Here is a 115,343-nt window from a genome sequence, read left to right as displayed (position 1 = left end):
TAATAATACTCGTACATAACTTCCCTACGGTAGTACTAACTACGTCAGGTTCATAGAGTTAGATTATTAAAATCTTCTCAGCCAAAGGGCACCCCTAGTTAATTATATTTATTTTTTATGTAAATAATATATCACTTTAAACTCATTATAATACTGAAGTGATACTGTGTAAAGGATTTTTTTAGAATAATTATTCAGTGTTTCTTTAATAGTATATTTTAATTTAATAAATTATTGATCACAATCACTATTTAAGTGAGGATAATATTTAATTGACCAATCTTCAACTTCTTTAATAATCTTGGTAAGTTCTTTTCCTTTATCAGTAAGATAATATTCAACTTTAGGTGGAATTTCTGCATAAATTAGTTTACTTATCAATTCATCATTTTCTAGTTCCTTAAGCTTCTCATTTAATACCTTTTGACTTATTCCTTTAGTTATCCGCTGAAGTTCTAAAAATCTTTTAGGTTCCTCATATAAATGGCATAGTAAAACTGCTTTCCATTTACCTCTTATAAGATCCATTGCAAAATCTAACAAACATATATATTCTTTTTCATTATAATATATCATTAAATTACCTGCCTTTAGTTATTTTGTGAATAGAAGAAAATAAAATTGAAAAATATAATATAGTTATATTATATACTAAAAAAATTATCAATATAAAATTTATCGCATAGCCTAAATATACATATTACAATAAATCTTACCTAAAGGTAAGTTATCTAACAAAAAAGTGCGTACTTGTTAATTAAATTACTGAACCATATAATAATGGCATGATCTGAAAAGATTTAAATATAATAATTTTTATGGAGGTATTATATATAATGAAAGTAATTGCTTTTAACGGAAGTCCTAGAAAAAGTGGAAATACTTATGAGGCCATAAAAGCTGTAGCTAATGAGTTAGAAAAAGAAAATATAGAAGTAGAAATTATTCATGTAGGGAACAAAGTAATACGTGGATGCCTAGCATGTGGTGGATGCAGTAGAAATATGAATGAAAGATGTGTTATAGAAAATGATGAAGTCAATGGATGGATTCAAAAAATGAAAGAGGCTGATGGAATTATTCTAGGATCTCCTGTACATTATTCAGCTATTGCAGGAACCATGAAATCATTTTTAGATAGAGCATTTCTTGTAACATCAGTAAATAGCGGAATGCTTAGACATAAGGTAGGCGCTAGTGTTGTTGCAGTTAGAAGATCAGGAGGGGTTCCAACCTTTGACCAACTAAATAACTATATTAACTATTCAGAAATGGTAATGCCTACATCAAACTACTGGAATGTAGTACATGGTACAGAACTAGGTGAAGCAACCCAAGATGAAGAAGGAATGCAAATTATGAGAGTTCTAGGTAAAAATATGTCTTGGCTTATGAAGTTAATTCATTCTGGTAAAGATAATATAGAAGAAAGTCAAAGAGAAGATAAAGTATTCATGAATTTCATAAGATAAGGCTGCACATGATTATTAGTAAAAAATAAATATATTAAGTTTATATCTTCATCATCACTTCATAATTGAGATTTAGAATATTTATATAGAATTTATGAGGAGAGGATAAGGATATGAGATTATTAAAAATTTTATTTAGTAAGAAATTTAGACGAGAGTATTCAAAAAAGCTTGTAAGTGAATATAATAAAACAAATGATATGGTTGAAGAGATATATAGAGCAGCAATAAATGAATGTAAAGAGTCAAAACATAAGGCTGCCTAGTTTTAAAATTCTAGTTTAATAATGGCAAAGAAGGGCTATCTTAGAATAATTAAAAATTATTTTGAGACAGCCCATTTTAGTTAAATTAATAATAGCAGATAATTGGAGTTCCTGCTTCGATATTGTTAAATATTGCTTTTGCTACATAGTAGGGAGCATTTATACATCCATGAGAACCATTTGTTAAATATATATTTCCGCCAAATGTGCTTCTCCAATTTGCATCGTGAATACCAATGCCTCCGTTAAAAGGCATCCAGTAACTTACAGGTGCAGCATAATCAACTCCGCGGAGGACAGTATCCTTTTGTTTATATTTCAATTTATAAGTACCTGAAGGTGTTGAATGGCTACTACTCACATTTCCTGTAACAACACTTCCCTCTACAATAAGAAAGCCATTTTTATAAAACCATAGATATTGCCTCGATAGATTGATTTCTACATAAGTATTTCCAATATCATTAATGCCATGAGATAGTGCAGTTTGATTATATACTGGTTTTTTAGTTATAGATTTTGCATTCTTTACAGCTGCAATTATGTCCTGAACTTCTTTAGATTTGTTAATTGACCACCCATAATCACCACCACTAACTGATACTGATTTTCCTGATGATGTAATAAAGCTTCTTGTACTGCCTAATGTGTCGTAAGTTTTTGCTAAAGTATCTATATAGTTTTTAACTTTTATTTCATCAAATGTTACTTTCAAATTGTTATCCACATTAATCCAGGTGTTTATTATAGTACCATCTAAAATTTCCGTACTCTGACCAAAGGTATATGTGATTTTTGTGGACACATATTTATCAAGCATGTCTTTGATGGCAAGTATTTCTTTAGAATTTGAAGTATACCGAGGTTTTTCATAACAATTTATCGTTTTTAAATCTACAGTATTTTCTCCTTTAATAATTGCATCAACAATATGATTGTATAATATATTTTTACTGACTTTATTGCCATCAACTTCTTTTATAATCTTATAACCATTATCCGTAAATTGAAAACTAGCATTTTTAGGATTAATTATGGTATCAGGATTAAAACAAGAGAGACTATCTATAGATTTTTTTAACAATTTTTCATCATAGGAAATTATATCAGATAATTTAAAGTCTTTTTTATTAAAAATACCATAAATCCATTGAAAAGGGTTTTGATTAGTTTTTAAACTTTTAATTTTCTCATGTGAGTTATTGATATATTTTAAACCAATATCGGATGCTGTAATTTGTTCTTCTATACCATTTTCATCTCTTAAAAGTAGTACATAGGAGCTAAGTTCAGATTTCATTTGTTTATTTACGTCCTCTATATTTTTCCCGGAAACATTAATACAGTTAATTGTAGTGCCAAAGTAAAAACGATTCATAAAATATATGGACATTGCTAAGTACATACTAAGTAAAGTTCCAAAAAAAGTTAAGATAAGTAACATAGTTTTTCTGAACTTATTTTTGGGTTCCCCCATGATAATTAATCCCTCCACATTATTACACAAAAGCTAAAAAGAATTTTATTCATAAATAAAAATAATATCTTTTTAGCCACTCATTTTATAATATGTAGAAGCACTGATATTGCTCCTGAAATACATAAGTATTATAAATAAAAATATTTATTATTAAAATCATTCTTTTAATGTATAACATTAATTTTCTTAATAAACCTTAATGTGTTTCTAACAAAATTTTAATATTTAACATTTAAAATATAAATTACATTGTTACTTTTCTAGGTAAAAGAGCAAATTATTATATAAAAAAGAGTTGTAGTTAAGCAATTCAATTAAATTTTAAATTTAAAGATGAAATAATAATTTTCATAGTAAAATTAAGATTTTCTTAAGTAAATTTTTGATTTTATAACTAAAACATCATTAAAAACTATGATAGAATTAATATATATAATATAATAGTTAATATGTTTTTAAATTTAAATAAAAATATAGGAAGGAAGTGATTACTGTATGATAGCTTACTTGCAAATTATTGATAGAAAAATGTTGAATTTATTAAGCAAAAAAATTAGATGTAAAGTGCTTGATAAAATAATGCCGCTAATTACTTCTTTAGGTAATGGTGCCATGGTGTGGGCAATTATTTCAATATATTTAATACAAAACGAGAATTATAGAATTGAAGGTTATATGGTAATTGCTTCTATAATTTTAGTTACTATTATTGGAGAGGGAATAATAAAGCATATTATAAAAAGGACAAGGCCTTTTGAACATATGAAGATAAATAAACTATTAATATCGAAACCCATAACCTATTCCTTTCCGTCAGGACACACCGCATCTTCATTTGCAGCATCAGGCATACTCATCATGATGGACAGTAAATTAAGCATTATGGCAGTTGTTTTAGCTTCATTAATAGCATTTTCTAGAATTTATTTAAATGTCCATTACCCATTAGATGTTATTACAGGAATTGCACTAGGTCTTATATGTTCTAAAGTAGTGGTAACTATTTTTCATAGTGAAAGTATAAATTATTTATATCTTACTGTTATTCCTCGCATTCTATGTATGAGGAAATAGTTTTATTTAGAAATAAATAAATGGCATCCATGAGTTGACAATTATGTAAGTTAACTATATAATCTTATTGAATATCAATAAATTTTATTTTAGGAAAGGGCAAGGTATTGGCAGAAATGAGAATGTAATTCACTTTTAATGATGTAAAATGAAAATTTAAATAAAGTTTTGATAAAGGCTTTATTGTCATGCATTTTATTAAATTTGAGAGTGGATAGTGTTTTTGTAACTGTTGATAGTTTGTCTATATAATGAAATTTTAGCCTTAATTAGCTAATTAAATCTTGATATGTACTGGTATATGAAACTTATCTTCTTATTGTTAGAGGATTAAGTGATTTACGAAAGATCATATATTTGTATTATCACTTTATTCTTACATGAGTTCAGATTTGATTTGGGTTACATTTAGGTTATTATATAGTTATTACGCTATCCTCTCCAAGTTACAAGGAGGGGATTTTTTATGTTGTTAATGGAATGCAGTAATATTAAAAAATATTTTGGCGATAGATTGGTGCTAGATGTAGAAAACTTAAAAATTTATTCTGAAGATAGAATAGGAGTTATAGGGTCAAATGGAGTAGGTAAGACCACCTTGATTAATATACTAAGTAGAAGGATAGAACTAGATGAAGGTTGGGTTAAGCTATATGAAAGGTACTCATATATATCTCAGTTAGAAGAACCTGAAAATAGAAACATTAGTAATGAAATGGCTTCAAAGTTTGGTGTTCAAAATACTTGGGATGAGAATATGAGTGGAGGAGAAAAGACCAGATTTAAACTTGCAGATGGTTTCAGCAATAACAGCTTATTGATATTTGCAGATGAACCTACTAGTAATGTGGATATAGAAGGCATTGAGCTTATGGAGAAAAAGTTTGGTGAGTACAAAGGTGCATTAGTGCTAATATCCCATGATAGAAACTTTTTAGATAAGCTTTGTAATAAGATATTGGAAGTAGAGGATGGAAGAATAAAAATATATAATGGCAATTATAGTAGCTACGTTGCTCAAAAAACCCAAGAAAGAGAACGAGCTGAATTTGAATATGATGATTATGTGAAAGAAAAAAAACGGCTTGAAGCAGTGATTACTGATACAGCGCAAAAGGTAAAGAGTATAAAAAGAACACCTAAGCGAATGGGGAATTCCGAAGCAAGGCTCCATAAGATGGGAGGACAAAAGGCAAAAGCAAGTCTTGAGAGGGCAGTAAAAAATGTTGAAAAAAGAATAGAGCATCTTGAAGTTAAGGAAAAGCCTAAGAAAGAAGAGGGAATTAAGCTGAACATTATAGATTCAAGCAAGCTTCATAGTAAAATGATTATAGAAGGCTGCAATATAAATAAATCCTTTGGAAAGAAGGTTATATTCAATAATGCTGAATTCAATATATACAATGGATCAAAGACAGCATTAATTGGATATAATGGATGTGGCAAAAGTACTCTAATTAAAATGATAATGAATAATGATGATTCTATAAAAATTGCAAAGGGAGCAAAGATAGGATACTTTAGCCAAGATATGAGTATTTTAAAAGAAAACTTAACTATAATAGAAAATGTAATGGAAAGCAGCATATATAATGAAACCTTTGCTAGAATATTATTGGCAAGATTGTTGTTTAAAAGAGAGGACATTTATAAAAAAATAAACGTATTAAGTGGAGGAGAACGAGTTAAGGTTTCTTTTGCAAAAATGCTGCTTCAGGATATTAATTTACTTATATTAGATGAGCCTACTAACTATATGGATATAAATTCTCTTGAAGTCATAGAAACTGCACTTAAGGAGTATGATAGAACCTTACTATTTGTTTCTCATGATAGAAGATTTATAGAGTCTGTTGCAAATCAGATAATGATCATAGAAAACTATAAAATAAATATGTTTAATAAAAACTACAAGGAATATTTAGCTAGTAAAAATAAAATTGTAGATAATAATAAATCTGAAATTGAAAAACAAATCTTTGTATTACAAAATCGTCTTTCTGAACTTATAGGAAGACTATCAATGCCATCAAAAAAAGATGATGTTGCATTACTAGATAAGGAATATCATGAAGTACTAACTAAAGTAAAAAAATTAAAAGAAAGTATTTAAAAAATAAGTAGTCTTTAATTATAAAAAAGACTGGGAGGAACATTTACTGTATGAATAATAATTGGAAAAGAAATATAACACTTTTTTTAGCTAGTCAGACTATATCTCTCTTTGGATCTATGCTGGTTCAATATGCAATTACATGGTATATTACATTACAAACACAATCTGGCGTAATGATGGCTATATCAATTATTTGTGGGTTTGTACCTACCTTTTTTCTTTCACCCTTTGCAGGGGTATGGGCTGACCGCTATAATCGAAAAGTGCTTATAATGTTATCAGATTCTTTGATTGCAATATCAACACTTATTTTAGCTATATTATTTTTAAAAGGATACGATTCACTATGGATGCTTTTTGTGGCATCTGCAGTGCGTTCCGTGGGTTCAGGAGTGCAAACTCCAGCTATATCAGCATTTCTTCCACAACTTGTGCCAGAGGATAAGCTTACTAAGGTCAATGCAACAAACAGCAGTATACAATCATTGGTTATGTTGGTATCACCTATGATTAGTGGAGCTCTTTTAAATATGGCTACCATAGAATCGATATTTTTTATAGATGTTATTACAGCAGCTATAGCGGTTTCCATATTACTTTTATTTTTAAAGGTTCCATCTCATGCAAAAGCATTAGAAAAACAAAAGACTAGCTATTTTAGTGATATGGTCGAAGGTTATAACTACATTAAAAATCATGGATATGTTAAGCGATTCTTTGTATTTTGTGCGATTTTTTATGCATTAGTTTCACCAGCTGCATTTTTAACACCTCTGCAGGTGGCACGTAGTTTTGGTGATGATGTTTGGCGTTTAACGGCAGTTGAAATCACTTTTTCAGTTGGTATGATGTTAGGTGGTATCATTATAGCATCTTGGGGAGGCTTTAAAAATAGAACTCATACAATGACGCTATCAAGCCTTATCATGGGAATATGTACCTTTGCACTTGGAGTTGTTCCAAACTTTTGGGTATATTTAAGTTTCATGTGTTTATTTGGCGCTGTTATGCCTGCCTTTAATACACCTGCTACGGTTTTATTGCAGGAGAAAGTAGAAGAAAATTTCCTAGGTAGAGTATTCAGTGTTTTAGGGATGATATCAAGTATCACCATGCCTCTTGCCATGCTTGTGTTTGGGCCTTTGGCTGATGCCGTTGCTATAGAATGGATGCTTATTGGAACTGGAGTGCTACTAGTTGTTCAAGGTTTCTTCTTAATGAAAAACAAAGAACTTATTGAGGCTGGAATGCCAGTTTCTAAGCCTGAATTATAGTATTATTGGATTGCTAGATAAAAGAGGTATTTATAATGTTATTTATGAAGCTATGGGTTTAAAAACTCATAGCTTTTTTTGCTCCATAAATATATAAAACTTTTTATTTATTTAGCGGCTTCCTCAAAGGCCTGTATAACAATATCCTTAGTAGTGCCTCCTTCATAAACTTTGCTATTTCCAACATAGTAAGTAGGAACATAATAATAATCATACTGCTTAGATATATCAGGATGCTTTTCTTCATCTATTATTTCCACTTTAATATCTCTGTATTTTGGATTTTCTTCTTTTACCTCATCTATCCAATTAATTGCTCGTCTGCAATGAGGACACCAATCTGTTATAAATACTTTTAGATCTTTCATCAAAACACCACCCTTACAAAAATTTATCATAAGAATAGTATACACTTTTATAATAAATTTTAAAGATGATATAACAAACCTACAATTGGGTAAAAATATAACAGTTGTTGAATTTATTAGTATCTATAATAGAAGAGGGCATTTTTATTATATTTACGTATATATAGGTAAAATAAAAGTTACAGGAAGGTTAAGATTATGATAAAGAAGATAATATTACTAGTTAGTGTTTTTTTATTACTTAGTGTGGCTGGTTGTACTAAGAAAAGCGTTGAAGAAAAGATAGGAATAAGAGGGGAAATAGTAGAAGTATCATTAGACGATAACAGTAAAATAATAGGAATATTAGTAGAAGGAAACTTAGAACAGGACACACAGCATGATAAAGCTAGTGTATTCATTGGAGAGAAAACCAAAATTTATGATAAGGATACCAAAGAAGAATTGGAGAAAAGTGACTTGAAAAAAGGGACAAAAGTAGAAATTATATTTGAAGGGCCTGTAAGAGAATCCTATCCTGTTCAAGCTGATGCTAAAACAATTAAAATTATTAAGCAAGTTGATCCTATAGCAGAAAAGATAAATACAATGACTTTAGATGAGAAAATTGGTCAAATGCTTATGGTAGGTGTTGATGGATATAATTTAAGTGATAATTCTAAAAAGCTTATAAGAGAGCATAAGGTAGGAGGATTTATAATATTTGATGAGAATGTTCAGAGTACTGAACAACTACTTAATTTAGTTAACTCATTGAAAAAGGAAAATGCAGATAACAAAATTCCGCTATTTTTTTCTCTGGATGAAGAAGGAGGAAAAGTAACAAGGATGCCTAAGGAGTTTAAAAGATTTCCCACTAATAAAGCAATTGGTCAAATAAATGATAAAGATTTTTCAAATAAGATTGGCAGAACTATTGCTAATGAAATAAAGTCCTTTGGGTTTAATATGAACTTTGCACCAGTTTTAGATGTTAACAGTAATCCTAAAAATCCAGTTATAGGTAGTAGATCCTTTGGAGTAAACCCTGATATTGTAAGCAGTTTAGGTGTTGAAACCATGAAAGGAATCCAATCAGAAAATATTATCCCTGTAGTGAAGCATTTCCCAGGACATGGTGATACTTCAGTAGATTCACATGTAGGACTTCCAACTGTAAATAATGATTTAGATAGATTACAAAGCTTTGAACTGATACCTTTTAATAAAGCTATAGAAAATGGTGCTGATATGGTAATGATTGCACATATACTTTTACCTAAGATTGATAGTGAAAATCCTTCGTCTATGTCAAAAACTATTATTACAGATATATTAAGAAATAGTCTTAGATTTGATGGTGTTGTAATTACCGATGAGATGACTATGGGTGCAATAATTAAAAACTATAATCTTGGAGAGGCTGCGGTAAAGTCAGTAAATGCTGGAACTGATATTATATTAGTTGGGCATGGTTATAATAATGAAATAGGAGTAATTAATGCTTTGAAAGGTGCAGTATCAAATGGGGAAATATCAGAAGGAAGAATAGACGAAAGTGTTTATAGAATATTGAAACTAAAACAAAAGTACAACTTGAAGGATGAAATAATAAATTCTGTAGATATTAATAAAATAAATAATAAAATAAAAACCCTTTTAGATATTTACAAGATATCCTAAGAATTTATAATAAAAACCTTGAAAATACTAAAAAGAGATTATTAAATAATGGAGGAATAGGCCTATGAGTGATAGAGAGAATAAATTAAGAAAAAAGTGGTTTTATGGAATATCTTACGTTGCAGTGATATCTACATTAAGTATTATATTAAATACTATAGTGCCTATAGGAAAAACTAATATTGCATACGCAGTAGAGAGTATAAAGACTCTAACTAGTAGCATAGCAGATCAATCATCAGTAGGTGAATTTGCAGATAACCCACAAGTTAAAGTTCCTGTTGATTTAGAGAGGGAAAAAAATAATCAAAAGAGCGTTGATGCAGGGCATTCACCATGGAAGTTAGACCCAGTATTTGTAACTCAAGTTTTTGTAAGCTTAAAGATTTCTCCAGAAGGTATTCAAGGGGATTATCCTATTAAATATGAAAATCTTAAAATAGTAAAAAACACTGAGAAGGAAGCAATTGTAGAAGTGCTAGGAGATACAGCTCCTATTAGAAGGGTGTATCTACAAAGACTTGTAAGACAAGATAGCACAGGAATATGGACTGTGGTTGGGTATGATCCTGTGTTTAATAAGTAACTAACAAAAATAAACAAGGGTATGATACATTTGTAGTATCATACCCTTATTCATTATTTTTATCACTAAAAAGAAGTAAAATATTTAAAAAAGGTTATTGACATTAACGTTACGTAAAGGTGTATATTTATTTTGTCAGGAGGTGAAAGCACGTGGAATATACAGTGCAAAAACTAAGTAAAATAGCAGGTGTAAGTACCAGAACACTTAGATATTATGATGAAATAGGAATTCTTAAGCCGGCAAGAATTAATTCATCAGGATATCGTATATATGGTCAAGCGGAAGTTGATAGATTGCAGCAAATATTATTTTACAGGGAATTAGGTGTAAGTTTAGAAAGTATAAAAAATATAGTAACTGCACCATCCTTTGATGGAGCAAAAGCACTGAAAGAACATCGCGCCCAGCTTCTTGAAAAGAGAAATCAATTAGATTTATTGATTTCAAATGTTGATAAAACAATTGCCTTAACGGAAGGGAGAATTACTATGAGTGATAGAGAAAAATTTGAAGGATTTAAACAAAGGATGGTTGATGACAACGAGGATAAATATGGTAAGGAAATAAGAGAAAAGTATGGTAATGATACTATTGAAAAGTCAAATGCAAAGGTAATGAACATGACAGAGGAACAATATAATGAGGTGACAAGTCTTGAAAATCAAGTGAAGAAAGCCTTAGCGGAAGCTTTTGAAAGTGGTGATCCATCTAGTGATATAGCTCAAAAGGCAGCTGATTTACACAAGAAATGGCTTACTTATTTTTGGAGTGAGTACAGCAAGGAAGCACATGCTGGTCTTGCTCAAATGTATGTTGATGATGAAAGATTTAAAGCTTACTATGATAAGGAGCGACCTGGAGTAGCAGAGTTCTTAAGAGATGCAATTTTCATTTATACAGGAATGAGCAAATAGTATATTAAGTAAGTAATAAGAGAGCATATATAGATTTGTATAAAGATCTATATATGCTCTCCTTTTTATAGTCTTATTTATATTTATGCTATATAAATTTTATATTAAGAGGAGATACTATACAGGTAAATGGGAAAATATGTTGATGAACAATATGGCAAAGAAGTTATGTAGAATAGTTTAAATAGAGAGTAGGAAATAAGGAGGTAATACTTTGAATGAAGGATTAGTTGTTTTTGTTAGAGCAATTATAGGTTTTTTTTCACTGCTTATCTTTGCAAGAATTTTAGGAAAAGAGCAAATAAGTCAGTTGACATTTTTTGATTACATTCTAGGTATTACAATTGGATCTATTGCAGCTACACTGACTACAGATTTATCAAGTAGGGCATGGCCGCACTGGGTAGGACTTGTAACTTGGGTTGTACTAGGATATTTAATGGAGCTTTTAAGTTTAAAGTGGAGGTATGCAGCTAAGTACTTGGAAGGAGAACCAGCTATTGTAATAATGGATGGGAAGATAATGGAAGATGTTTTGAAAAAAATGAGGTATACGGCAGCAGAGATTTTAGAATTACTCAGAAACAAAGAAGTGTTTAATCTTAATGAAGTGGCCTATGCCATAATAGAGCCCAATGGAGATATTTCAATTCTTAAGAAGCCGGAGTATTTACCTTTAACGTTAAAAGATATTAATATTAAGGCAAAAACACCTGGCATAGGCACAGAAATAATTTATGAAGGAATGATTATAGAAGAAAATTTGAGACAACTTAATAAGGACACAAAATGGCTACTAAAGGAACTAAAAAAATATGGAATAAATGATCCGTTAGAGGTGTTTCTTTTAACTTTAGACCCAGGAGGAAATTTATATATTGATAAGTACAAAGATCATATTAAAAAAGTTACTGATATAGGGGATTACAAAGGACCTTACTAAGAAAGGTGAAATAAAATGAGAAAATTTTTTATAGTTTCAATACCAATAGTTACAATAATTTGTTTTATACTAATAATGCTAAGTGGAAACTATCTTAAGAATTCTTTTAGTCAAAATGACAATGTACCACAGCTTATTCAAGTTTTAAATAAAAATATTAGTGATGAAAAATGGGAAGAAGCTAATAGCACTATCGAAAGATTAGATCAAGCATGGAATAAAATTGTTAGGAGAGTTCAATTTAGCTTAGAAAGAGATGAGATTAATGGATTTAGTTTTACTTTGGCACGTCTTCGAGGTGCAATTAAGGGAAAAGATAAAGTAAGTTCATTTTCTGAATTGAGCGAGGTATATGAACGTTGGAATAGTTTAGGAAAATAACACTAAACAGAGTAAAATCTTAAACATATAAAAGATAAATAATGGATATTAAATCTAAAAAACATCCTAAATTATTTAGGATGTTTTTTCTATGGTTGCGGGAGCAGGACTTGAACCTACGACCTTCGGGTTATGAGCCCGACGAGCTACCAACTGCTCCATCCCGCGATATTATCAACTAAGGTTTTCCTTAAGCTGTAGGTTAAGTATAGTGTACTTAATGATATAAGTCAAGGTTTTTTTAAAAAATAATAATTATTAATAAAAATTATATCAAAATGGAGTGTAAAGTTTGAGAATTTCCTCACCAATGTGCACTTATTAAATCAACGAGTTACTGATTACATTCAGTTAAATATATAAATTCTTGAGATAAACTAATATGCAAAGTATAATAAAAGGAAGCTGTTTACTTACAAAAGGAGTGAAAATATGATTAAAATTGAAGAACTGCTATCAGGAGATTTTTCTGCATATCCTGAAGAAACTCAGAAATTTATGAAAGAATATACTGAAAGACTTAGAGATAGTATAGAAGAAGAGTTAGTAACCGACATGGCAAACAGAATGCTTAAGGATATAGACAAAAATAACGAAAACTTTATGAACATTCTTACAGATATACTAAGTAATGGGTGTAAGGGTTTTAGTAAAATGTCGACTCAATCACTGCTGAATATATATTTGGACAGAAAAACTGAAGAAGATTTTTTTAATCTATTGAAAAAATTGAATGAAGAAGCATAAAGTTAATAATTGTAGAAATTTACGTGTATAGTAAAAGTCATCTCTAAAATAGGGATGCCTTTTTTATTTATAATGATGTAAACAAAATGTTAAATTTATATAGCATAGTGAATATTTTTGTAATTTTAACCGATAAAATAAGCTAAGAATATTAAAGAGTACAAATAACGGTGAAAAGTATCAAAACTAAATAAAAAATTTATAAGGGGAGGATTTTATGTTTTTTAAATCGAGAAGAACACCATGTTATGAAGCAGACGATATTATGGAATATGTTCATAATCGTATGAGAGGTATAATAATTAAAAAACCTGTTGTTCAGTATAACAGACATATAAAAATAGCTAATTATTTTGATAAACTTTTTGAGAGCGAAGAAAGTTTAGCTGAATCTGCTAAAAAAATCATTGACATAGGGGCTAGTATAAGCAGTTTTGATTCTGAGATGAGATATATATCCAATATGTTAATTGATTTTGCTAAAGAAATGTCAGATGTAAGTCAGTCTAATTTAGCTATTGTTGAACAAACTACTGCTAGCATGAATGGAGTTAATGACACCATTTTTGTTGCAACAAAAACTCTTAATAGTGTATCAGACTCATCACAAAATCTTATGAAAAGCAATATTGAAGCTCTTGATCAAATGCATGAAATCGGTAACATTAAAGAAGATGTTGTAAGCAATGCAAATGTAATGAGTAGTAAGATTGATTATCTAGTTGAAATGGCTAATAAAGTTAGTGATATTGTGAAAACTGTAGAAGCGATAGCAGGAAAAACAAATTTATTAGCGCTAAATGCTTCCATAGAAGCAGCAAGAGCGGGAGAACATGGAAAAGGATTTGCAGTAGTAGCTGAAGAAATTAGAAAACTTGCAGATGATACAAAAGTAAATCTTTCTGGCATGAAATCTATTATGACAAATATTCATCAAGCTGCAGCAGACGGCAAAAGCAGTATGGATAAGACAATAAATGTAACAAGTAAAATGAGTGAAAAAATTGATACGGTTAAAGTTACTATTCAAGAAAATGTTCATTTATTAAACTCTACAGTTAAAGATATAGAAGTACTTAATGAATCCATGAATGGAATTAGTGTTTCAGCAGATGAAATTAATAAAGCTATGGAAATATCAACTTCTGATGCAGAAAAGCTTACTAATATGACAGAGGAAATTCATAAAAGTGCTATTGAGAGTTCCAGTGAAGCAACAAAAATTTCCAAAATTGATTCTGAGTTATCAGATATAGTAAGAAAAATGTTATCTCATTTAAAAAATAGCTCAAATTCAATAAATAATAAAGATTTCATTCTGTATATGGAGAAAGCTAAAAGATCTCATGAAGAGTGGCTATCTAATTTAAAAAGAGCTGTAAATACAATGAAAGTATATCCTCTTCAATTAGATGGAAGCAGATGTGGATTTGGTCATTTCTATTATGCAATTAATGTTGAGCATCCAAAGCTTACCTCTAACTGGAAGGCAATAGAGAAAGTTCATATAGATTTTCATAACTGTGGTAAAAAAGTAATGGATGCAATTCAAAGTGAAAATTACGAAAATGCGCATAACTATTATAGACAAGCTGAGGAAATATCTTTTAAAATATTTAAGTGTTTAGAAGAAATTATAAAAGAAGTTAAAAATATTGATGCAGCGGGAGAACATATTTTTAATATGGAAACAGCAGAAATTGCATGTGAAGATTGTGTAAGCTGCAGCGACTGTTAAAAATGTCTTCATCTATACTGCTGAAGAAGGGAATTTCGTTTTTGCGAAATTCCTTTAAATTTACACTTATCAAAGGACTGATAAGCCCTCAGACCCATAGGTCGTAATCCCGACATTTTACGAGATCTTATGCTAAATAAATTGAATACCACCGACTATACTGATGGTTCAAAAAGGCTTTTAGCTATCGGTAGAAAAAATATACAATGAAAATTCAGAACTGCTTGCAAGCATTTGTTGCACATTACATGTACTATTAAATAATCGACAAAAATGTTAATAAATTGTTCAAAAAATTACAAAAAAATGTAGAAAAATTGAAAAAAATGTATTATAATAAATTTCATGACGTACATAATTTACAGGTAAATTTGTCTGCGTACCCTTGTCTGGAAGGGTAAATTAAGGGCCTGTAATCAAGTTGTTAATGAATTATCTCATAATGAAGGAGAGTTTTTATGCACAAAGGGGCTAGAAAAAGGATTATACCTATAATAGTATTTTGTATGATTTTTCAGATGATTATTGGATGCGTTACCAATGTAAACGTATATGCAGCTAGTAACAAAGTCATATTTGTAGATGGCGGTGGGACAAATGGTTTAAATGTAGATGCAGCACAAGCTGCCTATTATCCAGATTTAGTGTCTTACAACAACGAGCTATATGCATTCTGGCAGGAGTGGAGTAGACAAGGCAGCTTAGTTAGGGCGAAAAAATATGATGGTAATGCCTGGACAGTTATTGATGAGGGTGGATTAAATAATATTTCGCCAGCTTATATAGATTCGGTAAAAGCCATAGTGTATAGAGGAGAACTATATGCCATATGGGCAGAAAAAAAAGACGATTCCTGGACTAACACACATTGGTTAGTAAGAGTAAAAAAGTATGATGGAACTAGTTGGACTTTTGCAGAAGGCAGTGGAGTTGAAGGGCTTCCTAAAGGATATTTTTCTGATGCAATGCGTCCTAGTTTAGCAGTGTATAATGATGAATTATATGCTATATTCACTGAAAGAACTGATCGAATTAATAGAATAAAAGTATATAAGTATAATGGTTCGTCATGGACAAATGTAGGTGGAGAAGATGGTCTAACTTATACCATTAGATATGCGGATGACCCTGCATTAGGAGTATATAATAACGAGTTATATGCTGCATGGTTTGAACCGAATGACAGTGGCCAGTCTCAATTAAGGGTAAAGAAATATAATGGCACCTCATGGGTATCTGCTGATGGAAACGGAACTGCCGGATTAAATTTTGATGGAACAAGAAATGGTTTCAGGCCAAATTTAGTAGAATATAATGGAAGGTTGTGCGCAGTTTGGTATGAATTCGATAGTAATTATAATGGCAGGATAAGAGTCAAGGAATATGATGGGAATTCATGGACATTTGTGGATGGAAACAATATATCTGGAATAAGCTATGAAGGGGATCTAGGATCATTAATTCCAAGAGCGCAGGTTTTTCAAGGTAAGTTGTATGTCTGCTGGGAAGAAAACACTTATAATGGACCGCGAGTAAGAGCGAAGGTATATGACGGTACTTCTTGGAAAAGTGCTGACGGAGGAACGGGACTAAGTATAGGTGAGCGCGGGAGTGCCCCAACTTTTGCAGTGAATAATAATAAGTTATATGTAACTTGGATGGATGGGAATATGCCTCAAATTAGGGTTGCTCAGCTAATTACTAGCGAAGCACCGATTATCAATACGCAGCCTGTAAGTAAAACTAGAACTGTTGGACAAACAGCAACCTTCACTGTAACTGCAAGTGGAGATGCTCCACTGACTTATCAGTGGAGTAAAAATGGGACTCCTTTAGTTGATGGAGGAAGTGTTAGTGGAGCTAATTCATCCACTCTTACTATAACAAATGCTCAAGTCGATGATTCAGGAGACTACAGTGTCACAGTAACAGGTTCGGGTGGAAGCGTTACCAGCAGTACTGCTACTTTGACTGTTGAACAACCTATTGGAATAACAATTGGGCAGGTTACCGGTCGTCCTGGTGAAACTGTAACAGTACCTGTAAGCTTATCAAATGTGCCTGCTTCTGGAATAGGTGCAACAGGCATATTAGTTGGATATGATAATACAAAACTTACATTGACAAAAGTCACAGCAGGGGAAATAATACAGTACCCAGAAGGGTTTCATTCAGATGTAAACTTTTTAACACAAAGGCCTGGGTATGTGGCAGTACTATATGTATCCCCTAATGATAATGCTATTAAAACTAATGGGACATTAGCTAATTTAACTTTTAAGATTAGTGACACAGCAACTGGTACTTATGGATTTGGTATTGAAACCTCTAGTGTACTTATTAAGGGTGATACAGAAAGAACGCCAGTACACTATGAAAATTTAGTAATTAATCTAGGTTCACTTGAAGTTACACCACTGCCAACATATACAGTAACTTTTGTACCAAATGGAGGTACACAGGTTGGTAATCAAAGCGTAAAATCTGGAGAAAAAGCATCATTACCAGAGGGCGTGCATAGAGAAGGATATGATTTTATTGGCTGGTACACAGATGCTGCTTTAACAAGTCCTTTCGACTTTAGTTCGCCTATAAACTCAGATATAACTTTGTATGCTAAATGGGATATCAAAAAAGGAATAACAGTAAATATAACTTCGTTAAATGGAGATGTTACAGGAAATGAATCCAGCTATAGCTATGGAGATACTGCGCAATTAACAGCAGTACCGAATAATGGATATATTTTTGAGAGCTGGACAGATACCGATACAGGTAAAGTAGTTAGTTTAAATCCAACTTATAGCTTCATAGTAACAAATGATACAAGATTAACAGCTAATTATAAGGAAGTAAATCAAAGTCAATTTACTGTAAAGTTTTTAAGCGAAAGCGGTCAAGTACTTTCCATACAGAAGGTAGCACAGGGAGAGGATGCAGTGGCTCCAGCAGCAATTCCATCAAAACCAGGATACAATTTTACTGGATGGGATAAAAACTTTACCAATGTACAAAGTGATTTGATTATAAAACCTTTATATTCTGCTATTAAAAGCTATACGTTAACTGTTATTGGAGGAACTATACCTAGCGGGATTACAAGCTACAATTTTGATTCTAAAGTAACAGTGAAGGCAGATTCTGCACCAAATGGTCAGCAGTTTTCTCACTGGGAGATTAATGGAGCGGTAGTAAGTTATGAATCAACTTATACCTTTAATATATTAAATGATACTACAGTTACTGCAGTATATTCGGAAGTAGCAGCTGTTAAAGTTCCGTCAGTAACAATAGACCCTGATGTTGTGGTAAATTCAAGTACAGGAAAGATATCCTTTTTAGGACAAATTAATGTACCGTCAGATTTTACAAAGATAGAATGTGGAGTAGTAGCGCTTAAATCTGATACGGTGCCTTCCAGCTTAGATTTTTATACTTCAGGAGTGGTAAGAGCAAAATCAAGCACTCAAACTTCTGCAGGACAGTTTATGCTGAATAAGGCAAATGTACAACCTGGAGAAACTTGGTATGCTAAGGCGTATCTTGTATATAAAGATAGCTTAGGAAACTTAACTACAATTTATAGTGGTATGGTAAATGGTACTATGACCGTACAGCCACTGCCAACATATACAGTAAATTTTGTATCAAATGGGGGCACACAGGTTGGTAATCAAAGCGTGAAATCTGGAGAAAAAGCATCATTACCAGATGGTATGTATAGAGAAGGATATGATTTCATTGGCTGGTACACAGATGCTGCTTTAACAAATCCTTTTGATTTTAATTCAGCTGTAAGTTCAGATATAACTTTGTATGCTAAATGGGATATCAAAAAAGGAATAACAGTAAATATAACTTCGTTAAATGGAGATGTTACAGGAAATCAATCAAGCTATGGCTATGGAGATACTGCACAGTTAACAGCAGTACCAAATAGTGGATATATTTTTGAGAGCTGGGCAGATACCGATACAGGTAAGGTAGTTAGTTTAAATCCAATTTATAGCTTTATAGTAACAAAGGCTACAAGTTTAACAGCTAATTATAAGGAAGTAAATCAAAGTGAATTTACTGTAAAGTTTTTAAGCGAAAGCGGCCAGGTACTTTCAATACAGAAGGTAGCACAGGGAGAGGACGCAGCAGCTCCAGCAGCAATTCCATCAAAACCAGGATATAACTTTACAGGATGGGATAAAGATTTTACCAATGTACAAAGTGACTTGATTGTAAAACCTTTATATTCTGTTATTAAAACTTATACATTAACTGTTATTGGAGGAACTATACCTAGCGGAATCACAAGCTACAATTTTGATTCTAAAGTAACAGTGAAGGCAGATTCTGCACCGAATGGTCAACAGTTTTCACACTGGGAAATTAATGGAGCAGTAGTAAGCTATGAACCAATGTATAGCTTCAATATATTAAATGATACTACAGTTACTGCAGTATATTCAGAAGCAGCGGCTATTAAGGTTCCGTCAGTAACAATAGACCCCGATGTTGTAGCAAATCCAAGTACAGGGAAGATGTCCTTTTTAGGACAGATTAATGTACCATCAGGTTTTACAAAGATAGAATGCGGGGTAGTAGCGCTTAAATCTGATATAATACCTTCCAGCTTAGATTTCTATACTACTGGAGTAGTAAGAGCAAAATCAAGTACTCAAACTTCTGCAGGACAGTTCATGATGAATAAGGCAAATGTACAACCTGGAGAAACTTGGTATGCTAAAGCATATCTTGTATATAAAGATAGTTCAGGAAACTTAAATACAATTTATAGTGACATGGTAAATGGTACTATGCCATAATTTTTAGAGGAGGTGAAACTTATGAAAAAAGAATATGAAGCACCAGTAGTTGAGATAGAAGAATACGAAATCAGCAATATTATTTCTACATCAGGCGGTGTTGATACAGGAGAAGACTTTTAATCATTAAAAACTTTAATATTTGTAAGAAAACAGGCAGATTATACTGCCTGTTTTTAAAAATATATTAAATTCAAATATAATATTAAAATTACTCATGAAAGATGACAGGTGAAATTGTGATGAAAAAGATAACAATTGCAAACCTCAATATAGAATTATCAGCAGCAGATAAGCAATTTCTTCAAGCGCGATTTAAGAATTATGAAAACTTAAACTTTAATAAAAAAGATATGATTTTGAAAACAACCATTATGGATAATATATTAGTACCTCAGGGTAAAATTATAGATAGAGTCAATTTATGTACAATAATGGATTTAGGTGAAAATAAAAGATGCCGATATATAGAAGACAGGGAAAATGGACAAATAGTAAGTGTAATTTGCTACAATAAGGACTATTCAGAGGTTGAAATTAAATTACTTAAAGATAGGAAACACCAAGTTTTCGATTTGACTGACTTTGAGTATATCTATACAGGTGCTGCATTTGCTGACAGACTTACTGAAATAGGAGGAGTTGTATTGCATGGGTCCTCAATAGCTTATCAAGGAAAAGGAGTAATCTTCTCAGCTAACAGCGGAGTAGGTAAATCTACTCATACCGGGTTATGGAAAGAACGATTTAAGGATCAAGTGACTATAGTTAATGATGATAAGCCCGCTATCAGATTTTATGACAATGTTCCATATATGTTTGGAACACCTTGGAGCGGGAAAACGGATCTAAACACAAATATATGTGTCCCTTTAAAAGCAATAGTCTTTATTCAACGTTCAGAAAGTAATAGTATAGAAATGCTTAATGTGAGAGAGAGCATTTTTAATCTTACAGCGCAAATCTTCAGACCTTATTATGACACCGAAATAGGGGAGAAGACATTGGATATGATAGATAAAATTATTAAAACTGTGCCAATTTACAGGCTAAACTGCAGCATTAGTCAGGAAGCAGTAACTACTGTATTAAATGAATTATATGGAGGGGAATAATATGAAAATATCAAAAGGTTTTAGTTTAAGAAATATTGCAGGTGAAAATATTGTTGTTCCAGTTGGGGCTAAAAGTATCAGCTTTAATGCAATGATAACTTTAAATGATAGCGGGGCTTTTTTATGGCAGCAGCTTCAACATGAAAAAACAGAAGAAGAACTAGTTAAGGCTATGCTGGAAGAGTATGAAATAGATGAGGCTACAGCAAAGAGCGATATCAGTAAGTTTTTAAAAAATTTAAGAGATGCTAATATTTTGGAGTAATCTATGGAAGTTAAAAAGAAACCAAAATCTTTAGAGGAACTGTCGCCTATCCTTTTAGCAATGCTTGAGGAAGGTATAGATGTAACGTTAACGGTAACAGGAAACAGCATGTCACCTTTGTGGAAACATAAACGGGATACCGTAGTTCTTACTAAAGGTGATAAATATAATCTAAAAAAGGGAGATATTCCACTTTACCAAAGATGTACAGGGCAATATGTATTGCACAGGATTGTAGCTGTAAAAAAGGATACCTACACCATGTGCGGTGATGCACAAATGCAGCTTGAGAGAAGTGTTCCAAAGGAAAAAGTTATTGCAGTAGTAAAAGCTTTCGATAGGAAAGGTAAAAAATACTCCTGTAAAGATTTAGTGTACATTACTTATAGCAATGTGTGGATTACTCTCAGGCCCCTAAGAAAAATAATTCTTGGATTATATAATAGAATGAGTGGTGTATTTGTTGAAGGATAAAACGATTAAATGGATATATGCTTATGCCAAGAACTATATGTTGTATGTTGTACTTTTGGCGGCAGTGGGAGGTATAATTGCCTTTGGTTTTATCCTTCTTGCTCTTGTTTCAAGTAAGCTTTTAGATATAGCCACAGGAAAAACAGCAGGCAGCGCATATGTACAATGTCTTTTTTTATTTGCCCTGATTTTTATGCAGGCAGTTTTAAATATCCTTTATAGTAACATATGGGTAAGGGTATACGGAAAAATTGAAATAAAGATAAAGAGTGGTGTGTTCACGGCTTTAATAAAAAAACAATACTTGGAGATAACAAAAATGCACTCCGGTGAAGTGTTAAACAGGCTCACAAGTGATACAAAGATTGTGGTAGATGGAATATTAACAATTATTCCACAGGCTATATCTATGGGAACTAAGGTTTTTGCTGGGATTTTTGTATTGGCCAAAATAAATTTTTTATTTGCTTTTTTCATAACAAGTCTAGGTGGTTTTATGTATTTAGCTAGCAGATTTTATAGAAAGCACTTCAAGTATCTTCATAAAGAAGTTCAAAAAACCGATGGAAAGACTCGTTCCTTTATGCAGGAGAGTGTTGAAAATATAGTGGTCATAAAAGCCTTTATGAATGAGAGCACAATTAGGCAGAAGCTAGATGAGTATCAGAAAGTAAACTACAACTTTAGAGTTAAGCTTAATGCAATAAGTAATATAGCTAATACTGCATCTTACGTAATGATGACCTCAGGTTATTTTTTAGTATTGGCATGGGGTGCTTTTCAAATATCAGCAGGTAATATGACATTTGGAACGTTAACTGCGTTTCTACAGATAATTGAGCAGATAAAGGCACCTTTTAAAAACATGTCAGGATTAATACCGAAATATTACTCAATGATAGCTTCAGCAGAACGGCTTATGGAACTTGAATTTATGGAAGATGAAGTTATAGTGGAAGAAGATATAAGCAGCGAAGAATTTTATAGTAATTTAAAAAACATTGTATTTGAAGATGTTTCTTTTTTATATGAAAAGAATCATGTCCTTAAAGAGGCAAACTTAGTTATTAGTAAAGGCGAAATAATAGCCTTAGTAGGAAAATCAGGGGCGGGAAAGAGTACAGTAATAAGACTTCTATTGGGGCTTATAAGTGCAGAAAAAGGCAGTGTGTATTTTGAGACCGGAAGCAGAAATAGATTTATTGATGCAGGTTCCAGAAGTCTTTTTGCTTATGTGCCACAGGGAAATATGATTATATCGGGAACAATTCGAGAAAATGTAACATTTTCTAATTCTAATACTAGTGAGGATAAATTAATGTATGCTGCTAAAATAGCATGTATATATGATTTTATTAGTAGCCTCCCTGATGGATTTGATACTATGGTAGGTGAACGGGGCATAGGATTGTCAGAGGGGCAGGCTCAAAGACTTGCAATTGCAAGAGCCATTCTTAGTGATTCACCAATCTTACTTCTTGACGAATGTACTTCAGCTTTAGATGAAAGAACAGAAGCAGAAGTATTAAATAATATAAGAGCACTTAGTACTAAAACTGTTATTTGTATTTCTCATAAACTTGCTGCAATCAATAGTTGTGATAGAGTCATAGAGATAAAAAATAAAAAATTTACGGAGGCTAATATATATGGATAATAACTCGAAGTATCTTATATCTTTAATTTCTGCATTTATAAATAAAAAAGATACCCCGAAAGGAAAAGATATAGATTGGAATCAGGTTTATAAGCTTTCTAGAATCCATTCCATTAGTGGAATAGTTTACTTAATGGCAAAGAAGTTATATAAAGAATACAGACCGAATGAAATAGTATTTGAAAAGTTAAAAAAAGATTTCAAAGAAACCCTTGTATATTCTGCAGCACAAGATTATGAGATGGAAAAAGTCATTGCTGAGCTTAATAAGTCAGAGGTGTCTCACATCTTTACCAAGGGTTTTGTGATGAAAAACTATTATCCCGTAAAAGAAATGAGGACTATGGGAGACATTGACTTCTTGATAAAAAAAGAGGATAGAGAGAAGACGCATAAGCTTATGTTAGAGCTTGGATATGAGAGTGGATTTACAAACGGAGAAGTATGGGATTATACTAAAGGGACAGTTCATCTTGAAGTGCATACTAACATAATGAGCCGTAATATTGGTAATGATGTGGACTATTTTACATATTTCTTAGACTCATGGAATCATGCTAATAAAAAATATGAGGGATATACTTATGAATTAAACAAGGAGTATCACTTTTTATACTTATTGGCGCACATAGCTAAACATTTTGATTCACATGGTGTAGGCATTCGTATGATTATGGACATTGCAATGTATCTTATTTATTTTAAAGATAGTCTTAATTGGAATTATATAAAAGAAGAGCTTCAAAGGCTAGAGCTAGAAGTGTTCTTTGATAATATTCGGAAATTATGTAATAAATGGTTCGATATAGAATGTTTCGATAAATTAGAGAACTCAGATGAAAACTTTTATGAGGTTTTAAGTGAATATATTGTATCTGCGGGAACTTTTGGTTTTCATGAAAGAAACATTTTTTCAGTACAAATTAGTAAACAATTTGAAGAAAAAACAGGTGCTATAGGAGGATTATCACTATTAAAAGCTTATATAAAGTTTTGCTTTCCTGATTATGAAACAATGAACGATAAGTCATATTATAACTATTTAGATGGTAGGCCTATTCTACTGCCTGTGGTGTGGGTGCACAGAGCTTTTCGTTGTGTACTCAATAAAAGAAAAATTCGAAGCTTTATAAAGATTTCAGACATTTCAGCAGAATCAAATGCACATCTTGAAGTTTTTACTAAGTTGGGTTTGAAAGATTTGAAATAATGAAAATCTAATTAAAAGCGTCTTTTTAAATTTATATAATTCCTCCTGTATGAGAGGGATTATTTTTTTTCTTAAATATAATGAAAAGCTTAAGCAGTAAATTTATATAAGTTATTTAAGATTTATTTAAGGTTCATTTTATATAATTAAATCAACAAAGGAAATGGGAACGAATTAATGAAAGGAGAATCATAATGGCTATTGAGGTTTTTAAAAGACATGAAGTTAAGTATTTAATTGATAAACCAATATATGAAGAAATTCAAGGAAGACTTTTAGAATATATGGAGTTGGATGAATATAATAGAAACCACGAGTTATACACCATAAGCAATATTTACTTAGATACAAAAGATAATCATTTAATAAGAACTTCTTTGTCAAAGCCAAGATATAAAGAAAAGGTTAGATTTAGGGCATATGGAGTACCTAATATCGATGAAAAGATATATTTTGAGATTAAGAAAAAAGTTGCTGGGGTTGGGGTCAAAAGAAGAACAAGATTAAAATTAGATGAAGCTTATAGATTTATAACCACTAAAGAAAAGCCTAAAATAAAGGATTATATGAATAAACAGGTTATAAATGAAATTCAATATATGCTAAAGATGTATGATCTAGAGCCTAAAGTTTATGTAGCCTATGAAAGAAAAGCACTATTTTGTAAAGAAAATAGAGATATAAGAATAACTTTTGATACAAATATAAGGACAAGAAGATATGACCTAAGACTTGAAGGTGGAGATCATGGAGAAAGTCTAGTAGATGATGATAAATGGCTAATGGAGATAAAAGTTGGAAGCAGCATGCCATTATGGTTATCACAAATGCTTTCAGAATATAAAATCTTTAAAACAAGTTTCTCAAAGTATGGAAAAGAGTATGAAAAAATGTTATTAAATAATATGAATTTGAGAGGAGAAATGAATTTATGTTCGAAACAATGTTTAGTGCAGCATCTAACACAGCCACAACTAGCACAACAATACCTTTAATGGATTCGGTATTTACAATAATTGCTGCTTTCATTTTAGGAGGAATTATAAGTCTTACTTATATGAAGACTTCAAGTAAAAGAGGGTATTCTCAAAATTTTTCAGTTACATTAGTTATTTTACCTGTAGTTATTTCTATAATTGTGCTTTTAATAGGAAGCAATCTTGCAAGGGCATTCAGCTTAGCAGGTGCTTTCTCAATTATTAAATTTAGAAGTGAACCAGGAGATCCAAAGGCAATTTCTTATATATTATTTACAATGGCAGCAGGACTTGCTTGTGGAGTCGGGGCATTTGGATATGCAGCTATCTTTACAGTGTTCCTTTGCTTACTTATGTTCATGGTTAATATGTTTAATTTTGGTGCAAATAAAACATCACAAAAGATTCTTAAAATAACTATTCCAGAAGACTTAGATTATGAAGGAGCCTTTGATGAAATATTTGAAAGATATACAAGAAATTATGAACTTAAAAAGGTTAAAACTACTGATTTAGGGAGTCTATTTCAGCTTGTTTATACAATAACAATGGATAATAATATAAGTCAAAAAGAATTCTTAGATTCACTTAGATGTAGAAATGGTAACCTAAATATTACATTAGCCATGAACGCTGATATAGAAGAATATTAACAAACTTTAGATTCTAGTTTGCGTTCTAATACTAGCAGTAACATAAACTGGAATATTTTCTTTAATCATATGTCCTCGCATAAAAATGTAAGAATAAATTAAGAACTTAGGAACTAAAAAGTATTTGAATGTATGATATAATAAATAAAAAATAACTTACATAATTAATTAGTGGAGGATGATATGAAATTCATTAAAAATTTTTTAAAGGGAATAGTTATTGGCATAGCCACATTAGTTCCTGGAGTTAGCGGTGGAACAATGGCAATAATACTTGGAATTTATGATGATTTGCTTCATTCAATTGGTCATTTTTTTGAGGATATAAAAGCACATACTATGCTATTACTGGAGATTGGATTAGGTGGGCTTACAGCGCTTGTTTTATTCAGTAAAATATTAGAATCAGCTTTACAGAGTCAGCCGTTTGTGATGAGATTTTTATTTATAGGAGTTATTTGTGGAGGAATACCAGTACTATACAAGAAATCAACATCAGGTAAGAAAAATAAAGGAGATTTATTATTTCTATTGATTGGCTTTGTAATAGTTCTTTTAATGGGTTCAGATCCCGCAGCAACTACTACACTGGCAACATCACAAGGAATTATAAGTATAGTATTTCTTTTAATTGCAGGTGTGGTAGTTTCCATAGCCTTGATTTTGCCTGGAATAAGCGCATCTTTTATGCTGCTTACATTAAATTTATATGATGTAACGCTAAATGCTGTAAATAATAGAAATGTAGTTTTTCTGATACCTTTAGGCATAGGAGTTGTTATAGGTGTTTTAGCAACTACTAGAGCTATAGAAAACTTACTTAAAAGATATCCGAGCAAAACATATTTGTTGATTTTAGGTTTTGTTATAGGCTCTATTATACCTGTATTTCCAGGTGTTCCAAAGGGGATTAGTATTGTAACTTCTTTAATAGCTTTTGTAGTAGGATTTATAGCAATCAGATATATAAGTGAAAAAGAAATCTAAAAAGGAACTTTCGCTTTGGCGAAAGTTCCTTTTTAAACTCTAAGCTTGTATCCAGCTCCCCAGACAGTTTCAATATATTGAGGATTGGAAGGAGAAGATTCTATTTTTTCTCTTATCCTTCTAATATGAACAGTTACAGTAGCAGTATCTCCAAGGGCATCAAGCCCCCAAATTCGTTCAAATAATTCTTCTCTATTAAATACTCTGTTTGGATTTTCAGATAAACAAAGAAGTAAATCGAATTCTTTTTGAGCTAAGCTTACTTCATTACCATTTATAAATGCTTGTCTTGAACTTTTAATTATTTCTAAACCTCTTATTGTTATAACGTCATTTTTAACTTTTGAAGAGAACCTGCTTCGTATCCTCTCATAATTTTGAATATGAGATTTAACTCTAGCAACTAATTCACCTGGGCTAAATGGTTTTGTAATATAATCATCTGCCCCAAGACTTAATCCTTTAATTTTATCAATTTCGTCTTTTTTTGCAGAAACAAGTAAAACAGGAATCTCCTTAGAGTCTTGAATACTACGCAAAATACTTAATCCATCAATTTTAGGAATCATAATATCCAGTATTAATAGATCAAAGTTATCCTCTTTTAAGGTATTTAAACCTTCCACACCATCTGTACATATAGTAACTTCAAAGTTGTTAAGTTCTAAATAATCCTTTTGAAGTTCTGCAATACTTAAATCATCTTCAATAATTAAAATTTTCTTCATAATGCTCTCTCCATTTTTAAATAGTTTTTGCCAGTGAAATTATTATACTGGTACCTTCATCTTCATGGCTTATTGCCCATATTTTACCCTTGTGGCCTTCTACAATTTGTTTTGCAATTGCAAGCCCTAATCCGCTGCCTTTTGCATCACTTCTTGCTAAATCCGATCTATAAAATCTATCAAATATTTTGTTTACATCATTTTTAGCAATACCAGACCCATTATCCTTTATTTCTATAATAATACTAGAGTTAGTTTCTCTAAGCATTATTGTAATTAATCCATGTTCTTTATCCATATACTTGCGAGAGTTATCAATAATATTAACTATAACCCGCTTCATTCTGGCCCTATCAAGCATAACATAGTGAAGGTCAGTTAGATTATTTTGGAAATCAATATGTATATTATATTTTTCCAGTTCTGGTGAGCTTTCTAAAATGCAATAATTAAAGTATTCAACAATGTCCGTTTTTTCATAATTAAAAGGAATTTGATTCAAATCTAATTTAGAATATAAAAGTAAATCATCAATCATAACATCTACTTGTTCAGATTTTGAATAAATAGTTTTTAAATAACGTTCCACTTTTTCAGGAGTATTTGCCACACCATCTAAAATTCCTTCTACATATCCTTTTATAGAAGTTATAGGAGTTTTCAAATCATGAGATATACTAGAAACTAGCATTTTTCTGTTATCATCATATTTCATTTTCATTCTAATAGAATCCTTTAGCTGCACTCTCATGGCCTCAAAATCAGCACATAACTCTTTAATTTCTCTATCACCACCTTCTATAATTTCAAAGCTTAAATCACCTCTACTAATTTCAGCTGTAGCCTTTTTTAGTAGTGAAATAGGGGTTAATATTCGCTTTGAAAGAAGATAAGACATAAAGATGTTAATTCCTACAAATGATATAGAAAATATACTTATAATGGTAATAATGAATTCTTTAAAAACCTCGGCATCTTTTTCAATTGGTGAAAGTAGTATTATATTCCCGATGGATTTATCTTTGAATGCAAGTGTAGTTCCATCAACTATATAAGAACCATCGTTAATTTTCACTGTGTTTTCTAAAGAGTTAGTTTTTATTACTTCTAAAGATTTTTCTATATCAATTTTAGTTATATTTTTTGATGAAAATATAATATTGTTATTTTTAGTTATTATAATTTCTCCCTTAATATCTGAAAGTCTATCATATAAATATTTTTGAAATTTACTGTCTTCAATAGTTTCAGGATTAGATTTTGACACATCTTTTACCGCATTAATAAGCTGATATCTTGCAACCATTAATTTTGTAAATTTATCATAAGTAACGTCTCTATTAAAAACTTTTGAAGATACAAGTATAAATATAAAAGCTGATAAAACTGCAATTATAAATGGAGTTATAACAGTTATAGTATTAGAAATAAGTAGACGTCTTTTTATATCCATTTTGTTCACCTTATAGAATATATATTTGCCTAAAAATCTTTTTTATCAAATAAATAATAGGCACCTGTAAATAATAGTATAGCATAACTAAACATCATCATAAACTGTCGAAGAATTTTTAAAAAGGAAATGTCATTCATAATCCATAGTTTGTACCAATCCATCATACTTGTAAAAAACAAGGCAGAATAACTTGAAAAAACAATTCCTAAGGCCTTAAAAACTATAAAAATAAGGATAGAGATAAAAAATACACTAATTCCGCTTTTAAGTATATTTGTAAAAAGTATAATTACTAATGACAATACTATCATAGGAAATAATGTCACTAAATAAGAAATAAATATTTTAACAATTCCTTGTAGGGTAAATGAACTCAAATTAAAAATCATACCAGTTATAGTTGAAAAAATCATTACAAACATAAGATTAACTAGTACAAATATTATTACAGCAGTGAGTTTTGATGCAAAAAACTTTAATCTTGTAATCGGTCTTGTAAGTGCAATTTTCATAGTGTTTTGAGCAAATTCTCCAGAAAAGCTATCTATAGTTACAAGTGCTGTAAATAGAGGGAGAATTGTATTAACAACAACAGAAAGCACAAGTAGAGGGAAGTCAACCCCAGAAGCTCCGCGGACTCCAAAACCGCTTCTAAGGCCAATGATAGAAAATTGACCAAATATAATGAAAATAAGTGACATTATAGCTGCCACTAAAACTTTTTTCTTTTTATATAGTTTTTCAAGTTCATTTATTAAAGCTGCTTTAAATCCTACCATTTCGTTCTACCTCACTAATAAAATAATTTTCAAGGGAAGCATAGTTATTTAATATATTTTTTGTTGTATCTACATTAAGCATTTTCCCGTTATATAAAACTCCAATACGGGTACAAGTAAGTTCTACATCATGGATGAGATGGCTTGATATAAAGAATGTAGTATTTTCTTTTTCTGCAAGATCTTTTATAATGTTTCGCATATCAATCATGCCTTCTACATCAAGACCATTTAAAGGCTCATCTAATATAACTACCTCAGGTCTTGATAAAATTGCAGCAGCAATTCCAAGTCTTTGTTTCATTCCAAGAGAGAATTTTCTTGGCTTTTCATTTTTGTATCTTAAAAGACCAGTAAGTTCTAAAACTTCTTCGATTCTTTTAGAATCAACATTTTTATAATATCTTGAAAATTGTTTTAAGTTTTCAAAAGCTGTTAAATATGGATAGGATTCAGCAGTTTCTATAATACATCCAACCTTTGCTATAGCTGCCTCAAAATCATTTAAGATACTATGACCTAAAATTTTAACATCACCATTATCAGGTTTTATGAGGCCGGCCATGATTTTCATGGCAGTGGTTTTACCAGCACCATTTGGTCCTAAAAATCCAAAAATATCACCCTTATATATATCAAGATTAATGTCAGTTATACCTCGTCCATTTTTATACACTTTGGAAAGGTTTTGAATTTCTATAACTTTGTCCATTTAAATACCTCCAAAACTTATTATAATAAAGTTTAAAAAAGAATCTGCCGGCATGGTAATACCGGCAAGCTATCTTAGATACTATTAATCAAATACTCTGCTGTACTCGCTATCAAATATCATATTTCCTCTTATATTTTCATTTATATTAAAATATATTTTTGCTGAATATGGATTGACAGATACATCACCTTTAATAGCATCACCAGAAGCAGAGGTAGCAGTAAAAGGTCCATTAAGATTATTTTCTTCAAATTTTGCAGTAAATTCAAAGTCTTTCTTATTAGTCGCATAGTTTTCATAACCCTTTAAATATTCTTCGTGATATCTTCCGCTAATACTAGTTTCAGTTGCCTTAGTAATATCAATAAACTTTTCACCTATTTTTTCAAATTTATTATCTTTTTCTATTAAAATATCAGTTTTATATTGTCCAACATATTTTTCTGGATTAGTTAGCTTATTATAATCTCTTTCTGTATTTTTTTCTACAGTTTTACCAGAAAGATCAGGTTTCTTAACAATAGTTGAATTGACATTTGTTACTTTTCCTAATAATTCCAAAGTTAGTATATGCTCTTTTCCACTGTCATCTTTACCAGAAAGTACGCCAGTTCCAAGAATACTTTGGATTAATCCATCTTTGTTTACTACCATTTTACCAGAGATTTCTTTAACAAAAATATCTTTTGTGATTTTTGGCATATAATTTTCATTATTATTTCTATTTCCAAACTCATTTTTAGATTGAAGTGATACTATAGCATTAATTAATGCTGGTATTTGGGATTCTTTTAGAGAACCAGATAATACCTTGCTTCCATCTGTATTTTCTGTGACAATAACAGAGTCTTTTAAATTACCTACAAGAGCATCTGCTATTTTTTCAACATCACTAGCTTCTTTTTCTTTAAACGGATTTTTAAAAGAATTTACTTCACGGGGACTTGTATACTCACTTACATAATAGACATTTTGATCACTATTTTTATTTATATAGCCATTTTTATCAGCGTAGTAATAATTATCTCTTTTAACTTTACCATCAATATTTGTTGATACGTTTTCCATAGCTTGTTTTGAAACATCATATTTATTAAGTGAAGTTTCGGATGAAATAACAGTACCATTATCCTTTAGAGCAAAAGACATATCTAAAGTATAACTTGAAACATCTGAGGTAAGACTTTCAGCTGTGTATTTCATAGAATCCTTTAATTGATCATATCCACTTTTAGACATTACTTCAGCCATAGCTGTAGAAGCGAACATTACAGTTCCCAGAGCAAAGCTTAAAAACATAGCTGTTTTTTTCTTTAATTTCATTTTTAATAACATCTCCTTTAAGTTTCTTTTCATGAAGGTCCTTCATAAGTTTATTTTAAAATGTATATCTCTATTTTTCATAAACTAATTATAAACAAAATATAAACTTTTTCATATGAATAATTAAGAAATAATATATATTATAAACAGAAGGAATATTAAATAGCTTTATAAAAATAAATATGAAAGTTATTATAGTTTAAATATAATAAAGATATAACTATGGTATAATATAACTTAGTAAAATTAGGAAGAACATGTTTTGTGGAGGGGATTTTATGTTACAGTCACATTTTGGTGAATTTGCAGCATTACTAACAGCAATGTTTTGGACTGTTACAGCGCTGGCATTTGAATCAGCAGGTAAAAAGGTTGGATCATTATCTGTAAATCTTATAAGACTTTTGATAGGTTTTGTATTAATAGGCATATATACATTTATAACTAGAGGTTTATTTTTACCTATAGATGCCGCTGGAAGTACATGGCTATGGCTATTAATCTCAGGAATTATAGGATTTGTTTTGGGAGATTTATTTTTATTTCAAGCTTATGTTGAAGTGGGCTCGAGAGTTGCTATGCTTGTAATGGCAACTTCACCCCCAATTACTGCAATAATAAGCTATATAGTTTTTGGTGAGAGATTAAGTAAAATAAGTATTATAGGAATGGCAATTACAATAATAGGAATTGCAATAGTAGTTTTTAAGAAGGATTTAGAGGAGAATAAGGTTGAATTTGCTCATCCTGCAAAGGGACTAGCTTTTGCATTTTTGGGATCTTTAGGGCAAGCGTGTGGCGTTATATTAAGTAAAGTGGGAATGGGAAATTATAATCCTTTTGCAGCTACGCAAATACGTATAATTGCCGGAATTATTGGATTTACTATATTGATTACTATAATGAAGAAGTGGAGAAATTTAAGTATAGCTTTTAAAGATGTCTATGCCTTAAAAAGAATCTCTATTGGAGCGATTTTTGGGCCATTTTTAGGAGTGTCATTTTCATTGTTAGCAATTCAGCATACTACAGCTGGAGTTGCTGCAACAATTACATCCATAACTCCTGTTTTAATCATTCCGCCTGCAATTAGAATATTAAAGGAAAAGGTTACTTCAAGGGAAATAGTTGGATCAATAATTACTATTATGGGTGTGGGGATATTGTTTTTGTAAAATCACCCCATGTTAAATTTATGGATTCAACCCCGAAATCGTCCTAGTTTGTGGAGCCACCTCGGGGGTCACTATACATTTTGGAATAGTTTATTTATCTTAGCTCGATTTCCTTATAAATGTCGCCATCTAAAGTTTTAATTTTAAACATTTGGTTTTCAAGCACACCATAAGAATTAGGTGTGTTTTCTTTTGGAAAGGTTATGGAGCCAGGGTTTAATATAAATATATCATTATGTTTTTCAGCTAAGGGTACATGAGTATGGCCATAAATTAATACATCACCGTTACTTAAATTAGGCAAATTATTACTATTATAAATATGACCATGAGTTAAAAACAGCCTTTTACCATTATAAAGAATTATGGAGTAATCACTAAGCATTGGATATTCCAAAACCATCTGGTCAACTTCGCTATCGCAATTTCCACGCACAGCAATAATCTTATCTTTATAGGAATTCAGTAGTTCAGTTACAACTTTTGGGTTATATTCTTTTGGGAGTGGATTTCTTGCTCCGTGATACAATTCATCACCAAGCACTACTATGTAATTTGGATTTTCTTCTTGGCATATCTCAAGAATTTTATTTAAATAATACAAAGAACCATGAATATCAGAAATAAATAGTAATTTCATAAGAATACCTCCTTGTTATTGAATTATATTTACTATAAATCTAATAGTTTATAGTATTAATTAATATTATATCAAATAACAGTAAAGTTTAGATATACCAAGGCAATAAGACCAGAATTTGAGATAGTATTTTGGTATCATTTGCTAGCGAATTTTGTCTAAATAAATATAAACTTATTCCGAAATATATTACATGCAGTTACCAATTAATAATGTTCGGAGTAAAAATATGATACTAGATGATGTAGGAAAAAGTATTAAAACAATAACGGAGGGATTACTTATGTTAAAAGGTGTTGAATTTACTGGTATTCGTGCGAAACTCATGACTAGCTTTATTTCTATCTGCATAATTCCGTTAATATTCTTAGGAATTATGTCTTATAGACAATCAAAATTAATTCTTAGTAATAAACTAGAGGTTACAAGCAAGCAAATGTTATCGCAAATAAATAATTCTTTAAATAATTATTTTGAAGGCATTTCTGTTCAATTAAAAATGGCTTCAAATAATTTGAATTTTAAAACAGTAGATAAGGATGATAAGGAAACAATAAAAGATATAAAAGGATATTTGGATGATATAAAAGGAAGTAGTTCAGATATTCTAAATGTATTTTATGGAACAGAATCAGGAAAGTTTTTAATATCTCCACAAGCAGAGCTTTCAAAGGACTATAATTTTAAAACTAAAGATTGGTATAACTTAGCTTTAGAAAATAAAGGAACTACAATTGCAACTAAGCCGTATAAGGATGCAGTTACAGGAGAATTTGTAGTAACTGTATCAAGAACTGTTGAAGACAATGGAAGTTCAATTGGCGTTGTAGGAATAGATATTTCTCTTAAAGCAATAACTAATATTTTTTCAAAATCAAGGGTTGGGGAAACAGGATATTTATGTATTACCGATTCGGATGGAATTATTATATCGCATCCTGATCAGAAACTATTAGGTACTGATACAGTAACAAAGTTAAGTTTATGGAAGGATGTTGCAGTTAATGAAAAAGGCTTTACAGAGTATATATTTGAAGGTAAAAAAAAGTATGCTTCTTATGATACAAGTAAAATAACCGGGTGGAAACTTTTAGCTACGCTAAATGAATCTGAATTAACTAGCGATATTAATAAAATAAAAAATGTTACTATAATTATGATTTTAATTGTTATAGTAATAGCAACTTTAATCTCAATCTTCCTAAGCGGAGGTATAGCTAAAAACATAGCTAAATTAAAGGAAGTATTTAAAAAGGCTTCAGAAGGGAATTTAACAATTAAGATAGACATTAAATCAAAGGATGAGCTTGGGCAACTTGGAAGAGATTTTAATTTGATGATGGCAAGTATATCTAAATTATTATCAGATGTAAAATATTCCTCGTTAACTGTACTTGAATCAGCTACTAGTCTTGCAAGCATGTCAGAGGAAACAACAGCATCTATAAGTGAAGTGTCAAAAGCTATTGAGGAGATTTCACAAGGAGCTACAAATCAATCACAAACTTCACAAGAAGGAGCTTTAAATGTTGGCGAATTAGCTGTAGAATTAGAGGGGATAGAAGTAGTGACACAGGAAATGGACAGTATATCTAATGATGCTGAAAATCTAGGATCTAAGGGGTTAGTTATAGTCAAGACGCTTTCACAAAAGTCTGATAAAACAAAAGAGTCTACTGTAAAAATAAGTAAAGTTATTTTAGATATGAGTAGAAGTACAGAGCAAATTAGTGTGATTTCTAATACCATATCTGAAATCACTGAGCAAACTAACTTATTATCACTGAATGCATCTATTGAAGCAGCTAGAGCAGGAGAAGCAGGAAGGGGCTTTGCTGTTGTTGCAGATGAGATTAGAAAATTAGCAGATGAGTCAAGAAATTCTACAGTTGAAATTAAAAAGATTATTGAGACAATACAAGGGAAATCTCAAATAGCAGTAAATGCTATTGAAGAAACTGAAAGTATTGTTAAGGAACAAGACGATATCGTAAGTGAAACAAAGCAAATTTTTGATGAAATTATAAGAGCAATATTAATACTTGGGAATAAGGTGAAAGATATTAATAAGTCTATATTTAGCATAAATTCAAGCAAAGATATAGTAGTAGAAAAGATTGAAAGCATATCATCAATTTCTGAGGAGACAGCTTCTGCTACGGAAGAGGTTACAGCATCAGCGGAAGAAATCAATGCGACAATGCATGAAGTTACAAAGTATACAGAACAGCTGCAAAATTTAGCTGAAAAGTTGCAGAATGGCGTCAATAAGTTTAAAATAGAGTAATTGAATCTTATCGTAAACAGGAGGCGGCATGTTGAAAGAAGAAATAATCAGTTTACTCAAGAAAAATAAGAATGAATTTATATCTGGAGAGGACATTAGCAGTATTTTGGGGATTTCAAGAGCTGCTGTATGGAAATATATGAAGGTAATAAAAGAAGATGGATATAATATAGAGTCCGTATCTAGAAAAGGATATAAGTTAATTTCATCCCCAGATTTACTTACTTTTGAGGAAATAAATTCATATTTAAATACCAACCACATTGGTAAACAAATAATTTACTTTAATTCAATTGACTCTACTAATAACGAAGCTAAAAAGTTAGCAAGCAGCGGATGCCCAGAAGGAGCAGTAATAATAAGTGAAGAACAAACTATGGGAAGAGGAAGGCTTGGCCGCAGTTGGATTTCTCCTAAATTTAAGGGAATATGGATGTCTGTTATATTAAGACCTGATATTGACCCAATGAATGTGGCAAAAATTACACAAGTTGGAGCTGCAGCTGTTTTAAGAGCCCTAAAAGAGCAAGGGATAAATGCTTATATAAAATGGCCTAATGACATAGTAATAAATAATAAAAAAGTATGTGGAATACTTACTGAAATGAGCGGAGAAATAAATAAAGTAAACTATATAGCTATGGGAATAGGAATAAATGTTAATATTGATAAGGAAGATATCCCAAAGGAAATTGAGGAAATTGCAACTTCGTTAAAAATTGAAGAGGGTAAAAGTATAAAAAGAAAAACTTTGGTCGCAGGCATTTTAAATAACTTAGAAGAATTATATGAGGAATTTATAAAGAACGAAGACATAAAAACTTCTATAAATATTTGTAGGGAAAACTCAATATTAATTGGGAAGTCTATTAGAATAATCAATAGAAATAATGAAATTCAAGCACAAGCAATAGATTTAAGTGATGATGGAAAACTTATTGTAAAATATGATGATGGAAGTGTTCATGAAGTAATATCAGGAGAAGTTTCTGTAAGGGGACTTTATGGATATGTATAAAAAATCAGGGAGTATTCCCTGATTTTTTACTCTATAGGAACTTTTGTTATATTATATATGTTTAAGAATTAGCTAATCCATAACGTTTTATAACAGGGATAATCCTAACTCCAAGAAATGCAGTTAATATGCACTTAATCAAATCACCTGGGAGAAATATTACACAGCCAGCTTTTAATGCAGAAGGAATAGTTATAGGAGTTGAGGATACATATTTTAATATAATGTATAAATAAGGAACTCCAATAATGTAAACGGTAAGTATTCCTGAAATACAGGCAGTTAAAAGTTTTAAGAAGCTTGGCTTATTTTTGGATTCAGATAGTTTACCTATAATATAAGCTGCAATAATATACCCTATTAAATAACCAAAAGTAGGTTGAAAAATATAAGATAAACCACCGGGTTTTGTAAATACAGGAAGACCTAATAATCCTAGTGTTACATATACAATTTGAGATAATGCACCTAATCTAGAGCCAAGTAGTATACCTGCAAGTGCTGTAAATAAAAATTGAAGATTAATTGGCGCAGGTTCTAGAGGGATTTTTATAAACGTTCCAATAGCAGTTAAGGATGTAAATAAGGAAACGAGAATCATATCTCTTGTAGTAATTTTCATTAAGATAACCTCCTAAAGTCATTGTAAACCTAATATTTAAATTAAGTTTACAATAATAAAACTTTGTTGTCAATGCAATTAAAACAAAACATTCGATAAAATAATATTGGCTAATTGGAATAATATTTGAGATTTAAACAAAACATAGTTTTATATATTGTATTTTCAATATAAGAAGGCAGGAGAGAGCTATGATTACATTAGGATTGATACACTATATATATTTAACAATAATTATTTTAGTTATTGGAATTATATTTTTAAAAAAGGATGTTGTAATACCCTGTATATTAGGGATAGGTATAATTGGATTAATAAAAACTTCGAATATTTTGGAGTCAGTGCAAATTATTTATAGGGCTATATTAGTATCTGGCAGAGAGTTTATAGAAATTGTGCTTATAATTTCTATGGTAAATGCTATGTCAAAGTCTCTAAGTGATATAGGTGCAGATGAACTTATTGTAAATCCCTTAAGAAAATTTATGATAAACAAGATAGTAGCTTTTTTTGTTTTAGGTTTCACTGTAACTATAACTTCTTGGTTTATATGGCCAACTCCTGCAATAGTATTTATTGGCGCAATAATGGTGCCTGCTGCTGTAAAAGCTGGTCTTCCCAAAATTTGGGCAGCAGTTGCTTTATCTTTATTCGGCAAGGGAATAGCACTATCCAGTGATTTTTTTATTCAAGGGGCACCTGCAATAACTGCTAAAACTGCAGGTATAGATGATACATTTATAATAGTAAAACAAAGTGTACCGTTTTGGATTGTTATGAGTATATTCGCTGTGGGAACTGCATTTTTTATTATGAGAAAAGAAACAAATAAAATTATAGATTATAATGAGAAGCAACATATCCAAGAGGTTGTAATTGATAAAGATCCGCCGCTGCATAATCCAAAGCTCTTAGCAATAGTTACTCCTATCGTATTTCTAATAGATGTAATTCTTATCTACATATTCAAGCTAAAGGGTCAAGGGGCTACAGCTTTAATTGGAGGAACTGCTATTTTAATTTTAATATTCACATCGATTTTAAATTATGGAATAGTAAAATCATTAGGAGAAGTAACAAGATACATAAAGGATGGCTTTGTATTTGGAATAAAAGTTTTTGCTCCAGTTATAGTTATAGGTGCTTTTTTCTTTTTAGGAAGTGAGAACACAGCAAAGGAAATTTTGGGTGAGAGTGCCACAGGCATTTTAACAGATATAGCAATGTATATATCTAGTAAAATAGCATTATCTAGTTTTTCAGTGATTGCAATTCAAGGGTTTGTAGCTGTTATACTTGGAATAAGCGGTTCTGCCTTTGGAGGACTTCCTCTTATGGGAACATTAGCACATGCTTTTAATACAGCTATTGGAACTGATACATCAAAGGTTGCAGCTTTTGGCCAAGTGCTTTCAATTTGGATAGGAGGAACTGCCATACCATGGAGTGTTGTATCTGTTGCAGCAATTTGTGATGTTAAGCCTTTTGATTTAGCTAGAAAAAATATGATTCCAGTAATAGTAGGAATTATGACTACATTAGTTGCAGCATTTATACTGATTTGAATAATATGTAAAATATTAAGTTAGTTAGTTTTATTAAGAAAAATATAAAGATTTAAGTGTTTGATAAATACTATAAATGTAGGAGGTAAGTAATTTGGATAATAACGTAGACAACAAGAAATTAAACTTAGTCCTTTTTAGTGGTGATTATGATAAAGCTTTGGCTGCTCTTACTATTGCAAATGCAGCAAGAGATATTGGAGTAGATGTGAGTATATTTTGTGCCTTTTGGGGACTATTTTTAGTAAGAGATCCTGAAAGAATGACTTTAGAAGATAAAACAGCCTATGAAAAAATGTTTGATTCTGTAACTCCTGTAGGACCTGAGCAGCTTCCGCTGTCAAAAATGAATATGGCTGGAGTTGGAAAGGCAATGCTTCAAAAGATGATGGAAGATACAGAAACACCTACTTTAACAAAATTTTTAAATGGTGCAATAAAAAAGGGAGTTAAATTCTACGGCTGCAAAATGTCTGTAGAAGTAATGGGGTTTAAGGAAGAAGAGTTTATTGAAGGATTTACAATCATAACAGCTCAAGATTATATGAGAGATGCATTAAATTCTAATATGCAGTTATTCATATAAAAAGGATATTACGACATATTTAATGTTGAACCTATCGTATGGGATTTGCATTTAAGAAGGCGTTCACTGCGCAAAGAAGCTCTAATATTTACGAATTTAAATCACCTAAACTTTTTAAACTCGCTGTCACTCAGACAGTAAAAAGTTCTTTACGGTGTTTTAAATTCATAAATAAAGAGCTTCTAATTGCTTGTTCAAAGCCTTCTATAATGCAAATCTCATACTAAATTTAACATTAAAAATGTCTTCATCCACACTGCTGAAGGAAAGAATTTCGTTTTGACGAAATTCCTTTAAATTGACACTTATCAAAGGGCTGATAAGCCCGAAGACCGATAGGTCGTAAGATATTAAGTATTCTATTTTTTATCAGAAATCTTTTATTGTACTACCGTATATTTAACTTGTAAATTTTTTTATTTATTTAGTGTAAGTTCTTGGAACGTTAAGGACTGCCGCCCTAGAATATCTTAGAAATTCAGTTAGCTGAATTTCTTCCCTCAGTAGTTCACATGAAGAACTTTTTAATGCTCTGGGGTTATAGAATTTTCATCGTAGAAGACATTGAATAAGCTTTAAAACCGCTTTATTTAGAAATTTTTAATTTATAAATATTAGCCGTTTTTAGCGAAATGAACGTCTTCCTAGATGAAAATTCTATGCAACCCAGAGCGTTAAAAACCGTCGTAATATTTCTATAGTGATAAATTACATATATGAGCCATTGTATTGATTACTGAAAAAATAATTACTGAGGCTAAGTTTGCTGTGGTGTTATCTAGGTCAAACCTTGGAGAAACTTCAGCAATATCAAAGCTTACAACTTTATTGGATTTTAAAATATATTTAATAAACTTTATTACTTTTTCAGGGTCAAGTCCCAGCGGTTGAGATGCACTAACTCCTGGTGCAAATGCCGAAGAAAATACATCTGAACATATAGTTATGTAAATATGATCCCTAAGTTTTATAAACTCATCTAACCTTTCAAATACATTCCAATCATCACTGCTTAAGATATCCTTTGCTAAAATATAATCTACTCCTAATTTGTCAGCAGTTTTAAACAAATCTACAGTATTACTGTGTTTTTGAATTCCAAGACACATGTAGGAATATTCTAAGTTTTTCTCTTCACAAATATCAGCTATTTGCCTAAACATAGAACCTGAATGACTGCCATTTGGATAAGGTCTAATATCAAAATGAGCATCAAAATTTATTATACCGATATTAGGGTTAGGATTATTTTTAGATAAATTATTTAAAATACCATTATAATGTCCCCAAGCTGTCTCGTGTCCTCCACCTAAGACTATGGGAAATAAGTTTAAGCTTAAGATCTTGTCTACTGCTTTTGAAAGTAACTCTTGACTTTCTTCTAAAGAAATGTTTTCACAAAGTATGTCTCCAGCATCAAAAAGTTTGACTTCTTGTGTAAAGCAACAAGGAAGATGTGCAAGCTCCTTTCTAATACTTTCGGGACCTTTAGAAGCACCAGTTCTACCTTTATTTCTATTAATTCCTTCATCACAACAAAATCCAATGAAGGCAAAACCTAATTGTCCATCGAAAGGAATTAAATGCTCATTCTTTAAATCTATTAATTCAACCCATTGATGCCATCTAAATGCATCAAAATTTGTATCACTATCAATTCTTCCCTGCCAAACTGATTGATCTGCAATTTTATAGTTTGTACTAAACATCTTTTGCCAACCTCCCCATGTGTTATATAAATATATAATATCATCTTTTTTATATCTATTTCCACCAGTATTGTATGAAAAATTAAAAAAATAATTTTTAATGTAAGGATTACTATAAAGCACCAGAAATATCAAGCGACTATTTATAACAAAGACATAGATAAGTAGCTTGCAAATTATACAAAGGGGGGGAATTAAATGAAAAAGTTTATCTTAATAGGATTAATAGTAGGTATGGTTTTGAGTTTTTTAGGGTGCTCTAACTCTACTTCAAAAGGAAATATAAATATGAATTATTTATCAACAGCAAACATAAAAAATAATACTGCAGAAGAAGCTACATTCACATTAATTGATGCTTTAGTATCTGGCAATGAAAAGGTTTTAAGTGTAATAAATCATAATAAAGACATATTTAGTACCAAAGTTCTTTTAGATATTAGTGAAAAATATTTTAAGGGAAAAGATAATGATGATTTTGCTTATGATTTTACTCATGTAAATGTAAGTACTATTATTTATATAGAAGTTAATACAAATAATAGTAATGAACCTAAGTATGTAGCGTTAAAGATGAAGGATGAAAATGGTAAGTATTATTTTGACAGCTTTGTACCTAGTAATTATGAACTTGTAGACAAGGAAGGTAGAAATAATATACTTTCTAATTATATATTAATTAACGATATTGGTGTGAAAAATAGTACTATAAAAGAACTTGCAGAAACCTTTGCGAAGGCATTAAGTAGAGGTGACAAGGAGACAATAAAAAAAGTAAGTAGCTCCAAGATAAAAGATAACTTAGATGAAATTATAACGCAAGAAGTCTATAAAAACATGAAACCATATGAAAATAAGCCTTTTGAAGTGAGAGTATTTGATGGAGTTATCTCGGCTAATATAGATTATGATAATAATGTTATGTACGATATATTGATTGTAAAAGAAGGGGAAAAATATTATTTTGATGGATTTTTTAAGGAAGAAGGTGAAGAAACACAAAAAGACAAATGAAGTAGTTACCATACAATTACTCCTTTCTTCTATTTTTATTAAGGATAAATAAGTTCATAGGTGGAATAATAATTATGTTCTTTAAATAAAAACTAGGATAAAAGAGGAGGAATGAGTTATGCGTGAGGGAATGATACCTACAGTTTTAGGTGCAGCAGTAACTGGAGCAGGTGCTACAATGGTTAAGAAAAAAGCAGCTACAGCAATTGGCGCTGGTATTTTGGGATTTGGACTCGCACATATAGTTTTAGGGTCAATAGAAATGGTTCAGCATAGAGATGACAAAATGGAACACGTAAAAAGATTTGGATTATGGTAACGAAATCTATAGCATAAACTAGCTTTCTAATATTATAAGGTGGTGTTGTAAATGTTGAAATTAAATTTCAATATTTTATGACATCACCTTTTGCAATTTACGGAGAATAATAATTTCGGCAGAAATTAGTACATCTCAGCTTGCAAGATGTTTCATTATTTAACTTATAATTCTCATAATATAAAATATATTTCATATTTATTAAGTAAAGTTAATTAATATATTGGGGGATTAAAAGTGAAAAAGAAAATTGAAACTTCATTGGCACCTAAACCAGTTGGTCCATATTCACAAGGCTTGATAGTTGGAAACAATATATATGTATCTGGACAAGTAGGAGTAGATGTTATAACAGGAAAGACTCTTAAGGGTATTGAGGAACAAACAAGGCAAGTTTTAAAAAATATACAAGCTATTTTAAAATGCGGTGGCGCGACTATGGATGATGTAGTTAAAGTTACGGTACATTTGTCAAATTTAAAATACTTCGAAAAGTTTAATAAGGTTTATGCTGAATTTTTTAAAGATCCGTATCCTGTAAGAACAACAATAGGCAGCGGATTATTAGATAAGTTTTTAGTTGAGATAGATGTAGTTGCTGAAGTTTAAGTATTTTCTACACAATTAGTAAATTTGATATGTTTTATTTATTTGTGATAATATAAAGTGTATATGGATTAAATTATATATATATGGCAAGTATTTAATAAATATAAACTAATTGTTGGGATGATGAAAATGTTAAGATCATTAGAATATGAAGAAATAATTAAAGAAAATAAAAAGCCAGTGGTTTTTGTGGACGTACGCAGTCCAAAGGAATTTAAAGAAGCTACCATACCAGGAGCTGTAAATATACCCTTATTTACTGATGCAGAAAGAGAAGAAATAGGGACAATTTATGTGAAAGATTCGCAAGATAAGGCAAAGAAGCTTGGAATAGAAATTGTTTCAAATAAGTTGCCCCAAATGTATGAGAGTTATAAGGCAATTGATGATCAAAAGAAAAAGATAGCTATATTTTGTGCTAGAGGTGGTATGAGAAGCTCATCTATAGCATCATTGCTTACTGCACTGGGTATGGACATTGTAAAAGTTACAAAGGGATATAAAGGTTACAGAGAATATATAAATTATAACCTTCCTAGGTTATTTGAAGAAATTAAATTTGTTGTGTTATATGGAAATACAGGTACAGGTAAGACTCATTTATTAAGTAAATTAAAAGAAATGGGCTATGACACTTTAGATTTAGAAGCGGCAGCAAATCATAGAGGATCATTACTTGGATCAGTAGGGCTAGGTTCAGGAAACTCTCAAAAAATGTTTGAATCCTTAGTATTTGAAGAGTTATCAAAGAGAAAGACAAACTTAGTGTTTACTGAAGGAGAAAGTAAAAGAATAGATAAAATAGTTATGCCAGAGTATATGTTTAATGCAATCGAAAATGGAACACAAATTAATGTTACAGCTCCTTTAGAATATCGTATAAAAAATATAAAAGATGATTATCTAATAAATGAAAGCAGTAAATATGAGATAATAGAAGCTTTAAAAAATATGAATAAATATATATCTGCATCTAGAATAGAAAAGTTTACAGGTAAGATTTTAAAAGATGAATATGATGAGGTAATTAGCGAATTAATGATTACTTATTATGATCCTATGTACAACTTTAAAGATAGAAATTTTTATTGTGAAGTGAGCAATACTAACTTAGAGGAATGTTGTATTACTATATTAGATAAGGTAAAGAAATAATTAATTTAGTATTGACATATATAATGTACTGGTTTACAATGAACTTGTAAAACTTAATAAATTATCTTCAGGGCAGGGTGTGAATCCCTACCGGCGGTAAAGCCCGCGAGCCGTAAGGCATGATTCGGTGAAATTCCGAGGCCGACAGTAAAGTCTGGATGAAAGAAGATAGGCATGTTGTACTATAAAAGTTACAATTTTTATAGTGTAAATTAATTTAGTGTCTACCAGCTCTGAAACTTATGTTTCAGAGCTTTTGTTGTTAGATATAAATTAAAAGATTTATTTGATTGTCAGCCCTGAGTGAAAGCTTGGGGTTTTTTGTTTGTAATAAAATAAAAGACTTTTGAAAATGATGCATAAATAATGTAAGGAAATCAAAAAATTATATAGATTATGCAGAGAAGGTGATATTGTGAATGAAAAGTACATGAAGCTTGCTCTTGAACTTGCTAAAAAAGGTGAGGGAAGAGTAAATCCCAATCCACTAGTTGGGGCAGTTATAGTAAAGGACAATAAAATAATTGGTGAAGGATATCATGGATATTATGGTGGCCCTCACGCAGAGATAAATGCATTTTCAAGCGCAAAGGAAAATGTTGAAGGAAGTACCATGTATGTGACGCTAGAACCCTGCTGTCACTATGGAAAAACTCCTCCGTGTGTAAATGCAATAATCAAAAATAATATAAAAAAAGTTATAGTAGGAATGCTTGATCCTAACCCAAGGGTTGCAGGGAAAGGCGTAGAAATTCTAAGAGAGCATGGTATTGAGGTAATAACAGGAGTTCTAGAGGAAGAATGTAAAAATTTAAATGAGATATTTATAAAATATATAGGAACTAAACTTCCTTTTGTAATCATGAAATATGCTATGACATTGGATGGTAAAATAGCAGCTTTTACTGGAGATTCTAAATGGATAACAGGAGAGGCGGCAAGAAAGGAAGTACATAAATTAAGAAATAAGGTTTCAGGAATTATGGTGGGAATAGGTACGGTACTTCAAGATAACCCAAGCCTTACTTGTAGAATGCAGGGAGGTATAAGTCCAAAGAGAATAATTGTAGATAGTAATTTAAGAATACCTTTAAATTCAAGCGTATTAAACATAAAAGATGAAACTTTAACTATAGTTGCAACTACTAAGAAAGTCTCAGAGGAAAACATACAGCTTTTAAAAGATAAGGGAGTAGAAGTTTTAATAGTTGAAGATATGGATGGCAGAGTAAATTTACAAGCCTTGATAAAAAAACTTGGAGAAATGGGTATAGATAGCATACTTTTAGAAGGAGGCAGCACTTTAAATTATTCAGCAATAGAGCAGGGAATAGTTGACAAAGTGCAGGCGTATATAGCTCCTAAAATTATTGGAGGAGAAAGTGCCAAAACTCCAATTGGTGGAGAAGGAAAAGCATTAATGAGCGAAAGTATAATCCTTCAAAATGTCATATTTAAAACCTTTGATGAAGATATTTTAATTGAAGGATACGTGAAATAAATATTACACAAAGGGGACTAGGAGTTAGGAGGGTAAGTATGTTTACTGGATTAGTTGAAGAAATAGGGATAATACAGGATATTCAAAGAGGAACAAAGTCAGCTAGGCTTACTATAAAAGCTAGTAAGATATTAGAAGAAGTACAACTTGGTGATAGCATAAGTACCAATGGTGTTTGTTTAACTGTTACTGAGTACTCATCATCATCATTTACAGTGGACGTTATGGCTGAAACTTTAAGAAGCAGTAGTCTTGGAAGTTTAAAAAGGGGAAGCTATGTAAACTTAGAAAGAGCATTAAAAGCTAATGGAAGATTTGGGGGACACATAGTAAGCGGCCACATAGATGGAACAGGAATTATCGAGAATTTTGAGAAAGAGGATAATGCATTTTGGATTACCATTAAGGCAAACGAGGATATATTAAGGTATATAGTTCATAAAGGCTCGATTGCAATAGATGGAGTTAGCTTAACTGTGGCTTATGTGGACGAAGGAGTATTTAAAGTGTCCATAATTCCACATACTGGAGAAGAAACTATACTTTTAAAAAAATCACCAGGAGATATAGTGAACTTAGAATGTGACGTGTTAGGAAAATATGTAGAAAAGCTACTAGGTATAAGGGATAAAGAAGAAAATAATAAAAAATCATCCATAACCTTAGAGTTTCTAAGAGAAAATGGATTTTAAGGAGGATTTAAAATATGTATAAATTTAATAGTATAGAAGAAGCGATAGAGGATATTAGAGAGGGAAAAATCATAATAGTTATAGATGATGAAGATCGTGAAAATGAAGGGGATCTTCTTATGGCAGCAGAAAAGGTTACAGGAGAGGCTATAAACTTTATGGCTAAATACGGTAGAGGACTTATATGTATGCCGATGGAAGAAGAAAGATTAAATGAATTAAACATACACCCAATGGTTAAAAATAATACAGATAATCATGAAACAGCTTTCACGGTTTCAATAGATGCAATGGAAACTACTACAGGAATTTCAGCTTATGAAAGAGCTTTAACTATAGAGAAGACACTAGATCCTAAAGCTAAAGCATCAGACTTTAGAAGACCTGGACACATCTTTCCATTAGCTTCTAGACAAGGCGGGGTATTAAAAAGAACAGGTCATACTGAAGCAGCAGTGGATCTTGCAAAACTTGCTGGACTTAGAGGAGCAGGAGTTATTTGTGAAATAATGAATGAAGATGGAACCATGGCAAGAACTCCTGAACTTATGGAATTTGCAAAAACACATAGCCTAAAGATAATTACTATTGCAGATTTAATTGCCTATAGAAGGCATAGTGAAAAGCTTATAGAAAGAGTAGTTAAAACTAAAATGCCAACCAAATATGGTGACTTTGAGATATATGGATATATAAATAAATTAAATGGAGAACATCATGTAGCTCTAGTTAAAGGAGATATAAGTGGAGAGGAACCAGTACTTGTAAGGGTTCACTCAGAGTGCTTGACAGGGGATGCGCTAGGCTCTAAAAGATGTGATTGTGGAGAGCAGTACGCAGCAGCTATGAAAAAAATAGCTGAAGAAGGAAGAGGAATTCTTTTATACATGAGACAAGAAGGACGTGGAATAGGACTTATAAATAAGCTAAAGGCCTATGCACTTCAGGACCAAGGAATGGATACAGTAGAGGCTAACATAGCTTTAGGATTCCCAGCAGATATGAGAGATTACGGAATAGGAGCACAGATACTTGCTGATTTAGGAGTAACTAAGATAAACCTTATGACAAATAATCCCAAGAAACTTTCAGGGCTTTCAGGATATGGCATTGAAGTATGTGAGAGAGTATCTATTCAAATGAATCATAATGAAAGAAACGAATTTTACTTAAGAACCAAGAAAGAAAAGATGGGTCATATGCTTAATGATCTATAATTGATAGCTTATCAAGTGATTTTTAGACTGGTTACCAGTAATTAAAAAACTAGTTAGTTTAATAAGGTAAATAAAATTATCATTAACATGAATTATAAAATATATTAAAGAAAGTTGGAGGAATAAAAAATGAGAACATATGAAGGAAATTTAATAGCTAAAGGGTTAAAATTTGGTATAGTTGTAGGAAGATTTAATGAATTTATAGGATCTAAACTTTTAGGAGGAGCTATAGATGCGCTTAAAAGACATGGAGCAGAAGAAAATGAAATAGAAATTGCTTGGGTACCAGGAGCTTTTGAAATTCCTTTAGTTGCAAATAAAATGGCAAAGTCCAAAAAATATGATGCAGTAATATGCTTAGGAGCAGTTATTAGAGGAAATACACCACACTTTGACTACGTTTCTTCTGAAGTTACAAAGGGAGTAGCACAGGTAGGATTAAATGCAGAGCTTCCAGTTATATTTGGAGTTTTAACTACAGATTCAATTGAGCAGGCAATTGAAAGAGCAGGAACTAAAGCAGGAAATAAGGGCTATGATGCAGCAGTAACTGCAATTGAAATGGCTAATCTTTTAAGAGAAATAGAATAAATTAAGATATAAGATTTATAAGTAAATATTAAATAATTAATATTTACTCAAGGGACTGTTTTAAAAAAATATTTTGAGACAGTCCCTTTAATTTAGCTAATACTTAAAAATTTCTTTTTTATAACATGTAGATATTTCTTCAATTAAATGATGATATCTTAAGTTCGCTCCATCTATATCCACAATTTTCATTATTCCCATAATACTATTAGTTAGAAAAGCTCCTTGTGAATTAAAAATATCTTCTAAAGTAAAATTTCCTTCAATAACATGAAAATTATTTAAAACCCACTGTCGTAGGATACCATTTAATAATCCGCAGTTAACACTTGGAGTATATAGTTTGTCATCTTTAATTAAGAAAATATTACCCGAACTGCTTTCTGCTATATACCCGTCAGTATTTAAGAATAAGGTTTCATTAAATCCTTCTTCAATTGCGTGTTGCTTTTCCAATATATTTTCTATATAATTTATTGATTTAATATAAGGGATAGTGGAATATGCATTTCTTCGTGATTTACTTATCCTAACCTTAAAACCTTTTTTATAATCTTCGCTATGATAATTTATACTTCTTGTTGAAATTACGGTGTTTTTATCACTTACTACTATTTTCAATACACAATTATTTAAATTATATTTATCTACTATAGTCTCAATATAATTTTTATCTATTTTTTTGTTTATATTAAGAATACTTAATGCTTCATTCATCCTATCCATATGTTCTTTTAAGAATATAGGCTTTTCTTTTACTAGTAATGTTTCAAATATTCCTCGCCCAAACATAAATCCTTCATCTAAAACAATCTGTGGAGTTTCCGTTAAAACTTCATTTACTATAATCATACTATAACACCCTCATCAAAGCTTTGGCTTTATCCAATGTCTCAAAATACTCGTCTTTTTCATTAGAATCCCAAGTGATTCCTCCACCTACTCCGAAATAGGCTTTGCCATTTTTATTTAATATAGTTCTTATAACTATATTAAAGTCAGCATTTCCGCTAAAATCAAAATACCCTATGATACCGGTATAAATATTTCTTTGTATCCCTTCTAACTCCTCAATTATCTCCATAGATCTTATCTTTGGTGCTCCCGTTATAGATCCACCTGGAAAGCATTCGCGTATGCACTCTACTGAAGATACTTCTTCTTTCAGTTCTCCCTCTACTGAAGATACTAGATGAAATACCGTACTATATTCCTCTAACTTAAAAAGCTCTGTAACTTTAACACTAAAAGGCTTACAAACTTTACTTAAATCATTTCTTTCTAAATCTACAATCATTAAAAGTTCCGATTTATCTTTTTCACTATTTATCAATTCTTTCTTATTCTTTTTATCTTCTTCTTCATTTGTGCCTCTAGGTCTTGTTCCTTTTATTGGACGAGTTTCTACTTTGCCATTTCTTATTTTTATAAACCTCTCAGGTGAGGAACTTATGATTTCGAAATCATCTAAGTTTAGGTATGCTGAAAAGGGAGCTGGATTTATATATCTTAAATTCTTATATATTTCATAAGGAGATTTTTCATTATAGCACCAAAATCTTTGAGTTAAATTTGCTATGTAAACATCTCCGCTTCTTATATATTCTCTAACTTTTCCAACAGTTTCTATATATTCACTTTTATCAAAATTAGAATAAAACTTAGTATCACTTTCTATTAAATCAAAATACTCGATCTTTTTTCCATTAGCAATTAAAGCTTCAATTTCCTTTATACTTTCATTGCTATTTTTTATAATACCGGAAGCAGATATATAAGTCTTATTGTTTATATGATCAAATATTATTAAGTTATCATAAAAATTAAAATAAATATCAGGAATAGCTATGTCTTTTTTTGCGGTTTCTGGTAGCTTTTCTAAGCTTCTAGATGCATCATAAGAAAAATAACCTATGCATCCTCCACTAAAAGGTAGGTGAGTATTCTTATCTATCTTATATCTTTTAAGTAAATTTTCTAGTTCTGTAAAACCATCTCCGTTAAATTCTTCGTCGTTTATACTACATTTGCTGCCTGTAGCTTTAAATGTTAAAAAGGTATTTATACCTATAAAAGAATATTCTCCTAAACCATTATTTTTTTTAGAACTATCTAATATTATCGCATTTTTGGTGTCTTTAAATATTGTAAATACATCAAAGGGATCTAATTTAGTATTTATTTCTTTTATAAAAAAATTCATTATAACGCTCCTCTTGCAATTAAGTTCTTGATTGCTTTATAAAATTTTTAAGCATTTCATGGCCATATTCAGTAAGCTCTGCTTCAGGATGAAATTGAACGCCTTCAATTAAATATTCCTTATGTCTAATACCCATAATTACTCCATCTTCTGTTTCTGATGTTATTTGTAAAGTACTAGGTAAACTATCTTTATCAACAATCAATGAGTGATATCTTGTTACGTTTAAGGGGCTTTTTAAGTTACTAAATAAGCCTTGCCCATTATGTTTGATTAAAAATACTTTTCCGTGAACGGGCTCTTTGCCTTTAGTAATCTTTGCTCCAAAATAATGTCCTATACATTGATGACCTAAACATACGCCGAGTATTGGTATAGAATCTTTAAAATTATCTATGATATCAAGACATGTGCCAGAATCTTCTGGAGATTTAGGTCCTGGTGAAATGATAATTCCATCTGGATTAAGATTTTTTATTTCATCTATAGTTATTTTATCATTTCTAACAACTATAATTTCTTCATTAAGTTCTTCAAAATATCTAGCAAGGTTATACACAAATGAATCATAATTATCTATTATTAAAAACATATATCCTCCATAAAAATATCGTTATTTATTTATTATATAAAACTAATGTTAATATTAAAAGAATAAAGTTTATAGCTTCTAGGAATTTCAGCATTATTTTCTTCTTGACATCAAATACTCTGCCCATTAGACTAAATATGATGAATTTTTTACAGTAAAGGAGCAAATTATGAGTATATTAACAGTTAAAAATATAAACCATGGTTTTGGTGATAGAGCTATATTTGAAGATGTGTCTTTTAGATTATTAAAAGGGGAGCACGTTGGACTAATTGGTGCTAATGGAGAAGGTAAATCAACATTTATGAATATAGTAACAAATAAGCTTATGCCAGATGAAGGCAAGGTTATTTGGTCAAATAATGTTAGGGTTGGATATATGGATCAACATGCAGCATTAACTAAGGGTCAAAGTATTAGAGATGCGCTAAGAGACGCTTTTAGTTACCTATTTGATTTAGAAAAGGAAATGAATTCTTTATATGAAAAAATGGGTGAGGTGGAACCAGAAGAATTAGAAAAAATGCTTGAGCGAACAGCATTAATTCAAGATTTATTGGATAATAATGGATTTTATACAATAGATGCTAAAGTAGAGGAAGTTGCAAAGGGGTTAGGACTTTTAGATTTAGGATTAGATAGAGATGTAGAAGATTTATCAGGAGGACAAAGAACAAAGATTTTGCTTGGAAAGCTTTTACTTCAAAATCCAGATATATTACTGTTGGATGAGCCTACTAACTACCTAGATGAAGAACATATAGAATGGCTTAAGAAATATTTAAATAAATATGAAAATGCTTTTATACTAATATCTCACGATATACCATTTTTAAATTCAGTAGTTAACTTAATATATCATGTAGAAGAAAGAAAGCTTACAAGATATGTTGGAGACTATGACGAATTTATGAGATTATATGAAGCAAATAAAAAGAGACTAGAAGCAGCTTTTGAAAAACAACAAAAGGAGATTGAAAGACTTGAAGACTTCGTTGCAAGAAATAAGGCAAATGTTGCCACTGCAAATATGGCTAAATCAAGACAAAAGAAATTAGATAAAATGGAAGTTATAGAGCTAGTAAAAGAAAAACCAAAGCCAGAATTTAATTTTAAAACTGCAAGAACTTCAGGGAAGATGATATTTGAAACTAGGGATTTAGTAATAGGGTATGATAGTCCTTTAACTAAACCATTAAATCTTTATATGGAAAGAGGACAGAAGATAGCATTAGTTGGAGCTAATGGTCTTGGTAAATCAACATTATTAAAGAGTCTTTTGGGAAAAGTTAAGCCACTATCTGGTGAAGTAGAACTTGGAGATTATCAACATATTGGATACTTTGAACAAGAAGATAGATCAGGGAACACAAATACTTGTATAGAAGAAGTATGGAATGAGTTCCCAAGCAAAACTCAATATGAAATAAGAGCAGCTCTAGCAAAGTGTGGATTAACAACTAAGCAATTAGAATCAAAGATAATGGTTCTATCTGGAGGAGAAGCTGCAAAGGTTAGACTATGCAAGATATTAAATACTGAAACTAATATTTTAATTCTAGACGAACCTACAAATCACTTAGATGTAGACGCAAAGGATGAATTAAAGAGAGCCTTAAAAGAATACAAGGGATCAATTTTACTAGTATCTCACGAACCTGAATTTTATAGAGATATAGTTACAGAAATATGGAATTGTGAAGATTGGACAACTAAAATAGTGTAATATAAGAATAAATTTCATAAAATAAATTGTTATGAATAATAACATAAAAGCAGCATTAATATCAACGAATATTTTTGCTGTTTTTTATTTACTTCCATAAATTTGTACTTGTAATATAATTAAAATATAATATTAGTGTGCATGAAAAATGTTCCAATATGAAATTTTTAAGAGAATATCTATTACAAGTTTTTTATTTGGAATAGAAGAATAAACGAAAGTAAGGAGAATTGACCATGAATGAACATGAATTTGAACAATTTCTACACAAACAAATACCAATTACAAAAGACATGGGAATAAGTGTTATAGAATTTACACCAGCAAAAGTAAGGATATGTGCAAAATTAGAGCCTAATTTAAATCATAAATGCACAGCATTTGGTGGAAGTATAAATAGTTTGATGACTGTTTGTGGCTGGGCAATGGTATATGCAAATATTAAAGAAATTGATAAAGAAGCCCATATTGTAGTTCAAAAAAGTAATATTAACTATTTAGCACCCATTGATAAGGATTTTATTGCAGAATGTGCTTTATCAGATGAAGTGAGTAGGGAACTTTTTTTTAAGACGTATAATAAACATAATAAAGCTAGAATAAAGCTTAAAGTAACTTGCTCTGATGAACAAGTTATGTTAGCAGAGTATCAAGGGCAATATGTAGCATTTAAATGATAAAAAATAAAGATATAGATAAATATAAATATTATTAAAATCCCTAGTCTAATCATAAAGCTGGGGATTTTAATTGTTTATATTAGATAAAAGATTTAAAATTGGATGAATATTTGGTAGGAATAAATTCAATAATTTCATAACTAGCTATTTTTTCTTTGTAAAAGGGGTCTTCATTTAATATAACATTAACTTCATTAATATTTTCGGCATTGCAAAGTATTATTCCACCTTTACGTGGCTTTTTTCTTCCAGAGCAAATAAATTTTTCGGCGCTATAGTATTTATCTAGGAATGATATGTGAGCAGGCAAATATTTTTCTACCTCATCAATAGGTTTGATATAGGTAAGGTTCAGTATAAACATATTGATTTTCTCCTTTAAATAGTTTAGTATAATAATGACCGTAGTCAGTGACTATGGTCATTATTATACACTAATAATAAAAGAAGTCAAGAAAGGGATAAATATGTCAAGAAAAGAAAAAGCTATTCTAACCAAAAATAAGGTGTTTGAGGCTGCTATAGAACTAATTAGAGAAAAAGGATATGAAGATGTTACTGTAAGTCAGATATGTGAAAAAGCAGGAGTAGCAAAGGGTACTTTTTATGTTCATTATAAATCTAAAGAAGATATAGTAAAAGAAAGTTACTATTCTGATATGAGCGAGTTTGTTTTAAAACAATATAATATTTTAATCTCAAAAGATAAGAATATGAATATCAAGGATAAAATAGGAAAATTCCTTATATCAGAGCTTATGTTTGCGAACCATGTTGGATATACGATGACATGTCGAGCTTATGTGATTAATCTAACCGAATGTATATCTGAAAGTAGTAAACATTATGAAAGAAGAGATTTTACCAGAGAATTAAAGAAGTTAATTTTAGAAGGAATTAATCAAAGGATATTTGAGACGAATCAAACAGTGGAAGAAATATTTTTGTACCTAGAAAGTTTTGTGAGAGGGCTTATGGCTTCATGGTGTTTTTCAAATTCAGAATTTAATATTGTTAAAGAAGGAGAAAAATATATTGGTGAAATTTTAAAAAGACTATAATTATAACCTAAATGTGGCTCACAAGTAATTATGAGCTGGTTTAAAGGAAGGCTTTACGCTTGGAATAATAGCAGTTATACATACCTTTGGAAGAGATTTGCAATGGAATTCACATGCACATTTATTAGTTACAATAGATATATAATTGTTTAGAACGTTATGAAAATGGAATAATATATTATGACAAATATATATTTAGTGTGAATAAGAAACTCTTAAAAGTTTCTTATGATAATTGGGAATATTAATGTTATAAAGTATATAGTTAAGGGAGATGTTTTCATATGCATTTAATGAAGGAACTTTTAATAGTTAGCGGCAGAATTATAAGTATTTTGCCTTTAATGCTAATTATAACTTTATACATGGGAAAACGTTCTATAGGTGAACTTCCTGTTTTTGATTTTTTAGTAATTATCACTTTAGGTGCAGTAGTAGGAGCAGATATAGCAGATCCTGAAATACCTCATATCCATACTGCGGTGGCAATTGTGCTAATTGGATTTTTGCAACGATTAGTCTCAAGACTAATAATTAAACATAGAAAATTAGGTCATATTATTACATTTGAGCCTACTATAGTTATTCAGGATGGTAAGTTTATTCCAAATAATCTTAAAAGATTACGTTATTCTATAGATAATATTCTTCAAATGCTGAGAGAAGAAGGAGTGTTTGATGTAAAGGATATAAAGATTGGTATTGTTGAAGCTAGCGGTAAGCTATCTATATTAAAGCAAGATAACAAAGCCTTAATTACAATAGAGGACTTGAATATATCAAAAAAGGGGTCTTCATTATCTTACCCGGTGGTAATGGATGGGGAGGTATACAAGAATGTATTGGCAAAACTTGGCCTTTCAGATATCTGGCTACAAAAGGAATTAAATAACCTTAATATTGGAAGTTCAGATGAAGTATTTTTTGCATCTGTTAATACAGAAAAGGAACTTCATGTTTCACTAAAGAAGGATGTAGCTAATAAAGACAGTATTTTTCCATTATACAACTAGTATTTAATTTAGCACATAATAATAGTTAGTTTAGCTATAATATTAAAGTAAAAGTAGGAAAGGAAAAAGACTTATGGAAATGATTAAAGAGTTCGCTATTCTTTTTGGAAGAATTGTTACTATATTTCCTCTTATGCTTGCAATAACACTATACATGGGGAAACGCTCTATCGGAGAACTTCCCGTATTTGATTTCTTAGTTATAGTAATATTAGGTGCAGTTGTTGGAGCGGATATAGCAGACCCAAATATTGAACACATACATACTGCTGTTGCCATTGTTTTAATGGGGATTTTTCAGAAGGTTATATCTAGGCTGAAAATAAAATATAGAAGGTTTGGACATATAATTACATTTGAACCTACGATTGTTATACAAGATGGTAAGTTTTTAGTATCAAACCTCACTAAGATACGGTATTCAATAGATAATATTCTTCAAATGCTGAGAGAAAAAGAAGTGTTCGATATAAGTGAGGTGTACTTAGGAATTGTAGAAGCTAATGGCAATATTTCAATACTTAAAAAACCCAATAAAGCTGAAGTAACTATTGAAGATATGAATTTAAATAAAAAAGAGTCTTCTTTATCCTATCCAATAATAGTTGATGGAATATTATATAATGATACTCTAATAAAGCTTAATTTATCGGAGAATTGGTTAAGAGAACACTTATCTAACCTTAGTATAAATAGCGTAGAAGATGTCTTTTTTGCTTCGATAAATATGAAAAAAGAATTGCATGTTTCACTAAAAAAATATATCGAAGATAATAACCCAATAATACCTTTATATAACTAGATGTTTTTAAATGTAGTTTCTTTTAGTGCTTATACAAGCAACTCAAATATAAATCAATATTCTATTTGAGAATAAAAAGGTTATAGGATAGTCAAGAAACAGTTTTTTTGGCTTCCTATAACCTAAAGTCATTTTTAGTATTACATATTAATTATAATACTCTTTAATTTTACAAAATATAAAAATGATATACATAAAATATCGTTCGACAATTGGTTCCATATATTTACATATAATGTAAATATTGATATAATATTAGTACATGAGTTACATAAATAAATCGTTTCATGTAAAATAACAGCAAAGAGTTTACATATAAGAAAGAATAAAAAAGTAAAAAAACATCCATTAACGCATGCCCCCAGTATACTTCCCAAGTATATTGGAGCATTCCTCGAAAGGATTATCAATGTTTATCAAGGAGGAGATTCGATGAGTATTAAAATTTTAGAAAAATACTTACAAGTATGCAGACAATATGGACTAGAGCCAAATTGGAAAGACTTAAAAAAATTCAAAGATATTTGCTAATAATATAGACGATGAAAGATGAAATATTTATTAGAATGTGGAAACTAGAGAACATCAACAGATATTGTACAAAATCTATTTACGTTTTGGATATTATATTGTAACAATATCTGCTCTTTTTATGTCAAAACAATAAATATTTGAAGTTAACGTACCTTTAGTGTTTTTTTTTACATTTTATAATTGTAAATTTCAATGGAGGCTTATTTTTCATATTCTTACTAGGTTCGTCGATTTCTGAAGATTCCACTAACCCATATTTGCCAAATTCCTGCTTTACTGAATCACAATCATAAAAGAACATTTTTACACCGTCCATTATCTCAAAGCGATCTTTACTAAGTTGTTTACCTTTTCCAAACATTGGTGATTTCTTGGAAATTGCAGTGAAAATCATATATCCATTTGGCTTTAGCTGATTATAACAATCCTTAATTAATTTTTCTCTTTCATTAATATCCAATAAGTGAATAAGTGCATAGCAAAATATACCGTCATAAAGTTTGTCATCAAAAGGCATATCAGTTACTGAACCATGATATATTTTACTGTCAAGCCCATTTTGTTTTGCTAAATCAATGGCTGTTTGTGATATCTCAATACCTGTTACATTAATTCCGTTGTCAATAAAGATCTTTGTATTTCTGCCGTATCCAATACCTGGAATCAATATATCCTTAACTTTTTTCTCGAGAAAAAGATCCTTTGCCAAGATTGCAGAATCTGCAGGGTCAAGTCCCCACATCATTTGCTTTTCTATAAAACTTGCTTCCCAAAATTCTCCCATATATACCTCTCCTTTATGTTTTATTTTATGGCTCGCTAGAATATTGTTAATGTTAGTTTTGAGAATATACACTGTTTCCTTAAAAGAACTAATCAAAATCTTTAGATTACATGTATTACAGATATTTAATATCTATAATTAAGGCGTTGAAAGCCATATAATATAGCTTAATAGGTGAAAGAATTATTCCTTATTTATTTCATAATTTGATGAATTTTTAACTACTTCATAGAGCTTTTTATTCTGCAGATATGTCTCCATCACAGTTTCTGCTTCTGCCATTACTTTATGAATACAACACTCACCTTCTTCTTCTAGGCCGCAATTAAATAATGCCCCAGTTCCCTCGGTTGCTCTGATTACATCCATAAATGAAATTTCTTCTTTCTTTTTACTCAAAATATAACCACCATTTACACCTGGAGTTGATTGAATTAAACCAGCCTTTACTAACTGCGTTAAAATCTTAGAAAGATAAGTAGGAGAGATATTGAAGTGATTTGCTAGTGGTTGTAAACTCAAATTATCATTTTTATTATATCTAATCATATATGCAATTATATGTAGTGCGTAGTTTGTAGCTTTTGTATATTTCAAAGTAAAACCTCCTTAATAGATATTAAAGACTTTATTTATCTATAATTATAAGTATAATAATAACTATTGTCAACTATTAAAAAACAAGAAGTTAATAATAAAAGGTTATCCAATTTATTGACCTAATACTTTAATGCAGTTTAGAGATAAAAGTTATATGAAGTACCTAGAAATAATATTATGATATAATGAATTTAAAATATATTATATAAATATGGGGGATTTATGAGGGTTTTAGTTATTTATGGAACACAACGAAAAGGGAGTACTTATCACATTACACAACGGTTTTTAGAAAAATTATGTGATGGTGAAAATGATATAAAAGAATTTTTTTTGCCTAAGGATTCACCTAATTTTTGTCGGGGATGTTTTCAATGTTTTACGGATAATGCAAAGTGCCCAGATTACCAATATATAAAACGTATTTTAGAATCTATGCAAGAAGCAGAGCTTATTATTTTTACATCTCCTGTATATGTATACCATGTTACAGGACAGATGAAAGCTTTTCTAGATCATTTTGGATTTCAGTGGATGGCACATCAACCAAATGAGACAATGTTTAGAAAACAAGCATTAATTATTTCAACAGCAGCAGGTGCAGGAACTAAATCCACAATGAAAGATATTGTAGATAGTTTTAATTTTTGGGGAGTGGCGAGAATTCATAAATATGGTGTAAATGTAGCGGCTATAGATTGGGATCAGGTTAGTAATAAAAAGAAAATACAAATTCAAAATAAGGTAGAAAAATTAGCGGTAAAAATTAAGGGAAAAAGTAAAAAGGTTACACCAAGCCTGAAAGTAAAGGGATTGTTTTATATAATGCGTTTTATGCAGAGGAAGTTTAGGTTTAATGAACCAGACGTTAAGCATTGGGAAAGTCATGGGTGGCTAGGAAAAAAAAGACCTTGGAAAGATTAATACTTAGTAGGAGAAAATGGAGTTAATATTATTGATTATGTAAGAAGAGTCGATTACTAAAATGGCATAGGATTTATTATTTAAACCTTGAGCTGTATGGTATCAAGGTTTTTTATTGAAATTAAGCAGATAAAATTTAATAAGTGGCTTTTAAACTCATCTAATAGTATACTTTAGCTATGAAAGAAAAAGATATTTTGCATTGAGACAGAATAGTAGATATAATAATGTTGCGAAAAGCGAAAAAGGAGATTAGTATGAGAAATATAAAAATGACAATTCAGTATGATGGAACAAGATATAATGGGTGGCAGAAGCAAAATCAAAAGGATAGCACTGCTAAAACTATACAAGGAAAGATAGAAAATGTTTTAAGTAAGATGACAGGAGAAGAAATAAATGTTATCGGTTGTGGAAGAACTGATTCAGGAGTTCACGCGGAAAATTATATAGCTAATTTTTTTACTGATTGTATGCTTCCAATATATGAAATGGAGAAATACTTAGAAGAATATTTGCCAAAAGATATTGTAATAAAGGAACTAAAGATTGCCAAAGATAGATTCCATGCAAGATACAATGTTAAAGCAAAAACCTATGTTTATAAAATTGATAACAATAGATATAATAATGTATTTACTAGGGATTTTACAAATCATATACCTAATGAGCTAGATATAGAAAGTATGAAGAAAGCAGCTGAGTACTTAATAGGAACTCATGATTTTAAAAGCTTTACGAGTTTAAAAGCTAAGTATAATAAATCAACGCTTAGAACAATAAATTACATAAACATAAATAAAAATGATGGATTAATAGAAATAGAAGTAAACGGAAACAGTTTTTTATTAAATATGGTAAGAATTATAGCAGGAACACTTATAGAAGTTGGTGAAGGAAAACTTATGGCAGAGGATGTAGAAACTATATTGATGGAAAAAAGTAGAGAAAAATCAGGTCAGAAAGCACCAGCTAAAGGACTAACATTAAAAGAAGTTCAATACTAATTTAAAAAGTTGGCTAAATGCCAACTTTTTTCTTTTAATACTTACTCAATTAAAGTAAGGTTTGCCGTTATATTTTTTTTATTTCGAAAAATCTCAACTTTAATTACATCGCCAGCTTTATGAGTTGCCTTTATGGAATTTATTTCTTCTATAGATGTGACGGTTTTTCCATCAAATTTAGTAATTAAATCATTTACTGCAATACCTGCTTTAGATGCAGGGCTCTCGGGATATACTTCTTTAACGTAAACTCCCGTAGGAATGCCTTCACTTTTTGAAATTTCATTTGTTATACCTATGGCGCCAATCCCTATTCTAAGTACTGGTTTAGTTAAAGCTGTAAGCCTTTGTTTTACTGTGTTTATAGGTATGGAAAAGCCTATTCCTTCTACACCTTGTTCAGTAATTTTTGCAGTGTTTATTCCAATAACTTGACCCAGGGTATTTATAAGAGGGCCACCACTGTTGCCAGGATTTATAGCAGCATCTGTTTGGAGAAAACTTTGAGTTCTTCCTTTTTCAACTTCAACACCACGATTTATAGCACTTATTATTCCACGAGTTACAGTGCCTATAAATTCCTTGCCCAAAGGATTGCCTATAGCAACTACACTTTCTCCAACTTCTACTTTGTCCGAATCTCCCAGCTCAACAACTCCAGGAACTTTTATATTTCCATCTACTTTTACCACAGCTATATCTTGAACTGAATCGTAATTAATTATTTTAGCATTTACTACTTTGCTATCATTAAATATAATTCGAACTTCTTGAGCACCTGAAATTACATGATAATTTGTAAGTATGTATCCCTCGTTATTTATTATAAATCCTGAGCCTATACCTTCTTGAACTCCAAAATCTCGGCCCCACTGACGTACGATGCTTTTTGTAGAGACACTAACTACTGCAGGACTTACTTTTTTAACTACTTCGGGAATAGATAGGGCTTCCTTTGGTTCAGCAAAGTTTGGTGGATTAGTAGAGGAAGATGGAGGCTGCTGAGCGCTTATATTATTATCATTATTTTTATTATTAGAAAGTAAATTAGGTGAGCATGAAAAAGTAAAAAATGCTAAAGAGCTTATAACAAGTGCCAGTGAAAGCAAAAATATAAATTTTCTTCTTCTTTTTTTATGTGTTTTATTAAAATGATTATCACTAAAATATAAATCAGCCATAATTAAAACCTCCAAAGGTATATTAACATAAATGTATTTTTTACTTTTTATGTGGTAAATATACCAATAAAAATCATCTCATTATATTAGCATAGTTATTTTATGGAATCATATATCTATGTTTACAACTTGGCAATAAATAATTGATAATATAGAAAGTGATATTTAATATAGGATAAGAGGTAGAGAAAATGAGAGAAAAGATACTTGTTGTAGAAGACGAAGAAGCAATAAGAGACATATTGACTCATTATTTGAAGAAGGAAGGGTACGAAGTTTTTGAAGCAGAGTGTGGAGAAATGGCACTTGAATTAATAAATGATAAAAGAATGGATTTAGTTTTACTAGATTTAATGCTTCCCGATATAGGTGGATATGATGTGTGCAGGAGCATATCAAGTAAACATAAAATTCCTATAATAATGCTTACTGCTAAAAATGATATAGTTGATAAAATACTAGGGCTGGAACTTGGAGCAGATGATTATATTACAAAACCCTTTGATATAAGAGAAGTGCTAGTTAGAATAAAAGTTGCATTGAGACGAATGGAAGATTTAATCAGAATAGAGAACAAGGATGAGGAGACCATTAAACTTCCATATGATATAGAGATTTTTATAAATAGTAGAGAAGTTTATAAAGATTGCAATCTTATAAAATTAAAACCTAAGGAATTTCAATTACTTTTGATACTTGCAGAAAACAGAAAAGTAGTATTTACACGTAACAAGCTTTTAGAAAAGGTATGGGGATTTGATTTTGAGGGGGAAAGTAGAACTGTGGACGTACATATTCAAAGAATTAGAAAAAAGCTTGGTATTGAAAAGGGAGATGCTTTAATAGAAACAGTTTTTGGATTAGGATATAAAATGCTTTAGTAAAGGTTAATAGAACATGAAATAAAGGAGATAGCCTAATGAAGTTTTCTATAAAGTATAAACTTTTAATTGGACTTTTAATAATATTTTGTATAAGTTTTAATTTATTAAGTTTCTTTTTAAATGAAGCATCCTTTAAAAATAATGAAAAAGTTATAGCAGCGGAGCTTTATGATAAACAAAGAGATATATATTTTTATCTTATAAGTTATATTAAGCTAAATAAATTAGATGTAAAGGAAGATAATATAAAGATACAAGCTCAAAGCATGGCACTACAGGTATCCTCTAAATTGGAAAGCAGAGTAAGCATATATGATTCTAAAGGAGAGTTTTTATTTGATACGGAATATGGAGAGGAAAAGTCAAATGATGCATATACAGAGGAAGTAGATAAACTTATTAAAACTGCTAAAAAAAATAAGTCCCTGTACGGTATTATAAAGGATGGGGACAAGTATAAGGCTGTGTTTGTTGGAAGTTTATATTTAGATAATAAGTTTATAGGGATAATAAGCTTTTCAAAGGATTACACTAATCTTTTTAATTGGAGCAGGGAGCTTCTAAACAATATAAAACTATTTATGATAGTAGTTTTTATAGTAACTTTTTTACTTTCCATTGTTCTTGCAAGTAGCATAATAAATCCAATAAAAAAATTAAGTGAAAGAACAAAGGAAATAGCTTTAGGGAATTATTCACCAATTCACATAAATACAACAGATGAAGTAGGAGAACTTTCTCAAAATTTTAACTTCATGCAAGACAAAATAAAACAGCAAATAAAAACAATAGAAAAGGATAGGGACAATTTATTAAAGCTACAAAAGCATAGAAAGTATTTTTTTGATAATGCAACTCATGAAATGAAAACTCCTCTAACAATAATAAGCGGATATACACAAATGCTTATGGATGAGGGAAGAGAAGATGAGAAAATATTTAAGAAAACAACAATGCGAATAAAGAAGGAAGCAGATAATATGCACAGTATGGTAGTAGAACTTTTAGATATGTCTAAAATTCAATCTAGTATTTCCTATGATGAAAATATAAATTTATCAGTTCTTATGGGTAGTGTATGTGAAGATATGAAACTAAAAGCATCTAAGTATGATATTAAAATTGAAAGTAACTTGGGAAGAGATATATACGTTTATGGGAGTACTGATGAAATTAGAAGAATGATAATAAATATTTTAGACAATTCCATAAAATATGGTGCATTAAAATCATGTGTTCAAGTATTACTTACTAAAGCTAACGGTCAAGCTTTAGTAAGTATAAAAGACAGGGGTAAAGGAATACCTAAAGAAGAGTTGAATAAAATATTTCAGCCTTTTTATAGAGCAAATAAAAATATGCCAAAAAATAGAGAAGGAAATGGATTGGGACTTGCCATAGTTAAAGATATAGTGGATAAACATCATGGAACTATAGATATTAATAGCAAATTAAACGAAGGAACTGAAGTTATTATAAAAATTCCTCTGAAATGTAGTAAGATTTAGTATTTGTTTACAACTTAGCAATAACTAGTAAACGGTTTGGAAAAAAGAAGTATATATGATATATATAACAGCAATGAAATTGCCAAAAGAATAGGGAGGAATTAACAATGAAAGGAAATCTCACAGGAACTATTTTAAAAATAGCAATACCGGTAGCATTGATAGGAGGAGCGTTTGTTTTAGAGCATATGTTTAATGATAAAGCAGAAAATTTTACAAATAGTATAAAGGTTATTTCAGAAAATAATTCTCAAATTTCAATAGTAGATGATAAGCCTTTAGAAATTGTAGATAAAAAATCCTATGGAAACATACAAGGTATGTCAGAAAATTATGGATTTATAAGTAACAATGAAATTTTAGTAGGAATAGGGTTAAACAAGGAAGAGTTTTATAAAAAGTATACAAAAGATTCTAATAAAATGACAAGGGAAGAAAATGATAATGCTTATGAAGATATGTATGGTAAAATATACAAAATTAAATTAGACACTCTTGAAAAAACTCCTATAAAGGTAAATAACAAATTAATATCTAATAGGTTAGTAATGGCAGGGCTTTCACCAGATAGAACAAAATTTAACTTTCATGATTTATCTAAAGTATATAATTATAATTTAACAAGAGATAATTTTCAGATTGTAAAAGATGTAAATATAGCAGAAGAAGAAGAACATGGCAATTGGTCTCAGGATTCAAAGTATTTTATAGGCTATAAGGATGGAGACTTAGAACTTTACAATATTGAAACGAGAACAACTAAAATAGTAAAAGTAAAAAGCGATAACTTGTATATAAGCGCAATTCCAAGCTTTTATAGTGAAAATGGGGAAGAAATATATTTTATAGGGGAAGAAAAACAAAAGAGTTTTGGCAAAGGTGATCCAAGAAGGCAAGGAATATATAAGGTAAATTCAAATACAGGTAAAATTCAAGATGTTATGATACTTCCTTATGTAGATAGAACTAGTAATAAATTTGGGAAATCAAATTATAAAGAAAACTGCATACCTTCAGTTGAGTATTATGTATTAGATGAGGGAAAGAGGATATTATTTGAGGGGATTTTAGATGATGTAGATGGTACTTATATTTATGATGTGGAAAAGAAAGAATTTCATACGGCTATAACTCATATAGACTCTAAAGAGGGATCATTTTCATCACCTTGTTACTTATCTCCTGATAAAACTAAGGTTGCATATATGAATAGAGCAAATGAAAATGGAAAAGAGGTTTGGAATCTTTATGCAGCTAAGATAAATGGTAATTCCTTCACAAGCAGAGTCCTTATAAAAAAGGATATAAATTTAGCAAGCTCTTTGTCTAATGTTGTACAGTGGTCACAGGATAGCAAGAAAATTTTATTTTTTAACACAGATAAAGTAGAAGTTAAAAATGGATTTGCAATCAATGATAAATCAGTTGTGAATTTGATAACATTTAAGTAGGATATTGCGACGTTTTCAATGCTCAGGTTTGCATAGAATTTTCATCTAAGAAGGCGGTTCATTTCGCCAAGAGCGGCTAATATTTATAAATTTAAAATCCCTAAGCCTCCTAAACTCGCTGTCGCTCAGACAGTAGGAGGTTCTTAACGGAATTTTCAATTTATGAATAAAGCTGTTTTAAAGCTTATTCAATGCCTTCTACGATGAAAATTCTATGCTCCCAGAGCATTAAAAAGTTCTTCATGTAAACTGCTGAAGGAAGAAATTCAGCCAACTGAATTTCTAAAATATTTTAGAAATTAGCACATAAAGATCTTTTAGGGCGGAAGCCCTTTAGGTTACAAGAACTTGTACGGAATAAATGGAAAAATTTAATTTGTAAATTAAAGATATGGGAATATGATAAAAGGTTCTTAATAAAAAATTGTATTATTATTTTTCCACCTATCGGTCTTCGGGCTTATTAGCCCTTTGATAAGTATCAATTTAAAGACATTTTTAATGTTAAATTTAGTATGGGTTCTGCATTGTAGAAAGCATTAAACAAGCAATTATAAGCTCTTTATCTCTCAATTTAAATCACCGTAAAGAACTTTCTACTGTCTGAGCTACAGCGAGTTTAGAAAGTTTAGGTGATTTAAATTGAGAGATATTAGAGCTTCTTTGCGCAGTGAACGCTTTCTTAAATGCAGAACCCATACGGAAGATTTAACATTAAAAATGTTGTAATATTTCTATATTGAACAATTTGGCTGTAAATCAAGTAATGCTCCAAATTTTTGACAAGCTGTAATAAAACATATTAATGCAAAAAGCTCAGAGATTTCTTTGTCATCAAACTCTTCTTTTAATGCACTAAAATGTATATTATCAAAAGATATATTTTTAGAGGACATATCTGCAAATTTAACAGCTGTTAAAACTTTTAAATTAGAAATATTGTTAGATGGTCTACCTTTTGCCATACAATATTGACAACCATTATTAAATGCAAGAGTACGACGGACCTCTTCTTTTAGCTCGGCACTAAAAGTATTGGAGTTGAATATGCTATTTTCGAGATCAGTCCATTTTTCTAATATATCTTTGTTATGACCTAGTAATTGTTGAAATGGTGTAAAACCTTCATGTGAGAAAACTATTCTTGCCATATTAAATCTCCTTTATTAATACAAATCTTATTTTGTATAATATATTATATATAAAATAAAATTTGTATTGTATTTCATATGATATATAATATAGAAGTATATATACCAATTGAAACGATTATAAGAAGGAATGATTACAAATGAAATTTGATGAAATTGATATGTTAATCTTATCAGAATTACAGAAAAATAGTAGATTATCAATTAGAGAATTGTCAAAACGAATTAATCTTTCACCGCCATCTGTTACTGAAAGGGTGAAAAGACTTGAGGATTATGGGGTAATTGAAGAATATACAATTAAAATAAATAAGAAAAAACTTGGATTAACTATTGATTGTATAATAAAAGTTACTATGAAAAACGGGGAATATGAAAGATTTAAGGCATTTATAAAAGAGTATAAAAGAAGTGAATGGTGTTATAGAATTGCTGGGGATAGTTGTTTTTTAATCAAGCTATCTGTTAAAACTTTAAGTGAAATAGAAGAATTTATTGATGAAATATCATCATATGCGATAACAATAACTAATATCGCTTTTTCAGAGATTGAGGTGAATAATGATATTAGTAAGTTTTTATTTTAACAAAATTAATTATTGACAGAGTTTAGTATATATGATATAAAATATGTAAGTCAATTAAATACACATGTAAATTCTATGAAGAGAAAAAGTAATCTATTTTATTGTTCCACAGAGAGTTGGCATTTTGCTGAAAGCCAATGTTCAAAGAATAGTTGAAAATCATCTCTGAGAAGCAAAGCTGAAGGATATTTAGTAAGCGATGCAGGTAGTCCACCGTTAAAAGGAACACGTATTATAATGTACGTTGATGAGTGTTATGAATTAATTGTTGTATATTAATTTATGGAACTAGGGTGGTAGCGCGAGTATAACTCGTCCCTTATATAGGGACGAGTTTTTTATTTTTTTAAAATAAGAAATAAAGGGGGGATGATTATGGAAAGTGATATTGATATTATAATCTGTAATCATAAATTAAAAAATATAAATCGGGGGTTTTTAAAATGGAAAAAATGGATAGAAAGAATTTATTATTTGTAAGTTTAATGATATTTTCAATGTTTTTTGGAGCAGGTAATTTAATATTCCCACCACAATTAGGACAATTATCAGGAACAAATATGCTGGTATCAATGGGAGGGTTTTTAATTTCAGCAGTAGGACTTCCAATACTTGCAATTGCTGTAGTTGCTAAAGCAGGTGGACTTCATATACTAGCAAGTCGTGTACATCCGACTTTTGCACTTGCATTTACCATATTAATTTATTTATCAATAGGACCATTCTTAGGAATACCTAGAGCAGCTAGTTTAGCATTTGAAATGGGAATTTCACCATTTTTATCAAGTACATTAACTACCAGTAAGTTGCCATTATTTATATATACTTTATTTTACTTTGGAATAGCATTTTGGTTATGTATGTCACCATCGAAACTTGTAGATAGATTTGGAAAAGTTTTAACACCTACATTATTGATTTTGATAGCAAGTATATTTGTATTCGGTTTATTTAAACCTATTGGTACATTTGCAGCACCAAGTGGTGACTATGCACATTTTCCTTTACTTAAGGGATTTTTAGATGGATATATGACAATGGATGCTATAGCAGCACTTAATTTTGGTATAGTAATTTCTATAGCTCTTCAACAAATGGGAGTAAAAGAAGAAAGAGCTATTGTATCAAATACAATAAAGGCAGGAGCAATAGCGGGGCTGTTTTTAACAATAATATATGGAATGCTTGCGTATTTAGGAGCTGTTTCACAGACAAGATTTGGAGCAACTGAAAATGGAGCTCAAACACTTACAAATGTAGTATTTTACTTATTTGGACAAAATGGATCAGTTGTGTTGGGATTAATATTTTCACTTGCTTGCTTAACAACATCAGTAGGACTTTTAACATCTTGTAGTCAATACTTTACAAAATTAATGCCAAGAGTTTCATATAAAACTTGGGTTACGATATTATCAGTATCCAGTATGATGTTTGCAAATGTAGGACTTACACAAATACTTAAGTTTTCAGTTCCAGCATTAACAGCGATATATCCAATGGCAATTGTTCTTATGGTACTTGCATTTACTAATGACTTTTTTAATGGAAGTACTTATGTGTATTTATTTACTATGATATTTACTTCCGTTGTTAGCATTTTAGATGCATTAGGACAATTTGGATTAAAGTTTGATGTACTTAACAGCTTACCTCTTTATTCGAAGGGACTTGGTTGGATAGTTCCAGCATTAGTTGGCGCTTTAGTAGGATTTGTTTTTGGAAGCTTTAGCAATAAGAATGTTGAAGAAAAGACTACTTTAGAATCTGATAAGGTAGGAGCATAAATTAGAAATATCACCTACACCTGTTGAAGGAAGAAATTAAGCCAATTGAATTTGTAAAATATTTTAGGAATTAGTACACAAAGATCTTTTAGGGCGGCAGCTCGGACGTTACAAGAGCTGATACGAAATAAATGAAGAAATTTAGTATAGGTTCTGCATTGTAGAAAGCATTGAACAAGCAATTAGAAGCTCTTTATCTCTCAATTTAAATCACTGTAAAGAACTTTCTACTGTCTGAGCGTCAGCGAGTTTAGAAAGTTTAGGCGATTTAAATTGAGAGATATTGGAGCTTCTTTGCGTAGTGAACGCTTTCTTAAATGCAGAACCCAGACGAAAGATTTAACATTAAAAATGTAGCAATGTCCTTTAATTATGAATAAGGTTGTGTAATGCAATTATGACTTCTACAATGCTGCAGTTTCTAAATCATTTTCTGTATACACTTCCACTCCGTTTTTAATTAAAAGCTCTGTGGTAAAACCATTTCCTTTTATTAATTTACCTGAAAATGTACCATCGTATATAAAGCCACAACCACAGGAAGGACTTTTAGATTTTAATATCGCCTTTTTAATGCCTATAGCTTTTGCAACTGCTAAAGTCTTTTCTGCACCAGTCATAAATTTTTCAGTTAAATCTTCTCCATCTTTATTAACTATTTGTTTATTACCGTTTTTACCTACAACAATTTCACAAGGCACCCTTGGAGTAGGTAATCCTGCTAATTGCTCTGGACATATTGCTATAGCTTTACCTTCTTTAACTAATTTTAATATAACTTCATTTTCATTGTTGTTGCCATCATATCTGCAATTAATTCCAGCTAAACATGAACTTACTAAATACATTCTTTAACATCTCCTTTTGTAATTTTGTATAGAGTCATTGACGAGATACTAAAATGATGTTATGCATCTATGACTTTATTTTTTCCTGTATTTTTAGCTAAGTATAATCTATAATCAGCTTTGTCTAAAAGATCTCTTACAGTTTGTCCATCGTTAGGATAATAACTAATTCCAAAACTACAAGTAATTTTTATTAATTTACTATTCAATTTGATTACATTTTTAGTAATCTTATTACGAATATCTTCTATTTGATTATATATATTTGATATATCTTCTTTATGCACACAAGCTATAAATTCTTCTCCACCATACCTTGCTAAAATATTGCCTTTTAAAGACTTTTTTAATAAGTTAGAAGTTTTAATTAATACTTCATCTCCAAAAGAGTGCCCATGAGTATCGTTTACCTTTTTAAAATTATCTATGTCAATTATTACAGTAGCAAAGGGCTCCTGAGATTTCCTTAGTTTTTCATTTAAAGTATCAAAAAAGTATTTTCTATTATAAATATTAAGCAATGGATCTTTGTTTGAGGATTCTAAAAGTTTGTTATATAAAGAAGCATTTTCTAAAGCAATTCCAATTTGATTTGCGATAGAAGTAATGAAAGATATAAGTTCGCCTGTAAAAAAATCACGATAGGTATGTCCTGCTATAATATAGCCTATAAAAGTATTATTAAAGTAAATAGGGACACCTATAATAGAATGAATAATTTGACCTTCAAAGTTTTTATATGATAAAGGCCAATTACAATTTAAACGAAAAAATTTCTCCTTTGGCAATAATGGATAGAAGTATAATTCTTCTAGTGATTGACTTGTGTATATATTAGTTGATTTAATAATAAATTCATCATTTTCTTTAGTGAGAATAGTGGAATAAGTTACGCCCAGTATTCCTATCATCATATCATTAATCATTTGCATTAAATTTTTATTATATATATTAGAATTAATATACTTACTAATTTCAACTATATTAACTAGGCAGTCTAGCTTTTTTTCCAGCAATATATTTTTGCTGCTTAATTTTTGTATAACTCCTTCAGCAAAAGTTTGATAGGTTTCATAATCGTGTTTTAAATTCTCATAAGACTCAATAGTACTCATGTTTTACACCTCTTATGTATTAATAAATACAAAGTTTACTTTTTTTATAACCATCTCAAATTTTACGTTTTCATTTTCAAATATTTCACCATCTATATTTATTTTCATATTTTGTTTAGAATAAATTTGTATGTTAGAACCTTTGTAAAAGGTAACATAATCTTTTAAGGTTTCATGATTTCCTTTAATTAAAACTGGAAACAACCTTAGTATATTTAATTTACTCATATTTTTTACAATGCATATATCAAAGTTATTATTAAATGGATTAGCGTAGGGTAATACCTTCATACCCCCTCCATAGTACTTACCATTGCCTATAGCTATTAGTAAAACTTTGTCATTTATACAAGTGCCGTCTATATGAATTTCAATATTGTAGGATGAATAGTTAATTAAGGTAGTAAATATGCTAAGGAAATAGGATAGTTTTGATGGAATTAGTGGATTTCTTTTAAATATCTTTGCATTATATGCTATTTCTGCATCAATTCCAACAGAAGATATATTTATAAAATATTTATTGTTTACTTTACCAATATTAATAAGTTTTGTTTTACCATTTATTAAACTTGTTATAAGCTTATCTGCATTTAAAGAACTATATACAGTTTTTATAAAGTCGTTGCCAGAGCCAGCTGGAATTACTGCTAGCGAGCAGGAACTGTATACCATTCCATTTAATACTTCATTTAGGGTTCCATCTCCACCTACGGCATATAATCTAACATCTTCTTCTAAACAGTGTTTTTTTGCAATTTCAGTAGCATGTCCAGGATATTCGGTGGGCTCAATAATATAATTTATATTTTCTTGAATACATATCTTGTATATAATGGGAATTAATTTTTTGGCATAGCCTTTACCAGAAGTAGGATTTACTATAAATATATGTTTCATTGGCCACCTCAAATGATAAATCTTAATTTTAACAAGTATGTTAAAATAGTTTTACCCTAATTATACCATTTAAATAGTATATTAAAAAGGTATTTTGATACATACAAGCTTTTATGTATAAAAAATAGGACACATTAATAAAATGTAGTATTACACACCACAAAATGGGGGGAGTTCACATGGAAATAAAAAATGCTGCCTATAAACTTCCTAAGGAATTTTTAGGAATGCTTTATAGTATTTATTCTCCTGTTACTGTTGATGGTATACTCAAAAGTTTTATAGAAGGAAGGAAAACTACATTAAGGGCAAATAAATTAAAGACAAGTATTATGGAAATTCAAAAAGAACTTCGTGAAAATAGCATAAGTTTTTCCAATAGCAGTTTGTTAAAGGAAGCTTTCATATTAAATAAAGTAAAGGAACCACAGATTACAAAACTTAACTGCTATAATACAGGTAGTATATATCTTCAAAATCTTTCAAGTATGATTCCACCACTGCTCCTAGATTTGGAAATGGGACAAACTATATTAGATATGTGTGCAGCTCCAGGCGGTAAAACTACTGAAATTGCATCAATTATAGATAATCAAGGAGAAGTTACAGCAAATGAAATAAACACTATAAGGCGAGAAAGGCTAAAATACAATATACAAAAACAAGGAGCAAGTTGTATAGAGGTAATAGGTATGGATGGCAAAGTACTTGGAGATACATTTGAAGAAAGATTTGATAGAGTTCTTTTAGATGCACCTTGTTCAGGAGAGGGCACAATTGAGATTAAAAGACGTGAAAGCTATAAAGGATGGAGTACTAAATTTATACGTGAAAATTCAAAGCTCCAAAAAAAGCTTTTAGAAAGTGGAATTAAGGCATTAAAAAAGGGAGGGATACTTATTTATTCCACCTGCACTATTTCACCAGAGGAAAATGAAGAAGTAATTGACTATGTTCTAAATAAATATCCAAACTTAAGAGTTATGAATTTAAGTATAAATGTAAAAAATTCCATACAAGGGTTAAATGTATATAAGGATAAAAAATATAATGATAATCTTAAAAAAGCCCTTAGGGTAATACCAAATGAAGAGATGGAAGGCTTTTTTGTATGCAAATTAAAAAAGAAATAGCTAATCTTGAAATTTTAATGTTACAGTCTTTCTATCCTCTCCAATAGAGGTGTTTTTAAATATATTTTTGGCATTATCTAAAAAGCTTTTAGGATCCATAAGTGAAGGGCTAAAGTGAGTAAGCCAAAGCTCTTTTACTTCTGCATCTTTGGATAAGGTAGCTGCTTCTGAAAAAAGCATATGGTTATTTTCCTCTGCCTTTGAAAGCTTATCATCTTCACCATACATTCCCTCACATATAAATAAATCTGAATTTTTTACAAAGGGTATAATAGAAGGTACAGGACGACTATCTGTTAAATAACTTATCTTTATGCCCTTTCTACTTTCTCCAAGTATCATATCTGGTGTATATATTTTTCCTTCAAATTTTATGTCTTCTCCTCTTTGCAAAGTATTCCAAAGCTTTAATGGAACATTATTTTGGATGGCTTTTTCTTTATTAAATTTATTCTTTCTATTTACAGTTATACTGTACCCTAAGCATGGGGAAGTATGCTGAAGTGGAAGGGCATAAATATCTAAATCTCCTAATTCAAATAATTTATCTTCATAATAACTTTTATCAAAGGGAAGTTCTACAAGGTCAAGAGAATATGGTAAATAAGGGGATACTACCGTAAGACCATCTATCACCTTAGATAAGCCTTCGGGGCCTATTATAGTCAAAGGAGTTTCTCTGCCTGAATTTGCAATGGTAAGCAACAGTCCAGGAAGTCCTATAACATGATCTGCGTGGAAATGAGTTAAACATATAACATCTATATCCTTAAATCCCCAGCCTAAAAGTTTCATAGAAACTTGGGTACCTTCTCCACAGTCTATAAGTACTTTATGACCTTTATAAGATAAGAGTAATGAAGAAAGATATCTATAAGGGGTAGGCATACTGCCGCCGCATCCTAATAAACATACATCAAGCATTTATAATCACCTCTAAAAATATTATAAAGGATATTTTATATAATTATACATAGTTGCAAGGAATAAAGTCATTAAAGTTTTATTAAAATAACTTAGAACATATCTTCTATATTATATTTATAAGTGATATAATTGTACAGGCTTAATTTTCGGGAATCGAGAGGTAATGTTATGGATAATAAATTAAATTTAACAGAGGGAAAGATACTAAATATACTTATAAAATTATCATTACCCATTATGGGGACGTCATTTATTCAAATGTCTTGCAATCTTATTAATATGTTGTATTTAGGAAGACTCAGCAGCAGCTCTGTAGCAGCAGTTGGAACAGCAGGTTTTTTCACATGGCTTGCAACAGGTATTATATTTGTACCTAGAGCTGGGGCAGAAATTGGTGTATCTCAATCCATGGGAAGAGAAAAGATACAAGATGCAAAGAAATATGTACAAAATACACTACAGCTTGATATAATCTTAGGAATCATATATGCCTTAGTACTTATAATATTCAGAAAGCAGCTTATAGGATTTTTTAATTTAGGAGATAAAAACATAATCCATATGGCAGAAACATATCTTACAGTTATTTCTTTAGGTATGAGCTTTTATTTTATAAATCCTGTATTTACAGGAATATTTAATGGATATGGGGATAGTAAGACGCCTTTTAAAATAAATACCATAGGACTTTTAATAAATATAGTTGTAGATCCATTTATAATATTTGGTATAGGGCCTTTTCCAGCCCTTGGAGTAGTAGGAGCAGCTATAGGTACAGTGATGGGACAATTTGTAGTAACAATCATATTTTTATATAATATATTTAAGAAAACAGACTTATTCAATGAGGTACACATTTTTAATAAACCTGACTTGAAATTTTTGAAAAAGATATTTCATTTTGGGCTACCTGTAGCATTACAAAATGTTCTGTTTACAGTATTTGCTATGTTTATTGCAAGAATAGTAGCTTCTTTTGGGGATACTGCAATTGCAGTGCAAAAGGTGGGGTCTCAAATTGAAGCGTTGTCTTGGATGACTGCAGAGGGATTTGCAACGGCCATGGGTGCTTTTGTAGGGCAAAACTTTGGAGCAAAGAAATGGAATAGAATAAACAAGGGGTATACTACAGCTATGATTGGAATAAGCGCTGTAGGTATAGTTACTTCACTACTTTTAATACTAGGGGGAAGGGCGTTATTTGCAGTATTTATACCTGAAGCAGATGTTATTCCATATGGAGCAGATTATTTAAGAATTTTGGGATTTTCTCAGCTTCTAATGTGTTATGAAATAACTACAGCTGGAGCATTTAATGGATTAGGGAAAACCATTCCGCCAGCTGTAGTGGGGATAGTGTTTACAGCCCTTAGAATACCTGGTGCAATATGGCTATCACAGCCGAATATGTTAGGACTTAATGGAGTGTGGTGGAGTATAAGCATAAGTAGTATACTAAAGGGAGTTATACTCACTTCTTATTTTCTGTATATACTTTTAAAGCAAAATAGAACTATAAAAGAAAAAGAACGAATACTACAGAAACAAGTGGAACTTTAACCTCCACTTGTATTTTTGTAATCATCATTTGGAAGAATTATTATATTTCGAAAATAGGTTATAAAATAATGTAATTTGATAAATCATAATTCTATAAATAAAATAGAAGGGTGGCTATCATAATGGAAGGAAAAATAATAATTGACAAATTAATAGATACACTTGAAGCAAAGGGTGAAATAAGTTTCAACGATGGAACAAAAGAATTGTTTATTCAAACTGTAGACGATAAAGAGGGTTATTCCTATGTAAGTAGTACAAATGAGGAATTTATAAGCAGCAGAGATGCCGTGGAATGGGCAGTTGAAGAATTGAATGGTATTGATAATATAATGACTTGGGAATAAATTTGAATTACTTAATTGTTCATTAACTAGGGTGTTTTTACTCTAGTTTTATTTTTAATATTTATTTTAAAATATATTGAATTATCAGTTTTGAATATTATTACAGAAGATGATAATATATTTATATCATTAGAAATCAATCTTTAAATTATAATAGTAAGATATTTTCTTTGAAAGGGTGGTTAATTGATGGAGAACATAATAAATGTAACAGGTGGAGAAGGCAGCAGTACCGCATTTTTGATAATTGGAGAAGATAAAACAGCATTAATTGATTGTGGAATGGCCTACTGTGCCTCTGATCTTATTAAAAATATTCAGCAAGTACTTGATAATGGAAGAAAGTTAGATTATATACTTCTTAGTCATTCTCATTACGATCATATGGGAGCTGTTCCATATTTAAGAGAGGTGTGGCCTGATGTTAAAGTGATGGCAGCAGAATACGCAAAAAATGTTTTAACTAAGGAAAGTGCATTAAAAACCATTAGAGAACTTGGCAATGGAGCTGCTGTACTTTATGGAGAAGGTCAATTGTTAGATTATGATGATAGCTTAATAAGAGTAGATGAAAAAGTCTCAGAATGTGATTTGCTGGATTTGGGAGGTACAATAATCACTGTACTAGAAACCCCTGGACATACTAAATGTTCATTATCATTTTTAGTTAATAATGAGGTTATTTTTCCAAGTGAAACATCTGGAGTTATGAGTAAGTCAGGAAAAAATTATCCTTCATTTATAATCAGTTATTATCAAACAATAGACTCTATTAAAAAATGCCAGAGAGCAAATGCAAAATATATTGTATCACCTCATTTGGGTTTCGTAAGTGAAGATGAATTTCCTACATATTGGGAAAAGTCTATGGAAGCTGCAAATAATACAAGAAATTTTGTACTTGAATTATTTCAAGAAGGGTATGATGAAGATAAAATTTTTGAAGAATATAAAAAGAATTTTCAAGATGAAGAAGCTAGATCTCTTCAACCAGAACGTGCTTTTGAGATAAATAATAGGGCTATGATTAAATCAATAATTAATAATAAGTAAATATAAAATAATAGAATACTTTATGAAGCCTAATAAAAAGATTATAAAAAAATTGGGATTTGTCATATGTTTTAGAAAGTGAGGTATGGCTTAAATTGAATTGGATTGAATCAATAAAAAAATATACTGCGTGCAATGATCAAGAAAAAAAGGACAAAGAAATAACTATAAAAGGTATAGAGATGTTTGATGATATCTTAACAAGGGATAATGAGTTAGTACATATGACAAGCTCTGCATTTGTAGTAAATAAAAATAGAGATAAAACTTTAATGGTACATCATAATATATTTAATTCTTGGTCTTGGACAGGAGGACATGCAGATGGAGAGGAGGATTTATTGTTTGTTGCAATTAAAGAGCTTAAGGAAGAGGCAGGAGTAAAAAATATTTGTCCCGTTAGCGAGGATATTGTATCATTGGATATTATACATGTACCAGGACATATAAAAAAGGGGAAGTATGTATCACCACATTTACATATATCAATTGCTTATTTAGTTGAGGCTGATGAGAACGAACCTCTTGTTATTAAACCTGATGAAAATAGCGGCGTTCAATGGATACCTATAGAAGAAATAGATACATACTCAAATGAACCGCATATGAAGAAAATATATAATAAAATAATATCTAAAATTCAAGCATTATATAAGCCGTGAGGTTAAAAAATAGGGAAAAAAATGACTAAGATTAAAGAGGTAATAGTATGTAAAAGAGTATGCTAAAATTACTAAATTAGCATACTTCTTAAATTATCATTAAAACTAAAATACAGACTTATCTTCTCTATTTAAGTAACATTGAACTATTTCTGCTTCATCTAATTCTTCCTTAAGAATATAGTCTTTAATATCCAAGTCATCACAAGATAGAGTTTTCCATTTTTCTTCTATATAGTATTTAATTATATCAAATTCTAAACTTACAATTTCTTTATGTATCACCTTATAACCTATTATAAAGAATAGCTTGTATCCATTTTCAAGCTTTTCAACAAGTACCTTTTTTTGGAGCTTTAAAGTGTTTATAATAAAGGAAGTTTCTCTTAAAATAACATTTAAGGCTTTTAAGTCATCTCTAAATTTTATAGCCTTATCAAAATCTAAATCTAAGGATGCCTCTTCCATGGTTTTTTTTATGCTTTTTAAGATAGATTCGTCTTTACTATATAAAAAGTTTATAGCCTTAAATAGTTCTTTTTCATATGTATCTTTGGAGATATTTTTTCTACAAGGAGCCAAGCATTTGCCTAAATGGTAATTCAAACACCCTTCAAAAGATTTAGTAAATGTTTTATCTTTGCAAGAACGTATTAGAATATTATCATTTATAGCATTAACTGCATCTAAAGCAGTATAATAATTTGCATATGGACCAAAGTAAAGAGAATCATCTTCTATGTTAAGACATACATCTAATTTAGGGAAATTTTCTTTAGTAATTTTTATATAGCCATATTTTTCATAATTTTTAAGCAGTCGATTATAATGAGGCTTGTACTTTTTTATTAATTTATTTTCTAAAAGCAGTGCTTCAAATTCAGTATCGCATAATATGAACTCAAAATTTTTTATGTTCTTAACTAATTTTTCAACTTTATTGGAAGGTTTCTTTCCATTATAGAAATATTGTTTTACCCTATTTTTTAGGTTTTTAGATTTTCCTACATATATTATTATATTCGAGGAATCTTTCATAATATACACTCCAGGATGATGGGGGAGTGCATTCGCCTTTTCTATTAAATTCATATAATCACCGAAAATATTATACCATATAAAAAGGATATTGCGACGTTTTTAATGCTCTGTGTCGTATAGAATTTTCATCTAGGAAGGCGTTCATTTCGCCAAAGCAAAATTTCTTCCTATAGTCAGGTAAGCCTAAATGATATTTTTAATGTTGAAAATAGAGTATGGGTTCTGTATTGTAGAAAGCACTGAGCAAGCATTGGAAGCTCTTTGTTTCAGAATTCAAATCACCGTTAAGAACTTTTTACTGTCTGAGCGACAGCGAGTTTAAAAAGTTTAGGTGATTTAAATTCTGAAATATTAGAGCTTCTTTGCACGGCGAATCGCTTTCTTAAATGCAGAACCCATACGACCCGTTCAACATTAAAACCGTGTCGTCTTATTTCTATATTAGCATCTAAAGCTTCTTATGTCTCTTAAATCCATTCCAAAACGGAACCATCTTCTGCCGTCCCATCTCCAGCCAGCTATGGATCTGCGGCCTACATAAGTTATCCACATCCAGAAGCTGCTTCCTCGTCTAGGCCAAATATATGCAAATTTAAATCTGCACATTCTTATAGAACCAGAATCTACAAAGGTCTGAGGACCACCTGCTGCTGAAAATGGTTCTGCAGGTGTGCTAGATGGAGGTGGCCCACTTGGGGGTCTATCCATTTGTCTAGCTCCTCCATATCCAGGAGGTGGCATTTGCCTGTAAAACTGTCTATAAAACGGACACATTACTGGACACATGAATGAATTATCATTTAGATCATATGTTTCGTCAAATTCATTAATATCATCAGTATCATCAAACCCTCTAAAAGTATCATCATCTTTAAAATCATCTAAGTCTTCAAATGCAGTGAATTCTTCAAATACTTCAAAATCATCATCTTCATCAAATTCGTTTCGAGTATCAAAATCTTCTGGAAATTCACTTTCGTCTGCCCTATAGAAATTTTCAAAATCGTTAATATACATAATTTATTCTCCTTTTTAAGATTAACAATAATATAATATGAAGATTGGAGGAAAAGTGTTAACTGAAAACTTCATTATTTAAAATAAAACTAAAAAATATCAATAATTTAAAGCGAACATCAAAAAGTTATTAATAACATCTAAAACTTTCTATTCTTCTTAAGTCCATTCCAAAGTAATACCATGTAAATCCATTCCAGCGCCAGCCAGCTATAGATCTTCTTCCTACAAAGGTTAACCACATCCAAAAACCTCTGCCGCGTCTAGGCCAAATATACACAAATCTAAATCTGCATCCTCGTATGGAGCCTGGATCTACTGCATAAAGTTGAGGGCCGCCTGCAGATAGTTGCTGTTGTGGAGCTATAGATGGAGGAGGGCCGCTTGGAGGTCTATTGCCTTGCCCAGGACCATCAGGTCTACCTGGTCTACCCGGTCTACCTGGTCCGCCTGGTCCACTTGGCCCATCAGGTCCAGATGTTGGAGGGAAAAATGGAAATTGTCTATAAAAAGGACAAATCCCTTGACGTGTAAATTTGATATTATCAAGATCATTCATTTCGTCAAACTCATTAATTTCATCAGTATCATCAAAATCTCTAAGGATATTGGCATTTCTAAAATCATCTAACTCTTCAAATTCCTCGAAAGTATCGTCTTCCTCAAGATTATCTCTACTATCAAATTCTTCTGGAAATTCACTTTCATCTGCCCTATAGAAATCTTCAAAATCATCAATATACATGATTTACTCTCCTTATTTAAGATTACCAATAATATAGTATGAAGATTATAGAAAAAGTGTTAATTAAAACTGATATTTCTATAAAAGAATAATAAAAATATTATTAGTAAGATATGCACTAAAAATCTATTAAGAATATTATATTATAGTAAGTATTTTAAGAATTGGAGAGCATATGTTATTTCTAGCAGGAAGAAATTTATTAAGAAATAGTTTGCTTGTACAACTATACAAGGATTTCTTTACCTATGGATATGAATTTTGCATAAGTATAGATTATAATGTTCCAGAATGTAATAGGATAGAAATAATAGCAGCACTTTATTATCTGTTTGAGAGAAGGTGGATATTTTTTAATATTGAAAAGGATAAAACCGTATCAGCTTATATACGAGGGTCGGGCATAGATGTAGTAGAAGATTTACTTTCTGAAGGTGGAGAATTATTCTTATCTCAATTATATGGAAATCTTTTAGAACGAGTAAGTGAGCCAAATTGAGCTAAATGCAGGAGGAGTACTTAATGGAACCTTATGAACCTCTGTATGATAGATACAGAAACTTAGTTGCATGGGTAGTAAACAATCAATATATATTCGATGTAAACTTAAGATGGGTAGCTTACATAGCTAATGGATATGTATGGAATGTGAATGAACAGTGGATTGGAGCTATAAACAATTTAACACTTTTTGATAGACAAGGGAGAGTAGTGGCTTGGAATCCAAGATTTCCAATAAGTTCTTTAGGTGGAGGAAGCTTTTATAAGGAAGAGCCATTATTTCAACCAAGACCTCTCCGGCCAGAAAAGCCACTTATTGCAGATGAACCTTTAAGGCCTGGAAGACCACCTAGACCACCTTCAGGATGGTCTCCTCTAACATTTGACAAATGGCTTAGGGGTTAACAAATAGAAGGAGGATTCAAATGATTCCTGCTCAAAATGAACTTTTAAGGCTTAATATACTATTTCAGCTTTATAATGATTTGTTCAAAGTGGAAAATTACGCAGATATTCAAAAACAATTTTATAAAATTATAGGATGTAATAAATCACAAATACTTGCAGCTATTTATTATTTGGATTCGAGAGGATCTATAGAAGCAAGAAGTACTAGAGACAAAGATGTAATTCAAATGTATATAAGAGCAAGGGGAATTGATGACATTGAAGATAGGATAAGCAAAGGAATACTTTTGGTTTCATCTAATCAAATTATACCAATAATACTTATAAAATGGCCTGAAGAAGATAAGAATTATAATAATGACGATAATAAAAGTGGTAATAGTAGTAAGGATAGTAAAAAAGACAAAAGTGATAAAAACGATAAAAAAGGAAAGGATGACAAAAAAGACAACAAGGATAAAAAGGATAAAGATGATAAAAAATAAATAATAAATAAAAGTTTACTATTAGATATATGATACAAATGATGTAAGGAGAGATAGTATTATGGATTTAGATAAAGATAAGCTTTTAAACATGGACTCGTATATATTATATAGTGTTATAAATATGAAGCTTAGAGATGAATTTTTAAATTTAGATGATTTATGCAAGACTTATGATATTAAAGAGAGTGAAATAAAACACAAACTTGAAAGCATTGGATTCCATTATAATGAAACTACTAATCAATTCATATAATTCATAGTAAGAAATTTCAATATTAAAAAGTAAAATTAGAGTTAAAACTCTAGTTTTATTTTATTTGAAATCTTAATCATTCAACAAAAGAAGCTTACCTGCATATAATATATAGGTAGAAAAATTTTAAGGAGATTGCTATGGTAATAGCGGAAAAATTTGATTTTTCAACAGTAAAGGGAATAAGTCAAAAGCAGCTTGAAGAACACTATAAATTATATGAAGGATACGTAAATAAATTAAATGAAATATGGAATATAACAAAAGATGCGGATGAATTTGAAGATCCAAATACTACTTATAGTTCTATGAGAAGTTTAAAACTAGGGGAAACTTATGCACTAGATGGAGTAAAACTTCATGAGCTTTATTTTGAAAATATAACAGGTATAGATAAGGCAAGACCTTCATCAGAAATGCTACAACTTATAAAGAGAGATCTTATAAGTTATGATAACTTTTTAAGTTATTTAAAAAAAGTTGGGCAAAGCATGAGGGGATGGGCAATAGTTACCATAGATCACTTGGATGGGAAGCTTCACATCATAGGATCAGATGCTCATGATGTAGGTGCCGTATGGCAAAGCCACCCATTGCTTGTACTGGATGTATATGAACATGCATATTTTTATGATTTTACAACTGGAAGGGGCAAATATATAGACGTTTTTCTTCAAAACATAAATTGGAATGTAGTAAATAAAAGACTTGAGGAATATAAAATGCATTATGGAATTAAAGGCATTAAAAGTGGCAAAGGTGTGATGGGAACAGAGATTAAAAAGGACAAATCCTATGCTAGATATTGCCCTAATTGGATTTTTGATGAGGAAACCATGCAAATAATAGAATAGAAAATTTAGAATTAGGGTTAATGTGCTAAGAGTTAATAAATGTAACTTTTATTTTCAATGTTACATCTTTCTCTAGCACTTTCCTATTTTTTATCGTAAAACATAGCTAAGTTGTTTTTATTCTAATATAAGTTTATATATAGAAGTATTCAGCTTGTGTAAAATATTGACATAAAAACCCTAATAAAATATACTTAAAATGATATCAGCGGAGTTATGAAAGGAAGCTATCATTTTTATGAAAAAATCAAGTACATGTGTAATTATTATTTTAATTTTAATATTGGGAATTTCCAGTTTTATTTTAATTCGAGAGCAAAGTAGTATAAACCAATATGCTCAATGTATATTAAATGGAACTCAGACGCAGGGGACTATTGGATTTTTAGATTTAGGCACTAGTGATAAGGTGTTAATGAAAAACATAGGACAACCCGAACTAAAATCTGAAGAAGTTATATGGGTATCAGACGGACTAGAACACCAAACATGGAAATATGAGAATAAGGGTATTGAAGTGGGTATGATAAGAAATAAAGAGGAGCAACAAGTATGGAGTATAAAAATAACAAGTCCATGTAATTATAAAACAAGAGAAGATATTGGGATAGGTAGTACTAGAAGAGAAGTACTTAATAAATATAAAGATAGAATAAATGAAGAACATAGCTTTGGAAATCAAGATATAGTGGTTTTAGGATCAATTTATAATGGAACAATATTTCACTTTGAAAGAGATAAAGTTGATTCAATATTCATAGGTGCTGCTGCAGAGTAATGAATATCATAATTTAAAATATGAAATGATATATTTTAAATAAAAATTATAAAAAACCTTGGAATTCCAAAGTTTTTTATAATACAAATCATAATTTTAAGATTTATATTAGCTATTAATCTAAATCCCTAGCAGTATATAATTTTATTGACAACATACAAGATAATGTAACAAGGCAAATGGTAATTATAGATAATGAAGTAAGATAAAGTTTATAATTAACTTCTATATTATTTAATATATTTTGTACCGCTGATAGAGGTACTTTTTTTATTGTTTTACTAAGTATAGTAGGAAATATTACTATTGAGCACCATATGAGGACTCTATATACTCCAAACATTTTTTGCCCTATTTTAAAGTATAAAGGATAGTACATTGAGAAGTTTAATCCAATAAATATGAAGGATAATAATATTCCTACAATGTTTAAGGAATTTAAAGCAGGAGATACAAATTTTAAGACATTTGAAAATATCAATATTGAAATAAGGTAAATCATCAGATAAATAAATAAAGATATATATTTTGATATAACTATTGTTCCTCTATTTATAGGCAAACTATTCAATATAATGTGAGACTTATTCTTTTCATCATAGGCATCTGAATATAGTACTGAAAGACATACCATGTAAACTGCCATGAGTGCATAACAACCGTTGAATACCAATGTGCTAAATTCCGAAGGCATGTCTTTACTAGTAGAACCAATGGAAAATATCATGAATATATAAAAAGTTATACCAATAATACAAATTTTCTTTTGAAGCTTTAAATCTTTGATAATTAAATTAATCATAAATACACCCACTTTAAAAATCCTTATTAGCATATATTTTAAAAGAAAAATACATGGATAAAATATAAATACAAGTTAAAATTATAATACTTATAATAGTAAGATTTACACCATTATTATTTATAATAAAATTTAATATGTCTTTAATAAGTGTTTCATCTTTATTTTGCATAATAAAATTACTAATGCTAAAAAACATAAAGAAAATTATAAAATTAAAAAGTTTACCTAGTTTAGTTCCAAATTTCAAAAATAAAGGAATCATTATACTGCTTAATATAATTACAGTTGCTGTTATTGTCTTTATATCTGCAAAAGATATATACTTAATTGAAAGTCCTGAAATACCTATAAAATTAAATATTAATGCTATAAAAGTTAAAAAAATAAGAGAGAATGCAGTGAAGAAAAATATTGACAGGTATTTAGAAATCACTACATTTTTACGGGTTAAGGGCAAACTGTTTATTAATATGTGTCCTTTATAAGTTTCATCATATGCTAAAGCTCCAATGGTTAATATATATCCTATTGTGACTCCAAGGATATATATAGATCCTCGAGAATTAACTTGACTATTTAGTGCAAATATAATTACAAATATACATACAAGTGGAAGCATTTTTTTTTGAATTAATATATCTTTTTTTATAAGATTAATCATAATATTTCACCTCATATTACTTTTTTTACTGTATGAACCATAATGTCTTCTAAAGAAGGTCTTTCTATAATAACATTGTCTTTAAATAAACTTCGTATTTTTGTAGTATTATCTGTGAGGGCTTCAAAACCAAAAGAATTTTCGCTAATATTTAAAAATTCTTTTTTTGTATCTAAATCTAAAAGCTTTTTACTGCCTTTAACAATGGCATACTTATCAAGGATATTATCTTTTGGCATAGAAAACACTATTTCTCCTTTGTTTATAAAAGTTATATAATCTGCAACTTTTTCTAAATCTGTGGTTATATGAGTGGAAAAAAATATACTCTTATTTTCATCTTGAATTAAACTGTATAAAATATCTAGTATTTCTCTTCTAAAAACAGGATCAAGTCCAGAGGTCGGCTCGTCCATTATTATAAGTTCTGCACCATGAGATAGGGCAACGGCCAGTGAAAACTTCATCTTCGTTCCTTTAGAAAGTTCCTTGATTTTTTTCTTAGGGTTTAAATCAAACTGTTTAATATAACTTTGAAAGCTTTTTTCATCCCAATTTTTATAAAATGGAGAAATTATTTTTTTCATTTCATTTATGGTAAGCTCCTCATAATAATAATTTTCATCATATACAAAGCCTATCTTTTGCTTTATATCCTTTTCATGAGCTACATTATCTAATCCAAATATTTTAATTTCTCCATTGTTTTTTTTTATAAGATTCATAATTAGTTTTATAGTTGTACTTTTTCCAGCACCGTTAGGCCCTATAAAACCCATAATATAGCCCCTTTCTAAAGAAAAGTTTATATCTTTTAATGTAAAATCACTATAGTTTTTTCGTAAGCCTCTAACTTCTAAAATATTATTCATAAAATTATCCTCCTAAATTTGTTAATCTATTTGATATGTTTCATTGTATAAGATACTGAGCATGTCGATTAATTCTTCTAAAGATAGGTTTATAACCCTGCTTTCCTTAACTGCTTCACCTAGCTTTTCTTCAATTAATCTAAGCCTTTTTTCTTTTAAAAGTTCCTTGTTTTGACTAGCTACAAAGGAGCCTTTACCCTGCATGGTAACAATATAACCCTCATTTTCAAGTTCTTCATAAGCTCTTTTTGTAGTAATTACACTTATTCTAAGTTCTTGAGCCAAGTTTCTTATGGAGGGTAGTGCGTCACCTTCACTTAGTTCTCCTGAAAATATAAGTTTTTTTATTTGTTTTACTATTTGTTCATAAATTGGTTCTCCTGAAGTATTGGAAATTATTATATTCATTTAGTATACTCCTTTAAAGTGTATATGTAGTATATACTGTATATATACTACAATAACAGTATATGCATTATATACACTGTTGTCAACATTATTAAATGAAATTTTTCAGAAATTTAAATAAAAAAAATCCCCTTAATTAGAAAGGGGAGAAAAGATTAAGTTGGTTTATATTAATTTATAGCCATTTTTCTTAATACCCTCTAGAATGTTATCTGAGTGATCCTTTGATTCAGTTGCTATTACTAGTTTCACATTAGCATAGTCAAGACCAGCTTCATCCCAGTTTTCTTCCTGTCTTACTTTTATGATGTTTCCGCCAAGTTTGCCTATAAGTGTTATAAGTGAACCGAGCTGTCCAACTCTATCAATAAGTTGAACATCGAAGGAAATTCTTCTATTAAGTCTAGTAAGTTCTCTTTCAATTATCTTAGAAGCCATAGCTATATCAATATTCCCTCCACTTATTATTGAAACAACATTTTTTCCAGCATTCTTGATCTTTCCAGCAAGAAGTGCTGCAAGTGAGGTAGCACCTGCGCCTTCAGCAATAAGCTTTGATCTATCCATTAATGAAAACATAGCAAATGCTATTTCATCTTCTGTAACAGTTATAACTTCATCTACATATCTTTTCATGTATTCAAAAGTTTTGTCACCAGGAGTCATAACTGATATCCCATCAGCAAGTGACTTGGCTCCAGGAACTGTAGTAACCTTTCCAGCTTCAAGTGAAGCCTTTGTGGACGCTATTATTTCAGCTTGAACTCCAATTATTTTAATTGATGGTTTAAGGGCTTTTGCAGCAACCGCTATGCCAGATATAAGTCCGCCTCCTCCAATTGGAGCAATGATTGTATCAACCTCTGGAAGTTCTTCAAACACTTCAAGTGCTATAGTGCCTTGTCCGGCCATAACTTCATCATCATTAAATGGATGAAGAAATGTTGCACCAGTAGTTTTTTGCATTTCAATAGCTTTGTTGTAGCAGTCATCATAAACTTCTCCAAATTGAACAACTTCAGCTCCATATCCTCTAGTTGCATTAACTTTTGCCATTGGTGCAGTTATGGGCATAAATATAGTTGATTTTACTCCAAATGCAGTTGCAGCATATGCAACACCTTGTGCGTGATTTCCAGCAGATGATGCAATAACTCCACATTTTTTTTCCTCTTCTGTTAAGCAGCATACTTTGTTATATGCACCTCTTAACTTAAATGAACCAGTTTTTTGTTTATCTTCACATTTTAAGTAAATATTATATCCAGTGATATTTGAAAAGGTACTCGAGTAGAAAAGGGGTGTTTTTCTTGCAACTCCTTTAATATTTTCTTGTGCCTTTTTAATCATGTCAAAATTTAATCTAAGTTGCATTATCTGTTTCCTCCTTTGAGCAATTTATATTATTTTGAGTAATTTATATCAGTAGGTTGTTTTATATCTTTACTATAAATTTTATCAACTAAAATAGCTATGGCATTGTCTCCTGATACATTGCAAGCTGTTCCAAAGCTATCTTGTGTAATGTAAAGAGCAATCATAAGACCAAGTTGTGCTTCTGTGAATCCAAGCATTGATTGAAGTATTCCAAGTGCCGCCATAACAGCTCCTCCAGGAACTCCAGGCGCAGCAACCATTGTAACGCCAAGCATCATTATGAATCCAAGCATTTGTGCAAATGTGAAGGATACATTGTTAAGAAGCATAACTGCTATGGAGCAGCAGGTTAATGTTATTGTACTTCCTGAAAGATGAATAGTTGCGCATAGTGGTACAACAAATTCTCTAATGGCCTTTGAAACCCCATTATTTTCAGCGCATTTTAAATTAACAGGTATAGTAGCTGCGGATGATTGAGTTCCAATAGCTGTTAAATAACCAGGTATTTGATTTTTCAAGCAATCAAATATGTTTTTGTTTCCAAGGGTACATGAAATTGTAAATTGCAATGAAATTATTATTAAGTGTAATACAATAACTACTAAAAATACTTTCCAAAATACTGAAAGAACTCTTGAAACTTCTCCAGCATGTGTCATGTTAGCAAATATACCGCCAACGTGAATAGGAAGAAGTGGAATGACTATGCCTGAAATAACTTTTTCAATTATCTTTTGGAATTCAAATGCCATCTTATATAAAGTATCTCCAAGTTTTTCGTTTTTAATTGCAGCAATTCCAAGTCCTAAAATAAATGCTAGTATAAGTGCTGTCATAACATCCATTACTGGCGGCATAGCTATTTTAAAAAGTGGAGCAAGTAATTTTTCTTCTGGATTAACTGCATTTTCTAAAGTTTTAGATGAGTGAATAAAGCTTGGAAATAGTGAGGTTGCTGTAAGGTATGCGATAAATCCTGCTATTAAAGTTGAGCCATAAGCTAAAGCAGTTGTAATTCCAAGAAGCTTTCCAGCTCCATCACCAAGATCAGCAATACCGGCCACAACGAATCCAAGTATGATTAGAGGTATTACAAATCCAAGAAAGTTACCAAAGATGGAGTTGAAGGTTGCTAGTATGCTTACGATTATTGTTGGAGCATAAGCACCGATAAGTATGCCAAGTACAATGGCAATAATTAGTTTTGGAATAAGACCTACTTTTTTCATTGATTAATCTCCTTTTAATATAATTATATTTTGCTGGATTTATTAAATCCAAATAGCAAACAATATAATAAGTTGCAGAATTGTAAAAGGATTGAAAAATTGTAACATTAGTTGGAATTTTCAAATAATTATATATATTAGTTTTTCTTATCCTATACATATATAATATCATGGTTACAATTTATGGTAAAACTGCATGAATCACAAATTTCAAGTAAAATAAGAGTAAATAATGGGAAAATTTAATATTATCTCTCTATTACGTACAAATAGAGTTTGCGTACTTCATACAAAAACAAATGTCGTTAATAATGAATAATAAGATATCATAGTCTTCTTGATAAAAACCTTTTGTAACGATTATAGATGAACTAAATATTTGAAAGATTCACTGAAATATGTATATAATAAAATTATTAAAAACTTAATTTGGCAAATTTATATGAAGTAGAATTGATAAAAGATTAGTTGAAAACCTAATTTAGGGGGGATATCTTGTTTAGGGGAATAAGTGCATCACCAGGCATTGCAATTGGGAGAGCGTTGCTACTGAAGGAGAATAAATATGAAATACTTAAAAAAATAGTAAATGATAGTAAAAAAGAAAAGCAAAGGTTAGAGAATGCTGTAACAAAGGCAAAAGAAGAGCTCAAAATAACTATTGAAAATGCAGAAAAAAAGCTTGGGAAAGAAAAGGTGGAAATATTTGAAGCACATTTACTTATGCTTGACGATCCTGAATTTATAGGAGTTATAATATCTAAAATTTTATATGAAAATGTAAATGCTGAGTATGCAGTAAAGGTTACTTCAGAAGATATAGCAGCTATATTTGAAACTTTAGATGATAGGTATATGAAGGAAAGAGCTGCTGATGTAAGAGATGTAAGCATTAGACTTATAAATATACTAATGGAGATTAAAACGATTTCCATTAGTAATATACAGGATAAGTGTATTTTAATAGCTCATGACCTTACTCCATCAAATACGGCGCAAATAGATAAAGAAAAAGTGCTGGGATTTATCACGGAAATTGGAGGAGTTACATCCCATTCAGCAATCATTGCAAGAACTATAGGAGTGCCGGCAGTAGTTGGATTGGAGAAGGTTTTGCTTAATACAAAAGATAATGATTTGATAATTTTAGATGGAAATGAAGGATTGATAATAATAAATCCGGATGAAAGTATACTAAAAGATTATAAAGAAAAGATAAGGTATCAACAGATTTTGAAGGAAGAGCTTATTAAATATAAAAATATTGATACAAAAACAATGGATGGAATAAAAGTAGAGGTGTCTTGTAATATAGGTTCTATAGAAGACTTAAATGCAGCACTAGAGAATGGGGCTGAAGGCATAGGGCTTTTTAGAACAGAGTTTTTATATATGTCTAAAGATAAACTCCCAACTGAAGACGAGCAGTTTAATGTATATAAAGAAGTATTAGAAAATATGAATAAAAAATCTGTAATAATAAGAACTTTGGACATAGGGGGGGATAAAGAGCTTTCATATTTAAAGATTGACAATGAATTAAATCCTTTCCTTGGATATAGAGCTATAAGATTATGTTTAGGCGCAAAATATATATTTAAAGTTCAACTTAGAGCACTACTTAAAGCATCGAACTACGGGAATTTAAAAATAATGTTTCCTATGATATGTAACCTTGAGGAGATAAGAGAAGCAAAAAAGCTTTTAGAAGAATGCAAAGAAGAACTTAAAAGAGAAAATATAGAATATGACGATAAGGTACAAGTAGGAATAATGATAGAAGTGCCTTCGGCAGCAATAATTTCTGATATTTTAGCTGAAGAGGTAGATTTTTTAAGTATAGGAACTAATGACTTGATGCAGTATACATTAGCTGTAGATAGAATGAATGAAAAGGTATCATATTTATATGACTTTTATAATCCAGCAGTGCTGAGACTTATTAATATTATAGTAAGAAATGCAAGTCAAAAGGGAAAATATGTTGGGATGTGCGGTGAAATGGCCGGGAAAAAGGAACTTATTCCACTTCTTATAGGAATGGGACTAAGAGAGTTTAGCATGAATGCGTCTTCAATACTAGAAGTCAGAAAAGAAATAAATAATTTAAAGTTTGAAAAATGTAGGGAATTGGCTAACAAATTAGATGAATTAAGAACATCGAAAGAAGTAAGAGAACTTTTAAATGTTGTACCAGAACTTAAAGAATAGTAGTTAACAGGTGCCAGATAAAATGTACTAGGAGTTGAGAAAATGATTAATGATTATAAGTATAGGAGTTATAAAAACATAGCATCTATGTTTGAAGAAAAAGGGGAAACCCTAAAATCTATAAGTTTTTATGAAAAAGCTTATAATGAATCTTTTGGGAAAAAGGATATAGAACTTTTGATAAAGCTGGCACTTTTATATGATGAAGTAGATGAATTAGATAAATCAGAAAATATGTATAATCAAGCAATAATTTTAAATCCTAAAGAAGCAAGAGCATATTATGGTCTTGGAACGGTTAAGGATAACATGGGTGATTTAACAGAAGCTATAAATTTATATAAAAAGGCCATTGAAATAGATCATGATTATGAGAAAGCCTACTTTTTTATGGCAAATGCCTATGATGAGCTTGGAGAAAAGGAAGTAGCAATAGAAAATTATCTTAAAGCTATAGAAATACAACCAATGGATTTTTGGGCACATGTAAATTTAGCGTCCATATATGAAGAGCTTAATAATAATGAAGAAGCGCTAGAGGAAATAGAAACGGCCTTAATCATAAATAGTAATAATTATTTAGCATTATTTAATGCAGGAGTTATAAATAAAAAACTTGGAAATCTTTCAGAAGCTAAGGAGTATTACGAAAAATCTATAGAGTCAGAACCATTTTATGGATATAGTTATTTGAACTTAGCGCTTTTATATAAAATTGAAAAAGAATATGAAAAAGCTATAGAAATATTAAGTAATGGCATTAAACATAATCCAGAAGAGTGCTCATTATATTATAATAGAGCGTGTATTCTTTGTAATGTTGGAAGATTAGAAGAAGCAGAAGAAGACATGAGAAAGGGAATTAGGATTTATCCTAAATTTATAGAATATGTAAAAAGAGATAAGGAACTTAGACCAATTAAAGAGTTCTTTTTTGCCAATGATTAATACTAAATAGTTAACATTGTAGTGTTGAAATTCAGTTTGCTGAATTTCTTTCTATAGCAGGCTCTAATGATATTTTTAATGTTGTATATACAGTATAAGATTTGCATTGTAGAAAGCATTGAACAAGCATTAAAAGGTCTTTATTTCTAAATTTAAAACACCGTATAGAGACTTCTACTGTCTGAGCAAAGCGAGTTTAGAAGGCTTAGGTGTTTTAAATTCAGAAATATTAGAGCTTTTTTGCGTAGTGAACGCTTGCATGATTTATAGAAATCTGTGATTTCCTTATAAATCAGCACATCTCAAGCTACTGAGATGTATCATTAAATATGCAAATCTTATACTGTCAGTTCAACATTATCTTAAAGTGAATTACTTTTTAGGAAGTAATGCTGCAGCTAAACGAACTATATAGCGTATAGAATCCTCAGGCAGTGGGTTTGTTAAATTTAATGCAGCAAGTGATTCTTTTGAAAGTTCCATTGCTGTATCTTCTTTCATAGCATTATCTTCATCTTTATAATTAACCTCTACATATTCAACAGCTTTTCCTACAGCACGAATTATCTTTTTTACATTTTCAGGAGTAGCTTCATCTTGTGATAGGGTAGAGAGTATAAAGGATGCTATGCCAAAGTAGTCATCTTTGATACCTAATCCTTTGTCTTTTAATATATATACCAGGTAAGCTATTCCAACTACAAGAAATACTATAAGAACATATTGAAGAACGATACTTGACATAAATTTCGCCTCCTTTCCTTACTAGGAAATAATTAAGTTCCCTAGTATTTTTATATGCAAATTTTAAGTAATTGTGAAAATAGAAGGACGACCCTAAATAATAAATTTCATTTGATATGAAAAATAGTTATAAAGTTTATCAATTAGTATTTTACGCCGTCAGTTCTAGTTACTGTTTTTAAATAAAGTATAAAAACTCAAATAAAACTTAAAATATTAGTATAGTTTTAAATATTAATTATTAGATACTAACTACAAAGTTGGGGTGAGATTATGAAAATATCGGCATCAGAAGAAGTTTTAAATGCACTTAAACTAGACTTAGAAAAATCAAACAGTGAAGTGGTGAGAATTAAAATTTCAGGCTATGGCTGAGGAGGTCCAAGTCTTGGAGTTGCTCTGGATGAGCAAAGAGAAGATGATGAGATTTATGAGGTAAATAGAGTGAAATTTGCAGCATCAGAAGATATATCTTATCTCTTGGAAAATGCAGAAATATTAAAAATTGCCTATGGATATAGAGTAAGAAGAAATATTAACTGTTAAAGTTACACAACAATTTTAGTGATAATTAGTCAGTAACTAGTATGCAGTAGCCAGCAGCCAGTTATGAAGATTTTACATAACAAAATCAAATTTTATTGGTTACTGGCTATTAGCAAACTGATTGCTGGATTCTGGTGACTGATAACTAGAAAATGCTTTGCATTTTTAATGGGAACGTTTGTTTTATTTTTAAAATTTTGATATAATCTAAACTTGAGACGTGACAAGGGGGAATTAACGTGGAAAAAAATATAGAAAATACTTCAGTATATGATGTCACAGCCCTTACCTCACTTGAAAAACTAGAGCCTGTTCGTGTGAGACCAGGAATGTATATAGGATCTACAGGAACAAAGGGATTACATCATTGCATATGGGAAATTTTAGATAATGCCATTGATGAAATATCAAATGGGTATGGAGATACAGCAATAATTACTTTAAATAAAGATAAAACTGTTAGTGTTCTGGATAATGGAAGAGGAATACCTACAGGAATTCACCCTGTTAAGAAGAAGTCTGGAGTGGAAATGGTATTTACGGAGCTTCATACAGGAGGTAAATTTAATAATTCTATATATAAAACTTCAGGAGGACTTCATGGTGTTGGAGCATCCGTAGTAAATGCGCTTTCAGAGTGGCTTGAAGTTGAAGTGAAACAAAATGGAAATATATATAAACAAAGATTTGAATATGCTTATGACAAACAATCAAAAAGAAAAATGCCAGGAACAGCTGTAACCAAGCTTGAAGTAATAGGAAGTACGAAGGAAACAGGTACTAAAATTACATTCTTAGCAGATAAAGAAGTGTTTTCAACTACAGAATTTAAGTTTGATGTAATAGATCAAAGGCTTCAAGAGTTAGCTTTTCAAAATAAAGGAATAACTTTAAAATTCGTCGATAATAGGAAAGAAGAAGTAATAGAAAAGGTATATCACTCTGAAAGAGGACTTTTGGATTTTATGGATTACCTAAATGAAAGTAAAACTGTCCTTCACAATCCACCTATATTATTTGAAGGCGAAAGGGAAGTAAATGGCCTTAATATGTATGGGGAAGTGTGCATTCAATTTACGGATTCTACTACAGAAAACATAGCAAGTTACGTAAATAACATTCCAACTACAGAAGCAGGAACCCATGAGACTGGATTTAAAACAGGCATGACAAGAGCATTTAAAGAATGGGCTAAAAAGCTTAATTTACTTAAAGAAAAGGATAAGGAATTTGAGGGAGACGACCTAAGAGAAGGAATGACTGCGATTATAAGAATAAAAATTTCAAATCCTGTGTTTGAAGGGCAAACTAAAACTAAATTAGGTAATAATGAAGCCTATACCATGATGAACGATTTAACCTATACTAAATTTTCCGAGTGGATAGAGGATAATAAAGATGTTGCATCTATTATGATAAATAATGCTATAGAAGCAGCATCTAGAAGAGAAAAAATTAAAAAAATAAATGAAGCAGAGAAGAAAAAGATAGGAAGAGGTACAGCACCACTGGCAGGTAAAGTTGCTGTATGCACTTTAAAGGATCCTTCTTTTACAGAATTTATAGTGGTTGAGGGAGACTCAGCAGGAGGATCTGCAAAGCAAGCCAGGGATAGGAGATTTCAAACTATCATGCCCTCTAAGGGTAAAATAATGAATACAGAAAAGCAAAAGCTTGAAAATGTATTAAGTAGTGAAGAGCTTAAAATGTTTAATATAGCTATAGGTACAGGTGTACTAGATAATTACAAAGAAGAAGATTTAAAGTATAACAAGATAATAATAATGTCAGATGCGGATGTGGACGGGTATCATATTCGAACACTATGGATGACATATATATATAGATACATGAAGCCTTTAATTGCAAATGGACATCTTTATATGGCTATGCCACCGTTGTATAAGGTATATAAGGAAAGCAGGGGGAAAAGCATAGTAAAATATGCATATAGTAATGAAGAACTGGAACAAGTTAAAAAAGAAGTTGGAAAGGGATATTTACTTCAAAGATATAAGGGACTTGGAGAAATGAACCCAGATCAGCTTTGGGAGACTACATTAAACCCTGAAACAAGAACGCTTCAAAGAATTACCATAGAAGATGCTGCAAAGGCTGAAAAAATGGTGTCTTTACTTATGGGGGATGTGGTAGAACCTAGAAAAAATTATATGTATAAGTACGCAGAATTTTAGGAGGGATGAGTATGGCAAAAAAGATAGATATTCCTAAGGATAATAATATAATTAATGCGCCGCTTGAAGAAGCTATGCCAGATAACTACCTTCCTTATGCTGTGGAAGTTGCAAAGGATAGAGCATTGCCTGACGTGCGTGATGGATTGAAGCCTGTACATAGAAGAATAATATATGGGGCATACAAGCTTTCAGCATTCCCTGATAAGCCTTATTATAAATCAGCAAGAATTGTTGGAGATATTTTAGGTAAGTATCACCCGCATGGAGACACCTCAGTTTATGATGCTATGGTTATCCTTGCTCAAGATTTTGCAACAAGAGAACCACTAATTGATGGACATGGTAATTGGGGATCTCAAGATGGAGACAGTGCAGCGGCAATGAGATACACTGAGGCAAGAATGACAAGTATTGCCATGGAAATGATAAAAGATATAGATAAAGATGTAGTAAACATGGTGGATAACTATTCGAATTCAGAAAAAGAACCAGAAGTGCTTCCAGCAAGATATCCAAACCTTCTTGTAAATGGAACCTTTGGAATAGCTGTAGGACTTGCAACTAACATTCCACCTCATAATTTAAAAGAAGTTATAGATGGTACTTTAGCTTACATAGATGATACAAATATAGATACTAAAGGGCTTATGAAGTATATAAAAGGACCAGATTTGCCTACTGGCGGTATACTAATAGGTAAAAATTCATTAGAAAGTGCATATGAAACAGGTACTGGAAAGGTAACTTTAAGAGTAAAGGCAAAAATTGAAAGACTTGAAAATGGAAGACTTGGAATAGTTATAACAGAGTTTCCATATAGAAAAAATAAAGCAAAGCTTTTGGAAACCATATCTATTATGACTGCTGATAAAAGACATTCAAAGGCACTAGAGCCTATTAGTGATATAAGGGATGAGTCAGATAGAACAGGAATAAGATCTGTTATAGAATTTAAGAAATCTATAGATGAAGATATGGCAGAAAAGGTTCTAAAATATCTTTATAAAAAAACAGATATGCAAAGTAATTTAAGTTTTAATATGGTAGCATTAGCAAATGGAAAGCCAGAAACATTAGGGCTTAAAAGTATAATAAATCACTATGTAAACCACCAAAAGGATGTAATAACAAGAAGAACTAAGAGAGAACTTGAAATAGCGGAAAAAAGGTTTCATATAGTAGAAGGTTTTATTAAAGCAATAGGTATAATGGATCAAATTATTGAGACTATAAGAGCATCCAAGTCTAAAAAAGATGCACAAAAAAATCTTATAGATAAATTTCAGTTCACAGATATTCAAGCTGAAGCTATACTTGAACTTATGCTTTATAGACTTACAGGGCTTGAAATAACAGCTTTTGAAAAAGAATATAAAGAGCTTGACAAAAAAATTAAAAAGTTAAAGAAAATACTAGAAAGTGAAAAAGAACTTTTAAGTGTAGTAAAAGAAGAGCTTATTGAAATAAGAGATAAGTATGGAAATGATAGAAAAACAAGTTTAGTAGAAGATGATGAAGAGGCCAAAATTGATATAGAAGAAATAATAGTAGAAGAAGACGTAGTAATTACCTTATCTAATGAAGGTTTTATAAAAAGAGTTCCCCTTAAAACCTATAATCGTTCAAATACTGATGTGGATGAAATTGAGTATAGAGAAGGAGATTATAATAAGTTCTTAATATTTGTGAATACAAGGGATACTCTTATAGTGTTTACGGATAAAGGAAATATGTATCAAATAAGAACTATAGCTCTTCCTGAAATGAAGTGGAAAGAAAAAGGTGAAAAGATAGATGACATCATAAAGGGAATAAATTTAGAAGAAGAAAAGATAATCGATGCTTATGGAATAGATAATTTTGCTTATCAAAAGGATATAATGTTTATCACTTCTACAGGAGGAATTAAAAAGACTCCATTAGATAAATTTAGTACAAATTACACTAAACTTATGGCGCTTAAACTTAAAAATGAGGACAAATTAATTAAGACGTACTTAATAGATAGATATAGGGAAGAACAGTTTATCCATGTCAAAACCAGCTTAGGGCTTAACTTTACATTAGAAGAGCCAAAGCTTGAGGAAGTGGATAGAAATATACTGCCTCAGCAAATGTTTAACTTAAGTCCTCAAGATGAAGTAGTTGAAATAGAAGTTGTAGAAAACTATGAATTTAAAAGTTTCCAATTGCTGTTAGGTAAGGATGGTAATTTAAGAGAGTTTAAGAATGGAATTAAAAAGTATGATTTTAAAATAAGTACTAACTCTTTAGATAAAATTCTTTTATTTTTAAGTAATGGAGAAGTTATCAGAATACCAGCTTTTATGCTTGAAAATATACCAGATAAATCCATAAACCTGCTTGAAATGATGCAGATTAATTTGAAAGAGGTAAATATTTTAAATGTGATAGCTCTAAGTTCAAAAACAAAGTTTGATGAGGTCTTCTTCTTTACTAAAAATGGGCTAATAAAGAAAACTTCTTTGCAGGAGTTTAACCAAGATTATAGCATAACTACTACATATAAATTTAAGTCAGAAGATGATGCACTATTAGCTATAGATTTTGCTAGTTCTGATGAAAAAAATGATATTATAATAATAACTAAAAGAGCTATGTGTATAAGATTTGATAAAGAATCTGTAAGCCCTATGGGGAGAGTTGCTTCTGGAGTTACAGGTATAAGTTTAAAAGATGATGATGAAGTTTTATTTGGAGCTGTGATAGATGACGAGTTGCAGGAATTACAATTAATATCTAAGCATGAAAATGAAACGAAATTAGATATAGCCTCTACAAAACCGCAAAATAGAGCAGGTAGGGGAAATAATATCATGCTGCTTGTTATGGGAGATACTTTAAAAAGCTGTGAGTAAAGCTTTGACTAGTTGATAAAAAGAAAATTTACTTTCATACGTTAAAACTCGGTAATTTAATATATAAATTTTTCAGATTAATTATAAAGCCATGTATCTATAAAATACATGGCTTTTAAAATTATAATAATGACAATGGATCTGTATATTTCATTTTAAGACTATCTGCTACTGGTTTACTTGTTATATATCCATTATAAGTATTTAAGCCTAATAATAAAGAGGAATCTTCTAATAAACTCTTTTTTAATCCTTTATTTGCTATCTGAACTAAATAAGGAAGAGTTGCGGACTCCAGCGCTAAGGTAGATGTTCTAGGAACGGCTCCAGGCATATTAGCTACAGAATAATGAATAACACCATGTTTTTCATAAGAAGGATTATCGTGTGTAGTGACTCTATCAATTGTTTCAATGGAACCTCCTTGATCTATGGCCACATCTACAATTACAGAGCCATTCTTCATGGCTTTTACCAGTTCTTCTGTTACTGTTTTTGGCGCACTGGCTCCAGCGACAAGAACTGCACCTATCAATAGATCTGCATTCTTTATTACATTGGCTAAATTGTATTCATTAAACATTAAAGTAGTAATTCTGCTGCCAAATATATCACTAAGGTAAGATAAGCGGTGGCTGTTTATATCAAGAACTGTTACTCTGGCACCAATACCTATGGCCATCTTTGCGGCATTAGTTCCCACAACTCCACCACCAATTATAACTATTTCCGCAGGAGCTACTCCTGTTGTACCACCAAGAAGTATTCCCATTCCACCATTATATTTTTGAAGTAAATTCGCTCCTATCTGAATTGACATCCTTCCTGCTACCTCACTCATAGGAACTAGAAGAGGTAAAAAGCCATTGCTTAACTGAACGGTTTCATAAGCTATGCCTGTAATTTTTTTATCTAATAAAGCTTTTGTAAGTATTGGATTTGGAGCTAAGTGAAGATAGGTGAAAAGACTTTGGCCTTCTTTAAAAAGGTTATATTCGCTATCAAGTGGTTCTTTTACTTTAACAATGATATCTGAGTTATCAAACAGTTGTTTTTTATCACATAGTATTTCAGCACCTGATGAGATATAATGGTCATCTTCAAAACCACTGCCTACACCAGCAGAGGTCTCTACTAAAACAGTATGACCATTCTTAACTAATATGCCTACACCAGAAGGTGTTAGTGCAACTCTATTTTCATTATTTTTTATTTCTTTAGGTAATCCAATTATCATATTAAATCTTCTCCCTTCTTCTTAAATATTTTATTACTTTATTAATAGTCTATTTTTTATATAGTATGCTTATAGTGGTTTTTAATATAATAAAAGATTACTAATTATATATAAATTTAAAAATAGGGTAGATAAAACAAGCAAGAATTAATGTAGTAATCATAAAATTATATAAAGTTTCATATTATTTTTTAAATAGGGTTTATATTTAGGGGGTGCACGAAAAAGATAGAGAGAAATAGTTTTTATATTTAATTGTAGTTTTAGAAAAATAATTAATAAGGAAAGTGAGGGTATTTATGAAAAGAACTAAAAGAATATTAGCTATTGCTGCAGCGATGACGATTATAACCTCAGTAGTGCTTACGGGATGTGGAGGAAATAAGGATCAAGGTGGAAAGCAAGAGTCTAAGGTGTCAGAGTATAAAATAGCTGTAGTAGGCCCAATGACAGGTGATTATGCACAGTATGGGGAAGCTTTCAAAAGAGGAACTGAAATGAAAGCTAAAGAAATTAATGATGCAGGTGGAGTTAATGGGGTAAAAATAAAACTAGAAATGTTAGATGACAAGAATGATCCTAAGGAGGCTGCAAATATTGCTCAAAAGATAGCTTCTAATAAGGATTATTTAGCTGTCGTAGGTAACTTTGCAAGTACCGCATGCCTAGCAGGAGCACCAATATATCAAAAGGCTGGAATAGTTCAGCTGTCTCCTACATCTTCACATCCTCAATTTACCAAACAAGGAACTTACATGTTTAGAAATGTAAATACCCAAGAAATTGAAGGCCCTATTGCTGCAGAATATGCTGTGAAATTCTTAGGTAAAAAGAATGTAGCAATAATATATATAAACAATGACTGGGGAATTACTGCAAAGGATTACTTTAAACAAGGGGTTGAAAAGTTTGGCGGCAAGATAGTTGCAGAAGAAACATTTATAGGGGGACAAACAAAGGACTTTACACCTACTATAACTAAAATTAGAGGAACAAACCCAGATATATTATTTTTAGCAGCTATGTATTCAGAAGCAGGTATGATAACTCAACAAATAAAACAACTTAATTATGATATTCAGATGATTGGAACAAGCTCATTAAACAACGAACAACTAATAAAGCTTGCAGGAAAATCAGTAGAAGGAATGTATCTTACAAGTAATTTCTTCCCAGGAGATCCAAGTGAAAAGGTTAAGGGTTTCTTAACAAAGTTTAAAACTACTTATGGATCAGATGCAGATCAGTTTGCAGCGCAAGCATACGACTCACTAGGAATGATTTCTGAATCTTTAAAAGTATCAGGATCGGACAGAGCAAAATTAAGAGATGCTCTTCAAAATATAAAAGACTATGATGGAATTACTGGTATTACTAACTTCAATGAAAATAGAGATGTAATAAAGACTATGGTGCTTTTACAAGTAAAAGATGGAAAGTTTAATCTAGTTGATACTAAAAAATAACTTAAAAATTAGGAAATAGGATAAAGGAGTTAGGAGCTAGAAATGGATGTAATTTTGCTTGTGCAAATCTATGTACTTCCTTGTACCTAATTCCTGGTATCTTCTTATGCGATAGCACTAAGTGATGGGGGAGTGTAGATGATACTTCAACAATTAATCAATGGACTTACAATAGGAAGTACCTATGCACTAGTTGCAATAGGATACACAATGGTATTCGGAATACTTGAATTAGTTAACTTTTCCCATGGTTCTGTTTATATGACAGGTGCATTTATAACTCTAATGCTTTTAACTTCAGTTCATATGAATTTCTTTCTAAGCTTTACATTAAGTATACTTCTTACAGGAATACTTGGAATAATAATTGATAAAATAGCGTTATATCCTCTAAGAAAAAAAGATGCACCAAAGGTTACGTCATTAATAAGTACCATAGGTGTATCTATATTTTTACAGAACTTTATCATGATGATATGGGGGTCTGAAACAAAAAATTTTCCTATGATTTTAGATTTAGGGGGAATAAATTTAGGAAATGCAAAACTCACCTACCTTCAAATAATTATATTTTGTATTTGCATATTCTTAATGACTGCCCTACAGTTTATTGTAAATAAAACTAAAATAGGTAAGGCCATGAGAGCAACTGCTCAAAATACAGAAACTTCAATGCTTATGGGCATTAATGTAAATGTGATAATATCCTTAACATTTTTTATAGGTTCAGCTCTTGCATCAGTGGCTGGAACAATGGTTGGAATGTACTATCAAACAGTGGATCCTATGATGGGATTTATGGTAGGAATGAAAGCCTTTGCGGCAGCAGTTTTAGGAGGTATAGGGGTACTTCCAGGAGCAATGCTTGGAGGCATTATAATTGGAGTTATTGAAACCTTAGCAGCGGCTTATGTTCATGCAGGATATAGAGATGCCATAGCTTTTGCAATCCTTATAATAGTTCTTATCATAAGACCAACTGGACTCATGGGCAAACAGGCTCCAAAGAAAGTGTAGGTGAGAAATGTGAAATCTACTTTGGGAAAAATTATGGAACGTATTTTAAAATATAAAAAGTTTTGTATGATTTTATTTATATTATTAGTAGTTTCAATACCGCTGCTTAATTTTTCTTCCTATATTATGAGGATACTTATATTAGGTGGAATATATATAGTACTAGCACTTAGTTTAAATTTACTTACTGGTTTTACAGGACAGGTTTCTCTAGGACATGCTGCTTTTTATGGAATAGGTGCATATACATCAGCACTACTTTCTTTAAAGTTTGGGTATTCATTTTTAATAACAGCAACTTGCGGGGGAATTATGGCTGCTATATTTGGAGTTTTATTAGGATCTCCTACATTAAAACTTCAAGGTTCTTATCTTTCAATAGTAACCTTAGGATTTTGTGAAATTGCAAGAATCATAGAATTAAATTGGATGGGTTTAACACGTGGGCCTTTAGGACTTCCAGGAATACCAAGTCCTAGGATTTTTGGATTTATAATAGAAAAGGATAGAGATTATTATTATTTAATTGTGGTTTTAATTGTAATTACAATATTTATTATGAAAAATATTATAAACTCAAAAACAGGTAGGGCAATGATAGCTATTAGAGAAGATGATATAGCAGCAGAGGCTATGGGGATAAACATATTTAAATATAAACTTTTAGCCTTTACTATATCAGCTTTCTTTGCTGGGCTTGCAGGAAGCTTTTATGCGCACTATGTAACTTTTATTGACCCACAAAGCTTTACGTTTGATGAATCAATTCAAATATTAAGCATGGTTATACTTGGAGGAATGGGAAGCATACCAGGAACTATAATAGGAGCATTGGTATTAGTATCTATACCTGAAATACTTAGAAGTGTTCAGGAATATAGGATGGTGCTTTATGGTATAGTGCTAGTTGTCATGATGCTTGTAAGGCCTCAAGGATTATTTGGGGATATAAATTTTACTAAGATATTAAATAAGATGACCTCCAATAAAAATGATAAAGAAGAGGAGGTAGAGAAGAATGCATAAATTAGAGATTAATAATATAACTAAAAAATTTGGCGGATTAGTTGCAGTAGAAAATATCGATATGTATATAGATAATAATGAAATAATAGGGCTTATAGGACCTAACGGAGCAGGAAAGACTACATTATTTAATATTCTTACAGGAATGTATACTCCAACTACTGGTGAAGTTATCTACGAGGGAAATCATATAACAGGACTAAAACCTTATACAATTACTAAATGTGGACTTGCTAGAACTTTTCAAAACATAAGGTTGTTTGGGAAAATGACTGTAATAGAAAATGTACTTGTTGGTCTTCACAGTAGATGCAAAAGTAACACTTTTGATGCTATATTAAGAACTAAAAGGTATAAGGTAGAAGAAAAAGAAAATATAAAAAAGGCTTTAGAAATATTAGAAATGGTTGATTTAAATAATAAAAGTGAGGAGCTCTCTAAAAATTTACCCTATGGTGAGCAAAGAAAGCTTGAAATAGCAAGGGCACTAGCTAGCAATCCAGGGATTTTACTTTTAGATGAGCCAGCTGCAGGGATGAATGAAAATGAAACTGAAGAGTTAAAAAAATTTATAAGGAGGCTTAAAAAGCTAGGAAATACAGTGCTTTTAATTGAACATGATATGAAACTTGTTATGAATATATGCGAAAGAATTTATGTTATAGATCATGGACGAAAAATTGCTGAAGGATTCCCAAAGGATATTCAATGCAATGAAAAGGTTATAGAAGCCTACCTAGGAAAGGGGGTTTAAATATGCCTATTTTAGAGCTTAATAATGTTCATGTAAGTTATGGAAATATAAAAGCAGTAAAAGGAATTAATTTATATATAGAAAAGGGAGAAATAGTAACTTTAATAGGAAGTAACGGAGCTGGAAAAACGACTACCATGAAAACAATATGTGGCTTAATTAAACCAACTGAAGGGAAAATTCAATTTAAAAGTGAAAATATAACAAATAAAAATACAAATCACATTGTGAAAATGGGAATCAGTATGTCACCAGAAGGGAGACAAGTTTTTCCTAGGATGACTGTTTTAGAAAATCTTGAAATGGGCAGCTTTATAAGGACTAAAGAAGAAGAAAAAGAAGGGCTTGAAAAGGTATTTACTCTTTTTCCAAGATTAAAGGAAAGAACAAAGCAAATAGCCGGAACGTTATCTGGTGGAGAGCAGCAAATGCTTGCTATAGGAAGAGCTATGATGGCGAAGCCGCAGCTGCTTCTTTTAGATGAACCATCTTTAGGACTAGCGCCAATAATTGTTCAAAATATATTTGAGCTAATAAAAGCAATAAATAAAATGGGAACAACTATTTTGTTGGTTGAGCAAAATGCAAGAATGGCACTTATGATTGCAGACAGGGGATATGTACTTGAGACAGGTAAAATAGCTTTATCAGATACAGCAAAGAATCTATTAGATAGTGATATGGTAAGACAAGCATACCTTGGAGAGGTTTCGTGTTAAGAATAAGACTAAAGGTATCAGAAACTAACAGTTAAATATAATTCTATATTAAAGATATAAATAAAAAATTATATAAAAATAAAATTTTAATAAAATAAAGGTGGGGTTTATTATGGAAGAAAAGTTATATACTCAAAGCGAATTAACTGAAGCTGTGAGAGCAGCTATACAAGATAGAGCTACTTGGTTTTATCTCTTACTTAAAGCTGCGGAGAAACAGGGAATAGATACAGAAAAAATGGCCTATGATGCTATAACAGAGTTCGGTAAGATGAAGGGTAAAAGAATGGCTGATGCTAAAAATGCGGGGGAACTTGTAAATAAGATTTCTGAAGGTCCAGGCTTCCATGCTTTTGCTATGGAAAGAGTAAAAAGTGAAGAGAAAGTAGGAGAATTAAAGTTTAGGCATTGTGCACTTGTAGAAGCTTGGAAAAAACTTGGATGTTCATCAGAAGAAATAAAAACACTTTGCAAATTAGCTAGTTATGGAGACTTTGGAATTGTAAGTTGTTTCCAAGAGCTTAAACTAGAATTTCCAGAATTATTATCTCATGGAGATGACTGCTGTCACATGGTTATAACAAAGAAGTAGCTAGAAGCTAGTTTGTTAGAAATCAATAATATCAGGGGGATTATAAAATGAAGAAAATAATAAATGAAGCTAAAAATTTTGTGGATGAAACTATAGAAGGAATACTTTGTGCTCATGGTGAGGATTTAAAGGCTGTAAATGGAGATTTAAGGTGCTTAGTTAGAAATGATAAGGTTCAAGATGGTAAGGTGGGAATAGTGACCGGAGGAGGCTCAGGGCACTTACCAGTGTTTTTAGGATATGTAGGAAAGGGACTTTTAGATGGAGTGGCAGTAGGTAATGTATTTGCATCCCCTAGTGCGCAAAAGATGTTAAATGTTATAGAAGCTGTAGACAAAGGAAGCGGAGTTTTATGCCTTTATGGAAACTATGGTGGAGATACTATGAATTTTGAAATGGCTCAAGAAATGGCTGAAGTGGAAGAAATAAAAGTTTGTCAGTCTATTGTCTGTGATGATGTAGCTTCAGCTCCAAAGGGAGAAGAAAATAGAAGAAGGGGGGTTGCAGGACTATTTTATGCTTATAAAATAGCAGGTGCTAAAGCAGAAGAAATGGCAAGCCTTGAAGAGGTTAAGGCAGCAGCAGATAAAGCTATAGAAAATACAAGAACTCTAGGTGTAGCTTTAACTCCATGCATTGTTCCAGAGGCAGGGAAACCTACTTTTTCTATTGCAGAAGATGAGATGGAAATAGGTATGGGCATACATGGTGAGCCAGGAATAAATAGGACCAAAATGATGAACGCAGATGAAATAGCTGCTTTAATAATAGATAAAATTACAGAAGATATTGAGCTAAAGCCTGAGGACGATATTTCTGTTTTAGTTAATGGGCTTGGTGCAACTCCCAAAGAAGAGCTATATATAATATATAGAAAGATTTATGAAAGTCTAAAAGGTAGAGGAATAAATATTCATAGACCATATATAGGAGAGTTTGCAACTTCTATGGAAATGGCAGGTATGTCTGTATCCATACTAAAATTAGATGGTGAATTAAAGAAATTATTAGATGCTCCCGCATATTCGCCATTTTTTCAACAAGGTTAATATCTGAGGAGGGTACATTATGGATAAATTAAATGGAAATGACATAAAGAGTATATTTAAATCTATAAGAGATGTGGTGGATTTAAATAAGGCATATCTTATAGAACTAGATGGAATAATGGGAGATGGAGACTTAGGCATAACCATGAGCTTTGGTTTTAACAAAATTACTGAGGCTTTAGATAATTTAAATATAGAAGACATTGGGATGTTCATTATGAAGGCTGGAATGATTATGGCGGATGAAGCTCCTTCAACCCTTGGGACATTAGTGGCTACTGGAATGATTAAAGGTGGAAAAGCTTTAAAGGGTAAAAAGGAAATTGATTTAGAAGATATAATAGAAGCAAATAAATCAGCATTAAATGGAATGATGGAAAGAGGAAAATCAAAAAGAGGTAATAAAACGATATTAGATTCCTTATTTCCGGCTTTAGATGCATTGATAGAAAGTAAAAATAGAGGAAAAAACCTGCAAGAAGCTTTTAATGAGGCATATAAGGCTTCAAGGGAAGGTGTGGAAAATACAAAAATTATGAAATCAGTACATGGAAGAGCAGCCTTTTATGGAGATAAGTCTATAGGGAATATAGATGCAGGCGCTGTGCTTGGAAGTTATTTATATGAGGGAAGCAATAATTATATTCAAAATTTGTAGTATGTAATTTGAAAAGGATTTTGTAGTAAAATTAAATTGAGTTTTATTTATAATCGCTAATCTCTAGAAGCTTTATAAGTACAACTTTAAATACTAGAAATTAGCGATTAGTGACTAGAAATTATAAAAATTGTTTTATAATTTCTATCTAATATATTTAAACGCCCAATTTAATAAATCTATACTTAAATTTGCAGTAGCATCATTTTTATCAAGTTCTGGATTTAATTCTACAAAATCCATTGATTTTATTAATCTACTTTCTCCAAGACATTTTAATACAGTTTTAGCTTCGCCTATGGTCATACCATCTCCAACTGGAGTACCTGTCCCAGGCACAAGTAAAGAATCAATACAATCTATATCAAAACTTAAATGAACATTTTCCACGTTTTGGGATTTTAGCTTAGCTAAAATATCTTGAATTATGAAATTCATACCCTCTTCGCGAACTCTAGAAGTAGAATACACATTTAAGTTTAGCTTTTCAATAAGTTCACATTCACCTTTATCTAAATCTCTTGCACCAATTATAAATACATTTTCAGGCTTAACTTTTGTTCCATGAAAATATAAATTGGTTAGTTCATCAAAACCTTCTCCCATTGCAGCTGCAAGAGGCATTCCATGAATATTACCTGAAGGAGAAGTTAAATAAGAATTTATATCTCCGTGCGCGTCTACCCATATAACACCAAAATTTTTGTAATATTTACTAACACCTGATATGCTTCCAAGTCCTAATGAATGGTCACCACCAATAACAAGGGGGAAACTTCCGGAACTTAAAGATGCATATACCTGTTGTGCAAGATTAGTATTTACTTCGATAATAGGTTTTAAATATTTCATTTTAGGATGATGTTCGTACTTCGCAGCTTCCAATACCTGCGGCACATATAAATCGCCTAAATCGTATACGTTATGATATTTGTTTAATACAGATGCTATATTTTTTTCTCTTAATTTTTTAGGACCAAATTCTACGCCTTTTTTATCGCAGCCATAAAATAGTGGTACACCAATCAAATTAATGTCCAAATAAATAACCCCCTTTACTTTAATAAATTTATAGTTCGATTATGAATTATATAACATATTAACAAAGAATATAAGGTTTTTTAACAAATTTATATAATTAAAAATATTCTTAATTCAACATATAAGAATTATACTTACTATTAGTATGTTACTTATTTCAGAAATTACAAGAGTATAATAAAGTTAAATTAGGGAAATATCAAACTAATTTAAAAAAATTAATTCAAATTTGTATAATTTATTTTCCATGTATAGTATAGTATCAGTAAATGGAAAGTGTTACACACGTATTATAAAATTTTAGTAATACATAGTAAAAATAAAGGATATCTTATTATGGAGTTGAAATTTCATAATATAAAATCATAAATTCGTTTTGGAATATGGGAGGGGAAATATGAAAAAGTTAATAAACAATTCAGAGCAGGTTGTAGAAGAAATGATAAATGGAATGGTAGCCGCTCATTCAAAAGATATTAAAAGAATAGATGGAGAAAACATTATAATAAGATATAATATAATTGGCAATGAAAAGGTTTCCTTAGTAAGTGGAGGTGGAAGTGGACATGAACCAGCTCATGCAGGATATGTGGGATATGGAATGTTAGATGCTGCTGTATGCGGTTCGGTATTTACATCACCAACACCAGACAAGGTTTATGAAGCCATAAAAGCTGTGAAATCTGATAAGGGAGTTTTACTTATAATAAAAAACTATAGTGGAGACGTAATGAATTTTGAAATGGCCAAGGATATGGCAGAAATGGAAGGTATTAAAGTTGAAAGTGTCATAGTAGATGATGATGTAGCAGTGGAGAATAGCACTTATACTATAGGAAAAAGAGGGATTGCGGGAACGGTATTTGTGCATAAAATAGCAGGAGCAAAAGCAGAAGAAGGGGCAAGTCTCAAGGAAGTAAAAAATATTGCAAAAAAAGTTATAAAAAACTTGGGCAGTATGGGAGTTGCACTTACATCTTGTATAGTTCCTGAAGTCAAAAAGCCTACATTTACATTAAAAGACGATGAAATGGAAATAGGGGTTGGGATACATGGTGAGCCAGGTATTTATAGGGAAACTTTGAAAACCTCTGATAAAATAACAGAAGAATTACTCCATAAAATACTTGGTAATTTAAAAGTTTCTTTAGGAGAAGAAGTTGCAGTGATGATAAATGGCCTTGGCGCAACACCACTTATGGAATTGTATATAGTGAATAATAAAGTTCAGAAAATACTAAATGAAAAGGGGATAAATATATATAAGACATATGTAGGAGAGTTTATGACATCATTAGAAATGGCAGGATGCTCTATAACACTGCTAAAGCTTGATGATGAACTTAAAAAACTATTGGATGCTCCAGCCAATACTGTTGCTTTTAAGTAATAGTTTGTAAAGATAAGTGAGCTACTAAAAATTAGACATTAAAATCAGGTAATTAGGAAGCAAGAATTATATTATAAGCAGAGTTACTTAAAGGGGAGTGAATGGCTTGAAGATAGGGGCAAATGAAGTCAAAGAAACTATAAAAAACATCGCTAAAGTAATGGCAGAAAATAAGGAATTTCTAACAGAACTTGATGCAAATATTGGTGATGCAGATCATGGTATAAATATGTGTAAAGGCTTTAAGGCAGTAATAAAAAAATTAAATGAAACAAATACTGAAAGTATATCGGAGATTTTAAAAATCACAGGTATGACACTAGTTTCAAATGTAGGGGGAGCATCTGGTCCTTTATATGGTACTGCATTTATGAAAGCTTCTATGGCTATAGATAAGGATTATATGGATATTTATGATCTTATAAACATGTTACAAGCTGCATTAGAAGGAATTAAGGTTAGAGGAAAGTCTCAGGCAGGGGAAAAGACCATGATAGACGTCATAGAACCTGCATTAAATGCACTTGTAAAATCAAAGGATGATGGATTAATTGACGAAAAAGCTCTAGAAAATATGAAGGATGAAGCACTTAAAGGATTAGAACATACAAAATCTATAATTGCAACTAAGGGAAGAGCGGCATATTTAGGAGAAAGAAGCATAGGACATCAAGATCCAGGAGCAACTTCAAGTTATTTGATGCTAAATGAAATATACAAATACTTTATAAATAATAATAAATAAGCAATAGATAATGAGTAAGATTGAATTTCATTTCTTAATAAAATAAGATTTTGTAGAAATTATTATTTGTTTTATTAGTTGTTATTTAAAAGACAGGAGTGTTATATATGGTAGGAATGGTTATAATATCTCACAGTAAAAAAATTGCTGAAGGGGTTAGAGAATTGGCACTACAAATGGCTCCAGAGGTATCCATATCAGCATCAGGTGGAACTAAAGATGGGAGTATTGGAACAGATATAGATATTATATCTGAAGGAATAAATAAGGTATATTCAGAGGACGGAGTTGTAATATTATTTGATCTTGGAAGTGCACTAATGAATGCAGAAATGGCACTAGAATTTTTATCAGAAGATAAAAAGGATAAAGTTAAGATAATAGATACAGCTTTAGTAGAGGGGGCTATAACCGGTGCGGTGGAAATAAGCATGGATAAAAGCTTAAAGGAAATTATAAAAGTCTTAGATGGATTAAAACTTGGTAAAATGGCTTAGGTGGATTATAAAATGATTAACATATAATGGATGACATAAAGTAAATAATAAATCCATGGAATAGGCAAAACAAAAGGAAATTGCCACGCAATTTCCTTAGAAGCTTTCCTGCTTTCTTAAAAGTTCTATTTTTTCAAGCTCTTCCTCTGATAGTATTCTTACCATAGATACTGAAGGCTTATTATTTTTTACATGATGGTTATTAACTAATCTAAGTATTCCGTAAGATACTGCTAAAAAGCCAAAGCCCATAAATATTGAAATAAGATCATCTTTAAAAGCTACATGTCCAATTCCGATTCCTGATAGCATAAATATAAGAGGTAATACATAAGCAAAAAAAGTAAGCTTAAAAAAAGTATTATCTTCAATAAGTACTTCTACAGAATCTCCAGGGTTTGCAGCAGCTGTATTTTCCATTTCTAAAAGCATAGGTGGAACCTCACAGCTTCCCCCACAAGATGCACAGTTATCACCACAGCCAGACATTCTTTTAAACATTACATTAGCTGAATTACCATTAACACGTGTAACATATCCTACCTGATTCATTAATTTCACCTCTTCACTTATTTCCAAGTAAAATACTCGGATATAACATTTCAATTAATATTATAGCACATACGACAAAAAACGCAAATGGAATAATAGTATTGTTAAATACTTACTTAGAATATAAAATAGAGGTAATGATAAGGAGGAATAATGAATGGAGCTTAAAATAAAAAGAATACATAAGGATGCAGTACTGCCAAGATATGCTCATGAGAGCGATGCAGGAATGGATCTTTGCTCAGTGGAAGAAATGGTAATAAAACCTAGTGAAACGGTTTTGATAAAAACAGGTATAGTAATAGAACTTCCAAAGGATACGGAAGCACAAGTCAGACCAAGAAGCGGTTTAGCACTTAAAAATTCTATTACTGTTCTTAATTCACCGGGAACTGTGGATGAAGGCTACAGGGGAGAGATAGGAGTAATACTTATAAATCACGGAAAATGTGATTTTAAAGTAGAAAAGGGTATGAGAATTGCTCAAATGGTAATAAAACCTGTGATAAAAGTTAAAGTTATTGAAGTAGAGGAAGTAAATGATTCTGATAGAATGGAAAATGGATTTGGATCTACAGGGAGTGTGTAATTTTGATAGAGGAAGTTTTAAAAAATGGATTAAAAATTATATATAAATACGTCCCAGGAAATATAACATCCTTTTGTATAGGAGTGGATGCAGGAGCTATAAGAGAGAATGGATTTCCGCTAGGTACAGCTCATGCTGTAGAGCATATGGTATTTAAAGGAACTGTAAATAAAAATGAAAAAGAAATAAATGAGCTATGTGATGAATTATTTGGATTTCAAAATGCTATGACAAATTACCCCTATGTAGTTTATTATGGTAGCCTTTTAAATGAAGATTTTCAAAATGGGCTAGAGCTTTTTTCTGATATAGTTTTAAAGCCTACTTTCCCTGAAAACGGCTTTAAAGAGGTAACTAACTGTTAAAGAAAACTTACAAAAAGTTATAAATTATTAGTATTTTATAGCTTTAAGTTTTTCTTAACAGAGCCTCGTATGTAGAGAAATCTGCATAGGACACAACTTTAATTGCAGGTAATGCCTAAAGTCTTACACCACAATATATGGATGAAATAAGCTGTATATGATGGTACGAAAGTAGAAACAACGTAAGGATGGATATATGGTTAAATCCTAAGTATCTGTTATAATGGCTGTTCATGCAGGGAAGCTCCGAACAGGAGAACCTTCAACGACTATCTCGCAAGGGAGTACACTACAAGCTTTTGGTAGTGGAAATGGGTTGCCCCTAACAGGTTATGCTGAGGGTGAAGAAATAGTCTTCGCACGTTCCGAAAGGAAGTGGTAGTTAGCGTGAGCGAAACTACATCTATGAAGTAGCGTTCATAGGTAAAAGTGATAGAACTTATAAAGATCAAAATATCTTTAAGTTTATTTTAGTAAAATTTTAATCGCAGTATCTAATTTACCTCACTTCGTATAATAAATACAAAAAGTGTTATAGTAATATTGTGGGAAGTGAGAAAATGCTCCAGAGTTTTAAAGTAAGATTAGAACCAAATAATAAACAAATCACTAAATTGTTTCAGTATTCAGGAACTGCAAGATTTATCTATAATTGGACTTTAGCAAAAGAGCAAGAAAATTATAAAACTGGCGGGAAGTTTATAAAAAATGGAGAATTAAGAAAAGAATTAACAAGGTTAAAGAAGACTAGTGAATATAGCTGGTTAAATGCTGTAAGCAATAATGTAGCAAAACAAGCCGTTAAAGATGCCTGTGATGCCTATATTAAATTCTTCAAAGGATTAAGTAAGTTTCCCAAGTTTAAAAGTAGAAAAAAATCAAAACCTAGCTTTTATGTAGACCCATTAAAAATACAATTTACTTCAGACCATATTAAATTTAGAAGCATTTGCAAATAGTACAAAGAAAAATAAGCAAAAACTTAACTGGATAAAGTTATCTGAAAAATACAGAATACCTTTTGGAGAAAGTATTAAATACTGTAATCCTCGCGTAACCTTTGATGAATTACAATGGTATATATCCGTAGGTGTTGAAGTAGAAAACATAAAAGCAAAATTAAGTGATGAAAGCATAGATATCGATTTAGGACTTAAAAACTTAGCTATAGTCAGCAATATAGATAAACCTTTTAAAAACATTAATAAAACTCTACGAGTTAAAAAATTAGAAAAGCGATTAAAAAGATTTCAAAGACGGGTTTCAAGAAAATATGAAATGAATAAGCAAGGAGATAAGTATATTAAAACAAATAACATCATAAAACTTGAAACCAAAATTAATATACTGCATAAAAGATTAAATAATATTCATTTAGATTATAGGCATAAAGTAACTACTGAAATAGTGAAAACCAAACCATTTAGAGTAGTTATGGAAAAGCTTGATGTAACTCAAATGCTAAAAAATAAACATTTATCACAGTCAGTGTCTAAGCAAGGTTTTTATGAATTCAAAGCTTTGATGAAATATAAATGTGAGAAAAATGGTATTAAGTTTATAGAGGCAGATGAATGGTATCCATCAAGTAAAACTTGCTCAAAATGTGGATATGTAAAATCTAAATTATCATTATCTGAAAGAACCTTTATCTGTGAATGTTGTGGAGCTGTGATAGATAGAGATAAAAATGCAAGCATTAATTTGTCTAGATATGAAGTATCATAAACACTAAAAGAATTATGATACTGTGTAGGGTGAGTTACACCCGAATTTACGCCTTTAGAGTGTCATACAAACTAAAGTAGGATTTATCCGAAATAGGACACGTTGAATAAGGAAATAAACTTAAAGGTATTTATAACTTTTTATAAGTTTTATGTAACGGAAATGGATATAATTAAGCAAGAGCTTATTGAATGGTCTGAGGATTTACAGCAATTTTGTGAAGATGAATTGCTTTATAATGCTTTTGAGTACAGAAGAATTAAAAATTTAATAATAGGAACTCATAAAAGTATATCTAAAATTACATTGGAGGTACTAAAGGATTTTTATAATAAGTACTATGTACCTTCAAATATGGTGGTAACTGTGGTTACAGGGTTTTCAAAGGAAGAGACTATAAGTGTAGTTAAAAAATATTTTGATGACTTTAAGGTTAAAGAAAATGTAGATGATTTAAAAAATAATAAGTCCTGTGATTTAGGAGATAAGTATTTTGATGTAAATGACATAAGGGATAATCATCTCTACGAAAATAACAATGCTGGTATATTTATAAAGATAAAAGAAGGCATAAGTGGCGCGAAAATACAATACGCTTATCCAATAAATAATTTATCCCTAAAAGAACTTGCTTGTTTAAAGATATTTAATAACTACTTTGGAGAAGGTACTTCAAGTATTTTATATGATACAATTAGAACCAAAAATGGACTAGCTTACGAAATTGAAAGTACCATAAAAGAAGAAAAGGGAATAAAGCTATTTAAAATTTCTATGGGAACATCAGAAGAAAATATTGAAAAAGCATTAAAACTTATAGATAGCTCTATAGAAAAAATTAAACAAGATGCTTCTATGGTTTTTGATGATGAATTAATTAAAAAGCTTATAAAAAATATTGAACTTAAAAGAGCATTGAGGTCAGAAAAATCAGTGCAATTAGCTAAGGATTTAGCTTGTAATGAGATAATGTATGAGTCTAATGATATTATATATAAAATGCCTGGAATTTTAAGTGAAGTAACAAGTGAGAAAATTTCTAGTGTAAT

General features: G+C 30.6%; 113 protein-coding genes, 1 tRNA gene, 1 pseudogene, 2 riboswitches and 1 other annotated feature (1 of these 118 cut by a window edge). Of the genes and pseudogenes, 78 read left to right on the top strand and 37 right to left on the bottom strand.

Annotated features, from left to right (window positions below):
* Nucleotides 1-4 precede the first annotated feature (4 nt).
* Nucleotides 5-106: riboswitch (TPP riboswitch) on the bottom strand.
* Between the two features lie 125 nt (nt 107-231).
* Nucleotides 232-576 (bottom strand): winged helix-turn-helix transcriptional regulator, encoded by a 345-nt coding sequence (locus JOC70_RS13885; RefSeq protein ID WP_204599490.1) that lies wholly within the window; start codon nt 574-576, stop codon nt 232-234.
* Nucleotides 577-836: 260 nt separating this feature from the next.
* Between JOC70_RS13885 and JOC70_RS13880 the strand changes: the two genes are divergently transcribed.
* Both JOC70_RS13880 and JOC70_RS13875 read left to right on the top strand, forming a co-directional pair.
* Entirely contained in the window at nt 837-1,472 is a 636-nt protein-coding gene (locus JOC70_RS13880) for a flavodoxin family protein (RefSeq protein WP_204599489.1), read from the top strand.
* 113 nt (nt 1,473-1,585) lie between these two features.
* Nucleotides 1,586-1,738 carry a hypothetical protein gene (locus JOC70_RS13875; protein WP_204599488.1) on the top strand — a complete coding sequence of 51 codons (153 nt, stop codon included), beginning with the start codon at nt 1,586-1,588 and terminating at the stop codon, nt 1,736-1,738.
* A gap of 85 nt (nt 1,739-1,823) precedes the next feature.
* Here the strand turns inward: JOC70_RS13875 and JOC70_RS13870 are convergent, their stop codons facing one another.
* The gene (locus tag JOC70_RS13870) at nt 1,824-3,215 is read right to left on the bottom strand and encodes a L,D-transpeptidase family protein (RefSeq protein ID WP_204599487.1); all 1,392 of its coding nucleotides are present in this window, start codon (nt 3,213-3,215) and stop codon (nt 1,824-1,826) included.
* 498 nt (nt 3,216-3,713) lie between these two features.
* Here JOC70_RS13870 and JOC70_RS13865 point away from each other — a divergent pair, with 498 nt between their 5' ends.
* From JOC70_RS13865 to JOC70_RS13855, 3 genes are all read left to right on the top strand, one after another.
* Nucleotides 3,714-4,292 (top strand): phosphatase PAP2 family protein, encoded by a 579-nt coding sequence (locus JOC70_RS13865; protein ID WP_204599486.1) that lies wholly within the window; start codon nt 3,714-3,716, stop codon nt 4,290-4,292.
* A 466-nt stretch (nt 4,293-4,758) separates the two neighbouring features.
* Complete coding sequence (abc-f, locus tag JOC70_RS13860; protein WP_204599485.1) at nt 4,759-6,405, top strand: ribosomal protection-like ABC-F family protein; 1,647 nt, start codon at nt 4,759-4,761, stop codon at nt 6,403-6,405.
* A 50-nt stretch (nt 6,406-6,455) separates the two neighbouring features.
* On the top strand, nt 6,456-7,682 hold the full coding sequence (locus tag JOC70_RS13855) for an MFS transporter (RefSeq protein WP_204599484.1): 1,227 nt from the start codon (nt 6,456-6,458) through the stop codon (nt 7,680-7,682).
* Between the two features lie 107 nt (nt 7,683-7,789).
* Here the strand turns inward: JOC70_RS13855 and JOC70_RS13850 are convergent, their stop codons facing one another.
* Nucleotides 7,790-8,050: a thioredoxin domain-containing protein gene (locus JOC70_RS13850; protein WP_204599483.1), complete on the bottom strand. Its 261-nt coding sequence runs from the start codon at nt 8,048-8,050 to the stop codon at nt 7,790-7,792.
* Nucleotides 8,051-8,248: 198 nt separating this feature from the next.
* Between JOC70_RS13850 and nagZ the strand changes: the two genes are divergently transcribed.
* From nagZ to JOC70_RS13825, 5 genes are all read left to right on the top strand, one after another.
* Nucleotides 8,249-9,712, top strand: coding sequence for a beta-N-acetylhexosaminidase (gene nagZ / locus JOC70_RS13845; protein WP_204599482.1), 1,464 nt, complete (start codon nt 8,249-8,251; stop codon nt 9,710-9,712).
* 64 nt (nt 9,713-9,776) lie between these two features.
* A complete protein-coding gene (locus JOC70_RS19215) occupies nt 9,777-10,298 on the top strand; it encodes a hypothetical protein (RefSeq protein ID WP_243429138.1) in 522 nt (173 codons plus the stop codon).
* A 152-nt stretch (nt 10,299-10,450) separates the two neighbouring features.
* Nucleotides 10,451-11,215 carry a TipAS antibiotic-recognition domain-containing protein gene (locus JOC70_RS13835; RefSeq protein WP_204599481.1) on the top strand — a complete coding sequence of 255 codons (765 nt, stop codon included), beginning with the start codon at nt 10,451-10,453 and terminating at the stop codon, nt 11,213-11,215.
* Nucleotides 11,216-11,429: 214 nt separating this feature from the next.
* Nucleotides 11,430-12,158 (top strand): DUF421 domain-containing protein, encoded by a 729-nt coding sequence (locus JOC70_RS13830; RefSeq protein WP_204599480.1) that lies wholly within the window; start codon nt 11,430-11,432, stop codon nt 12,156-12,158.
* A 15-nt stretch (nt 12,159-12,173) separates the two neighbouring features.
* Nucleotides 12,174-12,539, top strand: a complete 366-nt coding sequence (locus tag JOC70_RS13825) for a DUF4363 family protein (RefSeq protein WP_204599479.1) — start codon at nt 12,174-12,176, stop codon at nt 12,537-12,539.
* A 92-nt stretch (nt 12,540-12,631) separates the two neighbouring features.
* Here JOC70_RS13825 and JOC70_RS13820 read toward each other — a convergent pair.
* A tRNA-Met gene (locus tag JOC70_RS13820) sits at nt 12,632-12,707 on the bottom strand.
* Nucleotides 12,708-12,971: 264 nt separating this feature from the next.
* Here JOC70_RS13820 and JOC70_RS13815 point away from each other — a divergent pair.
* From JOC70_RS13815 to JOC70_RS13765, 11 genes are all read left to right on the top strand, one after another.
* Nucleotides 12,972-13,286: a hypothetical protein gene (locus tag JOC70_RS13815; RefSeq protein ID WP_204599478.1), complete on the top strand. Its 315-nt coding sequence runs from the start codon at nt 12,972-12,974 to the stop codon at nt 13,284-13,286.
* 217 nt (nt 13,287-13,503) lie between these two features.
* Nucleotides 13,504-15,024, top strand: a complete 1,521-nt coding sequence (locus tag JOC70_RS13810) for a methyl-accepting chemotaxis protein (RefSeq protein WP_204599477.1) — start codon at nt 13,504-13,506, stop codon at nt 15,022-15,024.
* Between the two features lie 458 nt (nt 15,025-15,482).
* On the top strand, nt 15,483-19,841 hold the full coding sequence (locus tag JOC70_RS13805; protein ID WP_204599476.1) for an InlB B-repeat-containing protein: 4,359 nt from the start codon (nt 15,483-15,485) through the stop codon (nt 19,839-19,841).
* Between the two features lie 242 nt (nt 19,842-20,083).
* Nucleotides 20,084-20,956 carry a hypothetical protein gene (locus JOC70_RS13800; RefSeq protein ID WP_204599475.1) on the top strand — a complete coding sequence of 291 codons (873 nt, stop codon included), beginning with the start codon at nt 20,084-20,086 and terminating at the stop codon, nt 20,954-20,956.
* Between the two features lies 1 nt (nt 20,957).
* On the top strand, nt 20,958-21,221 hold the full coding sequence (locus tag JOC70_RS13795) for a PqqD family protein (RefSeq protein WP_204599474.1): 264 nt from the start codon (nt 20,958-20,960) through the stop codon (nt 21,219-21,221).
* A gap of 3 nt (nt 21,222-21,224) precedes the next feature.
* Nucleotides 21,225-21,695, top strand: coding sequence for a S24/S26 family peptidase (locus JOC70_RS13790; RefSeq protein WP_204599473.1), 471 nt, complete (start codon nt 21,225-21,227; stop codon nt 21,693-21,695).
* Nucleotides 21,685-23,352, top strand: a complete 1,668-nt coding sequence (locus JOC70_RS13785) for an ABC transporter ATP-binding protein (protein WP_341534899.1) — start codon at nt 21,685-21,687, stop codon at nt 23,350-23,352. Before JOC70_RS13790 ends, JOC70_RS13785 begins: the two co-directional genes overlap by 11 nt.
* The gene (locus JOC70_RS13780) at nt 23,345-24,562 is read left to right on the top strand and encodes a nucleotidyltransferase domain-containing protein (RefSeq protein ID WP_204599472.1); all 1,218 of its coding nucleotides are present in this window, start codon (nt 23,345-23,347) and stop codon (nt 24,560-24,562) included. Before JOC70_RS13785 ends, JOC70_RS13780 begins: the two co-directional genes overlap by 8 nt.
* Nucleotides 24,563-24,756: 194 nt before the next feature.
* Nucleotides 24,757-25,557: a polyphosphate polymerase domain-containing protein gene (locus JOC70_RS13775; protein WP_204599471.1), complete on the top strand. Its 801-nt coding sequence runs from the start codon at nt 24,757-24,759 to the stop codon at nt 25,555-25,557.
* Complete coding sequence (locus JOC70_RS13770; protein ID WP_204599470.1) at nt 25,494-26,192, top strand: DUF4956 domain-containing protein; 699 nt, start codon at nt 25,494-25,496, stop codon at nt 26,190-26,192. The genes JOC70_RS13775 and JOC70_RS13770 overlap by 64 nt, the downstream gene beginning before the upstream one ends.
* A gap of 183 nt (nt 26,193-26,375) precedes the next feature.
* Nucleotides 26,376-27,179 carry a DUF368 domain-containing protein gene (locus JOC70_RS13765; RefSeq protein ID WP_204599469.1) on the top strand — a complete coding sequence of 268 codons (804 nt, stop codon included), beginning with the start codon at nt 26,376-26,378 and terminating at the stop codon, nt 27,177-27,179.
* Nucleotides 27,180-27,211: 32 nt separating this feature from the next.
* Here the strand turns inward: JOC70_RS13765 and JOC70_RS13760 are convergent, their stop codons facing one another.
* The 5 genes from JOC70_RS13760 to JOC70_RS13740 all read right to left on the bottom strand — a co-directional run bounded on the left by JOC70_RS13760 (nt 27,212) and on the right by JOC70_RS13740 (nt 32,180).
* The gene (locus JOC70_RS13760; protein WP_204599468.1) at nt 27,212-27,907 is read right to left on the bottom strand and encodes a response regulator transcription factor; all 696 of its coding nucleotides are present in this window, start codon (nt 27,905-27,907) and stop codon (nt 27,212-27,214) included.
* 16 nt (nt 27,908-27,923) lie between these two features.
* Nucleotides 27,924-29,360, bottom strand: coding sequence for a sensor histidine kinase (locus JOC70_RS13755; protein ID WP_204599467.1), 1,437 nt, complete (start codon nt 29,358-29,360; stop codon nt 27,924-27,926).
* 29 nt (nt 29,361-29,389) lie between these two features.
* Nucleotides 29,390-30,142, bottom strand: coding sequence for an ABC transporter permease (locus JOC70_RS13750; RefSeq protein ID WP_204599466.1), 753 nt, complete (start codon nt 30,140-30,142; stop codon nt 29,390-29,392).
* Nucleotides 30,129-30,854 carry an ABC transporter ATP-binding protein gene (locus tag JOC70_RS13745; protein ID WP_204599465.1) on the bottom strand — a complete coding sequence of 242 codons (726 nt, stop codon included), beginning with the start codon at nt 30,852-30,854 and terminating at the stop codon, nt 30,129-30,131. Before JOC70_RS13745 ends, JOC70_RS13750 begins: the two co-directional genes overlap by 14 nt.
* Nucleotides 30,855-30,938: 84 nt before the next feature.
* Nucleotides 30,939-32,180 (bottom strand): hypothetical protein, encoded by a 1,242-nt coding sequence (locus JOC70_RS13740; protein ID WP_204599464.1) that lies wholly within the window; start codon nt 32,178-32,180, stop codon nt 30,939-30,941.
* 278 nt (nt 32,181-32,458) lie between these two features.
* On the opposite strand from JOC70_RS13740, the gene JOC70_RS13735 reads away from it, so the two are divergent.
* Nucleotides 32,459-33,355, top strand: a complete 897-nt coding sequence (locus JOC70_RS13735) for a DMT family transporter (RefSeq protein ID WP_204599463.1) — start codon at nt 32,459-32,461, stop codon at nt 33,353-33,355.
* 94 nt (nt 33,356-33,449) lie between these two features.
* Here JOC70_RS13735 and yfcE read toward each other — a convergent pair whose 3' ends face one another.
* The gene (gene yfcE, locus JOC70_RS13730) at nt 33,450-33,995 is read right to left on the bottom strand and encodes a phosphodiesterase (RefSeq protein WP_204599462.1); all 546 of its coding nucleotides are present in this window, start codon (nt 33,993-33,995) and stop codon (nt 33,450-33,452) included.
* A 229-nt stretch (nt 33,996-34,224) separates the two neighbouring features.
* On the opposite strand from yfcE, the gene JOC70_RS13725 reads away from it, so the two are divergent.
* Nucleotides 34,225-36,282: a methyl-accepting chemotaxis protein gene (locus JOC70_RS13725; RefSeq protein ID WP_243429137.1), complete on the top strand. Its 2,058-nt coding sequence runs from the start codon at nt 34,225-34,227 to the stop codon at nt 36,280-36,282.
* Between the two features lie 31 nt (nt 36,283-36,313).
* Complete coding sequence (locus JOC70_RS13720) at nt 36,314-37,300, top strand: biotin--[acetyl-CoA-carboxylase] ligase (RefSeq protein WP_204599461.1); 987 nt, start codon at nt 36,314-36,316, stop codon at nt 37,298-37,300.
* Between the two features lie 61 nt (nt 37,301-37,361).
* On the opposite strand, the gene JOC70_RS13715 is transcribed toward JOC70_RS13720, so the two are convergent.
* The gene (locus tag JOC70_RS13715) at nt 37,362-37,922 is read right to left on the bottom strand and encodes a biotin transporter BioY (protein ID WP_204599460.1); all 561 of its coding nucleotides are present in this window, start codon (nt 37,920-37,922) and stop codon (nt 37,362-37,364) included.
* 191 nt (nt 37,923-38,113) lie between these two features.
* Here JOC70_RS13715 and JOC70_RS13710 point away from each other — a divergent pair, with 191 nt between their 5' ends.
* Both JOC70_RS13710 and JOC70_RS13705 read left to right on the top strand, forming a co-directional pair.
* Nucleotides 38,114-39,487: a hypothetical protein gene (locus JOC70_RS13710; RefSeq protein ID WP_204599459.1), complete on the top strand. Its 1,374-nt coding sequence runs from the start codon at nt 38,114-38,116 to the stop codon at nt 39,485-39,487.
* A 94-nt stretch (nt 39,488-39,581) separates the two neighbouring features.
* Nucleotides 39,582-40,073, top strand: a complete 492-nt coding sequence (locus tag JOC70_RS13705; RefSeq protein WP_204599458.1) for a DsrE/DsrF/DrsH-like family protein — start codon at nt 39,582-39,584, stop codon at nt 40,071-40,073.
* Nucleotides 40,074-40,768: 695 nt separating this feature from the next.
* On the opposite strand, the gene hutG is transcribed toward JOC70_RS13705, so the two are convergent.
* Entirely contained in the window at nt 40,769-41,782 is a 1,014-nt protein-coding gene (hutG, locus tag JOC70_RS13700; RefSeq protein ID WP_204599457.1) for a formimidoylglutamase, read from the bottom strand.
* A gap of 198 nt (nt 41,783-41,980) precedes the next feature.
* Here hutG and JOC70_RS13695 point away from each other — a divergent pair, with 198 nt between their 5' ends.
* The 8 genes from JOC70_RS13695 (at nt 41,981) to ribH (ending at nt 48,883) form a co-directional block, all read left to right on the top strand.
* Nucleotides 41,981-42,796: a hypothetical protein gene (locus JOC70_RS13695; protein WP_204599456.1), complete on the top strand. Its 816-nt coding sequence runs from the start codon at nt 41,981-41,983 to the stop codon at nt 42,794-42,796.
* Between the two features lie 118 nt (nt 42,797-42,914).
* Nucleotides 42,915-43,115, top strand: a complete 201-nt coding sequence (locus JOC70_RS13690; protein WP_035309204.1) for an asparagine synthase — start codon at nt 42,915-42,917, stop codon at nt 43,113-43,115.
* A 237-nt stretch (nt 43,116-43,352) separates the two neighbouring features.
* Nucleotides 43,353-43,724, top strand: coding sequence for a Rid family detoxifying hydrolase (locus tag JOC70_RS13685; protein ID WP_204599455.1), 372 nt, complete (start codon nt 43,353-43,355; stop codon nt 43,722-43,724).
* Between the two features lie 129 nt (nt 43,725-43,853).
* The gene (mnmH, locus tag JOC70_RS13680) at nt 43,854-44,879 is read left to right on the top strand and encodes a tRNA 2-selenouridine(34) synthase MnmH (protein ID WP_204599454.1); all 1,026 of its coding nucleotides are present in this window, start codon (nt 43,854-43,856) and stop codon (nt 44,877-44,879) included.
* A 59-nt stretch (nt 44,880-44,938) separates the two neighbouring features.
* Nucleotides 44,939-45,053, top strand: a riboswitch (FMN riboswitch).
* A gap of 241 nt (nt 45,054-45,294) precedes the next feature.
* Nucleotides 45,295-46,380 carry a bifunctional diaminohydroxyphosphoribosylaminopyrimidine deaminase/5-amino-6-(5-phosphoribosylamino)uracil reductase RibD gene (gene ribD / locus JOC70_RS13675; RefSeq protein WP_204599453.1) on the top strand — a complete coding sequence of 362 codons (1,086 nt, stop codon included), beginning with the start codon at nt 45,295-45,297 and terminating at the stop codon, nt 46,378-46,380.
* 38 nt (nt 46,381-46,418) lie between these two features.
* The gene (locus JOC70_RS13670) at nt 46,419-47,072 is read left to right on the top strand and encodes a riboflavin synthase (RefSeq protein ID WP_204599452.1); all 654 of its coding nucleotides are present in this window, start codon (nt 46,419-46,421) and stop codon (nt 47,070-47,072) included.
* A gap of 14 nt (nt 47,073-47,086) precedes the next feature.
* Nucleotides 47,087-48,289, top strand: a complete 1,203-nt coding sequence (locus JOC70_RS13665) for a bifunctional 3,4-dihydroxy-2-butanone-4-phosphate synthase/GTP cyclohydrolase II (RefSeq protein WP_204599451.1) — start codon at nt 47,087-47,089, stop codon at nt 48,287-48,289.
* Nucleotides 48,290-48,418: 129 nt separating this feature from the next.
* Nucleotides 48,419-48,883 carry a 6,7-dimethyl-8-ribityllumazine synthase gene (ribH, locus tag JOC70_RS13660; protein ID WP_204599450.1) on the top strand — a complete coding sequence of 155 codons (465 nt, stop codon included), beginning with the start codon at nt 48,419-48,421 and terminating at the stop codon, nt 48,881-48,883.
* 96 nt (nt 48,884-48,979) lie between these two features.
* On the opposite strand, the gene JOC70_RS13655 is transcribed toward ribH, so the two are convergent.
* From JOC70_RS13655 to JOC70_RS13645, 3 genes are read right to left on the bottom strand one after another with little or no spacing between them, the layout of a single operon-like run.
* Entirely contained in the window at nt 48,980-49,735 is a 756-nt protein-coding gene (locus JOC70_RS13655; RefSeq protein ID WP_204599449.1) for an aminotransferase class IV, read from the bottom strand.
* 1 nt (nt 49,736) lies between these two features.
* Nucleotides 49,737-51,086, bottom strand: a complete 1,350-nt coding sequence (gene pabB / locus JOC70_RS13650) for an aminodeoxychorismate synthase component I (protein ID WP_204599448.1) — start codon at nt 51,084-51,086, stop codon at nt 49,737-49,739.
* Between the two features lie 19 nt (nt 51,087-51,105).
* The gene (locus JOC70_RS13645; RefSeq protein ID WP_204599447.1) at nt 51,106-51,678 is read right to left on the bottom strand and encodes an anthranilate synthase component II; all 573 of its coding nucleotides are present in this window, start codon (nt 51,676-51,678) and stop codon (nt 51,106-51,108) included.
* A gap of 169 nt (nt 51,679-51,847) precedes the next feature.
* Between JOC70_RS13645 and JOC70_RS13640 the strand changes: the two genes are divergently transcribed.
* Nucleotides 51,848-53,404 (top strand): ABC-F family ATP-binding cassette domain-containing protein, encoded by a 1,557-nt coding sequence (locus JOC70_RS13640; RefSeq protein ID WP_204599446.1) that lies wholly within the window; start codon nt 51,848-51,850, stop codon nt 53,402-53,404.
* A gap of 236 nt (nt 53,405-53,640) precedes the next feature.
* Nucleotides 53,641-54,081, top strand: coding sequence for a YiiD C-terminal domain-containing protein (locus tag JOC70_RS13635; protein WP_204599445.1), 441 nt, complete (start codon nt 53,641-53,643; stop codon nt 54,079-54,081).
* An 82-nt stretch (nt 54,082-54,163) separates the two neighbouring features.
* Here JOC70_RS13635 and JOC70_RS13630 read toward each other — a convergent pair whose 3' ends face one another.
* Complete coding sequence (locus JOC70_RS13630; protein ID WP_204599444.1) at nt 54,164-54,448, bottom strand: YciI family protein; 285 nt, start codon at nt 54,446-54,448, stop codon at nt 54,164-54,166.
* 103 nt (nt 54,449-54,551) lie between these two features.
* On the opposite strand from JOC70_RS13630, the gene JOC70_RS13625 reads away from it, so the two are divergent.
* The 4 genes and pseudogenes from JOC70_RS13625 to JOC70_RS13610 all read left to right on the top strand — a co-directional run bounded on the left by JOC70_RS13625 (nt 54,552) and on the right by JOC70_RS13610 (nt 56,960).
* Nucleotides 54,552-55,145: a TetR/AcrR family transcriptional regulator gene (locus tag JOC70_RS13625; protein WP_204599443.1), complete on the top strand. Its 594-nt coding sequence runs from the start codon at nt 54,552-54,554 to the stop codon at nt 55,143-55,145.
* A 6-nt stretch (nt 55,146-55,151) separates the two neighbouring features.
* Nucleotides 55,152-55,278, top strand: a pseudogene (locus JOC70_RS19615) (transposase); the annotation flags it as partial.
* Between the two features lie 151 nt (nt 55,279-55,429).
* A complete protein-coding gene (locus JOC70_RS13615; RefSeq protein ID WP_204599442.1) occupies nt 55,430-56,158 on the top strand; it encodes a DUF421 domain-containing protein in 729 nt (242 codons plus the stop codon).
* Between the two features lie 73 nt (nt 56,159-56,231).
* The gene (locus JOC70_RS13610) at nt 56,232-56,960 is read left to right on the top strand and encodes a DUF421 domain-containing protein (protein ID WP_204599441.1); all 729 of its coding nucleotides are present in this window, start codon (nt 56,232-56,234) and stop codon (nt 56,958-56,960) included.
* A 688-nt stretch (nt 56,961-57,648) separates the two neighbouring features.
* On the opposite strand, the gene JOC70_RS13605 is transcribed toward JOC70_RS13610, so the two are convergent.
* Both JOC70_RS13605 and JOC70_RS13600 read right to left on the bottom strand, forming a co-directional pair.
* On the bottom strand, nt 57,649-58,278 hold the full coding sequence (locus tag JOC70_RS13605) for a class I SAM-dependent methyltransferase (RefSeq protein WP_204599440.1): 630 nt from the start codon (nt 58,276-58,278) through the stop codon (nt 57,649-57,651).
* A gap of 183 nt (nt 58,279-58,461) precedes the next feature.
* Complete coding sequence (locus tag JOC70_RS13600; RefSeq protein WP_204599439.1) at nt 58,462-58,875, bottom strand: RrF2 family transcriptional regulator; 414 nt, start codon at nt 58,873-58,875, stop codon at nt 58,462-58,464.
* A gap of 225 nt (nt 58,876-59,100) precedes the next feature.
* On the opposite strand from JOC70_RS13600, the gene JOC70_RS13595 reads away from it, so the two are divergent.
* Together JOC70_RS13595 and truA are read left to right on the top strand one after the other, a co-directional pair.
* On the top strand, nt 59,101-59,802 hold the full coding sequence (locus tag JOC70_RS13595; RefSeq protein WP_204599438.1) for a flavodoxin family protein: 702 nt from the start codon (nt 59,101-59,103) through the stop codon (nt 59,800-59,802).
* Between the two features lie 257 nt (nt 59,803-60,059).
* Complete coding sequence (gene truA, locus JOC70_RS13590; RefSeq protein WP_204599437.1) at nt 60,060-60,809, top strand: tRNA pseudouridine(38-40) synthase TruA; 750 nt, start codon at nt 60,060-60,062, stop codon at nt 60,807-60,809.
* A 41-nt stretch (nt 60,810-60,850) separates the two neighbouring features.
* On the opposite strand, the gene JOC70_RS13585 is transcribed toward truA, so the two are convergent.
* Nucleotides 60,851-61,990 (bottom strand): S1C family serine protease, encoded by a 1,140-nt coding sequence (locus JOC70_RS13585; protein WP_204599436.1) that lies wholly within the window; start codon nt 61,988-61,990, stop codon nt 60,851-60,853.
* Between the two features lie 191 nt (nt 61,991-62,181).
* On the opposite strand from JOC70_RS13585, the gene JOC70_RS13580 reads away from it, so the two are divergent.
* The 3 genes from JOC70_RS13580 to JOC70_RS13570 all read left to right on the top strand — a co-directional run bounded on the left by JOC70_RS13580 (nt 62,182) and on the right by JOC70_RS13570 (nt 65,833).
* Nucleotides 62,182-62,871 (top strand): response regulator transcription factor, encoded by a 690-nt coding sequence (locus JOC70_RS13580; RefSeq protein ID WP_204599435.1) that lies wholly within the window; start codon nt 62,182-62,184, stop codon nt 62,869-62,871.
* Between the two features lie 38 nt (nt 62,872-62,909).
* The gene (locus JOC70_RS13575; protein ID WP_204599434.1) at nt 62,910-64,382 is read left to right on the top strand and encodes a sensor histidine kinase; all 1,473 of its coding nucleotides are present in this window, start codon (nt 62,910-62,912) and stop codon (nt 64,380-64,382) included.
* Between the two features lie 107 nt (nt 64,383-64,489).
* Nucleotides 64,490-65,833 (top strand): hypothetical protein, encoded by a 1,344-nt coding sequence (locus JOC70_RS13570; RefSeq protein WP_204599433.1) that lies wholly within the window; start codon nt 64,490-64,492, stop codon nt 65,831-65,833.
* A gap of 734 nt (nt 65,834-66,567) precedes the next feature.
* Here the strand turns inward: JOC70_RS13570 and JOC70_RS13565 are convergent.
* On the bottom strand, nt 66,568-66,984 hold the full coding sequence (locus JOC70_RS13565; RefSeq protein WP_204599432.1) for a carboxymuconolactone decarboxylase family protein: 417 nt from the start codon (nt 66,982-66,984) through the stop codon (nt 66,568-66,570).
* A 140-nt stretch (nt 66,985-67,124) separates the two neighbouring features.
* On the opposite strand from JOC70_RS13565, the gene JOC70_RS13560 reads away from it, so the two are divergent.
* Both JOC70_RS13560 and brnQ read left to right on the top strand, forming a co-directional pair.
* Nucleotides 67,125-67,571: an Lrp/AsnC family transcriptional regulator gene (locus JOC70_RS13560; RefSeq protein ID WP_204599431.1), complete on the top strand. Its 447-nt coding sequence runs from the start codon at nt 67,125-67,127 to the stop codon at nt 67,569-67,571.
* Between the two features lie 66 nt (nt 67,572-67,637).
* Nucleotides 67,638-67,894: a binding site (T-box leader), on the top strand.
* A 120-nt stretch (nt 67,895-68,014) separates the two neighbouring features.
* A complete protein-coding gene (gene brnQ, locus JOC70_RS13555) occupies nt 68,015-69,358 on the top strand; it encodes a branched-chain amino acid transport system II carrier protein (RefSeq protein ID WP_204599430.1) in 1,344 nt (447 codons plus the stop codon).
* Between the two features lie 404 nt (nt 69,359-69,762).
* Here brnQ and JOC70_RS13550 read toward each other — a convergent pair whose 3' ends face one another.
* From JOC70_RS13550 to JOC70_RS13540, 3 genes are read right to left on the bottom strand one after another with little or no spacing between them, the layout of a single operon-like run.
* Entirely contained in the window at nt 69,763-70,206 is a 444-nt protein-coding gene (locus tag JOC70_RS13550) for a 2-thiouracil desulfurase family protein (RefSeq protein ID WP_204599429.1), read from the bottom strand.
* A gap of 59 nt (nt 70,207-70,265) precedes the next feature.
* The gene (locus JOC70_RS13545) at nt 70,266-71,321 is read right to left on the bottom strand and encodes a GGDEF domain-containing protein (RefSeq protein WP_204599428.1); all 1,056 of its coding nucleotides are present in this window, start codon (nt 71,319-71,321) and stop codon (nt 70,266-70,268) included.
* 12 nt (nt 71,322-71,333) lie between these two features.
* A complete protein-coding gene (locus JOC70_RS13540; protein ID WP_204599427.1) occupies nt 71,334-72,221 on the bottom strand; it encodes a diacylglycerol/lipid kinase family protein in 888 nt (295 codons plus the stop codon).
* 179 nt (nt 72,222-72,400) lie between these two features.
* Here JOC70_RS13540 and JOC70_RS13535 point away from each other — a divergent pair, with 179 nt between their 5' ends.
* Nucleotides 72,401-73,354: an RsmB/NOP family class I SAM-dependent RNA methyltransferase gene (locus JOC70_RS13535; protein ID WP_204599426.1), complete on the top strand. Its 954-nt coding sequence runs from the start codon at nt 72,401-72,403 to the stop codon at nt 73,352-73,354.
* Here the strand turns inward: JOC70_RS13535 and JOC70_RS13530 are convergent, their stop codons facing one another.
* Nucleotides 73,355-74,278, bottom strand: a complete 924-nt coding sequence (locus tag JOC70_RS13530; RefSeq protein ID WP_204599425.1) for a ribonuclease Z — start codon at nt 74,276-74,278, stop codon at nt 73,355-73,357.
* A 171-nt stretch (nt 74,279-74,449) separates the two neighbouring features.
* Here JOC70_RS13530 and JOC70_RS13525 point away from each other — a divergent pair, with 171 nt between their 5' ends.
* The 4 genes from JOC70_RS13525 to JOC70_RS13510 all read left to right on the top strand — a co-directional run bounded on the left by JOC70_RS13525 (nt 74,450) and on the right by JOC70_RS13510 (nt 77,903).
* On the top strand, nt 74,450-75,841 hold the full coding sequence (locus JOC70_RS13525) for an MATE family efflux transporter (protein WP_204599424.1): 1,392 nt from the start codon (nt 74,450-74,452) through the stop codon (nt 75,839-75,841).
* A 122-nt stretch (nt 75,842-75,963) separates the two neighbouring features.
* Nucleotides 75,964-76,188, top strand: coding sequence for a hypothetical protein (locus tag JOC70_RS13520; protein ID WP_204599423.1), 225 nt, complete (start codon nt 75,964-75,966; stop codon nt 76,186-76,188).
* 189 nt (nt 76,189-76,377) lie between these two features.
* A complete protein-coding gene (locus JOC70_RS13515; RefSeq protein WP_204599422.1) occupies nt 76,378-77,241 on the top strand; it encodes an MBL fold metallo-hydrolase in 864 nt (287 codons plus the stop codon).
* A gap of 95 nt (nt 77,242-77,336) precedes the next feature.
* Complete coding sequence (locus JOC70_RS13510; protein WP_204599421.1) at nt 77,337-77,903, top strand: NUDIX hydrolase; 567 nt, start codon at nt 77,337-77,339, stop codon at nt 77,901-77,903.
* A 105-nt stretch (nt 77,904-78,008) separates the two neighbouring features.
* On the opposite strand, the gene JOC70_RS13505 is transcribed toward JOC70_RS13510, so the two are convergent.
* From JOC70_RS13505 to JOC70_RS19200, 3 genes are all read right to left on the bottom strand, one after another.
* The gene (locus JOC70_RS13505; RefSeq protein ID WP_279381262.1) at nt 78,009-78,995 is read right to left on the bottom strand and encodes a GIY-YIG nuclease family protein; all 987 of its coding nucleotides are present in this window, start codon (nt 78,993-78,995) and stop codon (nt 78,009-78,011) included.
* A 390-nt stretch (nt 78,996-79,385) separates the two neighbouring features.
* A complete protein-coding gene (locus tag JOC70_RS19205) occupies nt 79,386-79,961 on the bottom strand; it encodes a hypothetical protein (RefSeq protein WP_243429136.1) in 576 nt (191 codons plus the stop codon).
* A gap of 130 nt (nt 79,962-80,091) precedes the next feature.
* Entirely contained in the window at nt 80,092-80,706 is a 615-nt protein-coding gene (locus JOC70_RS19200) for a hypothetical protein (protein WP_243429135.1), read from the bottom strand.
* 175 nt (nt 80,707-80,881) lie between these two features.
* Between JOC70_RS19200 and JOC70_RS13490 the strand changes: the two genes are divergently transcribed.
* The 6 genes from JOC70_RS13490 to JOC70_RS13465 all read left to right on the top strand — a co-directional run bounded on the left by JOC70_RS13490 (nt 80,882) and on the right by JOC70_RS13465 (nt 83,988).
* Nucleotides 80,882-81,205, top strand: coding sequence for a hypothetical protein (locus tag JOC70_RS13490; RefSeq protein ID WP_204599419.1), 324 nt, complete (start codon nt 80,882-80,884; stop codon nt 81,203-81,205).
* Between the two features lie 23 nt (nt 81,206-81,228).
* On the top strand, nt 81,229-81,612 hold the full coding sequence (locus JOC70_RS13485; RefSeq protein ID WP_204599418.1) for a 4-fold beta flower protein: 384 nt from the start codon (nt 81,229-81,231) through the stop codon (nt 81,610-81,612).
* Nucleotides 81,613-81,632: 20 nt separating this feature from the next.
* Nucleotides 81,633-82,100 (top strand): hypothetical protein, encoded by a 468-nt coding sequence (locus JOC70_RS13480; RefSeq protein WP_204599417.1) that lies wholly within the window; start codon nt 81,633-81,635, stop codon nt 82,098-82,100.
* Between the two features lie 61 nt (nt 82,101-82,161).
* Nucleotides 82,162-82,356, top strand: a complete 195-nt coding sequence (locus tag JOC70_RS13475) for a DUF4250 domain-containing protein (protein ID WP_204599416.1) — start codon at nt 82,162-82,164, stop codon at nt 82,354-82,356.
* Nucleotides 82,357-82,496: 140 nt separating this feature from the next.
* Nucleotides 82,497-83,210, top strand: a complete 714-nt coding sequence (locus JOC70_RS13470) for a superoxide dismutase (RefSeq protein ID WP_204599415.1) — start codon at nt 82,497-82,499, stop codon at nt 83,208-83,210.
* 238 nt (nt 83,211-83,448) lie between these two features.
* On the top strand, nt 83,449-83,988 hold the full coding sequence (locus JOC70_RS13465) for a hypothetical protein (RefSeq protein WP_204599414.1): 540 nt from the start codon (nt 83,449-83,451) through the stop codon (nt 83,986-83,988).
* Between the two features lie 115 nt (nt 83,989-84,103).
* Here the strand turns inward: JOC70_RS13465 and JOC70_RS13460 are convergent, their stop codons facing one another.
* The 6 genes from JOC70_RS13460 to JOC70_RS13435 form a co-directional block, all read right to left on the bottom strand.
* A complete protein-coding gene (locus tag JOC70_RS13460) occupies nt 84,104-84,790 on the bottom strand; it encodes an ABC-2 transporter permease (RefSeq protein ID WP_204599413.1) in 687 nt (228 codons plus the stop codon).
* A gap of 13 nt (nt 84,791-84,803) precedes the next feature.
* Nucleotides 84,804-85,454 (bottom strand): ABC-2 transporter permease, encoded by a 651-nt coding sequence (locus JOC70_RS13455; RefSeq protein ID WP_204599412.1) that lies wholly within the window; start codon nt 85,452-85,454, stop codon nt 84,804-84,806.
* Between the two features lie 11 nt (nt 85,455-85,465).
* Nucleotides 85,466-86,326 carry an ABC transporter ATP-binding protein gene (locus JOC70_RS13450; protein WP_204599411.1) on the bottom strand — a complete coding sequence of 287 codons (861 nt, stop codon included), beginning with the start codon at nt 86,324-86,326 and terminating at the stop codon, nt 85,466-85,468.
* Between the two features lie 21 nt (nt 86,327-86,347).
* Nucleotides 86,348-86,734, bottom strand: coding sequence for a GntR family transcriptional regulator (locus tag JOC70_RS13445; protein ID WP_204599410.1), 387 nt, complete (start codon nt 86,732-86,734; stop codon nt 86,348-86,350).
* 165 nt (nt 86,735-86,899) lie between these two features.
* Nucleotides 86,900-88,108 carry a threonine ammonia-lyase gene (gene ilvA, locus JOC70_RS13440; RefSeq protein ID WP_204599409.1) on the bottom strand — a complete coding sequence of 403 codons (1,209 nt, stop codon included), beginning with the start codon at nt 88,106-88,108 and terminating at the stop codon, nt 86,900-86,902.
* A 29-nt stretch (nt 88,109-88,137) separates the two neighbouring features.
* Nucleotides 88,138-89,343 carry a dicarboxylate/amino acid:cation symporter gene (locus JOC70_RS13435; RefSeq protein WP_204599408.1) on the bottom strand — a complete coding sequence of 402 codons (1,206 nt, stop codon included), beginning with the start codon at nt 89,341-89,343 and terminating at the stop codon, nt 88,138-88,140.
* A 495-nt stretch (nt 89,344-89,838) separates the two neighbouring features.
* Between JOC70_RS13435 and ptsP the strand changes: the two genes are divergently transcribed.
* Both ptsP and JOC70_RS13425 read left to right on the top strand, forming a co-directional pair.
* Complete coding sequence (ptsP, locus tag JOC70_RS13430; RefSeq protein ID WP_207755313.1) at nt 89,839-91,554, top strand: phosphoenolpyruvate--protein phosphotransferase; 1,716 nt, start codon at nt 89,839-89,841, stop codon at nt 91,552-91,554.
* 42 nt (nt 91,555-91,596) lie between these two features.
* Nucleotides 91,597-92,502: a tetratricopeptide repeat protein gene (locus tag JOC70_RS13425; protein ID WP_204599407.1), complete on the top strand. Its 906-nt coding sequence runs from the start codon at nt 91,597-91,599 to the stop codon at nt 92,500-92,502.
* 372 nt (nt 92,503-92,874) lie between these two features.
* Here the strand turns inward: JOC70_RS13425 and JOC70_RS13420 are convergent, their stop codons facing one another.
* Nucleotides 92,875-93,246, bottom strand: coding sequence for a hypothetical protein (locus JOC70_RS13420; protein ID WP_204599406.1), 372 nt, complete (start codon nt 93,244-93,246; stop codon nt 92,875-92,877).
* A 785-nt stretch (nt 93,247-94,031) separates the two neighbouring features.
* Here JOC70_RS13420 and JOC70_RS13415 point away from each other — a divergent pair.
* Together JOC70_RS13415 and JOC70_RS13410 are read left to right on the top strand one after the other, a co-directional pair.
* The gene (locus JOC70_RS13415) at nt 94,032-95,987 is read left to right on the top strand and encodes a DNA gyrase subunit B (protein ID WP_204599405.1); all 1,956 of its coding nucleotides are present in this window, start codon (nt 94,032-94,034) and stop codon (nt 95,985-95,987) included.
* Nucleotides 95,988-95,998: 11 nt separating this feature from the next.
* A complete protein-coding gene (locus JOC70_RS13410; protein WP_204599404.1) occupies nt 95,999-98,869 on the top strand; it encodes a DNA topoisomerase IV subunit A in 2,871 nt (956 codons plus the stop codon).
* Nucleotides 98,870-98,990: 121 nt separating this feature from the next.
* Here the strand turns inward: JOC70_RS13410 and ald are convergent, their stop codons facing one another.
* Nucleotides 98,991-100,106 (bottom strand): alanine dehydrogenase, encoded by a 1,116-nt coding sequence (gene ald, locus JOC70_RS13405; RefSeq protein ID WP_204599403.1) that lies wholly within the window; start codon nt 100,104-100,106, stop codon nt 98,991-98,993.
* A 299-nt stretch (nt 100,107-100,405) separates the two neighbouring features.
* Between ald and JOC70_RS13400 the strand changes: the two genes are divergently transcribed.
* From JOC70_RS13400 to JOC70_RS13365, 8 genes are all read left to right on the top strand, one after another.
* On the top strand, nt 100,406-101,572 hold the full coding sequence (locus tag JOC70_RS13400) for an ABC transporter substrate-binding protein (protein WP_204599402.1): 1,167 nt from the start codon (nt 100,406-100,408) through the stop codon (nt 101,570-101,572).
* 138 nt (nt 101,573-101,710) lie between these two features.
* Nucleotides 101,711-102,589, top strand: coding sequence for a branched-chain amino acid ABC transporter permease (locus tag JOC70_RS13395; protein ID WP_204599401.1), 879 nt, complete (start codon nt 101,711-101,713; stop codon nt 102,587-102,589).
* 33 nt (nt 102,590-102,622) lie between these two features.
* On the top strand, nt 102,623-103,615 hold the full coding sequence (locus JOC70_RS13390; protein WP_243429134.1) for a branched-chain amino acid ABC transporter permease: 993 nt from the start codon (nt 102,623-102,625) through the stop codon (nt 103,613-103,615).
* Entirely contained in the window at nt 103,608-104,369 is a 762-nt protein-coding gene (locus JOC70_RS13385) for an ABC transporter ATP-binding protein (protein ID WP_204599400.1), read from the top strand. The genes JOC70_RS13390 and JOC70_RS13385 overlap by 8 nt, the downstream gene beginning before the upstream one ends.
* Before the next feature lie 8 nt (nt 104,370-104,377).
* Nucleotides 104,378-105,088, top strand: a complete 711-nt coding sequence (locus JOC70_RS13380; protein WP_204599556.1) for an ATP-binding cassette domain-containing protein — start codon at nt 104,378-104,380, stop codon at nt 105,086-105,088.
* Between the two features lie 112 nt (nt 105,089-105,200).
* Nucleotides 105,201-105,680 carry an L-2-amino-thiazoline-4-carboxylic acid hydrolase gene (locus JOC70_RS13375; protein ID WP_204599399.1) on the top strand — a complete coding sequence of 160 codons (480 nt, stop codon included), beginning with the start codon at nt 105,201-105,203 and terminating at the stop codon, nt 105,678-105,680.
* A 47-nt stretch (nt 105,681-105,727) separates the two neighbouring features.
* Nucleotides 105,728-106,729, top strand: coding sequence for a dihydroxyacetone kinase subunit DhaK (locus JOC70_RS13370; RefSeq protein ID WP_204599398.1), 1,002 nt, complete (start codon nt 105,728-105,730; stop codon nt 106,727-106,729).
* 19 nt (nt 106,730-106,748) lie between these two features.
* Nucleotides 106,749-107,387: a dihydroxyacetone kinase subunit L gene (locus tag JOC70_RS13365; protein ID WP_204599397.1), complete on the top strand. Its 639-nt coding sequence runs from the start codon at nt 106,749-106,751 to the stop codon at nt 107,385-107,387.
* Between the two features lie 144 nt (nt 107,388-107,531).
* On the opposite strand, the gene rocF is transcribed toward JOC70_RS13365, so the two are convergent.
* Entirely contained in the window at nt 107,532-108,428 is an 897-nt protein-coding gene (gene rocF, locus JOC70_RS13360; protein WP_204599396.1) for an arginase, read from the bottom strand.
* A 397-nt stretch (nt 108,429-108,825) separates the two neighbouring features.
* Here rocF and dhaK point away from each other — a divergent pair, with 397 nt between their 5' ends.
* From dhaK to dhaM, 3 genes are all read left to right on the top strand, one after another.
* On the top strand, nt 108,826-109,818 hold the full coding sequence (dhaK, locus tag JOC70_RS13355; RefSeq protein ID WP_204599395.1) for a dihydroxyacetone kinase subunit DhaK: 993 nt from the start codon (nt 108,826-108,828) through the stop codon (nt 109,816-109,818).
* Nucleotides 109,819-109,924: 106 nt separating this feature from the next.
* Nucleotides 109,925-110,563 carry a dihydroxyacetone kinase subunit DhaL gene (gene dhaL, locus JOC70_RS13350; protein ID WP_279381261.1) on the top strand — a complete coding sequence of 213 codons (639 nt, stop codon included), beginning with the start codon at nt 109,925-109,927 and terminating at the stop codon, nt 110,561-110,563.
* Between the two features lie 107 nt (nt 110,564-110,670).
* Nucleotides 110,671-111,060 (top strand): dihydroxyacetone kinase phosphoryl donor subunit DhaM, encoded by a 390-nt coding sequence (gene dhaM / locus JOC70_RS13345; protein WP_204599394.1) that lies wholly within the window; start codon nt 110,671-110,673, stop codon nt 111,058-111,060.
* A 96-nt stretch (nt 111,061-111,156) separates the two neighbouring features.
* On the opposite strand, the gene JOC70_RS13340 is transcribed toward dhaM, so the two are convergent.
* Nucleotides 111,157-111,612 carry a SoxR reducing system RseC family protein gene (locus JOC70_RS13340; RefSeq protein ID WP_204599393.1) on the bottom strand — a complete coding sequence of 152 codons (456 nt, stop codon included), beginning with the start codon at nt 111,610-111,612 and terminating at the stop codon, nt 111,157-111,159.
* Between the two features lie 157 nt (nt 111,613-111,769).
* Between JOC70_RS13340 and dut the strand changes: the two genes are divergently transcribed.
* The 5 genes from dut to JOC70_RS13320 form a co-directional block, all read left to right on the top strand.
* The gene (dut, locus tag JOC70_RS13335; RefSeq protein WP_204599392.1) at nt 111,770-112,201 is read left to right on the top strand and encodes a dUTP diphosphatase; all 432 of its coding nucleotides are present in this window, start codon (nt 111,770-111,772) and stop codon (nt 112,199-112,201) included.
* A 2-nt stretch (nt 112,202-112,203) separates the two neighbouring features.
* Entirely contained in the window at nt 112,204-112,566 is a 363-nt protein-coding gene (locus JOC70_RS13330) for an insulinase family protein (RefSeq protein ID WP_204599391.1), read from the top strand.
* Nucleotides 112,567-113,126: 560 nt separating this feature from the next.
* Entirely contained in the window at nt 113,127-113,525 is a 399-nt protein-coding gene (locus tag JOC70_RS19610) for a helix-turn-helix domain-containing protein (RefSeq protein ID WP_423880680.1), read from the top strand.
* Nucleotides 113,497-114,294, top strand: a complete 798-nt coding sequence (locus JOC70_RS13325) for an RNA-guided endonuclease InsQ/TnpB family protein (RefSeq protein WP_423880682.1) — start codon at nt 113,497-113,499, stop codon at nt 114,292-114,294. Before JOC70_RS19610 ends, JOC70_RS13325 begins: the two co-directional genes overlap by 29 nt.
* 102 nt (nt 114,295-114,396) lie before the next feature.
* Nucleotides 114,397-115,343, top strand: partial view of a M16 family metallopeptidase gene (locus JOC70_RS13320; protein ID WP_204599390.1) — the 5' portion only. 43 nt of this gene lie beyond the right edge of the window; 947 of the gene's 990 nt are visible here — the first part of the coding sequence; the start codon lies at nt 114,397-114,399; its stop codon lies beyond the right edge, outside the window.

Source organism: Clostridium pascui (assembly GCF_016908015.1).
GTDB lineage: Bacteria > Bacillota > Clostridia > Clostridiales > Clostridiaceae > Clostridium_AK > Clostridium_AK pascui.
The sequence above is the reverse complement of the archived record's forward strand: the minus strand, read 5'-3'. Positions and strand labels throughout refer to the sequence as shown.

Excerpts from the sequence above, each read along its gene's own strand:
- JOC70_RS13885 (WP_204599490.1), bottom strand. The coding sequence starts at position 576 with ATGATATATTATAATGAAAAAGAATATATATGTTTGTTAGATTTTGCA.
- JOC70_RS13880 (WP_204599489.1), top strand. The coding sequence starts at position 837 with ATGAAAGTAATTGCTTTTAACGGAAGTCCTAGAAAAAGTGGAAATACT.
- JOC70_RS13875 (WP_204599488.1), top strand. The coding sequence starts at position 1,586 with ATGAGATTATTAAAAATTTTATTTAGTAAGAAATTTAGACGAGAGTAT.
- JOC70_RS13870 (WP_204599487.1), bottom strand. The coding sequence starts at position 3,215 with ATGGGGGAACCCAAAAATAAGTTCAGAAAAACTATGTTACTTATCTTA.
- JOC70_RS13865 (WP_204599486.1), top strand. The coding sequence starts at position 3,714 with ATGATAGCTTACTTGCAAATTATTGATAGAAAAATGTTGAATTTATTA.
- abc-f (WP_204599485.1), top strand. The coding sequence starts at position 4,759 with ATGTTGTTAATGGAATGCAGTAATATTAAAAAATATTTTGGCGATAGA.
- JOC70_RS13855 (WP_204599484.1), top strand. The coding sequence starts at position 6,456 with ATGAATAATAATTGGAAAAGAAATATAACACTTTTTTTAGCTAGTCAG.
- JOC70_RS13850 (WP_204599483.1), bottom strand. The coding sequence starts at position 8,050 with ATGAAAGATCTAAAAGTATTTATAACAGATTGGTGTCCTCATTGCAGA.
- nagZ (WP_204599482.1), top strand. The coding sequence starts at position 8,249 with ATGATAAAGAAGATAATATTACTAGTTAGTGTTTTTTTATTACTTAGT.
- JOC70_RS19215 (WP_243429138.1), top strand. The coding sequence starts at position 9,777 with ATGAGTGATAGAGAGAATAAATTAAGAAAAAAGTGGTTTTATGGAATA.
- JOC70_RS13825 (WP_204599479.1), top strand. The coding sequence starts at position 12,174 with ATGAGAAAATTTTTTATAGTTTCAATACCAATAGTTACAATAATTTGT.
- JOC70_RS13815 (WP_204599478.1), top strand. The coding sequence starts at position 12,972 with ATGATTAAAATTGAAGAACTGCTATCAGGAGATTTTTCTGCATATCCT.
- JOC70_RS13810 (WP_204599477.1), top strand. The coding sequence starts at position 13,504 with ATGTTTTTTAAATCGAGAAGAACACCATGTTATGAAGCAGACGATATT.
- JOC70_RS13805 (WP_204599476.1), top strand. The coding sequence starts at position 15,483 with ATGCACAAAGGGGCTAGAAAAAGGATTATACCTATAATAGTATTTTGT.
- JOC70_RS13800 (WP_204599475.1), top strand. The coding sequence starts at position 20,084 with ATGAAAAAGATAACAATTGCAAACCTCAATATAGAATTATCAGCAGCA.
- JOC70_RS13795 (WP_204599474.1), top strand. The coding sequence starts at position 20,958 with ATGAAAATATCAAAAGGTTTTAGTTTAAGAAATATTGCAGGTGAAAAT.
- JOC70_RS13790 (WP_204599473.1), top strand. The coding sequence starts at position 21,225 with ATGGAAGTTAAAAAGAAACCAAAATCTTTAGAGGAACTGTCGCCTATC.
- JOC70_RS13780 (WP_204599472.1), top strand. The coding sequence starts at position 23,345 with ATGGATAATAACTCGAAGTATCTTATATCTTTAATTTCTGCATTTATA.
- JOC70_RS13775 (WP_204599471.1), top strand. The coding sequence starts at position 24,757 with ATGGCTATTGAGGTTTTTAAAAGACATGAAGTTAAGTATTTAATTGAT.
- JOC70_RS13770 (WP_204599470.1), top strand. The coding sequence starts at position 25,494 with ATGTTCGAAACAATGTTTAGTGCAGCATCTAACACAGCCACAACTAGC.
- JOC70_RS13765 (WP_204599469.1), top strand. The coding sequence starts at position 26,376 with ATGAAATTCATTAAAAATTTTTTAAAGGGAATAGTTATTGGCATAGCC.
- JOC70_RS13760 (WP_204599468.1), bottom strand. The coding sequence starts at position 27,907 with ATGAAGAAAATTTTAATTATTGAAGATGATTTAAGTATTGCAGAACTT.
- JOC70_RS13755 (WP_204599467.1), bottom strand. The coding sequence starts at position 29,360 with ATGGATATAAAAAGACGTCTACTTATTTCTAATACTATAACTGTTATA.
- JOC70_RS13750 (WP_204599466.1), bottom strand. The coding sequence starts at position 30,142 with ATGGTAGGATTTAAAGCAGCTTTAATAAATGAACTTGAAAAACTATAT.
- JOC70_RS13745 (WP_204599465.1), bottom strand. The coding sequence starts at position 30,854 with ATGGACAAAGTTATAGAAATTCAAAACCTTTCCAAAGTGTATAAAAAT.
- JOC70_RS13740 (WP_204599464.1), bottom strand. The coding sequence starts at position 32,180 with ATGAAATTAAAGAAAAAAACAGCTATGTTTTTAAGCTTTGCTCTGGGA.
- JOC70_RS13735 (WP_204599463.1), top strand. The coding sequence starts at position 32,459 with ATGTTACAGTCACATTTTGGTGAATTTGCAGCATTACTAACAGCAATG.
- yfcE (WP_204599462.1), bottom strand. The coding sequence starts at position 33,995 with ATGAAATTACTATTTATTTCTGATATTCATGGTTCTTTGTATTATTTA.
- JOC70_RS13725 (WP_243429137.1), top strand. The coding sequence starts at position 34,225 with ATGATACTAGATGATGTAGGAAAAAGTATTAAAACAATAACGGAGGGA.
- JOC70_RS13715 (WP_204599460.1), bottom strand. The coding sequence starts at position 37,922 with ATGAAAATTACTACAAGAGATATGATTCTCGTTTCCTTATTTACATCC.
- JOC70_RS13710 (WP_204599459.1), top strand. The coding sequence starts at position 38,114 with ATGATTACATTAGGATTGATACACTATATATATTTAACAATAATTATT.
- hutG (WP_204599457.1), bottom strand. The coding sequence starts at position 41,782 with ATGTTTAGTACAAACTATAAAATTGCAGATCAATCAGTTTGGCAGGGA.
- JOC70_RS13695 (WP_204599456.1), top strand. The coding sequence starts at position 41,981 with ATGAAAAAGTTTATCTTAATAGGATTAATAGTAGGTATGGTTTTGAGT.
- JOC70_RS13690 (WP_035309204.1), top strand. The coding sequence starts at position 42,915 with ATGCGTGAGGGAATGATACCTACAGTTTTAGGTGCAGCAGTAACTGGA.
- mnmH (WP_204599454.1), top strand. The coding sequence starts at position 43,854 with ATGTTAAGATCATTAGAATATGAAGAAATAATTAAAGAAAATAAAAAG.
- JOC70_RS13670 (WP_204599452.1), top strand. The coding sequence starts at position 46,419 with ATGTTTACTGGATTAGTTGAAGAAATAGGGATAATACAGGATATTCAA.
- JOC70_RS13665 (WP_204599451.1), top strand. The coding sequence starts at position 47,087 with ATGTATAAATTTAATAGTATAGAAGAAGCGATAGAGGATATTAGAGAG.
- ribH (WP_204599450.1), top strand. The coding sequence starts at position 48,419 with ATGAGAACATATGAAGGAAATTTAATAGCTAAAGGGTTAAAATTTGGT.
- JOC70_RS13655 (WP_204599449.1), bottom strand. The coding sequence starts at position 49,735 with ATGATTATAGTAAATGAAGTTTTAACGGAAACTCCACAGATTGTTTTA.
- pabB (WP_204599448.1), bottom strand. The coding sequence starts at position 51,086 with ATGAATTTTTTTATAAAAGAAATAAATACTAAATTAGATCCCTTTGAT.
- JOC70_RS13645 (WP_204599447.1), bottom strand. The coding sequence starts at position 51,678 with ATGTTTTTAATAATAGATAATTATGATTCATTTGTGTATAACCTTGCT.
- JOC70_RS13640 (WP_204599446.1), top strand. The coding sequence starts at position 51,848 with ATGAGTATATTAACAGTTAAAAATATAAACCATGGTTTTGGTGATAGA.
- JOC70_RS13635 (WP_204599445.1), top strand. The coding sequence starts at position 53,641 with ATGAATGAACATGAATTTGAACAATTTCTACACAAACAAATACCAATT.
- JOC70_RS13630 (WP_204599444.1), bottom strand. The coding sequence starts at position 54,448 with ATGTTTATACTGAACCTTACCTATATCAAACCTATTGATGAGGTAGAA.
- JOC70_RS13625 (WP_204599443.1), top strand. The coding sequence starts at position 54,552 with ATGTCAAGAAAAGAAAAAGCTATTCTAACCAAAAATAAGGTGTTTGAG.
- JOC70_RS13615 (WP_204599442.1), top strand. The coding sequence starts at position 55,430 with ATGCATTTAATGAAGGAACTTTTAATAGTTAGCGGCAGAATTATAAGT.
- JOC70_RS13610 (WP_204599441.1), top strand. The coding sequence starts at position 56,232 with ATGGAAATGATTAAAGAGTTCGCTATTCTTTTTGGAAGAATTGTTACT.
- JOC70_RS13605 (WP_204599440.1), bottom strand. The coding sequence starts at position 58,278 with ATGGGAGAATTTTGGGAAGCAAGTTTTATAGAAAAGCAAATGATGTGG.
- JOC70_RS13595 (WP_204599438.1), top strand. The coding sequence starts at position 59,101 with ATGAGGGTTTTAGTTATTTATGGAACACAACGAAAAGGGAGTACTTAT.
- truA (WP_204599437.1), top strand. The coding sequence starts at position 60,060 with ATGAGAAATATAAAAATGACAATTCAGTATGATGGAACAAGATATAAT.
- JOC70_RS13585 (WP_204599436.1), bottom strand. The coding sequence starts at position 61,990 with ATGGCTGATTTATATTTTAGTGATAATCATTTTAATAAAACACATAAA.
- JOC70_RS13580 (WP_204599435.1), top strand. The coding sequence starts at position 62,182 with ATGAGAGAAAAGATACTTGTTGTAGAAGACGAAGAAGCAATAAGAGAC.
- JOC70_RS13575 (WP_204599434.1), top strand. The coding sequence starts at position 62,910 with ATGAAGTTTTCTATAAAGTATAAACTTTTAATTGGACTTTTAATAATA.
- JOC70_RS13570 (WP_204599433.1), top strand. The coding sequence starts at position 64,490 with ATGAAAGGAAATCTCACAGGAACTATTTTAAAAATAGCAATACCGGTA.
- JOC70_RS13565 (WP_204599432.1), bottom strand. The coding sequence starts at position 66,984 with ATGGCAAGAATAGTTTTCTCACATGAAGGTTTTACACCATTTCAACAA.
- JOC70_RS13560 (WP_204599431.1), top strand. The coding sequence starts at position 67,125 with ATGAAATTTGATGAAATTGATATGTTAATCTTATCAGAATTACAGAAA.
- brnQ (WP_204599430.1), top strand. The coding sequence starts at position 68,015 with ATGGAAAAAATGGATAGAAAGAATTTATTATTTGTAAGTTTAATGATA.
- JOC70_RS13550 (WP_204599429.1), bottom strand. The coding sequence starts at position 70,206 with ATGTATTTAGTAAGTTCATGTTTAGCTGGAATTAATTGCAGATATGAT.
- JOC70_RS13545 (WP_204599428.1), bottom strand. The coding sequence starts at position 71,321 with ATGAGTACTATTGAGTCTTATGAGAATTTAAAACACGATTATGAAACC.
- JOC70_RS13540 (WP_204599427.1), bottom strand. The coding sequence starts at position 72,221 with ATGAAACATATATTTATAGTAAATCCTACTTCTGGTAAAGGCTATGCC.
- JOC70_RS13535 (WP_204599426.1), top strand. The coding sequence starts at position 72,401 with ATGGAAATAAAAAATGCTGCCTATAAACTTCCTAAGGAATTTTTAGGA.
- JOC70_RS13530 (WP_204599425.1), bottom strand. The coding sequence starts at position 74,278 with ATGCTTGATGTATGTTTATTAGGATGCGGCGGCAGTATGCCTACCCCT.
- JOC70_RS13525 (WP_204599424.1), top strand. The coding sequence starts at position 74,450 with ATGGATAATAAATTAAATTTAACAGAGGGAAAGATACTAAATATACTT.
- JOC70_RS13520 (WP_204599423.1), top strand. The coding sequence starts at position 75,964 with ATGGAAGGAAAAATAATAATTGACAAATTAATAGATACACTTGAAGCA.
- JOC70_RS13515 (WP_204599422.1), top strand. The coding sequence starts at position 76,378 with ATGGAGAACATAATAAATGTAACAGGTGGAGAAGGCAGCAGTACCGCA.
- JOC70_RS13505 (WP_279381262.1), bottom strand. The coding sequence starts at position 78,995 with ATGAATTTAATAGAAAAGGCGAATGCACTCCCCCATCATCCTGGAGTG.
- JOC70_RS19205 (WP_243429136.1), bottom strand. The coding sequence starts at position 79,961 with ATGTATATTAACGATTTTGAAAATTTCTATAGGGCAGACGAAAGTGAA.
- JOC70_RS19200 (WP_243429135.1), bottom strand. The coding sequence starts at position 80,706 with ATGTATATTGATGATTTTGAAGATTTCTATAGGGCAGATGAAAGTGAA.
- JOC70_RS13490 (WP_204599419.1), top strand. The coding sequence starts at position 80,882 with ATGTTATTTCTAGCAGGAAGAAATTTATTAAGAAATAGTTTGCTTGTA.
- JOC70_RS13485 (WP_204599418.1), top strand. The coding sequence starts at position 81,229 with ATGGAACCTTATGAACCTCTGTATGATAGATACAGAAACTTAGTTGCA.
- JOC70_RS13480 (WP_204599417.1), top strand. The coding sequence starts at position 81,633 with ATGATTCCTGCTCAAAATGAACTTTTAAGGCTTAATATACTATTTCAG.
- JOC70_RS13475 (WP_204599416.1), top strand. The coding sequence starts at position 82,162 with ATGGATTTAGATAAAGATAAGCTTTTAAACATGGACTCGTATATATTA.
- JOC70_RS13470 (WP_204599415.1), top strand. The coding sequence starts at position 82,497 with ATGGTAATAGCGGAAAAATTTGATTTTTCAACAGTAAAGGGAATAAGT.
- JOC70_RS13465 (WP_204599414.1), top strand. The coding sequence starts at position 83,449 with ATGAAAAAATCAAGTACATGTGTAATTATTATTTTAATTTTAATATTG.
- JOC70_RS13460 (WP_204599413.1), bottom strand. The coding sequence starts at position 84,790 with ATGATTAATTTAATTATCAAAGATTTAAAGCTTCAAAAGAAAATTTGT.
- JOC70_RS13455 (WP_204599412.1), bottom strand. The coding sequence starts at position 85,454 with ATGATTAATCTTATAAAAAAAGATATATTAATTCAAAAAAAAATGCTT.
- JOC70_RS13450 (WP_204599411.1), bottom strand. The coding sequence starts at position 86,326 with ATGAATAATATTTTAGAAGTTAGAGGCTTACGAAAAAACTATAGTGAT.
- JOC70_RS13445 (WP_204599410.1), bottom strand. The coding sequence starts at position 86,734 with ATGAATATAATAATTTCCAATACTTCAGGAGAACCAATTTATGAACAA.
- ilvA (WP_204599409.1), bottom strand. The coding sequence starts at position 88,108 with ATGCAACTTAGATTAAATTTTGACATGATTAAAAAGGCACAAGAAAAT.
- JOC70_RS13435 (WP_204599408.1), bottom strand. The coding sequence starts at position 89,343 with ATGAAAAAAGTAGGTCTTATTCCAAAACTAATTATTGCCATTGTACTT.
- JOC70_RS13425 (WP_204599407.1), top strand. The coding sequence starts at position 91,597 with ATGATTAATGATTATAAGTATAGGAGTTATAAAAACATAGCATCTATG.
- JOC70_RS13420 (WP_204599406.1), bottom strand. The coding sequence starts at position 93,246 with ATGTCAAGTATCGTTCTTCAATATGTTCTTATAGTATTTCTTGTAGTT.
- JOC70_RS13410 (WP_204599404.1), top strand. The coding sequence starts at position 95,999 with ATGGCAAAAAAGATAGATATTCCTAAGGATAATAATATAATTAATGCG.
- ald (WP_204599403.1), bottom strand. The coding sequence starts at position 100,106 with ATGATAATTGGATTACCTAAAGAAATAAAAAATAATGAAAATAGAGTT.
- JOC70_RS13400 (WP_204599402.1), top strand. The coding sequence starts at position 100,406 with ATGAAAAGAACTAAAAGAATATTAGCTATTGCTGCAGCGATGACGATT.
- JOC70_RS13395 (WP_204599401.1), top strand. The coding sequence starts at position 101,711 with ATGATACTTCAACAATTAATCAATGGACTTACAATAGGAAGTACCTAT.
- JOC70_RS13390 (WP_243429134.1), top strand. The coding sequence starts at position 102,623 with ATGGAACGTATTTTAAAATATAAAAAGTTTTGTATGATTTTATTTATA.
- JOC70_RS13385 (WP_204599400.1), top strand. The coding sequence starts at position 103,608 with ATGCATAAATTAGAGATTAATAATATAACTAAAAAATTTGGCGGATTA.
- JOC70_RS13375 (WP_204599399.1), top strand. The coding sequence starts at position 105,201 with ATGGAAGAAAAGTTATATACTCAAAGCGAATTAACTGAAGCTGTGAGA.
- JOC70_RS13370 (WP_204599398.1), top strand. The coding sequence starts at position 105,728 with ATGAAGAAAATAATAAATGAAGCTAAAAATTTTGTGGATGAAACTATA.
- JOC70_RS13365 (WP_204599397.1), top strand. The coding sequence starts at position 106,749 with ATGGATAAATTAAATGGAAATGACATAAAGAGTATATTTAAATCTATA.
- dhaK (WP_204599395.1), top strand. The coding sequence starts at position 108,826 with ATGAAAAAGTTAATAAACAATTCAGAGCAGGTTGTAGAAGAAATGATA.
- dhaM (WP_204599394.1), top strand. The coding sequence starts at position 110,671 with ATGGTAGGAATGGTTATAATATCTCACAGTAAAAAAATTGCTGAAGGG.
- JOC70_RS13340 (WP_204599393.1), bottom strand. The coding sequence starts at position 111,612 with ATGAATCAGGTAGGATATGTTACACGTGTTAATGGTAATTCAGCTAAT.
- dut (WP_204599392.1), top strand. The coding sequence starts at position 111,770 with ATGGAGCTTAAAATAAAAAGAATACATAAGGATGCAGTACTGCCAAGA.
- JOC70_RS19610 (WP_423880680.1), top strand. The coding sequence starts at position 113,127 with ATGCTCCAGAGTTTTAAAGTAAGATTAGAACCAAATAATAAACAAATC.